Consider the following 115,343-nt stretch of genomic DNA (forward strand, 5'->3'; position numbering starts at 1 on the left):
CATCAACTTGTATAATGTTAAACAGTACTAAATGAAGGGATTGAAGGATATGACAAGAAAATTGTATTATGATTCACCAAATGTTTCAGAGTGGAAAACAAAACTAGTTGAAATGACTGAGGTTGATGGAAAATATCATATCCAATTAGAAGAAACAGCTTTTTATCCTGAAGGTGGCGGACAACCTTTTGATATAGGCCAAATTGATGGCATTAATGTGGTTGATGTATTTGAAAAAGAGTCAAAAATAATCCATGTTTTAGAAGGAAAACCATTACAAACAAATGTAGACTGTAAGATTGACTGGGAACGTAGATTTGACCACATGCAACATCATACTGGGCAACATTTACTTTCAGCTACCATAATTAAACTATTTGATATTGAAACAGTTAGTTTCCACCTAGGAAAAGATACCGTTACTATTGACTTAAATACAAACAATCTTACAAATCAACAATTATTAGACATAGAAAAAAGTGTTAATCAAAAAATTTATGATAATGTTGAAATTAAAACATACATAATTGATAAGAAAGATCTATCTTCCCTTCCACTACGAAAGCTTCCTAAAGTTGATGAAGATATTCGTATTGTAGAAATAAAAGACAATGATATTTCTGCATGTTGCGGTACACATGTGTCTCGAACTGGAGAAATTGGTTTAATTAAATTACTAAAAACAGAAAAGGTTCGTAATAATACGAGGCTACATTTCAAATGCGGGAAACGAGCTTTACAAGAATTTCATAAGGCCAACGAGATTATCTCTACCTTTACTTCTCTATACAGTACAAATGTCGATCTAATCATTGAAAAGACCAATTCAACATTATCAGAGCTTAAACAATTGAAAAAACAAAATGAAGTATTAACTGAAGAAGTTTTATTAATCGAGGCAGATCAAATTATATATAATAATAATGGGAATGTTGTTACGTTTGTCTTTGAAGATAAATCAATGAAAAATCTACAAAAACTAGCAAATTTAATTCACGCAAAAAAAGAATGTATCTTGTTATTAATGTCTTTAAGTGAAAATAAATTGCTACTTATGAGCAACACTAAATCAGATTTCCATTGTGGTAATGAACTCAAAAATGCGATAAGTTCCTTTAATGGAAAAGGTGGCGGAAATGCTACACAGGCGCAAGCAACTTTTTCATCCCAAGTGGAATTACAGTCTAGTTTTGATCTCATCAAACAAGAATTATTAAAAATCTAGTAAAAAGATATATTTTAAAAAATGTTCATTGAGTATAAAATCAGATAGGTTTTATACTCTTTTTTTTATTAATTACATCAGTAGACAAAACTGATTTTTTTTAATGGTTGCATAATAATTGAAGAAACCTTTTGGATTATAAAAGGTTGTTCCAATTTTATTTTATTTTTCTACATTAAAATTCATACTCTCCATCTCTTCTAGTAATAAAGAAGTTCCGAACTCTTTTCCTTGAAATTCAGTTATTATTTACTTCCCTAAAGAATTTTCTGTATTTTCAGAGTATATTTATGGATTTAATATCTGAATTGTATGATAATAAGTCTTATAAATTAATAAATATATGAAAAATCGAGGTAAAGCTATGTTAAGAAATCGGAATGTGTGGATTGTACTTATTGGGGAATTTGGAGCAGGACTTGGTTTATGGTTTGGAATAATTGGAAATTTAGAGTTTATGCAAAGATATGTCCCATCAGATTTTTTTAAGTCATTTATTTTATTTTGTGGGCTACTTGCTGGAGTGTTCGTAGGTCCCATTGCAGGAAGAATGATAGATGAATATTCTAAGAAAAAAGTGTTAATGTATAGCGGATTCGGTCGTGTATTAAGTGTTATTTTTATGTTTTTTGCAATACATTATCATAGTATTGTCTTGATGATTGTATTTTTAATATTTCTTCAAATCTCCGCTGCTTTCTACTTTCCTGCATTACAAGCATTAATTCCATTGATCGTAAAAAAAGAACAACTTTTAACATTAAATGGGATTCATATGAATGTTGCTACAATTGCAAGGATTTTAGGAACGTCGATTGGTGGCATATTAGTTGTTGCGACTAGCTTAACAAACATTTATGGTATGTCAATGATTGCATATGCATTTTTATTTGTCATGACATATTTTATTAATGTAGATGAAACACGTGTTGAAAGAACAGATAATAAAAAGGAAAAAGAGAAAACGAACTTTACCGAAATCTTTAAAATTATCAAGAACACACCGATTGTATTTAACGTCATTATTTTAAATATTGTGCCTTTACTTTTTATCGGTGGCTTTAATTTAATGGTTATTAAAATTAGTGATATACAACACAGCGCGTCTATTAAAGGTTATTTATATACTGCGGAAGGTATAAGTTTCTTGATTGGAGCATTTATTATTAAATATTTAACAAAGTATTTCCGTCCAAATCATCTTTTGTATTTCTTTACAGCAACAACTGCAATTGCTCATTTATCATTATTCTTTAGTAAATACTCCTCGATGTCAGTTTTTTCATTTGCCTTATTCGGCTTAAGCGTAGGGTGCTTTTACCCAGTAGCTTCAACCGTTTATCAAACATCCATAGACAAATCTTATCACGGTCGACTCTTCTCATTTAGAGGTATGTTTGAACGTGTTGCGATGCAAATCGTATTACTTAGTACAGGTTTTTTCTTGGATACAATTGGATTAAAATATATGGTTTTAATTTTCGGTGCAATTTCAATTATAATTGTTCTTAATTCCATTTGGAGAGAAAAGCATAATTTAGTTAATCCATATAATAAAGAAACACAAGGTTTTTCAAATTAAAGAGTTGTCATAAAAATTGCACCTCCAATTGTTAGTTTATTTTAACAATGGAGGTGCAATTTATTTTACAAGTCTAAATTGAAGTTTACTCAATTAAAAACCATATGCTGAGAATAAATCTCCGATACTCTCATAAAGATCAACCTTTTCCCACTTACCTTCAAATTCATAAGCTGTACATATGTTCCCTGTTAATTTATCTAAAAAAATTGGGTCATCTGTTTCTTCATCAAACCCAAAAATGATCCACTCTTCATTCCATGGATTTTTTCTACCAACGTCATTTGCAGCAACCTCTACTTCATCTTTCTGAATGAAGTAAATTGTCATGTTTTCATTTTCAAGTTCAGTTACTTTGAGTACTTCAATTCTGCCAAAAATCTCATTTATCATTACTATTCCACCTTTATTTCTGCCTGTGCTTTTCATCTCTACTACATTTATTACTTTTGCTTCCTCTTTTCTTTCAGTATACGTTTAATTTATGTAAAGTCAAAAGAGCTAATTCTATCTAATGGAATAGAATTAGCTCTAGAATTACTCTTTAAGTAGTCTATTTTGTTATAATACAAAATTAACTATTTTTTTCCTCAATTTTTCTTTGTTTTGTATCTGATAAATCAGAGTGGTCTTTGTAGTTTGGTTGTCTTTTACTACTATTATTTTTACGTCCACCATTTCCGCGTCCCATAATCATCCCTCCTTTTACACAGTAATGTTATTCTATGTAAAAGATAAGGAAGTATCCGTTTATCTTATTTTTCAAATAAATCCCATCACAAAACTAAATAGTTTATCATCCTACAGTGTTTAAAAAGTCCCTTTACTATAGAAGTAATACAAAACGCATTGAATTAGAAAGATAAACCAAAATCCAAATACAAACTTTACATGTTTTGTTTTATGTCTAAAAAAGTACATACCTAGAATTGATCCAACAGAGCCACCTACTATTGCTAATAGGAACAATGTACGCTCTCTAATTCTCCACATTCCATGTTTTGCACGGTACTTATCGAGTCCCATTACAAATAAAGAAATTAAATTAATAATGATTAAATATAAAACTAAATTATTCACGATTTGACCTCTTATTCCCTATTTATTTAATGAGTTCTACGAGCTTTGCATTCGTTATACTCACTAATTGGCTTACCTCAATTTGTAATTGAATGCCAATTTTCCCTCCACTGACAATAATTTGCGGAATATCCTGCGCTGATTGATCAATAAAAGTTGGATATAATTTTTTCATTCCAACTGGAGAACAACCACCACGAATATAGCCAGTAAGATTTAAAATTTCCTTTACAGGTACTAGGTCAACCTTCTTTTCATTAGCTACTTTTGCAGCTTTCTTTAAATCTAATTCTTCGCTCACCGGTATGATATACACAAATAGATTTTTTGATAGTCCGGATGCTACAAGAGTTTTGTATACCATTCGATGGTCTTTTCCAATCTTTTGTGCAACAGAAATTCCATCTATATTTCCATCATCATTCGTATAAGTAAACAGTTCATAAGGAATTTTTTTCGCATCCAGTATTCTCATCGCATTTGTTTTAGATACTGCCATATCAAACAACCTCTCGAATTTTTACTTCATTATAAAACAATATTATTTACATAGTAAATACAACGATTGATACATACATAACACATTGGGATGCTCATACTTATGCACTTTGATTCTGATTTTCTTTTTTATGAAAAATACGCATTTCAAGTTTTTGTAATGTCTTTGTTTTTGCAAATGCAAAAAGAATACATGCTGTCCATATAAAAAGAAACGAAATTAGATGTGTTTTCGTAAATTTTTCATGATACAGTAAAGTTCCAATAATTAAACTAATCGTAGGTGCAATATATTGCATAATTCCGATATACGATAAAGGAATCAATTGCGCTGCTTTCCCAAAATATAATAGAGGTAAAATCGTTGCAATTCCAGCCCCTATTAATAAGGGAATTTCGATCAAACTACCATTTATAAATCCTGAATGCCCACTTACGGCTAACTTTCCAAAATAGATTAACGCAATTGGAAAAACAACTGCTGTTTCTAAAAGCAAACTAAAAGTTGCATCTAAATTGATCATTTTTTTCAATAACGCATATAGAGCAAATGTAATTGCAAGCAAGAATGATATAAATGGAAACTTACCAAAGTTGACCGTTAAATAAATTACCCCAATAAATGCAATAACTACTGCTGTTAATTGCCAAATTGATAACCTTTCTTTTAATACAAATACCCCTAGCAATATACTAACTAAAGGATTAATGTAATAACCTAAACTTGCCTCAATAATATGATTAGAATTCACAGCCCAAATATAAATGAACCAGTTACCACTGATTAACAGAGCTGCTAATATAAGAGCAAATAATTTTTTTCGATTAGTAAGTAATTCCTTACATAAGGATATGAAACTATTCCACTTTTTACTTAGAATGACAAAAAATGTTATCGTAATAAATGACCAAATAATCCGATGTGCTAAAATTTCTAATGGTGAAACATACTCGACCAATTTCCAATAAATCGGTAATACTCCCCAAAGTAAGTAAGCTATAAAAGCATAGATAATTCCTTTGTAATGTTGATTCATATTTTTCCTACTCTCTCTAGAGAATCTTCTTATTTTTAAGCTCTTTTCTACGCTACACTTTCTGACTTTTCCTCAAAATTACTTTTTGGTAAAAATAGAACTAATAGGAAAGTGATAAATGCAAATAAGACACCAAATAAAGTTAAGAAATGATAACTATTTGAAACTGCGTTTTGAATTGAGTGTAGATCAACATTTGGCATGTTTTTCATTGAGTGTTCATTTAAGATTAATTTTTTACCATTTAAATAAGAAGATGTTTTGATTGTAAAGATTGTACCTAGTACTGATACACCTAACGTTTGTGCAAAGGTACTTAAAAATGAATTTGCAGCAGTTGCAATACCACGTTGTTTTTTTACAACAGATGATTGAATGATAATCATATAAAGTGGAAAAGACATTCCACACCCTAATCCTAAAACAGCATTCAATAAATAAATACTATATTGATAATTTAGTAAAAATGCATACGTACCAATTGAACTAATTAAACATAGGAATGTACCGATACTAATAATGGTTCTAGCATGATACTTTGCTAATAAACGACCAGATAAGAAAGACCCAATTGTCCAACTAAATGTTAATGGGATAAGAGTTAAACCTGATGTAGTAGCTGTCTTACCTAATGCACTTTGATTATAAACAGGAAGAAAAACTTCAACCCCAATTAATAGTGCGTTTGCAAATACCATTGCACCATAGGCTACAACTAAATTACGATTTTTAAATAATGATAGTGGCAATAAAGGTTCTTTTGCTTTAAATTCCACTATTATAAAAAGAATAAATGAAATTGCTGAAAATACATAAAGTGAAATCATTTTTTTGGAAAACCAATCTTGACTATCTCCCCCAATTACTAATGCGTATAGTATTGAGGATGTACTCAGAACAAAAATAAGTGCACCTAAATAGTCAATTGAGATCTTCTTACTTTTTACAATTGTCTCATCAAGGTATTTAATTAAAAGATAACAAGATACTAACCCAAAAGGTATATTAATAAAGAAAATTAGTCTCCATGATAAAAAGTCGACAAAAAATCCACCTACAAGTGGTCCAATAACACTTGAAATTGCCCACACTGCACTAATAAATCCTTGTACCTTCGCACGTTCATTAAATTGATAAAGATCACCAATAACGGTCATGGTTAATGGAAGTGCGGCTCCAGCTCCTAAACCTTGAATTGCCCTAAATATAATTAATTGTTCCATATTTTGTGCAAATCCACAAAGTGCTGAACCTAAAATAAATAGAATGATACCAAATAATAATAAATTTTTCCGACCAAATAAATCAGATAATTTCCCATAAATCGGTGAAGTAACTGTCATCGCAAGCATATATGAGGCGAAGATCCAACTCATTAATTCTACACCTGATAAATCTGTTGTGATTGTAGGAGTAGCTGTTGTAATAATTGTTCCTTCAATTGCTGCTAAAAAGACTGCTAATAGTAAGCCTAATGTTGCCAATTTAATTTTTGTTTGTTTTTGCATAAAGCTCCCCCTTTTTCAAAAATAAAGAAGCTCGAAAATGAGCTCCGTTATATAAGTTTAATACAAAGATGCGTAAATTGATAAAATTATATTATTTCGATAAACTGTTTTCGTAAACTTTGTTGCTATTTAAGAATGCGTTAGTTGATTACAATTCCAGGTTGCTCCCTTTCCGTGGGGCGTGAGCTGAGCCTCCTCGGCAAGCCTGCGGGGTCTCAGCCTTCCCGCTAATCCCACAGGAGTCTCGCACCTTCCATTGTAATCAACTTCTGTCTTTAAATTTAATAATCTCAAAAGCAACAAGCTTTTAGAAAAGAGACATCTATGCCCATAATATTCGCACCATGGCACATGAAAATAAGGTATTTCACCTAAAATGAATCTTTTAAAATGTTATTTTCTTGGTAGCCTTTAGATAAGACTATTTACCGTTTCTATTATTCCAATTAGCCTCTATAAACTCATCTCGACCAGACATCGCTCGATCTTCTTTATAATGCTTTGGATTTTTTTTGTGATAATCTTGATGATACTCCTCAGCTAGATAAAATGTAGAAGCGTTCAATATTTCAGTCACGATTGGTTTCTTAAATACTTTACTATCGATTAATTCTTGCTTTGACTGAATTGCTAATTGTTTTTGTTCATCCGTGTGATAAAAAATGGCAGCTCTATATTGTGGGCCTCGATCTTGAAACTGCCCTTCTGAATCAGTCGGATCAATTTGCGGCCAGAATAATTGTAGTAACTTTACATATGGAAATAAATCTGAATCAAATGTTATTTGTACCACTTCATAATGGCCCGTTGTTCCTTTTTTTACTTGTTCGTAAGTAGGATTTTCTATATGTCCCCCCATATAACCAGAAACAATTCCTTGAATACCTGGTAAGTCTTCAAATGGTGTAACCATGCACCAGAAACATCCCCCTGCAAAAGTTGCTTTCTCGATCATCTCTATTCTCCTTTACGTATGTTGTTTATATAATTAAATTATTATTAAGATTATTTGATAAAATTTATTATAAGTATATTCTACATAATAAAGGAGCTCAAATTATATGCTTTAAATTTGACGATTAGTTTGTAGAAACTTCTTTAAAAGCGGAATTTTGAAATGAAATCTAAAAATTCATTTTGTCTTGAGTGTTCATATTTCATAATGGCATACGTATTTGCATCAGGTAGACTAATAGAGTGACAGTTTACTTCAAGTAAACTACCTTCCAACAACTCCCTGCGGACAGTTGAAATTGGTAAAAATGAAACACCCAGCCCTTCTCTAATAAACCTCTTTGTGATATGCACTTGTGATACTTTCATCATTCTTAAAGATGGATATACGCTTTTTATTCTCTTAAGTAACAAATCCCAATAACCAGGGTGATTATGTGTAAGCAAGTAGTTATTATTTAAAACCTCTTCTTCATCCAAAGGTGGCCCAGATTCGAAGTCTCTTCCGTCATGCGCCGACACCAAGACCACTTTATCTTGATATAAAGGTCTGCAAGATAGATCATGGTTTGTACTATTTAAACAAGATAAACCTAGATCCACTTCTTCATTTAGGACAGATTTTTCCATATCGTTTGATTCAATAATCTTTACATTTATTTCTACGTCTGGATTTTTGCTTAAATATCTTTTTATCACTGCAGGTAAGATGGTATCAGCTATTAAAGGTGAAATCGCGATGGAAAGCTTTGATGAATACCCTTGACTAAGTGATTTCATATCCTCTAAACCCCGCTGATAAACCTTTATCAGCTCTTTAGCATGTGCGAGATATCTTTTGCCCTCTTCAGTCAACTTGATCCTTTTTCCATCGCGTTGAAAAAGAATAGAGCCAATTTCCTTTTCTAGAAGTTGAATATGTACAGTAACGGTTGGCTGAGAAATATATAAAATTTCCGCTGTTCTTCTAAAATTTTCACATTCTGCTGCAGTAATAAAAGTGTTAAGCCAACTAAATTCCATATTTACACTCCCTTATTAATATTTTTAATTACATTCTTCAAAAAGATTTAATTTTCTTAATATTGTTTATTGTATACACTAATAGTAGATAATGAAAAGGAGATGTTGATATGCAAAAGGGATTAAAAGGGATTGTTGCAACAGAAACATCGATCAGTTTTATTGATGGAGATAACGGAAGGCTTGTTTATCGAGGATATGAAATCAATGATTTAGCTAACAAATATTGTTTTGAAGAGGTTGCTTATTTATTATGGTATGGTCAATTTCCAAATGACGTTGAACTAAAAATTTTAAAAGAAGAACTCCAAAAAAACCGCCATCTTACTCCTTATCAAATTGAGATATTAAATAACTTACCGACCAACATGGAAATGATGAGTGTTTTAAGAACTATTATCTCTTCAGAAGGAACATCAGAATATAGTTGGAAACCAACAATTTCTCAAGCCATCAAATTAACAGCAATCATCCCGACCATTATTGCATATAGAAAAAGAAAATTAGATGGAAAGCCTTTTGTTCCACCTCGAGATAATTTGAATCATGTTGAGAACTACCTTTACATGTTAAATGGAACTGAACCCCAAAGTGCTCAAGTAACGTCACTTGAAAGTTATATGATTTTAACTTTGGAGCATGGAATGAATGCTTCAACCTTTTCTGCAAGAGTAACTGCTTCTACAGAATCTGATCTAGTTTCTGCTATCACTTCTGCTATCGGTACGATGAAAGGCCCGCTTCATGGTGGGGCTCCTTCTGGGGTCATTGATCTTTTAAATGAGATATCATCAGACGGAGACACCGAAAAAGTCATTCGAAATAAATTAAATCAAAAAGAAAAATTAATGGGATTCGGTCATCGTGTTTATATAACACACGACCCTAGAAGTATCGCGTTAAAGCAAACGTTATTAAAGTTAATCGGTGAAGATAAATGGTTAGATTTGGCAGTAGAGGTTGAAAAATGTGCGATTAGGTTATTAGAAGAATATAAACCAGGTAGAAAGCTTTATACGAATGTTGAATTTTATGCCGCTGCAATTATGAAATCAATAAATTTAGATCCTTCCCTTTTCACACCAACGTTTACAGCTAGTAGAATAGTAGGTTGGACATCACATGTCATTGAACAGGCAGAAGACAATACTTTATACAGACCTCAATCTTTATATATCGGAAAATTCATTAATGAAACTGTGAAATTTTAAATACGAAAAGGAGTTTTATCACACTAACTTATAAAAAACAAGGATGCTCCTTTATTTAAAAGTCTAGCAAATAATTTAAATTATTTGTAAGTAGATGGTTTTAAATAATATCACAAATTATACTGTTAGAAAAAGGATAGAAAAACAGAAGTATTCCTGCTATTTCTATCCTTTTTTGTACTACAAATGGCCACATTTACTACAACAATATTTTTATACCATATTTAACTAAGGCAAGCGTTACTTGCATAAGCACTATGTTCACTACTCTTTTCTTTCTACTCTCAAAAAAATATAACTAAATCTTTATAAATAGTTACCAATTAATTATATCAACTGAATCTAAATTCATCTCTTCATCAAAGGTTGCTATGATTGCATGTCCATCAAATAGTTCTCCAGTGTCGAAGTAAGCCTCAATTTCCCCATCCTTAATTACAAAAATGGTGTTTAGTCTAATCAACTCTGCAAAGTCTATTGAGGTAATATCATCACCTTCATTCCAGGAATCATTATATGTATTCAAAAATTCTTCAGCTATTTGTTGCTTTAAGATTTTTTCCAAATCAACAAACTTTTCTATCATAGCCCCAGACCTTTCAAATATTCTATCATTCAATTCTCCCTCAGTTTCGATGAGTAGAGTAACCGAATGGTTAGACGCACAAGAAATACTCCCTGATAATTGGTTAGAGTTTGGATTGTATAAAAAGTATCCTAATGAATCGTGACTAATCATTTTATATCCACTATCGTTCTGAGACAATTCATAAGAGATATTAAATTTATTTGGATAAAAGGATTCCTCTTCATATTTTACCATCCCTTTCCCTTCTACAAGGTACAATCTCTCAATTCTTTGCAACCATAACCCTGAGTAAAATTTTTTTGTTACCAGCAAACAAAGGCTAACTTTTCCATTCATAGAAAATTCTTGAAAAGATTTGAAAACAAAGACCCCGTTTGGATATTTACCTTTATTATATATATCTAAATAAGCCATTGGTTCAGGATAAACCGTTTGGCTACGATTTCTTGTACGACTATATTCAAAAACTACCTCGTCGTGATAGCCAAAAACAATGTCGTCTAAAAAAATAATAGTACCACTGTCATCAATAAAAGTACGGTTTTGTAATATTGAATCTTCTCCGTTAAAATTAATTCTTTTCATGTTCTCAGTAAGAGTAATGAAAGAAAACTTGTCTTGTTTTGATATATATTTCCCTTTGTATTCTTTAAAGTCATGTTCTTTTAGTGGAAAAAAATCTTTTAAGTGTATATCAAATTTTTTTAACCCTGATATACGTACTGAAATAGAATCTATTAATTTATTTAACATTACTTATTACTCCGTTTCTTTTCAAGATATATCCATACGTCTTTAATTGTAAGGTATAAAATCCATCTAAAACACCTCAATTATAAAGAGTATTTTTGGTTTAAGTATATTCCTTAATAAAATATACTGACCATTAGTTGAATCAATAGATCTGCGACTTCTTTGACTGTGAAATCTGTCAAAAAACACATCCAAAATAATAGATTTAGCTATTGTTTCTCCATCTTCATTACCATCTAAATACTTTCTTACTGCTCGTATTTACTTTTGAAGAGAATTTAGCCATAAAAAAATGCACCTTCAATTGTTAGACTGTGTCTAACAATTTGGGTGCAGTTCATATATAAGTGATGGATTAATTCAATATAATGTGTAACATTAAAGATACTTTACTATACTTATAACAAGAACGTACAATCACTTGTCTTAATTTTACAAAGTACCTTGTTTTTTATAATTAGTCATTAAAACCAAAGTAATATTTAAGTTTATTAAACAGTTAGATTGAGATTATTGTCTTTTTTGTCTTTCTTAAATTGAAAATACATAACAAATAGGACTAACAAAAGTTGAGGTATAACACTTTCTAAAGAAGGATACAATCCAATTTTAGAAACTACAGGTACAAAATTAACATAATGACTTGGCATCATATTAATGGCTTGTAATGAGTGAACACTTTGCCCTATAAATTTGAATGTTAAATAATAAATACATAGACTTGCTATTAGGAAAAATGGTTTTAAAGGAATCTTATAACTTCCTTTTAAAATAAAGAACCCAATGATTCCAAGAAGTAGTACTCCCGCTAGGAAACCAAGTATTAATTGACTAAGTTGAATAGAGGAGCTCATTCCAATATAGAAAACAACAGTTTCAGCGCCTTCTCTAAAAACAGAGAAGAATGATAAAAGACTAAGAGTTACTATTCCACCATTTGCAATTGCCGTCTCAGCTTTAGCCGTCATTGTTTTTCCGTACTCTTTTTGTCTAGATTGGTTATGAAGCCAAATACCAACTGTAATCATAAATACTACTGCAACTAATCCTGAAATTCCTTCAATTAATTGATTACTTAGTCCTGCAGACACTTTTGATAGGAAAAACTTAAATGCTAATCCAGCTAGTAAACTAGCAATTATCCCGAATATTCCACCTAAAAATATCCATTTTTTTGCTGATTGATTTTTATTTTTGGTAGCAATGGCCAATAATGCAGCTATAATAATCAGTGCTTCTAAACCTTCACGAAACACAATTGTACCTGCATCAATCATACTATAAGAAGCCTTCTCTGATGCTTTATTTAAGTTACTTAGTAATGCTTTAATTGTCTTTTTCGCTTCAATTAATTTAGCTGGATTAGAGAGCTGGCTCATTGCAACAGTTGTATCATTTTCAATCTGATGATACAGTTCCATCGAATGACTCTGTACTTCTCCCTCAACATACGGCCAGTCTTCAACGAATTCTTTAAATGATTGCAATGCTTCTACTCTTTTATTTTGCTGTATGCTCTCTAATGTACGATTTATTATTTCAATTGACTTTGTAAGTGATACATTTTTTGAACCATTGACTACTTGATCAGGTTTAACAAATGCATTTTTTAATGATATAAATGATGTTTGAACGTTTTGGTAAACTGGTTTATCAGTAAATAAACTAGCTCGCGCAGTCAACATTTTCGATTCGATACTACCATATAGCCCAATATTTGCACTTCGAATACTGTTTTCGACAGTATACCAATGATGTTCAAATTGTTTATAAGCTGCCTTTGCGCCATCCCAATTTCCTACTTTTGAATAAGAAAGAATTGAATTTACATCTGAAGTTAAAAAATAAATTTTATTCGAATCAACTTGTTTCTTATCAGTCGTTTTACTTATCCATTTCTCAGTTTCAGTTGCAATCAAACGAAGATCATAATTAACATCATCGATTTTATTATGATGAAGTGCATCTATACTTTTCGAAACTACTTTCTGTAGATTTTTTGTTTTTGGTTGATTTTTAATGATGATTTGAATTGAAAGTAAGTCTTGTTCAACTTTAGATAGATTCCCTTGTTTTGACTCAGTTAAAGCATCTCCAATATATGAAAGCACATCCTGTTGTTCCTTTGATTCTGCAAAAATTGAATGGATTGGAGTACCTGAGAAATAGATCAATAAACATAGTATGAAAGTTGTTATTATTTTTTTCATTTAAACCACCCCTAAATCAATCCTTCTCCAATATAGCTTCCCTTTTTCACTCCAGGAAAACATGCAAAAATTGCACTACCGTTATGAACTATGTACTCATTTAATTTATCCATTTGGGCAAGCCTATTTTGCATAGGAACAAATTGCTTTAATGGATCTCGTTGAAAACTTACAAACAGAAGACCTGCATCGATTTTCCCAGTTTGATTATCTAAACCATCCGTATAAGAATACGAACGACGTAATATTCTCATTTTCCCATCACCATGAGCAAGTGCAGTATGCGAATCCCTTGGAATCATTGGTTGTCCGTTGATATCCTTTTTCTTTAAATCTAGGTTTGTAAACTCATCTTTTTCACCTATAGGTGCACCAGAAATACGGTGCCTTCCAAAGGTATGTTCTTGATCTTTTAACGCACTTCGATCCCATTCTTCAACACGAATTTTTATTCTTCTTGCAATTAAATAAGATCCTCCTGTTAACCAATTTGGCCCGTCACCATTTTGAACCCAAACCTGTTCATTCATTAATTGATCATTTTTAACATCTGGATTCCCTGTCCCATCTTTAAATCCCATTAAATTTCTTGGTGTACTTCCACTCGGATCAGATTTAGCTGAACGTTGGAATCCGTGTTGTATCCATTTTAATGATACCGTTCCACGTCCTATTCGAATCAAGTTTCTTATTCCATGAAATGCTACTTGTTGGTCGTTTGCACAAACTTGAACAACGATACTACCATCATTCCATTCTTCTTTTAAGTCATCTCCTGGAAAATATGGTAAGTTTTTTAAACTAGATGGTTTTTTATGTTGAATAGATAAATCTTCAAAAAACTGAGGACCTACTCCAAATGTAAACGAAATTTTCATCGGATTTAAACCGATTGCCTCACCAGTATCATCTGGGGGAGATGAAAGTAAGGGTGATGTATTACCAATTTCTTTCCCTTCACTCATCGCCAGAGATGCTTTTGTCCACTCTTTGAATAAATTTTTTACTTCTTGTATATCTTTAGTTTCTAAATTAAATGATGCTAAATAGATAAAATCCTGAGCAGGTGTAATAATACCTTGTTGATGCTTTCCGTAAAAAGGTAATATTTCTTCTGCTTCCGCTCGATTAGCACCAAACAAACCTGATACTTTCTCATTTGCACGATTTAAACCAGTTGCTCCTATTATTAATCCTGCACTACCAACACCGAAAAGCTTCAAAGCATCCCTTCTACTAACTTTACTATTTTCAAGCTTTGACATATTAATTCACCCCAAGAGTTGTACCAATTTTTGAAATTGGTTCGGCCAATGCATCAACTTGTTGAGATAACTTCTTTACTTCATCCTTTTTTAACTCTGTATATGAAACGTATTGATCACCACGTTTATATTTGTTTAAATTTGACATTAACTCATGAAAACGAGTTTCGATGGTAGATCCTAATTTAAGATTTTTTTCTTTAATTTTTGGCATTAAAAGCTGTGCAATTTTTTCTGAGCCTTCAACATTAGCTGCAAAGTCGGCTAAATCAGTATGTGAATAGCGTTCCTCTTCTCCTGATACTTTTGAAGTTGATACTTCATTTAATAATTCAACAGGTCCCGTTACAAATAAAATAGGATCTATTTTAGCAGTTTCTACTTTCGCTCGTAAGTACTTAGCGTCTGACATTAATTGTTCAGTTACCTTTTCAAGACCTTTCGTGGTGTTATTAACCCATAAAGTTTGTTCAATTTTATGGAAACCTGACCATTCATTTGCAGGAACATCCCCTTCTCGCGCATCAATTTTAGGATCTAAATCACCAAATGATTCAGCTATTGGTTCGATTCTTTCATAATATGAACGGCTTATAGGATATAATCGCTTCGCTTCATTGATATTTCCACTATTGATTGCATCTACGAATTTTTGGGTACTTGAAATGAATTCTTCAGATTGAGAAACAACGTATTCCCGATAACTAGTAATCTCTGAATCTAAATGAACAGCATTTTGAGCGTTATTTTTATTCTCTACTGTACTTTTTGTTTCTGTTTTAGTTGAACATCCTACAACTATTAAGCTTGTAGCGATCGTCATTGTAACCAATTTCGCATGTTTTTTCATAATACCTAATCCTCCAAAGGTGTTTCTATGTATTTATTTACATTTCGTATTAATAACGAAAATCATTCTCATTAAGCATGATAATATAGATGAGAATGATTTTCAATATCTTTTATTAATTTTTTCTAATAATTTATGAGATTTCGATCATTTTCCACTTTAAAAATAGTCTAAATGCACCTAACTATCTTCTACTACGTATCGACTTCTAAGGCATAAAAAATAGTCCCAAATAGGACTTTAGTTTTTTTGATTCGCATAATTTAGTTGAAATAATTCGTAAAAATAGTCATTTACAAATAGTTGATTAGGATCTACTTTTTCTCGAATCTTTAAGAAATCACCTATTTTAGGATAAATTTTTTGAACTTTTTGAAAAGATAAAGTATGCATTTTTCCCCAATGAGGTCTACCTTCATATTCCTGAAGAATATTTTCTACTTCTTTAAAATAATGTTCGTAAGGCATTCCTTTAAACATATGTACTGCAATGTAAGCAGAATCTCTTCCATTTGCTGGACTTAACCAAAAATGATCACCTTTAACAAATCGACATTCAATTGGAAAATGAACTTGTATTTTTGTTTTTCGATTACATCTATTATTCTAGTAAATGCCTCAACCATATATTCTTTTGGAATGTTATATTCCATTTCATTGAATTTTACTTTCCGTTCTGTTGAAAATAACTCGTGACTATAACCAATCATTATTGAATTCGGAACACTTTTTGCAGAAATTCTACTAACTATTCTGCTAAGCTTAGGAAATAGTCTAACCATTTCACTCATTAAGAAAAATAGATTATTTTCTAACGTACTGATTTTCCACTTTTCCCATTTTAATGATTTTGATTCTTTTAGAGTCATATTCATTGTTTTTATTTGAATTTCCTTTGCATACGGAAATAAATAAAATTCAAAATGTTTATTTATCGTTTTCAATTCTTCTAGATTGTTTTTTAATTCTTCAACTATTATTCTTTTACTCTTATATTCGTACGTTGCAAGAGGAATTACTCTGATTTTCATTTTCACAACGATTCCTAATAAACCGAATGAAACACCAATCGCATGAAATAAATCGGAATTTATTTCGCGTGAACAAGTTACTAACTCCCCTGTCCCTAATATAACAGTAACTTCTTCCAGCTGAGTTGATAAAATTCCAAAATTATTGCCTGTGCCATGCGTACCAGTCAATAATGCCCCCGCCAAAGATTGTACATTAATATCTCCTAAATTTTCTTGAGCGTACCCTTGTTTTGCTAGTTCGTTTCCAAGTGTCGATAATTTCGTACCAGCCCAAATCTCTGCAATCTGTTTTACTTTATCAATATTGATTAATCCTTGTAAGCGGTCTAATGATATGAGGAGATCAGTTGAAGTAATAAGTGGTGAGAAGGAATGTTTCGAACCCATCATCCGGATTTTTCTATTTTGCTCATTTGCTAATTTTACGATTTCAACTATTTCATGTATTGAATTTGGATAGAGTATTTCTTTCGGGGAAAACGAGACACTTTCAGACCAATTTTTTACTAGACTTTGATTCATAAATAGCATCCCCCATCTCCACGGTATGTTGGATATTGATCAATAATCTTATTATCTTTAATGATATAAAAAAATGAAAATCTTTCTGCGATTTCACCGGATTTACTTGGCCTGAAAAGAATTGCATCTCCAATTTCCAACTTCTCTTTACCCTTATAATAAATTGGTGTTTGTACTTCCCCTGCACCTTCTACTTGAAGAAGTTTACATTTTTCTGGAGAAAAAGGTGTAGGCAGTTTCTCCTTCCCTACAGATCCTGAAGCAATGAATCCACCACTAGTGCAGGTATAATAATGTTTTTTTGGTGTTCGAACAATTGGAAGTGCAAAACCAATAGCAGGCTCATATTGAAAATACAGATAGTGGTCAAATAAAGTAGGCGAAAAAAAGCCAGAGCCTACCGTCACCTCACTCACTTTTTCTTCTAATGAAGTAATATGTAAACTCCCCGTTCCTCCTCCATTAATAAACCGAAGTTTAAAACCATCTTTTTCAATATGTCTTACAATTTCTTTTCTTCGTTTTATATATTCATTTATTGATTTTTTCTTTAATAAACGAATAACTAAATTTGAAAATAATTTACTCTTAACTTTATCCCCTACGCCAGCAATTTGTGCTTCATATCCCATTAATCCATCTAATTTCACATTTAATTTTGTTAATAAAAATGTTAACAATGGAATAATGTCCTTAATTGTTTTTAATGGCGACCTTCTAACACCAAAATGAAACCCAAAAACGTCATAACTCATATCAATATCTAGACAGACCGAAAAAATAATATCGTTTTTTGCTCCAATCTGTTCAAGTAAATTGATTTGTTCAATCGAATCTACCATAAACGTGATTAATTTACCTTTTTTAATTTGATGGATTAATGAATTGATTCCCTTCTCATCCATAGTTGGATAGCCCATTAAGATATCATCAAAGCCATTTTCAGCTAATAAAACGGCCTCATGTGGGTTAAAACACATCAGACCATGAAAACATTTGTCGCTATTTAGAATATATTTTAGAACTTTTATACATCGTATGGACTTTGTGGCAATTCGAATTTTTTTACCGTTTGATTTAGATGCAATGGATTTTACATTTTGTTCAAACGCATTCCAATCAATATATGCACATGGCAACGCAACATCTTTAAACATAGAACGATCAACCATTTTTCATCAAACACCTGCCCTTTTTACTAATTGTATGCATGGGCAATTCTTGTCACTACTTGATTGATAAAAAAAGTGTTAATCACATATTACAATCCCATATACCCTTTAAGTGTTTGAATTGTTTTTTGTCCCTGCAATCTACATAAATACATCGACTGGTTTCTAGAGTGTTTTGAAAACGGAGCCCCAATCCATAAATATTCATCATCAATAATGATCATTGGTTGAACTTGTTCTAACTGAATAAATTTGAAGTTTTTCTGATTATCAAATAATGAACAACTTACAAAAGTAATTTTTACTGTTAATTCATTGACTATTTTACGTAAAGCTGACGTCATTTCTGATAAATTCGGCATACAAATGATAACTCTTTTTGTAGCAGCCTTTATATCATCTATTAATTCGCTAGGTTCATTACGCTCATCATTTATAAACCACTGTAGTCTTTTTGAAATATTTTTCTTAAAAATGTGTTGAAAGTCTTTTTGCTCTGCAACATGTGACTGTTCCATTTGGTGGTTTATTAATTTTGAAAGTGTAGTTTTATTATTTAGCTTGCGATTAAAAAAAGACAGATCGGATAAATTAACAAATTTCCCTTTCGATCTTGTTATGGCTACATTAATCAACCGCTCACTTTTTTCGTCAGTAAGAAGTCTCCCAACTGAGTATTGTGGATAGGTATCAACTGTATCAAAAAATAACACATCACATTCAGCGCCTTGAAATCGATGGACAGTTGCAATTTGAATTGGTAATTCTTTGTATTTCGTCCGACCAACAATTTCTTTATGAAGATCTGACAATAATTTTGCTTGCGCTCGATATGGAGTAACGATTCCAATTGATTGAACACCATTTACAATTGCTGATAGTACCATTTGAATTGATAGTATAGCAGAAGTTAGATTATATCTCGATTTTGTTGATTCATCCTTAAGTGCACATGATTGGAACAAGTTTGTATTCACTAATACAGAGGCTTCACCAGCAAATGGTTTATGATTTGCGATCATTTGATTTTTAGTAACTGATTGATGGTCAAACACTAAATTTTGATAAATATATTTATTCGTAAATGAAGAGATTGATGGATGCATTCGTCTTTGTTCTTGAAGAATATATAGATTCGGATGTACTTCTCCTCTTTTTATCAAGTCAGCTATTCCTACATGATGAAATAAATCTTCTTGAAGCCACTTTTTAACTAAAGGATTTCGATATGATACAGCTACTGGTGGTAACTGTTTAAAATCTCCACATACTACAATTCTTTTCCCTAAACTTGCTGCGAAAGCTAACTGGGGAACATATGCCATACTAATTTCATCGACGATAATTAAATCGAATTGACGATTGTAAAGTAATGAATCAGACGCACTTTTTGAAAGAGTCGTACCAATTACTTTCGCTTCATCAACAAGGTCTTTTTCATTTTCTCTTGATTGTTGTCTCATTTTTGACAATTGACTTTGAAGTTTTCGTAACTCGTTTAAATCACCTTTAGATGCTGTACCTCTTTTTGCCCTACTTAGCATAGAATCTTTTCTGTCTACCAAATTATCTAATTCATCCATTGAGGAATCCGATTGTTCAACATATTTCGAAGCAAGAATACTATCATGTTGTAGGAGTACTTCATCTTTTGTGTACCCATATCTCAGTATGTCTCCTGGTACCCACTCATTCTTCTCTTCTAATTCCTTTACAATATTTTTCATTAGAACGTCCACTGCTGCATTGGAATGAGCTAAGACAAGAACAGATTTATTATTTTTATAATGACTAATAATTAATTTTGTTAAATTATAAGATTTACCAGTACCAGGCGGCCCCCATAGATAGGTTGTTGCATTATAAAATGATCGATATAATAATTCATTTTTAGAACGTTTTTTCATTTTTGAAACATGCTTACATGGTGCATCTCCGTTCAGTAATCTTTTTACACGTTCAAGTTTTTTTCTATAATCTTTTATTTCCTCAAGTCTTTCACATAACTGATCAAGTAGTTCCCATGGTTCACTGTAAAGCTCCGCATAAGGAATCTTTGTTTTAAAGGTTTCATTTATTTTTATTTCAATTTGCAAGCCTTTTAGAGAAAGAACTTCTCCTTGATAATCTACTGTTCCAATTTTAACTCTAACCGGAGTTCCTTCTGAAACAAACAATTCAGAGTAAAGAGTGAACAGACAGACTGTGTTCTTCCCTAATTCATATAAAGGTGTTCCATTGACTAAAATATGTTTAGTTCCACCATTGTATTTTAAAAAGTCTTTTTCAGACTCTAAAGCGATTTGCCATTCTTCAATGATTGCATTTATATTTTGATTCTTCATTTATTCCATTTTCTCCGTGTAATGTTTTGTTTTCTTTATTATAGTGAAAAGCTGTTAAGATGAAAAACAATCTGTAACTTATGTAATATTAAGATTATTTCTTGTATACTTAAATAAAATCACTTGGAGGTGAAATACAATGAAAATAGTCGGGTTATTTTTTGAATATATAAGAGTAATTCTTGTCCTTTTTATTGGATTCATGGTAATTGGCTATATTGAAAAAGACATTATAAAAATATTTCATTTATCCTCATTCGAACCAATTTCAAATTTCATTTCAGCTTATCTCCTTATTATTGTTCTTTATCGAAATAAATTACAATTTACCGGTTGGTTCCGGTCTAAAACAATGCGTCCCTATTCTAAACAAGTTACATACGGTTTACTAATGGTGTCATTCATTTTGTTTATTGTTAGTATAGGAGTATCAAATTTTTAATTAGCCGTTAATAGAAAGTAGGTAATGTCATGAAAGCTATATTAATCAACGAAGATACAAAACAATTATACGTAGGAAATTGGGAAGATCCCGTTTTAGGTGCAGACGATTTAATCATAAGAGTTCAAGCGACAGCAATCAACCGTGCTGATGTCATACAAAAATATGGTAAGTACCCTGTCCCAAAAGGTGCCTCTCCTATTTTAGGATTAGAAATGGCTGGAGTTGTTGAAGAAATCGGGGAAAATGTTTCTGGATGGAAATATGGAGATCGTGTTTTTTCACTTCTTGCAGGAGGTGGTTATGCAGAGAAAGTAAGTATTCCTGCAAAAATGGCCATGAAGATTCCTGATAATCTATCTTTCAAAGAAGCAGCTGCGATTCCAGAAGTTTTTTTAACTGCTTATTTAAATTTATTTGATTTAGGTAATCTAAAACCTGCTGAAACTGTATTAATTCATGCTGGGGCTAGTGGTGTTGGAACTGCAGCTATTCAGTTAGTTAAAGCGATCGGCGCAACTTCAATTGTTACAGTTGGAACGAAAGAAAAAGTAGAAGCTTGTCTAAATCTTGGAGCAAATTATGTCATTAATTACAAAGAACAATCTTTTGATGAAGAAGTTAACAATATTACGAATGGAAAAGGTGTAAACCTCATTTTAGATTTTGTTGGAGCTTCTTACTACGAAAAAAACTTAAATAGTATTAGTAATGATGGCAAAATCATTTTGATTGCAACATTAGGTGGTAGTATAATACAAGATTTCAACATATCTACACTTATGTTCCGCCGAATACAGTTAATCGGAAGCACACTACGTTCATTATCAGTAGAACGAAAAATAGAGCTTACTGAACATTTTTCGAAATTTGCGATTCCACTTTTTGAAAATGGTTCATTAAAACCTGTTATGGATTCAACATGGAGCTTAGAAGAAGTGAACAAAGCGCATGAACGAATGGAGAATAACTTAAACATTGGTAAACTTGTTTTATTAATGAACAAATAATTTTTAGTGGGAATATCAAAAATAAATTAATATAAAAGCAATCAAGAACTAGATATGTTTTTGATTGCTTTTTTAATACTTAATACTTATTCAATTAACATAAATCCTTCATCTGCCATTCTATGGACTGTGCAATGATTCAGGATTTCAAAATCTTTTATTCTGTCCTCAATTGACTTACCCTTGCTGTCAATAAACAGATCTTCTCTATCATAATGAGGGAAAACAACTTTATCAGTTATTCCTAATGCTCTAAAATCCTTAAGATTTACTGTATTCAACTGAGGTGTAAAGTGATGAACAATATCAATATTCGGTCCAAGTATAATAGAACCAGCACTTACACCAACAATGATAACATTCTGTTTCGCTTTCTTCCTTAAAATTTCATCTGCTCCACTTTTCTTCATATGAAATTGTAAGTTAAACGGGTTTCCACCGTTAAGATAGATTACATCACTTCGTTCAAGCCATTCTGGATTTTCATATTCAAAATCCAAGTAATCAATCTTTTGAAAACCCATTTCCCAAAAATCATTCCGTGCCTTTTGGGCAAAGCGATTATTTTCCTTTTGTGGAGAAGCCGTTGTTATGATTGATACTTTTAAGTTGCTAGTTTCGCCGTTTATTAGTTTTAAAAATTGATTTTTAATAGACTCTGTATAAAAACCATTAGAGGTTAATAATAATTTCGCCATATAGCTCCTTCATCAATCTTAATTTTCGATACTGCTTATGCTGGATTTTTATCAAATGGTAAACACCTAACATTACGAAATCATCATGACCATATGATCTTCATCATAATATGTACCATCTACACAAATTGCTCGTGGCTCCGTTCCATAACTCACAAATCCTAAAGATTTATATAATTCTTTCGCAGCAATATTAGTAGAAACAACCCCTAATGAAATTTGTTTTACCTCAACAATTTCTTTCCCTTTTTCAATGGCAAATTCCATTAACTTTCTTGCAATACCTCTCTTTCGAAAGCTCGGTGTAACAAACATTCCCCATATTCCAGCTTTATGCTTCATTTTTTCTGATCTATTTTGAAAAAAACCAACTACACCAACTAACTTCTGTTCATCAAACATACCAACTAGAAAATTTGTATTTGAATTAGGAAAAGTTGATTTAATACTTTCTAAACTTTTTTGATTAAATTCTTTTAAACTCTCACCAAAGGCTTCTGGTGTATTTTCTAAACCCTCTGCTCGAAAAGAAATAAAGGATTCAACATCTTGAATAGTTAGTTTTCGAATAATCATAGTTTTAATTTCCTTTCAAATTCTTTTTACATTTCAAAAAAGTTATGTCTCTCCACTTTACAAATTCTAAGAGAGAAATTTTTGTACCATTCTTTTTTTCCATTATTTTGAGCTATTTTATGTGCAGCATTATCTTTCCAAGCCTTTATTGATTCTAGAGAATCCCAATATGAAACAGTAATTCCTAATTCTTCATCACGAGCACTTTCTACACCTAAAAATCCCTTCTGCTTTGAAGCTAACTCAACCATTTTTTCCGACATGATTCCATAACCTTTATCACCTTCAGTTCTCTGTGAAGCAAAAATCACTGCGTAATAAGGTGGTTCTGGAGTTTTTGCAATCCCGCTCATCTTTTTTCCTCCATCAATTAAATTTTAAATAGATAATTAACTAGCTAGCTCTTAGATTTTTTATTCATTATATTACTTCTTCACTTTAATTTCTATATATTTCAATATTTCTGAAATTAAAATCCAATAATTGAAATTTTAATTATTGTTAGTTTCAATTTTAAAATGGTTCAATTATAGTAAAATATTGAAATCTTGAATCTAAAAAATGACAGTCTAATTCATCCGTTTTACTATCTTCTTCAACTATCACAATCGATGAGTTGAAGACCATTATTTAATTACGGATTGTTTGTGATTGATTTTCCAAGTATCTTTTCTAAATCTCTTTCTAATTTTTTATCTGACCCTATATAACTAACAATGATATCTTCTTTCTGGTAAAAATGAGGAAAATCTATCCATTCCACTATGGTCTTCCCTATCTTTGACCCATCTTCAGAAATAGTTTTTATATCCTTTCTAGCATCGTTTTCATTTTTATACTCATAAATAGCTAATCTCTTATCATCAATGTTGTAATAAGTGGGATAAACTGAAAGGAAAGTATGTGGGGTATATTTTTTTCCATCTTCTGTTTTATTAATTGTATATCCAACAGCTTTTAACTTCTGTAAAAATTTTGGACCTTCAACAGATTTTTTATCAGTGTTACTTGTACATCCTGATAAAAATACGACAATTAATATAAAATAAATGAATTTTTTCATAGAACAAACCTCCTATATTATTACTATTTTCATCTAGAAAGATTATGATATTGTTTAAGTATACTGTTCGTTGTATTAAACCTGCTTTTTTAAAATAAAATTCAAGAAAAAAAGATTATCCCCGTTGGATAATCTTTTCTGTTCATCTTTAAAAATCAAGATTTTCTCACTATGAAAATAATTCAATTTGTGAAGAGTTATAAACTCTTCCGCATTTCAGAGTTTTATTTACATTTTAATCGAAATCATCTTTAATTCAGTCATTTCTTGAATAGCATACTTAATTCCTTCTCTACCATAACCGCTCTCTTTCACACCACCATATGGCATTAAATCAACACGGAAAGTTGGTACATCATTAATTAGTACGCCGCCGACATGAAGTTTTTTCGTCGCAAGTAATGCATGACGAATATTATCAGTAAAAATACCCGCTTGGAGACCATATCGGCTATTATTTACTTCTTCAAATGCTTCTTCTAGTTTTTCAAAAGAATTGACTGTCACGACAGGACCAAATACTTCGTGACAAACAACTTCACAACTATTTTTTACATTTGCAAGTACAGTTGGTGCAAAAATTCGTTCATCGATTTTTTTACCACCTGTTACAAGTTTTGCACCATCTTTTATCGATTGTCGAACCCATTGTTCAATGCGCTCTACATCTTTTTTAGAGATAAGCGCACTAATATCAGTATTCGAATCTAGTGGACTACCAATTTTTAATTGTTCTGTTGCATCTTTTACTTTCAATAAAAATTCATCCATTAATGATTCATGAACATAAATTCGTTGAAGTGAGATACAAACTTGACCATTATAAACAAATGATCCCCAGACACAACGATTTATTAACTCATCAGTCAATTGAACACCTTGATCGATAATTAATGCAGAATTTGAGCCAAGTTCAAGTGTAACTCGTTTTAATCCAGCTTTATTTTTAAGAGCAATTCCTACCTCAGGACTTCCTGTGAATGTGATTGCTTTTACATCTGGATGATTTACTAGAGCATCACCAACAATTGATCCTTTACCTGTAACAATATTAAACGCACCTTTTGGTAAATCTGTTTGATCAATTAATTCGGCTAATGCTAATGCAGATAATGGAGTTTGACTTGCTGGTTTTAACACAATTGTGTTCCCAGAAGCAATTGCAGGGCCAACTTTATGAGCTACTAAATTAAACGGAAAATTAAACGGTGTAATCGCACCAATTACTCCGATTGGTTCACGAACCGTATAAGTAACTCTTCCCTCTCCGCCAGGAACAGCATCTAATGGTAGAGTTTCTCCGTAAATTCTTTTTGCTTCTTCTGATGCAATTTTATAAGTTGCAATCGTACGGTCAATTTCGCCGTAAGCAACTTTAAGAGGTTTAGATGCCTCCAATGCAACGATTTCTGCTAATTTATCTCGATTTTCAATTAATAAATTAACTAATTGTTCTAAAATTGTTCCACGTTGATAAGCAGTTAACTCTCCCATTGACTGTTGAGCATTTTTTGCCGCTGATATGGCAGATTCAACATCTTCTTTAGTTGCTTGAGGGATTTGAGCTAATTTTTCACCTGAATGCGGAGCGAATAAATCAACATATTCTACTCCATTTTTCCATTCTCCATTTATATAAAGTTGCTTTTCCATTTATTTCACCTCAGTTACTAACTCAGAAACTACCTTTTCTAATGCACATTTTATAATATCTAATCCTTCTTCTAACTCTTCGTCAGAAATGACTAGAGGAGAAAGGAATCTTATGATATTACTATGAACACCTGCACTTAGAATAATTAATCCGTTTTCATAACACGTTTTTGTTAATGCTGCAACAAGATCTTTTGCTGGCTGGTTATCCCTAGGATCCACAAATTCAATTCCAACCATTGCACCTAAACCACGAATATCAAAAATGCAATTATATTCGGTTTGAAGCTCTTTAAAGTAATCTTTAATTTTTTCTCCAATTTCATTCGCTCGGTCACATAAATTTTCTTCTTCTATTTTCTTAATCACTTCAAGTGCTGCAACGCATCCTAATGGGCTTCCTCCATAGGTTCCACCTATTTCACCTGGATTTGGAGCATCCATAATTTCAGCACGGCCTGTTACTGCACTAATTGGTACACCTGCTGCCAATGATTTTGACATCGTAATAAGATCAGGTTCAATTTCAAATTGAGAAGAAGCAAAAAAGCTACCAGTACGTCCAAAACCTGTTTGAACTTCGTCTGCAATAAATAATATACCATGTTGTTTACATACACTAAAAATTTCTTGCACGAAACGTTTTGGAGGTACGTTGAATCCACCTTCACCTTGAACAGGTTCCATAATGACCGCAGCAATTTCCTCAGGCGAAACTTCAGTTAATAAAAAGTCTTTAAATTGATTAATACAGAAATCTGTATATTCTTCTACTGATAGTCCCTCTGGTTTATTTGTTAAATATGGAAATTGTGCTTTATAAGTAGCTGGTGCAAATGGTCCCATTTTATATTTATAAGGCTTAACCTTACTTGTTAATGACATTCCTAATAAGGTTCTTCCATGAAAAGCTCTTGAAAAAGAGACAATTCCACTTCTTCCTGTAAATTTCCTTGCTATTTTCACAGCATTTTCTACTGCCTCAGCACCACTATTTAATAAAATTGTCTTCTTATTAAAGTCGCCTGGCGTAATTTCAGTTAATTTTTTAGCCAGTTCTATATATGATTCGTACATACCAACATGAAAACAAGAATGAATAAGATTCTCAGCCTGATTCTTTATTGCATTAACAACTTCCGCTGGAGTATGCCCTGCATTTAATGTACCAATCGCACCTGCAAAATCTAAATATAAATTGCCGTCTACATCTTCAACAATTGCTCCATGTGCCTTTTCAACAACGATTGGAGTATTATTCCCAACCCCATTTGGAACATATTGTTTTCTTTGTTCAATAATTTCCGCTCCCTTTTGCCCTGGAACACCTGCAGATACATTTACAAATTTACGATTTAATGACAATGTTAACATCCCCTTTTAGTGGTATCATATTGCAAAAAGTAACGAATATTACTTACTTCATTATTCTTCTGAAAAGTTAAAGAAAAAAGAATAATTAATTATAATTTCCAGACTATTGAACGCAAATAATATCGACATTATAATTCTTTCTCTTTCGGTTTATTTTTTCCTTTAAAGAAAATTCGATTGATTTTAACTGTTACTTACAAATTATTACAATTTACGACTTTCTTTATAGTTTAATAGCCTTTAGAACTTAAATTAATTTTTATATTTCGCTAAAAAAATAAAGAGGCACATATCATATTTCTTCATTTTACAAAAAAGTAACTTTTACATTATTACTTGTTTATAAAATTAATATAATAATTAGCCTCTTCATCTTTTATTTATTCTTTAACAAGCCCATGTCTAAATGCATAGATTACTGCTTGTGTACGATCAGATACTTCTAGTTTAGTTAGTATATTACTTACATGTGTTTTAACTGTCTTTAAAGAAAGAAACAGTTCATCTGCAATCTCTTGATTTGCTTTTCCTTCGGTCATTAAATGAAGTACTTCTTTTTCCCTACTTGTTAAATCATCATGTAATTGATGCTGACTATTACTTCTCATTCTATTCATCATTTTATTTGTAACAACAGGCTCTAAAACAGCCCCACCGTTATAAGTAGTCCGAATAGCATTCGCGATATCACTTGCTCGTGATGTTTTTAACAGATAACTTTTCGCACCTGCATCTAATGCTGGGTAAACTTTTTCATCATCTATAAAGCTAGTAACAATTATGATATTTGCATCTTTCCAAGTTGATACGATTTCTTTTGTTGCTTCGATACCATCCATTTCATCCATCACTAAGTCCATAAGGATGATATCTGGCTTGAGCTCGAGTGCCAGGCGGACACCCTCTCGTCCATTGCTCGCCTGACCTACAACAGTTATATCATTTTGAGTATTTAAATAAGTTGAAACACCCATTCTTACCATTTCATGATCATCTATTAACAAAACTTCAATCATTTTATCCCCTCTAATCCACCAGTGGAACTTTTACTTCAATTTGTGTTCCTCTATCTGGTACACTTATAATTTTTGCATTGCCACCTATTTCTTTTGCACGTTCAATTATGGATTGAATACCATATGATCCATTTTTTCTCTTTTCTAGGTCAAATCCTTTTCCGTCATCAATCATTCTAACAAGAACAAAATCTTCTATTTTACGTATGCGTAATTCAAATTTATTTGCTTCAGCATGTCTTAATGTGTTTGATAATACCTCTTGAATTATTCGGAAAATATGGTCTTCAACGCCATGAGAAAGGGAAATTTCATCAACTGTCCATGATAATTGAAGACTCTGCTTACCATTCAAATCAGCTAGCAATTTTTCTACACCTTCTTTTAAGCTTTTCCCTTCCAATTGAGCAGGTCGTAGATGTAGTAACAACGCACGCATTTCCGATTGTGCGTTTACTGCCATTTTTTCTATGTATTGAAGTTGGTCTTTAAATGTTGTATCACCAACTTCATTTATAGCTGAAATCATCATAGAAATAGCAAATAATTGCTGACTAACCGAATCGTGTAGCTCTCTTGCTAATCGATGTCGCTCTTTTGTAATAACATCCTCTATTTGTTGATTTTCTAAAGCCTTTTTCTCATCAACTAATTTTTGAACTGTTTTCTTAGAATCTTCCACTTGTTTCGAAATTCCATTCAATAATTCCTTAAAATGAAGTTCATATTTTTGTAGGCTTTTAGTCTCAGTTTTATGGAACGTTCCTTTTCCTACTTGTTCCAAATTTAAAGTCAATTCCTTTTCAACATGAGAAATATTTCCAACCATCGCAAACCCAACAATCATCCCAATTACAATTGTTCCAACTAAAAGTATGACAGCCAAAGAAATCGAACTAAACTTCAAACTCATTAACTGAGAAAATATATTTTTGTCTATAAAAAAATACATGATGCTTACAATTAAGATCAAAGTGAAAATTGCAGATAATGATGTATAAATCACAACGTTTTTACTTAGTTTCATTTATTTTTCACCTCAATCTTTCCTAACGCAATTGAGGTAATAATTTTAACTTTTCGATTTGATGAATGATAATTTTCAGTCCTAAATTTACATGTTTTATTAAAACCTTGTAAAAAATGATTAAAAATCCTTAATTTACCAAACAAAGCTGAATGATGAACACTTACATCTAAATCATATGGAACGTCTAAAGTTATGTTCCCTACTATTCCATGAATAACTAGTACCGTTTCGCCTTCTGGAATAAGGGTAGACGTCAAATCAATTTCAACTTCTCCAAATCCAAAAAAATAATCGAGATCATCTAATTCAAAGGCACTATCTTTCAAGTGTACATTTGAAATAAATTTATTATCCAAAAGAGATTTAACCTCAAAAATTCCTGATTGATTACTATTCTCTAAAGGTTGTATTGTGATACTACTTTTATCTTGATAATTAATGAAAATGACATATCCAATATAGATAATGGCAAATGCTATGACTGATAAAATTGAAAACAATTGAAATAAATTAATAATTATAAGAATGATTCCACCGTAAAAAAATAAATTTGCGGATGTACTTGGATAGATCATTCTCTTTTTAAATCCAATATTTGTTAAAAAAATTCCCACTCCGACAGCAATAATAGAAAATGGGTGTGTAAATAAATCAATTAACAAACCAATGCCGCCAATCATTAGTGCGATACCGGTCAGCTCATTTATTGTTAACCTTCTAAATGTTTTCATTGATTTCTCCTTTAAAGCTATGCTACTTTACATGCGTTTGACTGTCTCAAATTATGAATAAAGAAAATTGCTCACTGAGCTTAGTTTCTTTAATTATATCTTATCGTTATTATTCGATTGTCAATACAAACTTCCGCATGGTTTTCTATCAGTCTTAAGACTGATTTTTACTTTTTATTTAGGCATCTCACAAATATCAATAAAAAAGATATGGTAAAAACCATACCTTTTCGCCCTATTTATATTGTTTAGAATTCATTAGTTTATGAACTTTCTTCCATTTCTCTTTTTGAACTCTCGCTAATGATGCATCTTGTTTTCGTTCAGCATATGCAAGCTCTCTTTGTAATTTCCGATAACTTGTTAGTCGCTGTGCATCCAATCTATTCTCTTCAATGGCTTTTTGAACAGCACACCCTGGTTCATTTTTATGCTGACAATCCGAGAATTTACATTGGTTTGCAAGTTCGTCAATGTCTGAGAAGGTCGAGTCTAAATGATTTTCCCCACTCCAAAGTTGGAGCTCCCTCATACCAGGTGTATCTATAACCATTCCATGATCAGGAAGAAAAAACAACTGACGATGAGTAGTCGTATGCTTTCCTCTATCGTCCCCTTCACGTACACCTTGAGTAATTTGAATTTGATCCCCTAATAAAGCATTCAATAAGGTAGACTTTCCAACTCCAGAAGAACCTAATAATGAGACTGTTTTACCTTCCGTAATTAGATCACGTATTTCTGAAATCCCCTCACCATCCAGACTATTTACTGAATAGATTGGTACTCCAAATGCAATTTCATCTACTAATTGTAACTTTTCATCTAAATCTAAACATAAGTCTTTTTTAGTTAATATAATAATTGGATTTGCTCCACTCTCATATGCAACAAGCAAATAGCGTTCTAAACGTCTTATATTAAAGTCATTATTTAAAGCCATTACAATAAAAACAAAGTCAATATTAGCAGCAACAATTTGTTCTTCAGTTTTTCCACCTGCAGCTTGCCTTGAAAACTGACTAATCCTTGGTAAAACTTTTTTTATAATGGCTTTTTGTTCAGATGCTAGCTTTTCAATAAGAACCCAGTCACCTACTGCTGGGAATTCACTTTTCATTTTGGCTTCAAACTCAAATTTACCTGACACTTCACCAACAAGCTCAGAGTCACCATTATGAAGTTTATATAATTTTCTTTGTTCCGAAATCACACGTGCAACCTCATATTGATCTTCAATAATCCCGTACTCTTCTCTCCAACCTAATTGTTCAATATTCATTTTGTCCTCCTAGTATTTTGAAGGACACTAGTGAACTTAGATCACTTTATGCCCCTCAATTAGATAATAAGTTAAATTTAAAATTAGAAATTTGCTCATTATACATCACTCCGTTTCATTGTTTATTACTTTTATTATATCCAAAATGTTAAACTTAGTCTATGTGACTTACGTGAATTTTCAAATAAAATAGACTATTGGAACTTTTTCCTTATTTTTTGTCTTCTTGCTAATGAAAACACTTACATAACAGTATTTCGAAATAGTTATTCAATTATTCTGATATACAGAATTTTTCTACTTTTATAAATAGGCTTGTATTTTTAGAAAAATTGATTAATAATACATTTAGGTATTTGACATTAGGAAAGCAAATTACTCAACTCAAAAGTTAGTACAAATTACCTATAAACTGTTTTTGTAATCGTTAAAATTTTCTGATTTTATAAACTCTTTACAGTATCTAGTTATTTTGTGCTATACTATTACAGAAGAAAAAAATTCTATATTGTTATAGGATATGAATAATTTAATTTTCTAGTTTCAAGCCTGTTATTTCAATAGGGCTACTTTTTTTAGCTGATTTTGTCGATTTTTGTAGATTTATGAATTTTTATTTAAACTAAATTGACAGAATAGTTGAGAAATTAGCAACAATTATTTAAGTTAATACTTAAAAATAAAAAATTGGGGAGGAATAAGAATGAGCGTAGCAACTCAGACAAATTCAGTAAATCAACCAAATGCGAAAAAGAAACATCCACCAGGATTGTACTTATTATTCGCTACAGAAGCATGGGAGCGCTTTAGTTATTATGGTATGCGTGCCCTTTTGGTACTATATTTAACAAGTACAGCCATCCAAGGTGGTCTAGGTTTTAAAGAAAGTTGGGCACTTAGCCTTTATGGACTATTTACAGGTTTAGTATATTTCACACCAATCATTGGTGGTTGGTTAACAGATAACTTTATTGCAAAGCGTACCGCTATTACAATTGGTGGTATCATAATGGCAGCTGGAAATATTGTTCTTTTCGGAATTAATAGTGCTACTGGTTTATATATTGGTTTAACACTATTAATATTAGGTAATGGTTTCTTTAAACCAAATATTTCTACTCTTGTTGGTGAATTATACGAACAAAACGATGATCGTCGTGATGGAGCATTCACAATTTTCTACATGGGTATTAACGTTGGGGCTTTCTTTGCACCATTAGTAGTTGGTTACTTATCTTCAAACTTATTTGCTACACATTCAGGTGGAGTAACAACATTTGGATATAAATATGGCTTCTTAGCTGCAGCAATTGGTATGATTATTGGACAAGTATGTTTTAATTTACTTGGCAACAAGTTCCTAGGGGACAAAGGAACACAACCAAACGTTAAAGTTCTAAAACAAAATGCGTCAGCAGTTGATAAAAAAATTCCTTTAACGAAAAAAGAAAAACAAAGAACGCTCGTTATTGTTATCTTAACTTGCTTTGTTATATTCTTCTGGGCAGGATTTGAACAAGCAGGTTCATCTTTAACACTTTATACTGATAAATTTATTAACAGACAAATTGGAAGCTTTACTGTTCCAACAGAATGGTTCCAATCAATTAACCCATTATTTATCGTTTTACTTGCACCAATCCTTTCATCTTTCTGGATTAAATTAGCACGTTCTGGTAAAAACATTAGCATTCCTGCTAAAATGGCAATGGGTATTATATTATTAGGCTGTGGATTCATTTTCGTAATTCTTGCGGTTATGAAGACTGGTTCAGATCCAAACCACATTACTGTAAAAGCTAACATCATTTTCATGGTTCTTACTTACTTCTTCCATACTTTAGGTGAATTAGTATTATCACCAGTTGGTTTATCTGCAGTAAGTAAATACGCTCCATTAAAATATGCTTCACTTTTAATGGGTGTATGGACATTATCAAGCTTCGTAGCAAACACATTATCTGGATATTTAGCAGCATTAACAACAAGTTTAGGAATGCTAGAAGTATTCATCTATATCGGTGCTGTAGCTGTTGGAATAGGTTTAATCTTACTTGCTATCTCACCAAAATTAGCAAAAATGTTAGACTAATAACATTCAAAAAAGCACTCCGAATGGAGTGCTTTTTTATGTATTCTAAATGATTGGTTTATATAATTCTCTTGCCTGAACTCCTAAACCCACTAGTATGTTCTCCCCTAGCGATGTCATCATCAGTAAGGAAAAACTTTGATTCCTTGTCCAATTCTCTCCATGCTAATTGTTCAAAGTTTATTTAGTCCACTTAGTCAATCGAAGGACACAAATGCATTTAGAATTAAAAATTACTCATTATACATCACTCGTTTCCTATTAATCACTTTTATTATCCCAAAAATTAAACTTAGTTTAACCTACTTACATAAACTTTCAAATAAAACAGATTATTGGAACTTTATCTTTATTTTTTCTTTTCTCGACATTGAAAACCCTTACATAACAGTGTTTTATAATGATTATCTGACTATTCTAATATACAAAATATTTCTACTTTTATAAATAGGCTTGTATTTTTAGAAAAATTGATTAATAATATTTTTAGGTATTTATCATCAGAAAAGTAATTTAACACTCTTTTAATATAGTGTGAATTACCTAAAATTCAATCGGTTTAATTTTTCAAACTTTCAGACTAGGTGTTTTTTTTACAAATACTGATTATTTTGTGCTATACTATTACAGAACTCAAATTTACATATTGTTATAGGATATGAATAATTTAGTTTTCTAGTTTCAAGCCTGTTTTATAGGGCTACTTTTTTTATTTAGTTTTTGTCGAAGTTTGTCGAAGTTTTTTCGATTTACAACAAATTGACAGAATAGTTTAGAAATTAGCAACAATTATCTAATGATTAGCACAAAGATTCACAACATGGGGAGGAATAGGAATGAGCGTAGCAACTCAGACAAATTCAGTAAATCAACCAAATGCGAAAAAGAAACATCCACCAGGATTGTACTTATTATTCGCTACAGAAGCATGGGAGCGCTTTAGTTATTATGGTATGCGTGCCCTTTTAGTACTATATTTAACAAGTACAGCCATCCAAGGTGGTCTAGGTTTTAAAGAAAGTTGGGCACTTAGCCTTTATGGACTATTTACAGGTTTAGTATATTTCACACCAATCATTGGTGGTTGGTTAACAGATAACTTTATTGCAAAGCGTACCGCTATTACAATTGGTGGTATCATAATGGCAGCGGGAAATGTCGTTCTTTTCGGAATTAATAGTTCTACTGGGTTATATATTGGATTAACACTATTAATTATAGGTAATGGATTCTTTAAACCAAATATTTCTACTCTTGTTGGTGAATTATACGAAAAAAACGATGATCGTCGTGATGCAGCATTCACAATTTTTTACATGGGTATTAACGTTGGGTCTTTCTTTGCACCATTAGTAGTTGGTTACTTATCTTCAAACTTATTTGCTACACATTCAGGTGGAGTAACAACATTTGGATATAAATATGGCTTCTTAGCTGCAGCAATTGGTATGATTATTGGGCAATTGTGTTTTAATTTACTTGGCAATAAATATTTAGGGGATAAAGGTACAAAACCTAGCGTAAAAGTGCTAAAAGAAAATGCAACATCAATTGATAAAAAAATTCCTTTAACGAAAAAAGAAAAACAAAGAACACTTGTTATTGTTATCTTAACTTGCTTTGTTGTATTCTTCTGGGCAGGATTTGAACAAGCAGGTTCATCTTTAACACTTTATACTGATAAATTTATTAACAGACAAATTGGAAGCTTTACTGTTCCAACAGAATGGTTCCAATCAATTAACCCATTATTTATCGTTTTACTTGCACCAATCCTTTCATCTTTCTGGATTAAATTAGCACGTTCTGGTAAAAACATTAGCATTCCAGCTAAAATGGCAATGGGTATTATACTATTAGGCTGTGGGTTCATTTTCGTAATTCTTGCTGTTATGAAGACTGGTTCAGATCCAAATCACATTACTGCAAAAGCTAACATCATTTTCATGGTTCTGACTTACTTTTTCCATACTTTAGGTGAATTAGTATTATCACCAGTTGGTTTATCTGCAGTAAGTAAATACGCTCCATTAAAATATGCTTCACTTTTAATGGGTGTATGGACCTTATCAAGTTTCGTAGCAAATACATTATCTGGTTATTTAGCAGCTTTAACAACAAGTTTAGGTATGCTTGAAGTATTCGTGTATATCGGTGCTGTAGCTGTTGGAATAGGTTTAATCTTACTTGCAATTTCACCAAAATTAGCAAAAATGTTAGACTAATAACATTCAAAAAAGCACTCCTAATGGAGTGCTTTTTTATGTATACTTAATATCCACTTTATACTATTCTCTTATTTGCCAGTACTTCCAAACCCGCTAGTACGTTCTCCTCCAGCGATATCATCATCAGTTAGGAAAAACTTTTGGAAGATTCCCTGTCCTATTCTCTCCCCTTTTTCAATGACAACTGGTTGATTACTAACATTTATTACTTGGAACATGATATGTCCATCATTAGAGGGATTACTGTAATAATCCGAATCAACAATTCCTACCGAATTCCCTTTCATTAGACCTTTTTTTAATGGAATAGATGAGCGTAAATACAAACCTAAATACTCATCTCTTTGCATATATGCTTTAATTCCAGTTGGAACTAACTTAATTTCATTCGGCTTTATAACCACTTCTTCAACACATTCAAAGTCGTAACCAGCTGCAAATTGTGTTGAACGTTTTGGAAGATTTGGTTTCAGTTCTTCAAATCCTTTTGCTACTTCAAATCCGCGTATTTTTTCCAATTACTTTCACCCTTTAATAAAAATTTTACTTATCTAGTTTACCATAAAACCGGTATTGTAGCCTTCACTTCAATTTCATTATTAAAAATTAGTACTTTAAAACATTTACTAATTACTTTTCCTATTTTCGAGTTTCTTTAAATTCTAAGCTGTTTTAGTATATATTGTTGCAATTTCAGTATGTGTAAATTGATTTCCACTCCAGGATGCTCGCTTTCCTAGGGGCGTGAGCTGAGCCTCCTCGTCGCATACGCTCCTGTGGGGTCTCAGCCTTCCCGCATCTCCCACAGGAGTCGAGCACCCTTCCGTTCCAATCAACTTCTGTCATTAAAATTAAAGAATCTTAAATAAAAGCAACAATCTTTTAGAAAAGAGCCAAATTCAAACAAATGTTTCCTTAAAATATAGGTTCACTATAAGCATAAGATTTTTTTTACAATACCGAATAAATGTTGTAAAGTTTTATAAGAGGGAATTTTCTGTTTACTTAATTCTACTAAAATAATAAGGAGATTAGTATTTAACTATGTCAATTTACAAAATTAAACAAAACATTTCAAATGTTCTTATTGGACAAGAACAGGCTATTGATTTATTAATGATTGGTTTGATTGCAAATGGTCATATCTTGCTTGAAGATGTTCCTGGAACTGGAAAAACTACACTTGCAAAAAGTTTGGCAAAATCAATTAGTGCTGACTTTAAACGTCTCCAATTCACAGCTGATACACTTCCAGGTGATGTGACTGGACTTGAATATTTCGATCTAAAAGAATCGGATTTTAAAATCCGAAAAGGTCCAATTTTTTCAAATATCGTTTTAGTTGATGAAATTAATCGTGCGGTTCCACGAACTCAATCTGCTTTACTAGAAGTAATGGAAGAGCGTACAGTTACCATTGCAGGAAAAACACATCAATTACATTCACCCTTCCTTGTCCTAGCAACACAAAACCCTTTAGAATCTGCAGGAACATTTCCACTTCCAGATGCACAACTTGATCGTTTTTTACTGACAATTCGCCAAGGTTATCCTTCAATTCAACAAGAAAAAGAAATGATTTTACGATTTAAAGAAACTAATCCGATTCTTGAATTACAAAGTGTCATTACATGTGAGGAAATCATCGCCTATCAAGAAGAAGCAAAAAAAATAACGATTCATGAAGAGGTGCTTGATTATTTACTTCAAATTATTAATGAAACTAGAAATCATGATCAAATTGAAGTGGGGGTAAGTCCTCGAGGAACATTAGCATTTACAAGAGCCATCCAAGCACGTGCGATTTTAAACGAACGGGACTACTGTACTCCTGAAGATGTACGTGTATTAACAATCCCAGTGTGTAGTCATCGTATTTCACTAACAATTGAAGGAGAAATGAAAACAACCAAACAGAAGATAATGGCTGAAATTTTAGAAACGGTTTTTGCTCCAGTGGAACAATTATGAAAAAGAAATACGAATTTCATCCGATTGCACAACCGACGACCATCGGTTTATCAATTTGTTTAACTATTTTACTTTCAATATTCAGTCATACTGTATATTTTCTGGCAGTTTGTTTGCTTCATTTAATTCTTGTTGCCTATTCCCACTATTTTGCAAGAAAATGTGATATTGAGTGGGATATAAAGCAAAAACAAGTTTACCTATTTACAGAGGAAGAAACAGATTGTTCAATAACTTTTCATAACATTTCATCCTTTACGGTTTATGAAATGTCTTTTCATTTCGCTTCAGATGATTCCTTACAATGGGAAAATGAACAATTCATTTCAAAAGAGTATAACAAAAATTATTATGTTCTTCCCTTTTCAATGCAAAGTAAAGAAGAAAGAACATTTACATTCAAAACACTTGCTTTAAAAAGAGGGAAATATACTTGGCAGAATGCCTGTCTAACTGTAAAAGATCCGTTACGACTCATTTCTATCTATTTTTACAGTCAGAATCATCCTACTTTCCTTGTTTATCCAAACATAAGAAAAGCCCATCTTCCTGAAAGCATGGAATATCAAGGTACAAGAAAAGCATTAGTTTCACCACTATTCGATGAAACGAAATTGATTGGTGTTAAACGCTATGAAAATGAAGATTTTCGTTCAATTCATTGGGGAGCCACCGCAAAGACTGGTGAGCTTATGGCGAAAAAATATGATTTTACTCAGAGTGATCGCTATGCTGTTATCGTAAACTTAGCTGATCGTCACGGGTTGTCCTTTCATCAACAAAGTGAAGAATTCATCCAAATTGCGATTGGAGTCTGTAAACAATTAATCCAACAAAATTGCTCGTATGAACTTTGGATAAATCGCGTAACACCAAATGGTTTAACCCATATACCTCTAAGTAATAATAGAAAACAATTACAGGCAGCCTTAGAGTTGTTTTCCTTAATCAATGATGGTGAAGCACCAATCTCAACTTATTATTTTTATCGAAATGTCTTTCGTGGCAAGAAACCAGATTCCATACCACTTATTATCGGAATTCCTCCTATGGAAATGACACGTAAAAATCAATGTATTCAGATAACTAGTTAGGAGGGAAAAGGAATGGATTATTTCAAACGAATTAGTCGGATTGTTCTAATTGCACTTCCCCTATCCTTAATACTTGCAATTGGAATCCTATTCACTCAGCAAATGATTAAAGCAAAGATACCACATGAGAAAAGATTTTCACCAATTCCATTTGGTGGTAAAACACTTTATGGATGGATAACCCATGATAATTTGGGGCCAGGAAAAAATCTTCAAACAAGAGAGAATATACCACTAATTAAAAACAAAAAAACAGGGCTTTCTAATCATTCTAATCAAAATGACATGTTGTTTTTATATATCATAATTATAATTATAATTATTATTTTACTTAGTATCATTTCAATAATATTTTTTATAAAGAGAAAGAAAAAAATCCAATCTAACTTACCAACGAAAGAGACTCATCAATTATTAAATACAAGAAAACCAAATAAAAAGCAAACGAATTTAACTAAACAATCACTTTTACCAACTGAACAAATTAGGATCATGTTAATAGAATGGGAAAAACAGCTTCCTAAAACTCAACAAAGAAGAACATATGAAACCATTCAACAATGGTTTGAAAGAATTGGAAAAGATGTTGAGTTTGTACCATTTTACGAAAAAGTTCGATACGGAAAAAAACAACTATTAAATGAAGAAATCGAAATCGCTCGAAAGTTTTTAGATTATTCCTAAAAAGGAAAGGTTTACTTTTAAAAAATTGGTAATTTGAAAACATCATCAATTATTAAAAGCGTATTCACTTCCCCCACTTTTTCAAACGTAATTGATATCCATTTTAATCGAACCACTTGAAGATTAATTTAGGCTTATTTTTTAGTAATCTAGTGAAAGTTCAACCTATTTTTACTTTATTAAAGGAAAGGAGGAAAAAATTTGAAACGCGGAATTTATCCTTTTTCTATTGTTTTTGTTATCATCATAATCTGTACAATATCTTTTTACATAATGAAAAATGCAGATAAAAAAGAGAGTCAATCTGAGAAAAAAACTAAAACAATTGTTACTATGAAGAAAAATGAAACTCTAGATGAAGTAGAGAAAAAATATGGATACAATCTATATCGCCCTGAGCAAACAAAGAAAGTGAAGGGTGCAAAAAAGGACTTCATTATAAGTAAGTCATCTAATGAAGAGGCTATTATCGAGGATATGCATTTAATGACACATCAAAAAGTTCAAGCTGAACATAAACAAGGTGCAATTGAAATGACCAAAGATCATGTAGATGTTATTTATGACATTCTAAAACAAAGTGATTTTGTTCATAAAGACAAATTAATCTCAATTTTAACTAAATGGAAACAAAATGATTTTAATAAAATTGTAGATGATCATAATGAACTTTGGAAAATTCAGGGTGGGAAAATTGGAAAAGCTACCGATCAATTAACTACACGGGAAGAAAAAGAGTTTATCGAAAACAATTTTCGTTGATAGATTATTAATTAGACTCATTTATACAACTAAGATTTAATAGTGGCTGACCTATTAGTCAATTAATTGACTTATGGGATGCCCTTTTTTCACCAATGTTACTTCTTCTTGGTAAGAATGAGCCAGTGAACTGTCAAAAACAAATTGACGCTTTTGTAAAAGAAGCAATGAATGGAAGACAAATTGTTTACAGAAGCGGTAGTTAATTATTTAAGATCAAAATAAAGTATCCTAAATACTTATAGGAGAGTTAATTGACTCTCCTATTTTATATTTTTTCTACGAACAACACTTTATTGGTTAATGCATAGTTTATTCTTCGTAATTACAAATAACATTACCTATTCTCTAAATTTTATTAAGCTGTAATTCTTTTTCCCTTTACGAATAATTATAAATCTTTCGTCAAATGAGTTTTCCGCTTTTACGTCTATATTCACATCATTTATTCTTTCTCCATTCATAAAAATTGCTCCATTGTTTATATCTTCTCTTGCTTGACGTTTTGATTGTTCAATACCTATATCAACTAGCCACTCTACAATGTTTTTTGTTTCTTTTGAAGTATAAAAAGTAGGCATATCTTTAAAGCCTTGTTCAATTTCATTAGCCGTTAAGCCTTTAATATCTCCGCTAAATAATGCTTCTGTAATTTTTACCGCCTGACTATATGCATTTTCACTATGAACAAATTTTGTCATTTCTTCCGCTAAGGCCTTTTGCGCCTCTCGCTTATGAGGTTCTGTCTGGACTTTTGTCTCCAATTCATCGATTTTATCTTTTGTTAAAAATGTAAAGAATTTTAAGTATTTAATCACATCACGATCATCAGTATTTATCCAAAATTGATAAAATTCAAATGGAGTTGTTTTTTCTGGATCTAACCAAATCGCTCCTCCTGCTGTTTTACCAAACTTTGTTCCGTCCGCTTTTAACAGTAAAGGGATCGTTAATCCAAATGCTTTTGCCTCTGGCCCTTCTAATTTACGGATTAAATCTAATCCACTTGTAATATTGCCCCATTGGTCACTACCACCAATTTGTAGTTGTACTCCTTCGTGTTTGTATAAGTGATGAAAGTCCAATGATTGTAGAATTTGATATGAAAATTCGGTAAATGAAATTCCAGTCTCTAAACGACTCGCTACAATGTCTTTTGCTAACATCGTATTCACACTAAAATTCTTCCCATAATCACGTAGGAAATCAATAATGTTGATCTGATGTGTCCAGTCATAGTTATTTACCATTTTAACTTCACTATTACCACCAAAGTCGAATAACTTTTTCATTTGTGCCGTCAATGCATCAACATTTTGTTGTACTTGTTCTAATGTTTGTAATTGACGTTCTGTTTGACGTCCACTTGGATCACCGATTGTTCCAGTTGCTCCGCCAATTAAAATGACTGGATGATGCCCTTCTAATTGAAAACGTTTCATCATCATAAATGGGATTAAGTGACCAATATGCATACTATCCCCAGTTGGATCTACCCCACAGTACAAAGAAATTTTTTTGTCGTCTACTAGTTCACGTAGCCCTTCCGCATCTGTTTGTTGGTTAATCGCATTACGCCATTCTAATTCGTCAATGATATTCATGCTTTTCTAGCCCCTTTCATTTTTATAAGAATTTACTATGTTAGTTTGTCTAAAAACAAAAGTCCCTATATCTAAAAACATAAGGACCATTCTTAATCGTATTCTGCATCTTAATGAGATGTCTCATTATCACTTTCATGTTCAACATTGTAAATATTTTCAAGTTTTTCTTGAATTGCGTTTTCAATCTTACTAGCGAATTCATCGAATACTTCTTTATCATGAGCATACGGTGATAATGCACAAGCTCGTAGGATTGTTACTTTTCTTTCTTTTTCCCACTCCTCTTCACTAAACCCAATACTTTTCACATATGGAAGTGGGCTGTTCCCATAGTCAGGGATGGCAAAATCTGTATGAGAAGTGATAAATTCATTGTGATAGATATTACCTTTAACGTAAGAAGCTTCACCATAGAAATCATGATTTAATTTGTTCATTTTTGCTAAATCTGTGTTTCCTTCTTCATTAAACACATAGTCAACCATATTAAAGTCAGGTTTTGTTAATGGATAAACATTAATCGTTTTATCACCAACTTTAAATTTTTTATCCTGTAAAAAATGATAAAAACGGTAAGCTCCTTCAATACTTGCACCAAGTAATTTCCCATAACCAGTCACGTTTAATGGTAATACTTTATGGGCTGTCCAAACTGATGCTGCAGTTGCCCCCGCTTTAGAACCTTCAAGCATATATGCACCGAGTAATGCAGGAATATCGGCTCCCTTTTCAAATACATATGTTGCAAAGTAAGAAATGACGTCACGCATTCTAATATCTTTTACGACAATCCCACCAGCCGAGTATGGGATGTACCCCATTTTATGTGGATCAATCGTAATGGTTTCTGCGTCTTTCATTGCTTTAAAAGAATTGTAAATATCTTCTGTCAGCCATTCATTTTTCTCATTGAAGATATTATATTTTTCGTACACTTCATCAATTTTTTCATAATCAATAAATTCGTTGTTTTCATCTAGGAATATTGATCGTGCATACCCGCCATAAGCAGCATCGATATGAATGTAAAAATAAATTCCCTCTTTTGCTAATTTTTCACGCAGCTCAACAATTTTATGAATACGATCTACTTGTCCTTCTTCTGTTGTACCAATAACGCCTACCACACCCAGAATAGGTATTTTGTTCGCAACCAATTCACGGATTTTTTCTTCAAGTTTACCAATGTCCATGCGATAGTTGTGATCAACATCAATTGCTTCTACACTATCAAGTCCTATACCAATAATATCCGCTGATTTTAGCCAAGAATAGTGTTTTGTCTGTGGAATTAACCATTTACCCAGCTCTAGTAGATGATGACCACTACGTGCTGAATGTGCTTTTATGTCATCAATTTTATCAGGAATTTTTCCCATAATATCTAATATCTCTTCTGTAGTCATGTTTAATAATTCCCAATCTGATTTATTTTCGACTAATTGAGGAGCTACTTCTTTAACAGCTAAAGGAAGAGATTTCATGTTTCTTGCATACCAAAGGCCTTCTAGATTAGCAATCGAACCATCCGCACAAATATGCCCCCAACTCTCACCTTTTTTATAACTCATAAGAGCCGCAAACTCGTGTCCTACTTCTTCTTCCATTTGTGAAGTGGCAGGAGAAGATTCATATGCAACGTTATTCCCATTCCATAACATTGCAGCTGTGTACCCAATAATAGCTGGCATTAATGTTTCGGAATTCATATGTCCCCAAAACCGCCCTGCCGAATGCCATGGTAATGAGTTAGTCCGAAGTTTTGAAGATAATAAATCCATTACACTGCGGACATGATCTGCTGTTTCTTCAAAACTTTGTGAACTTTTATCTTGTGGAGTAATAACTGGTAAATCTTGTGGTTGGTAATTTTGACGCCAGCCTACATGTTCATCTACCATTTTGATTAATAGCTCTTTAAATAAATCGGCATTTTCACCTTTATCTCCTAAGAATAGTGCTTTTAAATTAATATCAGGCATCTCATAGTTCATTTTTTATTTCCTCCAATACTATTTCAACTATTTTTCACAGTAAGTTCGAAAGCTTATTTTTTAACTTGATTTCTTAATATCCTCTGGTGATGTATCTTTCTTCCACTCAGGTTTTTTTAATTTGAAGATGATTAGTGCTATTGCAATCATTACTACTGTAGCAACCACTTGATAAATAATATATCCAGTATATTGACTTGGTTTTAAAATAGATGGCGGTATAATACTTACAATAATCGTAAAAACAATACTAATCAGTGAAAGCATAGAGACAGTCCACATTAATCCATTCCCTCTGCTACCTAATCTGAAAGGTCTTTCAAGGTCTGGTTTCTTATAGCGCAAACGAACGGCTGCAATAGCAATTAAAATATACACAACACAATATAAAATCGTTGTTGTAATGGTTATAATTAAAAAGGCACTGTTAACATCTGGAACAACTATATATAAGATCGATACTAACGAAATAACAATTGCTTGAATCATTACAAAAGTGATTGGAATATCTTTCTCTGTTCTCCTCTGAAAGAACTTCGGTAAATTTCCTTCATCTGCTACTTTAATCATCGACTTACTTGGTCCAAGTACCCATGCACTTAGCTGCACTAAAACACCAATTAAAATCATTAAAGAAATGATGTTAACAACGATAGTTGGAATTCCTAAATTTTTACAGAAAATCATATATGGTTGTGTAATATTGGCAAGCTCCAATTTACCTTTTGGTACTGCATTTGCAACAGTTAACCCAGCAATGATATTAAAAATTGCTAATAAAATAACAGAAGCAATAACTGCAATTGGATAGTTACGTTTTGGATTCTCAATATTATTCGCATGTACAGAAGAAATTTCTACTCCTGCAAAAATAAAGATAATTCCTGATAAATAAGTTAAACTCCCTAAGTCCTTAAAATTAGGAACAAGATCACTTGACTTAAAACCACCTAAATAACTATTAGCTTGAATTCCGTTTTTAATCAGATAAATGACACCTAGAATTACAAGGATCACAAACGGTATGTATACACCTATAACAGCGCCCCAATTACCCGCAACCTTTACCATATCAAACTTAAGGTTTAATAACGTTACCCCCCAATATGAAATTAAGATTACGGCAAAAATAAAGTAATTATTTGAAGATAAATGAGGTTTATTTATTACGTAACCAAGTAGTACACCTACAGTTGACGCAACCATTACCATCCCGAAAAACATTTGAACCCATAATAACCATGAGGTAACGAATCCCCATTTCTCACTTAAACCATTTTTCACCCAAACTTGAGGCCCGCCTTCCACAGGGTAAACGGTTGAAAGCTCAGCTGACATTAACGCAATTGGTAGTGCAAAAGCAAACGCAGCAATTACCATATAGAAAATTTGGGTCCAACCAGTAATTGCAAGAGTCGGCACACTTCGCACCGTTCCAAAAAAAGCCATTGTAATACCAATTAACCCAAATAGTGTTAATTTTTTTGTATTAGCCATAAAAATTCCTTCTTTCCCATACTTAATGTAATAATTTATCAAAAAACATAGGCTGCATCTTTTTTAAATTAGACATATTACATAATAATTATGTAAAATAAGGAATTGGTGAATTTTGACATAGAAAAAATGCTCAAGAATTTACTTAGGATTAAATATAGAAATGCAAAACTACTGAAACATTTTTTAGGATTAATATAGCAATGTTTGATAGAAGGATTAGAGAAGATCCTTTAAAAAACTTCATTTTTCAGAAAAAAATTAATATCTTCACTCAAATATAATGAACACAAAAAAAGCATTCTAAATTCTAGAATGCTTTTTTGTGTTAACAATTAATATTTTTTCAGTTTTAAATTGTTTAAAAGTAAAACCATGATTAATATTTTTACTAACTTGTGTCACAATTCAATAAGTAACCTTACCGTTCTGCAGCCTTTTCAAATAATATCGACTTGTCTATTAAGCCGCAAGTTCCACATTGTACTAAATAGTCTGGTCCTTTATAAGGAACAAAGAATGGATCTAAGCCACTAGTTAAATATTCTTCTTTTTCAACATTTCCATTTTGTGGATCTAATTTAATGGCTTTTGGGTGTTGCTCAATTAGATAAAATCTACTTTTATTTGTTTTACACCGAGGACAAACGAGTTTGTGCATATGTTGTCACCTCAAATCGTTCATTTAAGGTTAATTTTGCCAAATTCGAAAATGTTATACATGTTGTTTATATTTGCTTACCTTCAAATACAATTTTTCTTCCAACAGGTTCTACTTCTTTCATTCCATTTTGGATAACCTCTTTAAAAATTGGTTCCTCCATTCTCTTAATAGGAGTATACCCTTCACTTTTCATTCGATCTAAACAATCATTAATTGATTCATTTTCAAAGACTTCAAATTTTTTCTTACTCACATTACTTCCTACTTTCTTTTTGAAAACTTGTTTGTAAATTTATGTAATCCTAAATAATAGTATACAATGAATGAATTATTGTATTCGAATGTTATTTCATTTATTGTGTTCATTTATTCTTCAATATTAAACTATAATCAACAGGTAGTTTTCTTACACTATGTTGCTATTTAATATGATAAGTTGATTTCAACTGTTCGCTTTAATAATAGCCTTATTAAAAGGCTCTTTTCTAGAAGATTGTTTCTTTTGGGATTTGTAATTATAAAGACAGAAGTTGATTCGGGCGGAAGGTGCGAGACTCCTGTGGGAATGGCGGGAAGGCTGAGACCCCGCAGGCTTGCCGAGGAGGCTCAGCTATCGCCCCACGGAAAGCGAGCATCCTGGAGTTGGTATCAACTAACGCATTCTAAAATAGCAATAATGTATACGAAAACTGCCTTTTAAAAACAACAATCTCTTAGAAAAGAGCCAATAAAAAACCTTACTCTCATTTTTTATGAAAGTAAGGTTTTATGAAATTATTTAGTAAACATGATTAATCTCTTAATCTTGAAATAAAACGTAATGCTTCAACATAGATCCAAATAATTGTTACGAGTAATCCAAATGCACAATACCATTCAAAATGTTTTGGTGCACCTTGGCGAATACCTCTTGTAATTAAGTCAAAATCTAAAAATAGATTTAAGGATGCGATAATTAAAACCCCTAAACTTACTAGTATTCCAATTGGGCCAGATTGGTGTATAAATGGTACTGGAACATGCATTAAGTGTAAGATAATAGTGATTAAATAGAAAACAGCTATCCCTATTGTTAAACCAAATACAATTGAACGGAAACGATCTGTAACTTTGACTAATCCTGTTGCATAGGCAATTAATGTACCTGCTAAAATAGCAATTGTTAATAGAGCTGCTTGAAGTACAATCATTCCATATGATGCTTCAAAAACAGCTGATATATTTCCAATTAATATCCCTTCAACCGCTGCATAGATTATGGTTGTAATTGGTGCTAACCTTGGTGAAAAACTTGTAACTAAGCCAATAATAAACGCAGTAATTGCACACCCAATAAAAACTTTAGGGCTTAAAGTACCATGTGTTGTTAAATAGTATGAATAACCAGCAGTCGCAATAACCATGATTAATGCTATGATTGTTTTGCTGACTGTTCCACTTAAGGTCATTGTATGCTGGGCAGATTTCGCTTTTGCTAATTGTTCAGAATTCAAAATAGGATTCGAACTTCTCATAATATCAACTCCTCTTTTTTTATTATTTTACCATTTTCTCTGATTTTCCAAAAGTTTAAACAAGCTAATACTATTATATATGTTAAAAGATGCCACTAAGGACATCTTTTTTCTGTTTCATATGAAATTAAAATTGTGTTTTTTCGCGTAAAAATGCTGTTAATTCACTAATAGCTACACGAGATTGTTCCATTGTATCACGATCACGAACTGTCACTTTACCATCTTCTACTGAATCGAAATCATAAGTGATACAGAATGGCGTACCAATTTCGTCTTGACGACGGTAACGTTTACCGATTGAACCAGTTTCATCAAAATCAACATTGAAGTCTGCAGCTAATGTTGCAAATACTTCTTGCGCTTGTTCTGATAATTTTTTTGACAATGGAAGAATCGCTGCTTTAAACGGCGCTAATGCTGGATGTAAATGCATTACTGTACGAGATGTACCATCTTCTAATTGTTCTTCTTCGTAAGCATCAATTAAAAATGCTAATGTTACGCGATCAGCACCTAAAGATGGTTCGATACAATATGGTACATATTTTTCATTCGTTACAGCATCATGATACGTAAAGTCTTCAGTTGAGTATTCCATATGTTGTTTTAAGTCATAATCTGTACGAGAAGCGATACCCCAAAGTTCTCCCCAACCAAATGGGAATTTGTATTCAAAGTCTGACGTCGCATTACTGTAGTGAGATAACTCATCTTCACTATGGTCACGCAGGCGAAGGTTCTCTTCTTTCATTCCTAGTGTTAATAACCATTTGTTTGCTGTTTCTTTCCAGTATTTGAACCATTCTAATTCTTCTCCAGGTTTACAGAAAAATTCAAGTTCCATTTGTTCAAATTCACGAGTACGGAATGTAAAGTTACCTGGTGTAATTTCATTTCTAAAGCTTTTACCAACTTGTGCAATACCAAATGGTACTTTCTTTCTCATAGTACGTTGAACATTTTTAAAGTTAACAAAAATCCCTTGAGCTGTTTCTGGACGAAGGAAAATTTCATTCGTACTTGATTCAGTTACACCTTGGAATGTTTTAAACATAAGGTTGAATTGACGGATATCTGTGAAATCATGACTTCCACAGTCAGGACATGCAATGTTATGCTCCTCGATTAATTTTGCCATTTCTGAGAAAGGAAGACCATCAACGATAATTTCCATTCCTTTTTCTTCTAAAGCATTCTCAATTAATTTATCCGCGCGATGACGAGCTTTACAATTTTTACAGTCAATCATTGGATCGTTAAAGTTTCCAATATGACCTGAAGCTTCCCAAGTACGTGGATTCATTAAGATTGCAGCATCTAATCCAACATTATATGGGCTCTCTTGTACAAACTTTTTCCACCAAGCTTTTTTTACGTTATTTTTTAATTCAACACCTAATGGACCATAGTCCCAAGTATTTGCTAATCCACCATAAATTTCAGAACCAGGAAAGACAAAACCACGATGCTTTGCATGGCTTACGATAACATCCATTGTTTTTTCAGACATTTTTTTACCCTCCATTAATTTAACGAAAATAGAAAAAGCTCTCATCCTTAGGCAATAAACGCCTAGGGACGAGAGCTATGCACCCGCGGTTCCACCCTAGTTGATGAAAAATCTTCATCCACTTTTATGAAATAACTCAAGAATGCCTTTCACTGATGGTCTTGACTGAGCTCTCACTATCCTCAATTCGCTAAACAAGATTTTCATCAGTTACTTTTTTCTATCATCGTTATATATGTATATTTTATGTATTGATTTTAACAAATGATACATACTTTCGTCAAATACTATTCTATTCATACTAAGCATTTCTATTCATAAAATGAACATTCAATCATTTGTGTTCTACTACCTGTTAAAGCGAGACAAAAGACTAATATAATCGGTCCTTTTTCACATGTAAAGATTTTTCTCTTTACATACTACTATTTTTTTTGGTATTATTAAAATTGTCGTTTTATAGTTTAGTCATCAGTTTTGAAAGGAGTGCTGGCTATGAGTAGCAGTATTTTTAATAAGAAGAAAAAGCGTTCTGCTGTTTTATTAAATAAACAACATTCATTCCGCTTATTGAAATCAAAAAAGAAACGCATTGTAGAGAAACGTCAAATTCAACTAAATAGTCTTTCAATGCATGAAAATACAAGTCCAGTAGAAAATGTTAAAACTGAAAATCGCTCTGCAATAAAAGTAATTGAAACTATTTCAATCGAGGGGTTACCAGTAACATTTCTATTAAAACTTGGTAAGCAATATTTTTCAGATTTAGAGGCTGTAAAATATTACTACAATGCAAATCACGAACAATTTTATAAAAATCGTAGTTTGCTAGAAGATAGCTTAAAATCTTCTATTTCTAGTTCAAATGATGCAATGAAGAAAGATATTAAATCATTTATTGAAAATCGTTAATATAGATCGGTCGCTTTTTAATCAACTTTTTGTCAGTAGCTAAAACTGTTAAAAACATTCTAGATTAAGACCTCAAACAATACGTAAAATAAATGAACTTATTTATTTTAATTAATCAGATCAGCATTTAATAGTTTCTTCTGACAAGTAAAAAAATGACCCATTTTGCGATATTATCACAAATGGGTCATTTTTTATGCTAAATAAGCTTTTTTAACCTCTTCATTATTCATGAGTGTTTTTCCTTCTCCGACCATCTGAATTTCACCGGTCTGAATAACGTATCCTCGATGTGCAATTTGAAGTGCTTGATATGCGTTTTGTTCAACAAGAAGAATTGTCATTCCTTCACTATTAAGTTGTTCAATGATTTCAAATATTTGTTCCACTATGATTGGTGCGAGCCCCATTGATGGTTCATCTAGCATAAGCAAGGATGGCCCCATCATTAACGCACGACCAATCGCAAGCATTTGCTGCTCTCCCCCACTCATGGTACCACCTTTTTGATCAATTCTTTCCCGTAAACGAGGAAAATAATTAAAGACTCTCTCTAAACGTTCTTTGATTATTTTTTTATCCTTTACGCTAAACGCACCCATTTCAAGGTTTTCCTTAACAGTTAGTTTCGAAAAAATTTTCCTTCCTTCAGGTACGTGAGCAATTCCTTTTAGGGCGATGTTATGAGTAGGTAACTTTAACAAGTCTTGATTTTTGTAATAGATCTCTCCTGATTTCGGTTTTACTTGTCCACTTATTGTTTTTAATGTAGTTGATTTCCCAGCACCATTACTCCCAATCAATGTGACAATTTCTCCTTCATTAACTTCAAGCGAAATATTTTTAAGTGCTTGTATACCACCATAAAACGAGTTTATTTCATTCAATTTTAAAAGTGTCATTTTTTGACTCCTTTACTATGCAGTAGTTACTGCACTTTTTCCTAAATATGCTTCGATTACCTTAGGATTATTTCGAATTTCAATTGGTTTTCCTTCTGCTATTTTTTCACCATGATCAAGAACAAATAGATATTCGGAAATCTCCATTACTAGTTTCATATCATGCTCTATTAGAACAACTGTTAAATTTAGGTCATCTCTCATTTGATAAATCAAATTGGTTAAATCCTTTGTTTCTTTAGGATTCATACCTGCTGCTGGTTCGTCTAATAATAGAATTTTAGGTTCAGTAGCAAGCGCTCGAGCTATTTCAAGTCTCCGCTGTGCACCATATGATAAGCACCCAGCTTCCTCGTTATATAATTCTTCTAAACCTACATATTCAAGCCATTTATATGCTTTTTTCATTGCCATTTTTTCTTTCTTTTTATATGTTGGTAAATGTAATAAAGTCGATAACACACTATAGTTTAAATGTTGATGCATCCCAACCATCACATTTTCTAATGCAGTCATACTTGAAAATAAGCGAATGTTCTGGAACGTTCTAGCAATTCCCTTTCTAGATACCGCATGAGGCTTTAATCCAACTAACGATTCATTTTGAAACATAATCTGACCACTTGTTGGTGTATAAACACCCGTTATCATATTAAAAAAAGTTGTTTTACCAGCACCATTTGGTCCAATTATAGCCGTAATGGTACCTGCATTAATTTCAATATTCACATCACAAACGGCAGTTAGTCCCCCAAACTTCTTTGTAAGATTTGAAATTTTTAGCATAGTACACTCCTTCCTACATTGAAATAGTTTGTTTATGTTCTTCCGTATGCGTTTCAATTAAATCTTCTTTATTCACTTTTTTATTTTTAGCAGGTAATAACCCTTGAGGACGAAATATTGCTACTAAAATTAATACCATACCAAAAATAAAGCGCTGCATTTTTGCAGGTGATAATGCTGTTGGTATTGATATTACCCCATCCAATGTTAATTGATTTAGATAGTTTGTAACTTCTGTTAATACTTGTAGATTTAAAATTGTAACAAGTGCCGCTCCTAAAATAACTCCAGGTACACTTCCCATTCCACCTAAAATAACCATAACTAAAATTGTTATTGACTGTAGCATCGTAAAGCTTGTAGGGTCAATAAACATTTGCTTAGCTGAAAATACTACCCCCATCATCCCTGAAAACGAAGCACCTATGGCAAAAGCTAATAATTTTGTTCGAACAAGGTGGATTCCCATTGATTGTGCTGCAATTTCGTTTTCACGAACCGCTTTCCATGATCTACCTAGTTTTGAATTTTCTAGTCTCGTTACTGCTAAAATGACAATACCTAATAAAGCTAATACAACATAATAAAATTGATTTGAATCACTTAGCACATATCCAAAAATAGTAGGTGAAGGAATGCCAGAGATTCCTTTTGCACCATTGGTAAAGTTGATTGGTCTATCTAAATTATTAAAAACAATACGAATAATTTCCCCAAAGCCTAATGTTACAATTGCTAAATAATCACCTTTGACACGTAATACTGGTATACCAAGCAATATACCTGATATAGCAGCAACAAATCCGCCAATAAAGATGAATAGCCAAAATGAATTTCCTGTTAAAGGGAAAAAATTAGTATGAATAAAATTTGTCACTTGATTTGTAGAAAAAATGGCATATGTATATGCACCTATTGCAAAAAAAGCAATAAATCCTAAATCTAACAAGCCTGCTAACCCAACAACAATATTTAATCCTAATGCCATTGCAACATAAATACCGACTAAGGTCGATACATCCATATACGACTGAAATGCTGTTCCTTGGCTCGATACATATGGTATCAATATGGTTAGTATAAAAATTGCAGAAATCCATTTTATACTATTTTTAAAATGAGTTAGGTAGAGTAAATAAAGTGAAAATAAGACTAATAAAAATGCTACAACAGATTCTTGTAGTAAATATAAGCTTAAAGATGTTGTAAGAACATATACACAAATTAAGATGGCTTGAGCTAATTTATTTTGCTGTAAATATCCTTTTATCTTATCCATTTATTTCACCTACACTTTCTCAGCTACTGATTTACCAAAAAGACCTTCTGGTTTAAAAATCAATACGATAATTAAGATTGCAAAGGCAAATACATCTTTATATTCAGATCCTAAAACACCAGATGTTAAAGTTGATAGATTAGCAGATGCAAACATTTCAAGAATACCAATCACGAAACCACCAACCATGGCTCCACGAATATTCCCTATTCCTCCAAGTACGGCAGCTGTAAAAGCTTTTAATCCTAATATGAAGCCTATATACGGATCAATAGTATTGTATTGAACAGCAAATAATACTCCTGTTGCTCCCCCTAATGCTGAACCTAAAAAGAATGTAAGAGAGATTACCTTGTTAACATTCACTGACATTAAACTAGCAGTCTCACGATCTTGTGCAACTGCTCTCATTGCCATTCCCCATTTTGTTTTATTAATAAAGAAGTCTAATGTAATCATCATGATCACTGCAACAACCAAAATAATGATTGAAGCGGACTTAATTTGTGCATTCCCAAAAACTGAAAGAATTGAATGTGTTTTTATACTGTGTTGAGTATTAAATAGTGATGGTCCCGTCAGAATGTAATTCCCTCTTTTTAATTCTGTAATAAAACGAACAAAATCCTGAAGGAGAAATGAAATACCAATTGCAGTAATAAGCGTTATCAGCTTAGGAGCTTTCCTCAATGGACGATACGCAACTCGTTCAATTCCCATCCCTACAAAACCAGTTAAAACAGACGTCAGAACTAACACAATTATTAAAATTAATAGAGCTGGCAATGAATGAAAAAGGCCTAAACCTGAAAACACAAATAGAAATGCTGTCCCAATAAACGCTCCACTCATAAAAATTTCACCATGAGCAAAATTAATTAATTCTAAAATCCCATAAACCATTGTATATCCTAATGCTACAATTGCGTAAACAGCTCCTAAAATGAAACCATCTACTAAAACTTGCGGAAGAGATTGAATCACATCATTCACTAAAATATCCTCCTTAATTTATTAACTAACATCGGGCGTTTATTTTTTTGTTAAATTCCAAATCTGCTTTTAGTAAAAAGAGATACCACAAAAAGTGATACCCCTTTTAAAGTTTGTTTCTTACTTAGAGATTTCGTCAATTTGTTTTCCAGGATATTTTGTTTCATCAAAATGGTAGATATATACTTTGGCAAATTTATTGTCACCTTTTTCATCAAAACCTACTTTTGTAACCACTCCGTTAAAATCCTGGATATCCCGGACTGCTTTTTCAACCTCTTCACGTGAAGGCATTTTATTATTATTATCTTTGATTGCATTTTTAATTCCTTGTAAGATTACACCCATTGAGTCATAACCATATGCAGAATATGACTCGATATTTTTGTTAAATTCTTTTTTGTATTGATTAGCAAACTCTTGGCCACCAGCTACTTTTAAAGTATCTGCTGCAACAGAAGTGTAGTAAACATTTTTTACTGCGTCCCCTGCTATTTCAACTAGCGTTGAAGAATCCAAACCATCTCCGCCCATAAATGGCATTTTCAGACCTTTATCAGCTGCTTGTTTAATGATTAAGCCACCTTCAGCGTATAACCCACCAAAAAATACTAAATCAGGTTTCTTAGTTGCAATATTGTTAATCACACCATTGAAATCTTTTTCGCCGACTGTAATTCCTTCATAGCCTACAATTTTTGCCCCTAATTTTGCTGCAGCATCTTTAAATGCATCAGCTAATCCAGTTCCATATGCTGTTTTATCTTGAATAATATAAATATTTTTAGCCTTTAATGTATTGACTGCATAGTTTGCTCCAGCTGGTCCTTGGAAATCATCTCTTGCACAAATACGGTTTACAGAGCTTAATCCCCTATCTGTCACTTCGGTTGCTGTATTTGCTGGTGAAACCATTGGAATATGGGCTTTTTCATATTTTAACGATGATGGGATAGCAACCCCTGAGTTCAAATGACCAACAACCCCAAGGATACTCGTATCAGCTGCAATTTGTTCTGCATTTGAAACACCCTTCGTTGGATCACCTTGATCGTCATATGGTACTAACTTAAGATCAAATCCTAGCTTTTTAAAATCTGCTTTTTGATTTTCTAATTCCATTTGTGCTCCTAATTTAATGGAATCACCAAGAGTTGCACTTCCTCCTGATAACGGAGATTGAGTAGCGACTTCAATAACCTTATTTTTATCCTTACTATCCTTTCCGTTACCACAACCTGCAAGCAATCCAGCTGTTAATGAAGCTGTTGCAAGTATTGCAACACCTTTTTTTAGCATCATAAACAAGCCCCCTGTTTTTATATTTTTCAGATTATTTAAAATCTTTAGAAAAATCATATGCTACTTTTTGTAATTAGACAACCATTTTTCATATCAATAATTCGACATTTCCCATTAATTACAACATTTTGTAAAAATGTCTTCTATATAATCTACGCTTCTCCAGCTTGGACAATTTTCTTAAAAAATATTTTAAAATATATTTGTAGGAAAATATTTTTATCCCGCATTAACGGGCAGTAAGACCCCCACCTCAAGATTGAGATAGGTACTGCCCGTAACGATTGGTTCAACTAACCATCAGTAGGGATGAAGCCCCCCACTGATGGAAGTTTCACTTTATACTGAATTGTAAAATCATAAAAAAGCTCTTCCTTTTTAAAAAGAAAGAGCTTTTTATGATTTTACTATATAGAAAATTATCCAAAATTAGATTTGATAAAAAATCACTATCTTATTAGGATTAACTTTATCCTTCAGTTGTGTATCTAATTAAAAATTGTAAATCTCCAGTTTCTTCTGTATCAAGAACAAAAGAACCATTACTATATTGATCACTATTTTTTAATTCACTTGGATTGATCATTTCAAATTGACCTGATTGACTCAATACAGCAAACATTTCACCAGGTTTTACGCCGTATACCCCTACAATTTGATGAGGATTAGCCTTTAGGTCTCTAAGTATTTTAACGCCTCTTGTCGCTCTAGAGCTTACAGGAATTATATCTAGTTTCATTTTCTTTACGGCACCTCTATGAGTTGCGCAAAGTAATTCAACAATCTCATCAGTCAACACATCCGCAGAAGCAACAAAATCATCATCTTTTAAATTGATTCCTTTTATACCTCCAGCACGAAGGCCTTGAATGCTGATCTCTGATTCATCAAATAATAATACATACCCTTTATTTGTTGCGAGGATTACTTTGTCTTTTCCACTTGTTATACTTGCATGAATCAATTGGTCATCATCTTTCAATGAAATAGCAACAAGTGATTTAGAGTATCTTTGAACTTTTAAAGTTTGTACTGAAGTTCGTTTTACATTTCCTTTTCTTGTAACAAATAATATATTATTTTCATTTTCCTCAAAGTTTGAAATGATATGAGCTGAAATAATCGCTTCTTCTTTTTCAATTGGAATGACATTTGCTATGTGCTGTCCCATATCTTTCCATCGGATATCTTGCATTTCATGAACTGGAAGATATAAATAATTACCAAATGATGTAAACAACAGAAGCGTGTCTGTAGTCGTACATTCTTTTTGGAAAATTAATCGATCTCCCTCTTTCATGCCATAATCTTTCCCATTGGAAGCAGAATATGAACGAGGTGTTGTACGTTTAATATATCCTTCATTCGTAACCGTTATGATTACATCTTCTTGTGCAATTATATCTTCTTTAATGATCTTAATTTCTTCTATTTCTCCTTCAATTTTAGATCGACGTTCATCAGCAAACTTTTGTTTTACTCGTTTTAAATCAGTTTTGATAACTGATAAAAGTTTTGATTCACTGTTTAAAATGGCTTCTAATTGCTGAATATGTTTTGCCAACTCTTCAGCTTCTTCTTGTAATGCTGTTATATCGGTATTTGTTAAACGATATAGTTGTAGCATCACAATCGCTTCAGCTTGTTGTTCTGTGAATTCATATTGAGCAATTAATTTATCTTTTGCATCACGTTTATCAGTAGCAGAACGAATTGTAGCTATAACTTGATCTAAGATTGATAATGCTTTTATTAAACCTTCTACAACATGTTGCCTTGCACTAGCTTTCTTTAGTTCATATTTAGAACGGTTCGTTACAACTTCCTTTTGGTGCTCAATATAAGCATCTAAAATTGCTGGTAACGACATGAGTTTTGGTGTGCGATTATAAATTGCAACCATATTAAAGTTGTAAGCAACTTGTAAATCTGTATTTTTATATAAATAATTTAAAATTGCCTCTTTATTTGCATCTTTTTTCAGTTCAATGACAATACGTAATCCTGTACGATCCGTTTCATCACGAACCTCTACAATGCCATCTACATTTCGATCTAATCGAATTTCATCGATTTTTTTAACTAAATTTGCTTTGTTTACTTCTGCTGGTATTTCGGTAATAATCAGTGCTTGTTTTCCACCACGTAACTCTTCAGTAGACACTAAGCTTCGAATGATGATTTTTCCTTTACCAGTTTCATAAGCTTTTCTTATTCCATCTACACCTTGAATAATCCCACCTGTTGGAAAATCAGGTCCATGGATGACAGTCATTAAATCGTTAACTGTACAATCTTTCCGTTCAATTCTCATGATCGTTGCATCGATTACTTCACCTAAATGGTGTGATGGAATATCAGTAGCATAACCCGCTGATATTCCTGTACTTCCGTTTACAAGAAGATTTGGGAACATTGCAGGTAATACAACTGGTTCCATACTTGTATCATCAAAGTTCGGTACAAAATCTACCGTTTCTTTATCAATATCTCTTAATAACTCACTTGCAATTGCAGATAATCTTGCTTCAGTATAACGCATAGCCGCTGGAGGATCTCCATCAATACTACCGTTATTACCGTGCATCTCAACTAAAAGATTACGTAGTTTCCAGTCTTGACTTAAACGCACCATTGCATCATACACAGATGAATCACCGTGTGGATGATAGTTACCAATTACATTACCAACTGTTTTCGCAGATTTACGATATTGTTTATCATGTGTGTTTCCTTCTACATGCATAGAATAAAGAATTCGGCGTTGTACAGGCTTTAAGCCATCTCTTGCATCTGGCAGGGCACGTTCTTGAATAATATATTTACTGTATCTTCCAAAACGGTCACCTAAAATATCTTCTAAAGGGATGTTATACAGTTTCTCCGATGCTTGCATCAGTTTGCACTCCCTTCAACTTCTACTTGTTCATTGTCTAAAATTTTATCTTCTTCATCTAAATCGAAAACAACATTTGATTCAATCCATTTACGACGTGGTTCAACTTTATCACCCATTAATGTTGTTACTCGGCGGTCTGCCTTCGCAGCATCATCAATTTTCACTCGGATTAAAGCCCTTGTTTCTGGGTTCATTGTTGTATCCCATAATTGATCAGCGTTCATCTCACCTAAACCTTTGTAACGCTGAATAGTATAGCCTTTTCCTATTTTTTTAATAGCATCTTTCAAATCAGTCTCGGACCATGCATATTCAATCACTTCTTTTTTCCCAGTCCCTTTACTTACTTTATATAAAGGAGGCAGAGCAATATATACTTTTCCGGCATCTACAAGTGGTTTCATGTATCGATAAAAGAATGTTAATAACAATACTTGAATATGTGCTCCGTCTGTATCAGCATCTGTCATGATAACAACTTTGTCATAATTAACATCAGCAACTTCAAAATCAGACCCTACGCCGGCTCCGATCGCATGAATAATCGTATTGATTTCTTCATTTTTAAAGATATCAGCAAGCTTAGCCTTTTCAGTATTAATAACTTTACCACGTAAAGGCAAGATTGCTTGGAAGCGTCTATCACGTCCTTGTTTCGCACTACCACCCGCTGAATCACCCTCAACAAGATAAAGTTCATTTTTTTGTGGGTTTCTAGATTGAGCTGGTGTTAATTTACCACTTAGAGATGTTTCTGAACGTTTACGTTTTTTTCCACTTCTTGCTTCTTCACGAGCTTTTCGTGCTGCTTCTCTCGCTTGAAAAGCTTTCACAGCTTTCTTAACGAATAAGGAAGCAATATCTGGATTTTCTTCTAAGAAATAAGCTAACTGGTCAGATACAACAGCATCAACTGATGATCGTGCTTCACTTGTTCCAAGTTTCCCTTTCGTTTGACCTTCAAATTGTAAAAGTTCTTCTGGAATACGAACGGAAACAACAGCAGCTAATCCTTCACGAATATCTGTTCCTTCAAGATTTTTATCTTTTTCTTTTAACATACCAGTTTTTCTTGCGTACTCATTAAATGCTCTTGTTATTGCTGATTTAGCACCAGCTTCATGAGTACCACCATCTTTTGTACGAACGTTATTTACAAAGGAAAGCATTGTTTCTGAATACGCGTCATTGAATTGAAATGCAAATTCTACTTCGATTTTGTTTTGAATCCCTTCGAAAAATACGACTGGATGTAATGATTCTTTTCCCTCATTTAAATAACTAACAAATGCCTCGATACCATTTGTATAATGAAATTCTTCATATATATCATGACGTTCGTCTTTAATTGTAATTTTCAAGCCTTTTAAAAGGAATGCAGATTCTCTAAGACGCTCACTAAGCGTATCGAAATTATATGATGTCGCACTAAAGATCGTTGGATCAGGTTTAAATGAAATAGTTGTACCAGTTCTTTTTGTTTTACCAACATTCTCTAGTGAAGTTACTGGCTTCCCACCATTTTCAAAACGCTGTTTAAAAATAGAACCATCACGATGTATTTCAACTTCTAACCATTCTGATAGTGCATTTACTACTGATGCACCAACACCGTGTAATCCTCCACTTGTTTTATATCCACCTTGTCCAAACTTACCCCCAGCATGAAGTACTGTAAAAATAACTTCTGGAGTAGGTTTTCCTGTTTTATGCATACCAGTTGGCATACCACGACCATGGTCTTTTACACTAATACTATTATCTTTATGTATGATTACATCAATTTGTTTTCCATGTCCAGCCAATGCTTCATCGACTGAGTTATCAACGATTTCATATACTAGGTGGTGTAGACCTCTGCTGTCTGTGCTACCGATATACATTCCTGGACGTTTGCGGACTGCTTCTAAGCCTTCCAGGACTTGTATTGCATCTTCATTATATGTTGTATGATTATTTGCCAACACCGAAACTCCCTTCTACTTTCGTACATTCAATCAAAGAACACTTGTTCTATTATATCATAAAAAATTGAATTACTGCTTCTAATCGTTCATGTTAATGGTTTTTTTATGAAGTTACAAGTCATTATCAAAAAAAATAGGCTGAATGTCCTTGTTTTCGACAAAAAAACTCACCATTTTCCTTAATTTTCTAAGAAATTGGTGAGTCGTTTCACATTATTTTGTTAAGGCATGCTCTACCTTAATGCAACGATTCATGATGACTGTCTTTCCATGTTGTTTTAATAAATCATAAGCTTCATCATTCTCTATACCCAATTGAGCAAAGAATACATCACAATCAATTTTTATAAACTCTTCCGCCACAGGTAGTAGATGCTCAGGTCTTCGAAATACATTTACGATATCTACTTTAAATGGTATTTCAAGTAAACTCGCATATGATTTTTCACCAAGAACAGTATCAACAGTAGGATTTACAGGAACAATTTTATACCCAGCTTTTTGCATTGCTTCACTAACCATAAAAGATGTCTTTGATGGATCTGAAGATAAACCGACAACAGCAATTACTTTACTACTTTTTAAAATTTTTCCAATTTCTTCTCTTGATGGGTACTTATCCATGCATCTCACCCTTTTCTATAATAAGTTGGCTGTTTTGTAAGTAGTTTTCATACTCCCAAAACAGCCATTTTTTATTATTTTAGAGCTTTAGTTTTCTATTCGTCAACTATTTAGAGCTCAATGTTATTGTTACAGTATGTTGACTACCTCCACGATAGAAGGTAATTTTCATATTATCTCCTACCTTTTTGTTTGAGTATAAATACTCACGAAGACTTAACACATCAGTAATTGGTTTTCCGTCTAATGCAACAATTACATCTAATTTACTCAATCCAGCTTTACTTGCCGGAGAGCCAGGTGTTACTTCAGTTACGACTGCCCCATCTGTAACATTTTTAGGAAGCTTTAATGTTTCAGCAATCGTGAATTGAGGAATTTCATTTAATGCTTTTAATCCTACACCAATTACAGGTCTTGTAACCTCGCCAAACTTTTCAATTTGGTCTAATATTGGTTTGGCAACATTTATTGGAATTGCAAACCCTATTCCTTCTACTGATTGTTCGGCAATTTTACTTGAGTTTATTCCGATAACCTCACCCTTTGCATTTAAAAGAGCTCCACCACTATTACCAGGATTGATTGATGCATCGGTTTGAATTACTTTTGCTTGATTATCTGCTACACCGTCTCCATCTAAATCCTGTGGAATCTCACGCGCCTTTGCACTAATAATTCCTTCAGTAACTGTACCCTCTAAAAATCCTAAAGGATTACCAATTGCGATTGCTGTATCTCCAGCCATAATATCATCTGAATTTCCAAGTTTTGCTACACTAGTAACATACTTAGCATCAATTTGCACCACTGCAAGATCTAGTAACGGATCAGTTCCTACAAGCTTAGCTGGCACTAATTGTCCACTAGGCATTTTTACCTTTAATTCTTTAGCACCTTCAACAACATGATTATTAGTTGCAATTAATGCTTTGCCACCAATCTTTTTATAAATTACACCAGATCCAGATCCTGCTTCTTGTATTTCCATTGAAAAAGGATTTGAAGCCTGATAATTATTTACCCCTACAACTGATTGTTTTGCCTGTGCAATAATACTTGTTAAGTTTTGTCTAGATACATTTGTCACTTGAATCGGTTGTAATTGTTGGTTATTTTGTACTGAGGCATTATTATTAAGTAATGCCGGTGAAACTAATGAAATCGTTAAAGCCCCAACAATTGCTCCGACAAATCCGGAAGTTAAATTTGATAATCCTTTACGATCTTTTTTTCTTCTACTATTTTGATCATCATTATTTGTTAGATTCGTTTCATCATAAAATCCCATCTTTTAGCCCTCCAAGAACAATTCGAATTTATTTATAACTGTACTATAAAATAGTGTTGTGTATTTTCTGTGAACTTTTTTTATTTTTTTCAATTTTTTTTGAAAGTCTCTTTATTGTTGTTATATAAATGGTTTTGTATCAAGGAGTTCGTGGGTTTCCGCTCCACTAATATTTATAATATAGTTTACTTTATTTAGCTCATTGTTTACGAAAACAGCTTTTTGAAATTTAATAATAATTATTCTTCACTATATTCTTTTAAAGTAAACAAGAATTCGACGCCTTTTTCAATATTCTTAACAGTTATAGTAGACTTATGTAGATCTAAAATTGTTTTAACAATCGCCAGTCCCAGTCCCGTTCCACCACTTTCTCTTGTTCTTGATTGGTCAATTCGATAAAATCGATCCCAAATTTTTTCGATTTGATTTTCTGGAATATGTGGGCCTTCGTTAAAAATCGATACTTCTATCTCTTCCTTTTTAGAAATTGTAATCGTAATTTTCTTTTCGTTTTCACTATACTTAATCGCATTTGATAAAATATTTATTAATACTTGTTGAATTCTTCGGTACTCACCTTCAACCAAAGTATGTGGAGGTATTTGAACATTAATTTGATAAATTGGACTTTCTGTTATATGTCCAAACATTAATTCACATACCTGTTCTATGCTCCGCACTATTTCAAAAGGCGTATTTTGTAAATGATATGTACCTGATTGCATTTTTGAAAGATCTAACATATCTTTTACTAATTCATTCATTCGGTTTGTTTCTTCTAAAATAACCGTAATATAATAATCATTTTTCGACTGATTTAATCCATCTTTTATTCCTTCCGCATAACTTTGAATAACACTTAAAGGTGTCTTCAATTCATGGGATACCCCACTAATAAATTCTTTTCTAATTGTTTCTAGTTGTTTTTCCTTTTCAATATCATCAAGTAGCTTTTTATTTGCAGTTTTCAAATCACTAATCGTATTTTCTAATCGAGTTGATAAACTATTTATACTCTTTGATATTTCGCCAATTTCATCATTTGAACGCACATCTATCTTTTCCGAAAAATCTAACTGTGCAAGTTTATTCGTAGCTTTATTAATTTTTAATAATGGCTTTGTTATCACTTTCGAGAAATAAAACGAAATGATAATAATTAAAAGTAACCCAATGACGAATGCATAGAAATAAAAACCTTTTAATACAAATAATGCTTCATTCACTGGTTGTAATGATGTTAAAGCAAAAATAATATCTGTACCATGTATTGTATGAATTGGATAAACAAACACTTTGTTTTGAGTCCCGCTCATTTTGTCTAAATAATCATAAGTTATCGGTAATTGACTTTCCTTGTATTTTCCGATATTAACATCACTATTTGCCAGATCAGCAATGGCATTCATTAAACTACTCATCTGTGCGGAATAAGTATATTGATTGGTTAATGGAAGGTGTAAATCAATTAGTTTTCCAGAAACTTGCACTTTTACTAATGGGTCTAAATCTGAAGACATATTCATTTCATTTTGTTTAGTAGATGATTGTTCCCAAATTCCATTTTTTGTTTTGATTAAAGTAGGTAAAAAATAGCCAGCTCGTATATATCCTTCAATATATACCTGTTCATTTTTCTTTAAATTTAATGAAAGAATTTGTTGTAAATCATTTGAATATAATAAATTATTTAATGGAATATAAATTTTCTCACCTTTATTAGTTAGTACAGTTAAATCAAAATTGTTTTCAGCTTTTAATATCCCATTTTTATCTAAAATGGCAACTGAGGTATTGTATTGATTATAAAATTTAGCAATTTCGGATTCTAATTGACTACTTGTCCATGACTCCGTCTTATATTCATTCACGAATGTTTTAAGTTGATTACTAACGAGACTTACCTTTTTCGTAGTATAAAACGATTGCAAAAAAAGGGATTGTCCAACAACTACGATTGCTAAAAAAACTACAAGTAAAATCGTTACTGACAAAAACAACTTTTTAACGATGCTTTTTTTCATATTAATTCTCCTCAAATTTATAACCAACCCTTATTACTGTTACAATATTTGATGCTTTTCCCCCTATTTTTTGTCTTAACTTTTTAATATGAGTATCGACCGTTCGATCATCTCCATCATAGTCATATCCCCAAATTTGATTTAATAATTGTTCTCTCGTTAAGACAATATCTTTATTTTCTATTAAATAATGAAGTAATTCGAATTCTTTATTAGTTAAAAATACCTGCTCTTCTTCAATGAACACTGTCCGTGACTTCGGATTTAATGTTATCCCTGATTTAGTTCTTTCATTTAATTCAGTACTTGTCAATTCTCCTACCCTCTTAAGGAGACTTTTCGCTTTAGCTACTAATATCTTCGGGCTAAAAGGCTTTGTAACATATTCATCTGCTCCAATATCGAATCCGATTAATTGGTCTTCTTCATCAGATCTAGCAGTTACCATTATGATAGGTGTGTTTGATGTCTCTCTTATTTTTTTACAAACATTCCAACCATCAATTTTTGGAATCATTATATCTAATATCACAAGATGGACATCGTTTTGCTCAAATAAATCCAACCCTTCTACCCCATCTGCCGCTTCAATTACATGAAAATTTTCCTGTACAAAATATTCTTTGACAATATCTCTTAAACGTAGCTCGTCTTCAATGATTAAAACCGTTTTGAACATGATTATTTACCCTTTCGTTTTGAGCAATTTCTTTTTTGACAATATTTTATCATACTAACTGTTTAAAATTGGAAAATATACTGTTAAAGATACAAATGTCATGATATTCATGAATATAACTATTTTTTTCTTCATACCCTGTGTTAAAATAAGTCAAGATTATTCATATTTATTTGATTTGAAGAGGGGTTTCTAAATGAACTATTTCATTTTTGTACTTGCCTACTTAATTGGTTCTGTACCTTTTGGGTTAGTTGTAGGTAAACTTTTCTACGGTGTTGACATTCGTGAACACGGTAGTGGTAATTTAGGTGGTACAAATACATTTCGTGTATTAGGTAAAAAAGCAGGTTTCATAGTAACCATTGGAGATATATTAAAAGGAACATTAGCTGCATCACTTCCATTATTGTTTCACCAAGACTTGAATCCTTTATTTGTTGGATTATTTGCTGTAGTTGGACATATGTATCCAATATTTGCTGGGTTTAGAGGTGGGAAAGCAGTTGCAACTTCTGCTGGGCTACTTTTATTTCAATCGCCATTATTATTTCTTATTTTGTTAATCTTTTTCTTAGGCTGTTTATTTACAACAAAGTATGTTTCTTTATCATCCATGTTAACTGCAATAGTTTCAATGATTGGTGCATGGATCGAAGGAGATAAAATTCTATTTTATATTTTGACAATCATAACAATATTTATTATTTACCGTCATAGAGCCAATATTAAGCGAATCATGAATGGTACTGAATCAAAAGCTAATATAAAATTATTTAAGAAATGAAAAAGCGCCTTAGAGGATAGTTTCCTTCTAAGGTGTTTTTTGTTTAGGCTGTGATCGACCCTTTGTTGTAATTAATAATGAGATTAGTTGATTTCCGCTTCAGGATGCTCGCTTTCCTTGGGGCGGGCGGTGAGCCTCCTCGTCACTATCGCTCCTGTGGGGTCTCACCTGTCCCGCTGCTCCCACAGGAGTCTCGCACCTTCCGCTCCAATCAACTAATTATCAACAGTATTCTTTATCAAACTCTTATAAAAAAGAATCTATTATAAATACCCTTTTGTTAATCTACAATTTCAAAATAGAAAAAAATCTGTTCCATTCCCGCGAACGTAAAAAGGCATTGGATTTATTAGTATCTCCAATGCCTTCCATTTAGGTAATAATTATTTATTATTTCATTGCTTTTTCATACGCTGCATACCATTCAGGAAATTTTTTCTTAAATTTAAGTGGTTTAAAATCCTCTTTAGAAACGATTACATGCGTTGATTCACCAATACTGCATAGTTCTCCTTGATCATTAAACACTTCATACGAATAAACAACCTTAATTGGACCAAGTGATTTTACACTAGTTTTAACAGTAGCTATCTGACCATATTTCAAACTTTTTTTATATGAAATTTGGAGGTCTACTACAGGTGAAAGTACTCCCTGCTTTTCCATTTCAGCATATTCAAATCCTAAGTCTTTAATTAATTGAGTACGACCTAATTCAAACCAAACTAAGTAATTCGCATGATAGACAACACCCATTTGATCTGTTTCAGCGTAACGGACTTCAATCTGTTTTTCAGCTACAAGCATTATTCTCTCCTCCTTATTTCATTTCTATCTTACCAAAAATGATATGATTTTTTCTAATACTTTGTTTTTACGAATGACAATTAGACCAAAATTCTTCTAAATATTTTTCACAGTCATATATTGTTAATGACGTAATTATAAAATTAGGAAAGGAGCAAAGTTAATGCAAATTCACGTAGTAAAAAGCGGAGAAACAGTAATGAGCATTGCTAAATTATACGGTGTTGAACCACAAAGTGTCATCAATTCAAACGGTCTATCCGCTCCTTATAAGATTGTTACTGGGGAAGCTCTAGTTATTCCAACAACTGGAAATCAATACATTGTTCAACCTGGAGACAGTTTATACACAATCGCACAAACTTACAACGTCACGACAAATCAACTGGCACTATATAATGGAATTAGCCCTTATTCAACAATTAATATTGGGCAAAAATTAACCTTACCTCCTCATAAAAAACGAGATGCTGAAACTGTTGGTTATATCCAGCCTACCTCTGTCCCAGTAAGACCAGGTTTAATCGAATCAGCTAGAGAAGAAAGTAAATATTTAACATATCTTGCTCATTTTAGTTTTGAAGTCAAGCGCGACGGAACCTTAACCGAACCACCTATGGATGATATCCCTGCCATTGCAAGAAACAATCGTTGTGTTTATATGATGGTCGTGTCAAATTTGGAAGCTGGTAATTTTAATACTGAACTAACTCACAGTATCTTGCAAAGCTCTGCTGTTCAAGATAAATTAATTGATAATATTCTCCAAATCAGTAGAAGGTATGGGTTCCGTGATATAAATTTTGACTTTGAAGATATTAGTGCAAATGACAAAAATGCCTATATTAACTTCCTAAGAAAAGTTAAATCTAGACTTCCAGAGGGGTACTTTTTAAGTGCTACACTCGTCCCAAAAACAAGCTCTAAGCAAAAAGGACGGTATTACGAAGGGCAAGATTATGAAGGAATTGGTCGAGTTGTAGATTTTGTAATAATCATGACATACGATTGGGGATGGCAAGGTGGCCCTCCTGCATCAGTTTCACCTATTGATCAAGTAAGGAAAGTATTAAACTATGCTAAAACTCAAATTCCACCAAACAAAATTATGATGGGACAAAATTTATATGGATTTGATTGGAAAGTGCCATTTCGTCCAGGTACAATGGCAAAAGCATTAAGCTCCGAGGCGGCTATCAAACTTGCAATTACTCATGGTGTTCCGATAAGTTTTGATAATAAAACAAAATCTCCATATTTTAGATATACTGAATCAAATGGTCAAAGACACGAGGTTCACTTCGAGGATGCTCGTTCAGTCCAAGCAAAATTTAATTTATTGAAAGAAGAAGGTCTTCGTGGAATCTCATATTGGAAACTAGGGTTACCATTTATTCAAAATTGGGAACTTCTTCAAAATAACTTTAATATCGCTAAGAGGAGATAAACAAATGCCAGGTTAGCTCATTTTTGAGAACCTGGCATTTTTTATAAAGGCTGTTTCCGTATACATTGTTGCTATTTTAGAACGCGTTAGTTGATTACATCTCAAGGCTGCTCCCTTTCAGTTGTAATCAACTTCTGTCTGTAAAATTAAAATCTTAAAAGCAACAATTTTTTTAAAAGAACCTTATAAAAAGATCAATTTTAAAAATTAATCGTTTCTATTACTAAACGCTTGCTCTTCTTGTAATTCTTTTTGTAGTCCCTCAATGCTTTCTTTTCTACGTTGATTTTTTTCAATCGCGTTTTGTTTATCTTGCTCATTACTAAATTTCATTGAGAAATCTGCTTTTCTCATATTTTCTTTTGTATTCTCGATTGTATTTCGAATTTTTTCTGCATTATCACTTCGATCATCCGGTTTTGCTTGCCATTCCATTGTTCATTCCTCCATTTATAACATTTTTAATAAGTGGTTTTTAACCATTATCTACAATTGGTTGTTTTCCATTTGGTGATTTATATTGCATTTGCTTTCCTTTATTACCACCAGCAGCTATACTTTTAGTCCCAATATGATTTGGAGTATAATCTTTTGAATTTTTTTTAGGGTTTCCCACAATTATCGCCTCCTAGCGATAGTATGAGTAAACGAATATGAAATATGTATTGTAATTAATAAGTAGAATGACTTGTCATCTCAGTAAAACATTAACAGTGTTTAGTTCATTATTTTGAGCAATACTAAGGAATTCAAAATTTAAAAAAGAGAAAATCAAATTGATTTTCTCTTAAATACTATTCGGCACTTCTTTTTCTTTCTAAACGCTCTTCAAGTCTGTCATAAATACGATTTAAAGCTTCCTTATCATTTAATAATGACATCCTGTTTTCATTAATTAACTCTTGGATTGATTTATTTCTTTTCTTCCGCAAGACTATCACCTCTTTTTAATGTAGTATTTCCAAAAAAGAGAGTTTTCTTACATTTTCGTTTATTGTTTTTCTTCTTATTTTAATAATAGATCAAAATCCTTTTTTTCTAATGGACCAAGTTTCTTATAGATAATCTTTCCATTTTGATCGATGAAATATGTCGTTGGAATCGTTAAAACACCATACTTACTAAAATTTTCACCTTTCTCATCTAATAAAACTTGGTAAGTGATCCCATGCTTTGTCGCAAAATTCTTAACGAAGTTTTTATCTTTTTTCTCTCCAATATAATCAGCAACACCAATAACAGATACTTTATCAGAATGTTCCTTCTGAAATTCTTCAAGAACTGGAATTTCTTCTTTACACGGAGGACACCAAGTTGCCCAAAAATTTAAGACGGTTGGCTTGTTTCCACTTAAAGGGATTTTAACTTTTTCTCCATTAAGTGTTAATAAATCTAAATTAGGCGCTTGATCTCCCTCTTGAAGTCCCATTTTAGATAAGGTACTAGCGTAAGTAGTATTCGCTTTCTCCGCTTCTTGCTTTTTCTCTACATATTTAAAAATAGAGTATCCTAGAGCAAATATTATTAATAGTAATGGAATCCATTTTCTCAAGTAGCATCATCCTTTGTACCATACTATTTTTATTTAACCATAACTTTCGATTATTTCAAAATTATTGCATTAAAATAGAGCTTAGAATATAATCCAAGCTCTATCCTTTTTGAAAATATGTAGCAAGCATTTCTGGGTCATATATAAGCAAAATAAGAAAAGCACTAGAACCATTATTCCAGTGCTTTTTACTCAAATTAGTTAGTAACTTTTGAGTTATTTAATTTATCACGTAATACCATTTGAAGAATTCCGCCGTGACGGTAGTAATCAACTTCAACTTCACTGTCAAATCGAGCAACAACATCGAATGATACTTCAGTACCATCTTCTTTTGTAGCAGTTACTTTTACAAGATCACGTGGTTTTACATTTTCATCTACTGTAACAGCAAATGTTTCTTTTCCAGTTAATCCGAATGTTTCTGCACTTTCGCCCTCTTTAAATTGAAGAGGTAAAACACCCATCATTACTAAGTTACTGCGGTGGATACGTTCAAAGCTTTCAGCAAGAACTGTTTTAATTCCTAGTAGGTTAGTTCCTTTTGCTGCCCAGTCACGAGAACTTCCCATACCATAATCTTTCCCTGCTAAAATCATTAAACCAGTGCCATCTTCTTTGTAACGCATTGCTGCATCAAAGATTGACATTACTTCACCTGTTGGCCAGTAAGTAGTTACTCCACCCTCTGTACCAGGTGCAACTTGGTTACGAATACGGATATTTGCGAATGTACCACGCATCATAACATCATGGTGACCACGACGAGAACCGTAAGAGTTAAAATCAACTGGAGCTACACCTTTATTTTGTAAATAAAGTCCTGCTGGAGTTGTTTTGCCAATTGAACCTGCTGGTGAAATGTGGTCAGTTGTAACTGAATCACCAAATTTACCAACGATTTTTAGTCCATCTAAAGGCTTAACAGTACCAGGCTCTTTTGATAACCCTTCAAAGAATGGTGGGTTCGCAATATAAGTTGATTCTGAATCCCATTTATATAATGCATCGTCAGTTGTTTTAATTTCGTTCCAACGTTTATTATCTTCAAATACTCTTTCGTATTCTTTTTTGAATAGTTCAGGAGTAACAGTTGAAGCAACAACTTCTTGTACTTCTTGAGATGTTGGCCAAATATCTTTTAAGAATACATCATGACCATTTGCATCTTTTCCGATTGGTTCAACATTAAAGTCAATATTCACTGTTCCAGCAAGAGCATAAGCTACTACTAATGGTGGTGAAGCTAAGTAGTTACCTTTTACTAATGGATGAATACGTCCTTCAAAGTTACGGTTACCTGAAAGAACTGAAGTAACTAACATGTCATTTTCAGAAATTGCTTCTTCCATTTCTGGAGCAAGTGGACCAGAGTTACCGATACATGTTGTACAGCCGTAACCTACAATGTTAAAGCCTAATTCATTTAAGGAAGGAATTAAACCAGCAGCTTGTAAATACCCACTAACAACTTTTGAACCAGGTGCTAATGAAGTTTTTACATAAGCAGGAACTTTCAGACCTTTTTCTACTGCTTTCTTCGCTACTAAACCAGCGCCTAACATAACGTAAGGGTTAGAAGTATTTGTACAGCTTGTAATTGCAGCAATTGCAACAGCACCAGTTTTCACAACTGATTCAGTTCCATTTGCAAATTTAACTGTCATTTCTTTATCCATTGCTTCAGGAGTTAATCCGAAACCAGCATTTCCCATTGGAGCTGCTACAGCTTTTTGGAATGCATCTTTCATATCTGAAAGTGAAATTAAATCTTGTGGACGTTTTGGTCCAGATAAGTTTGGTACGATTTCAGATAAGTTAATTTCAACTAGATCTGTGAAAGTTGGTTCCTCAGCATCTGGAGTATAGAATAAGTCATTTGCTTTGCTATATGCTTCAACTAATTGAACTTGTTCTTCTGTACGACCAGTTAATCTTAGGTAGTTTAAAGATTCTGCATCGATTGGGAAGAAACCACAAGTTGCACCGTATTCAGGAGCCATATTAGCAATTGTTGCACGGTCAGCGAGTGGCATACTTTGTAATCCAGGACCAAAATACTCAACAAATTTACCTACAACGCCTTTTTGACGTAAAACTTGAGTTACTTTAATTGCAACATCAGTTGCTGTTGTTCCACTTGGTAAAGAGCCTGTTAATTTCACACCAATAACTTCTGGTACTGGGAAATATGATGGTTGACCAAGCATTCCAGCTTCAGCTTCAATACCACCTACACCCCAACCTAATACACCGATACCGTTAATCATTGTTGTATGAGAGTCAGTACCAAATACTGTATCTGGGAACGCAATTGTTTCTCCATCTTCAGTTTGCTGAACATGAACAACGTTTGCTAAATATTCTAAGTTAACTTGGTGAACGATACCTGTTGCTGGTGGTACTGCACGATAGTTATTAAATGCTTTTTGAGCCCAGCTTAAAAACTGATAACGCTCTTCATTTCTTGAAAATTCTAAATCCATATTAAAATCTAGTGCATCCACTGAACCTGCTTTATCAACCATTACAGAATGGTCAATAACTAAATCTACAGGAATTGCCGGATTAATGACTTGTGGGTCTCCTCCCATATCAGCCATTGCTTTACGTAAAGCAGCTAAATCAACGACAACTGGTACACCAGTAAAGTCTTGTAAAATAATACGAGATGGTTTAAATGGTACATCAACATCTTTCAGTTCATTTGTACCCCATTTTGCTAAGTTTTCAACGTGTTCTTCTTTAATAACTCTTCCATCTACTTGACGAAGAACTGATTCTAATAATACTTTAATTGAGTATGGTAATTTACTAACGTTTGCAACGCCAGCCTCTTCAATTGCTTTTAAACGATAATAATTATATGATTTACCGTTTAAAGTAAATGTCGAACGTGATTGAAAAGCATTATTTTTCCCCATAATTCATCCCCCTAAAACGCGCTAAATGTCTGAATTTAAAATAAATCCAAACTTTTCAATACCTTACAATAATATCTTATTACAATGTTTCTCATAAGTAAATAATAAGTAACTTATCAAGTTCCATAAGTAAAAGTTATTACCTATCCTTAGGAGGTTTTCGTAAACATTGTTGTTATTTTAGAATGCGTTATTGATTACAACTCCAGGACGTTCCCTTTCCGTGGGGCGTGAGCTGAGCCTCCTCGGCAAGCCTGCGGGGTCTCAGCCTTCCCGCCATTCCCACAGGAGTCTCGCACCTTCCGCCCGAATCAACTTCTGTTTTTAAAGTTAATGATCTTAAAAGAACAATCTTTTCTAAAAAAACCTAAAAGTTATCAACTCTTTATTTAAGTGTAAATAAACTAAACTTGGTCAAAATATTGTTATCACCGTAAAGGAGGCCTATGTATGAGTAAAAAAAGAAACAACTATGTGGGAAGTAGTATGGCAGCATCAAAAGAACAAGGAAAATCAGCAGGATTTAATGAAGAAATTGCTCAAGAGAAGTTAACTGAGGAAGTAAAACAATTTAATAAAAAGCGTAAAACAAATCAATAATGTGCTTCATCCCCTCTGATTACTAATTGTAATTATTACTCGAGTGGGATAAAAAAACTAATCCCGAAGTTAAAAAACACCTTAACATCGGGATTAGTTTTTTATTTTTATTGTTTTTAAGTTGCATTTGAGAAATTAAATGATCATTATTTTTTAGCAGAAGGTGGCATTAGATAAATAATTTCGCCATTTTTTTTCGTATTACCTCTTAATTTATTTCTACGTTTATTGTAATAAGAAGAAAAATTTATTACATTATTTTTTTTACGTTGCTCTTGTATTTTTCTCCAAACAAAATATGTTACAAAAAGGAAAAAATAAACGAGACAAATATAAAAAACTTGCATTAAAAAGTCTCCTCATTTTCAGTCTAATTAGTATAAGTATTTGTAATTTATCATTTTTCATTCATAATTCGCTAAAATTTTTTTAAAATGAGGAAACTAAAATATAATTATTATTTTTTATGAGTAGCCCGTTTTCGTATAGCTGTTACCTTCTTTTTTCGTTCAAGATAATCTTTTATTTCAATAACTCCACAATCTTTTTTAACCTTCTTTTTAAGCTCAAATTGCTTTAATAGAACTACTAGTAGTAATACGACGGTAGGTAATAATAAAATACTGATGAAAATCATTTTTTACCCCCCTTTATTACTTACCTTTATAACTATTATATTTTTATATTCGAGAAAAAATTTTAAATTTATTCTCTATTTTCAATTTAATGTTTCGGAGTATACTTTTTCAAAATTTAGCTACTATAAAAATGAAGGAAGGTGAGTCAAATGGTACATGATAATAAGAGTGTTCGAAGAAATAGCTCAGAAGAAAACGAAAGTGGTCAACCAAAACCATTAAGTGGTTCACATAAGGTTAAAAACAGAAATCATACAAGACAGAAGAAAAATAGTAGTCATGATATGTAATTCGTGAAGGGAGATTTATGATGAAAAAGGATAACAATCAAGCGAATAAAAATTCTGTTATACCTGATGGTCGTGATATCGAATTTTCAGAGGAATTAGCAGATCAAGAAGATAAAATGGCTCAAGAACGTTCAAGAGAAGCTGACGCAAGAGCAAAGAATCAATAATATATTAAGATCTAAATTTTGAATGAATTAAACAAAATAAAGAGGCTTCTCCAAAAAGTGAAAATTACACTTTTTAAGAAAAGCCTCTTTGTTTATTTCCCTATTGAAGCTTTTGCTTCTTCAATAGCTGCTTTAATGGAATCATAGCTTGGATCTTTTACCATTTTACCATTTACAAAAATCGTTGGAGTACCTTGTACATTAAAATGATCTCCAATAGCCACATCAGTTGCTACTTTTTTCATTGTTGATTTCTTATATAAATCATTTTGGAATTTCTGTTCATTTAAATTTGGAATAACCTTTTTCGCAAGATCTGTTAAATATTTTTTAGTAGCCCAAGTTTTTGTTTCTTCAGGCTGGTTTCTGTATATTTCATGGTGAAAAGCCCAAAAAGCATTTGGATCATAAATATAAATAACCTCTCCAGCAAGAGCTGCTAAATTAGAATCTTTTGAGATAAAAGGATAATTCACAAAAGAAAATGATATTTGATTAGTATTTATGTAGTCTGATTGAATTTTTGGAAACACTTTATCGTTCCACTGTGCACATACCGGACATTTATAATCTCCAAACTCCACAACCTCTATACCTGATTTTTTATTTCCTAGTGTAGGCTGCTCATCAATATTAAACCCATTTACTTTTACTTTGTTTTCCCCTGTAATCTTAGGAAATTCTTGGGCAGCTTGCTTGTCTTGAAGCTTAGAAACAAAGAATAATGCTCCCATTAACACAATAATCCCTACACAGACAGAAATAACAAACAATTGATTATTGTTTTTTTTCTTCATATTATTAAACTCCTCTTACTAAGAATCTTTCATTTATTGTAACATACATGAAAATGATATTCTTCCAAAACTGCTCAAATTGTAGACAATTATGATCAATGTTTATTATCATAAATTAGAATTCTATCATTTAGATTATTAATAATGTCTTTTATTTAGCTTTGTTATTATTAAAGAATGCGTTAGTTGATTTCCGCTCCAGGATACTCGCTTTCCTTGGGGCGGGCGGTGAGCCTCCTCGTCGCTATCGCTCCTGCGGGGTCTCACCTGTCCCGCTGTTCCCACAGGAGTCTCGCACCTTCCGCTCCAATCAACTTATGTTTCTACTGATTGCTATATCAAATCTTTCATAACAACAATCTATAATAAAAAGAACCACATTTTTAAAAAAATTACTGCCACTGTGTAGTCTCGTGAATAACAACAAAATAGTTTATAAGAGAGTTATTAAATTCATTTAAAACTATTTATCATTTAATTTGAACCTCTAGGAGTAATCTATGAAAAAAACTGACATCATTATTTTAACTGGCTTTTTAGGAAGCGGAAAAACTACTTTACTTAAGCAATTACTTGCAAATGATCTTGAACAGGGAAAGAAAATTGCAGTAGTAATGAATGAAATTGGAAAAATTTCAATTGATTCGAATGAAATACAGGAAGATGTTCGTTTAAAAGAACTATTAAATGGTTGTGTTTGTTGTTCTATGAAGGATCAACTTGAAATCCAATTATTATCTCTTATCCAACAGAATGAATTAGATATTATTTATATTGAAACTACAGGTGTAGCTAATACAATCGATGTAATAGATGCTTGTACGTCTAGTTTAACAGTCGAAAAAATGTTATTAAGTGGGGTTATTACAACGCTTGATGCTTCAAGATGGTTCTCAAAAGATACTTTAAGCCCCGCGTATAGGCTTTTATTACATCAACAAGTTATGTATAGTGATATTGTTCTACTTAATCGTTTGAATCAATTAAATACTGCTCAAGGAGAACTTGTTTTAAAAGAACTAAAATCGATCAATCCTAAAATAATTACTGAGTATTCAATTGATGCTTTAGTGAGTAATATTTCACATCAATCTAAACAGTCATCAAGCATCCCTATTTCTGCTTCATCATCTTTAAAAATTAAGACAATTGTCTATGAAATGACGAAACCAATTAGCAAACAAAAATTCGAACATTTTTTACGAAATGCCCCTTCTTCATTATTAAGATTGAAAGGCTATATTCAATTTACTAAAGACCCTACTCTTTATAATGTTCAATACGCAAATGGGTTTGTCACATACGAAAAAGAACTGATGAAATTACCTATGCGGCTTGTATTAATCGGGGAAAATATAGATGAAACTGAACTTGTTTCAGAGCTTGACCAATTAAGTTAAAAATAAAGGCATTTTTCCAAGACAAAAAGACTGTATTTAATTTTAAGGTACTTTTTTATCATTCAACAATAAAGTACCTTAATTTAGATTACAGTCTTCTATTTACTATTTTTTTATGAGATTTTTTAATTCCTCTTCTATTTCAATGTTTTGATTAATCTTTATGATTTCTTCTAAAAAACTAAATGGATCTTCTAAAGATAGGATGAGTGATCCTTTATTTTCATGAAATAACAAAATCAATGTTAAATCTTCAAAACTTCTACCATTTAAAGAAATAAGAGTTTTAATTTCACTAACTTTTTCAATAGGATATTTAACTTTATAAATACCCTTATTTAATACTAACATTTTTTGATCTATGATTATATCACTTCGAATAAATCTTAAAGCAGTTAATAATAAAACAATTAAGACAATGACTATTTGCAAAATATAACTTTCTAAATTACCTTTTAAAATACTAATTGATATAATTTTGTAAATGATTATTAGAAAAAAAGAGGTTATACCCATATACAACAAGACATTTAAGAAACTAAAATGTGTATGGAATTTTTTCTGCATACCCACCCCACCCTTTCTAATCACTTGTTTAAAATTCAACATCTTTACACGTAATTAGAGTGATTGCACTATTGTATGCAGCGCTAAAAATAAAGAAACTTGTCTTTTTAATTTTGGTATTTAAATATAGTCCCATTTTAAAATTTTATTCTATATACTATTATTTCTAAATTGTCACACTTGATAGACTTCTAGTTTTCTTACTATAATAGATAATAGGGAATTTCATGAGCTCTACAGGGGGGATTAATATGTTTTCATTATGGACTCAAATCATGATTGTGGTTTGGACCGTATTTTTATTAGGTATTTTTAGCATCGGTGGCTATTTTATGTTCCGAAAATTCTTAAAGCGACTTCCAAAAGAAGATGGTAAATCGATCTTAGATTGGCAAGAAGAATACATTAAACAAACAAAAGATTTATGGTCATCAGATCAAAAAGAATTATTAGAGGAACTTGTCATGCCAGTCCCTTCATTATTCAGAGATGTAGCACGTGATAAAATTGTTGGAAAAATCGGTGAAATTGCATTACAAAAGAAGGCAAATGCTATTACACAAGAGTTAATTATCGAAGGATACATACAAGCCACACCGAAACGTGATCATTCCTTTTTAATAAAAACATTGAAGAGAAAAAATATCGATTATACACAGTATAATCACTTGTTCGGTAAATAATAGAAAAAATGCAAAAAGGCTAACCAATTCATTGTTATTGGTTAGCCTTTTGTATTATCTATCATATGTTAAATTTGCATTTGTTTAGCTAGTTTTTTATAAGATCGATACATCGCTAAACGCCATGGAACTATCATTGAAAATGCAAGCAAGAAAAACATTCCACTTAATTGTGACACATTAATACTTACACTTAAATATACTTTCAATATTATTCTTACAATTAATAGTCCAATCAAAATAAATACGAATGCTTTTGATCTCTTTAAATAAATATCTTTATCTACAACTTCAAATTTAGATGTTTTAACTAAAAAGATCGAGAAAAACATCCCTAAACAAATTGCTTCAAGTATTTCAACAGGAGTTAATCGAAACTGTGGTGCGAAATACATACACATTCCTGTACTCATAAAAATTGGAGGCAAAATAATCTTTTTTAAACTAGTTGGTTTTTTTGTTGCCTTTATACGAACAAAAATAAGCATTGATGCCATACCTGCTGCTAATAAGGTACTCAATAAAAATTTCAAACTCTCACAACCTTCTGCTAATTACTAATGTTAGTTGAAAAAACTCTTCCTAAAACTTTTAATATCTTCAAATCGCGTATCGGCTTTTCGATAAAATCAATCGCTCCATTTTCAATTGATTGACTAATTACCATGTCTTGTGCCATGGCCGAAATCATTATTACTTTTGCGTTTACATCTTTTTGTTTTATTTCCTTCAATGCTGTTAAGCCATCTTTTATCGGCATCGTGATGTCTAATAGAGTTAAGTCTGGTTTAAGCTGATTGAAAAGATCTATGGCTTCTTGACCATTTGCACCAAAACCAACTACTTCATAACCAGCTCTTTGTACAATTTCTGCAATTTTCATACGAATGAATAGTGAATCGTCTACTATTAGAATAGTACCCAAACAAGAGCCTCCTAGCTAACTAACAATATTGTATATATTACTATAAACTAATCAATATAATTAGACAACCAAAAACCTTACTTTAAAAACCAGTAAATCCGCCAAAAACCTGCGTAAAGTAAATGGTTATTTTTGTTAACCAATCAAAGTAAAGTACAATCCCCATCACAATCATTAAATACCCACCAAATTTTACAATTTTATGTGAATATTTTTTTACCCATTTTAATGAACTTAAAAAGAAGGACATGATAAAAAATGGAATTGCAAATCCTACTGTATATGCAATCATATAAATCACAGCAGAATGTGGATTTGAAACAGCTAAAGCAAAAACAGATGCTAATATTGGTCCACTACATGGTGTCCAACCAGCAGCAAAAGCCATCCCAATTAAAATTGACCCTAAAAATCCTGTTGGCTTTGATTGGAACTGGATTCGTTTATCACTCATAAGAAATTTAGGCTGATAAATTCCTGTTACAATAACACCTAATAAGACAATTAATATTGCACCAATTTGTCTAATTAAGTCTTTGTACTCCTTAAAAAAATACCCAACATATGAAGTGCTAAATCCAATTGCTATAAAAATCATCGAAAATCCAATTAAAAAGAAAAGCGTATGCAACATACTTTTTGCATTAAACATACCTTTTTCTTCTTGTAATTCATTTAATGATACCCCAGTAATGTAAGATAAAAATGCCGGATAGATTGGCAAACAACATGGTGAAATAAAAGATAAGAAGCCAGCCCCCACTGCAATACCAATATTTAAATCCCCCACGTAAAAACTTCCTTTCAAACTCTATTTACGACTATTAATTATACTATATTAAATATTATAAAAAGAATAAATTTTTTTTAATATAGGAAGAAAACTCTCCTTGTCGAATAAATATAAATACTAACAAAATAAGGAAGGGAGCAAACTTATGTCAAACAGTCAAAATGAGACAGTGTATAAAACAGAACAATCTATCGCTTCAAATCAATTTTATAGAGAAGGCTTAATTGCATCCGTTCCACTAGTAATTGGTTACCTTCCTGTAGCATTTACTTTTGGATTGTTGGCTAAACAATCTGAAATCAACATGTTTAATACGATGTCAATGAGTGGATTAGTATATGCAGGTGCAAGTCAATTCATGGGGTTATCAATGTTCCTAAAAGGGATCAGTACCTTTCAAATTTTATTAGCTACATTTATATTAAATTTTAGAAATTTCGTTATGAGTTTATCTTTCAATCATCAACAACGGCATATACCCAAAGGAAAACGAATCTATTTATCACTAACATTGACGGATGAGAATTATGCAATTACTTCATTAAATAACCAATCATCAAATCAAAAATTAAAGGATAGTAATTATTTCATTGCTCTCCATTCCGTTGCCTATTTAAGTTGGCTTATTGGTACATTATTAGGAGTATTATTTTCTAACTTTATTCCTGCTACTCTGAGAGATAGTATGGGGATTTCTATATACGCTTTATTTATTGGGTTATTAACCCCAGCCATCCGATCAAATTGGAAATCGTGTGTGATTGTATTGATTAGCATGTTTTTAAATAGCATATTTTCACTTTACATATCAAAAGGGTGGTCCTTAATTATCTCAACTTTACTTGCAAGCTCTTTTTCAATCATTTTATTAAAGGGAGAAGACCAAAAATGAGTTTAATTATTTTAATAGTAGGAATGTCTCTTGTCACAATGATTCCAAGAATCATACCTGTTTATATTGTAGATCGCGTTTCATTTCCATCTTGGTTACAATTTTGGCTCAAAGGAATTCCTTTTGCTGCTTTAGGTGCGTTAATCTTCCCAGGTATTTTATCGATTGAAAAAAGTAATATAAGCGTGGGCATAATTGGGGGATTGGTTGCACTAATCTTATCAATTTTCCGTTTACATATTTTATTTGTAGTGTTTGGGGCAATTGGAGCTGTTTATATTATGAAACTATTTTTTATTTAATCAAATAATTAGATCGCTAAAAGGCTATTAAGTAAGGAATAGATTACTTAATAGCCTTTTTATTAGCTTTCACTTAATTGCAGTGACCCCTTATTTTGAAGAAGATACATATTATAATACAAACCTTGCTTAGCAAGTAATTCTTGATGATTGCCTTGTTCAACAATTTTACCTTTATGAAGAACATAGATACAATCCACATCTTGAATAGTTGAAAGTCTATGTGCAATTATTACCGTTGTTCTACCTTTTCTCATTTCAGTTAGTGCAGATTGGATGTAATCTTCCGTTTCACTATCAATATTTGCCGTTGCTTCATCTAAAATCAGTATTGTAGGTTTTGCTGCGATTGTTCTTGCGAATGTGATTAGTTGTCTTTGCCCACTTGATAATGTGGCTCCCCTTTCAACAACTTCTTCATCATATCCATTAGGTAACTTTTCGATAAATTCATTTGCGTGTACAAGTGAAGCAGCATCTTTTATCTCATCAATTGTGAGATTTTCATTATACATCGCAATATTCCCTTTAATATCTCCTACAAATAAATACGGATCTTGTAGTACAAGGCCAATATTTTTTCTTAATTCCTCTTCTTCAAAAGAAGATAGGTCTTGCCCATCTAAATAGACAGTACCTTCTTTAATTTGATAAAAACGTAATAACAAATTCATTATTGTAGATTTCCCGCTCCCTGTATGGCCAACAAAAGCAACGGATTGACCAGGCTTTACAGTAAAAGAAAGATCATGTATGACTTTATGGTCATTTTCATAAGCAAATGAAACGTTTTTAAATTCAATTTTCCCTGTTGTAATAGCAGGTTTCTCATTCCCAGCCTTTACTGGTGCTAGTTGATCTTCATCCATTAAATCAAATACACGAGCAGATGAAACAACAGCTTGCTGCAACAATGATAACTTCATCATCATTTGAGTAATTGGTTCAAAGAAACGCTCCATATAACTAATAAATGCATAAATGGTTCCAACTTCAACGGGATTTTTAAATGAATTAATTCCAAAAAAGCTTAATACGAGCATAATACCAATTGTGTAAATTAAATCAGTAGCAGGTCGTAAAAATAAAGAATCAAGCCGAATCGTTTTTACACCAGCATTATAATGTGCACTATTGACTGATTCAAATTCTTTTTGAAGCCTTTTTTGCTGGTTAAATGCTTGAATGATGGCCATTCCTTGAAGATGTTCATTTAATTTTGCGTTTACGTTACTAAGTTGCTTCCTCATTTCCATAAAGAAAGGAAAACTCTTTTTCCGATAAGTTAATATAACAAAATAAATGATAAAGATAAGTCCTAAACACATTGTTGCAAGCTTTGTATCTAATGAATACATTGCAATCACGATTCCAACTAGAAAAACAATTTGTTGTACAAATGTTGAAAGTACACTTACATAAAAATCTTTAATTGCTTCCGTATCATTTGTAATTCTTGAAACAATTGTCCCTATCGGTGTTTTGTCAAAAAAAGAAAATGCTAATGAATGGACATGTTCATATACCTTCATCCGAATATCTTGAACTACTTTAAAAGCAATTTTTTGGAAGATTAATAACTGAAAATATGAAAATAATACTTTTCCGAGTAAAAGACTCGCATAAATTGTGAAAAGAAATACGATTTCATTTTTAGGAAAGTATCTTTTCATTAAGTAATTATCTAAGAATTTTTTCACAATAATTGGCCCATACATCTCGCAGCCAGTCGCTAAAAATAAAAAAACAAACGCAGTAATTAAGAGACCCTTATATTTCTTTAAAAATGAAAGAAGCCTTAGTAAATCCTTTTTTTGCCTGGATAAATTCTGTGTCTCTTCCATTTACATCCCCCCTTGCTCAACAAGCTCTTCAAGCTGCTGTCTCTCGAACATTTCTTTATACCAACCTTCAACATTTACTAAATTTTCATGAGTTCCTTTTTGAATAATGTCTCCTTCATCTAATACGATAATTAAATCACTATGCATAACAGCACTCATTCGATGGGATGTAATAAAAGTTGTTTTCCCTACTCGATCTTCCTTTAAAGAACGTAGTATTTTTTCTTCTGTTTTTGCATCAACAGCAGATAAGCAATCATCTAAAATTAAAATATTTGGATTGACTAATAATGATCTCGCAATTGAAATTCTTTGCTTTTGTCCTCCAGATAAAGATACCCCTCGCTCACCAACAACTGTTTCATATCCATCTAAAAACCCTAGAATGTCATCATGAATACTTGCAATTTCAGCAGCTCGCTCAATTTCTTCAGATGTTGCGTCCTCTTTTCCAAATCCAATATTCTCACTTACTGATGTTGAAAATAAAAAATGTTCTTGAGGCACATAACCAATATGATTACGTAATGCATTTAGCGTTACATCTTTAATATTGCTATAACCAATCGTTACTCCGCCATTTTGAGTATCATATTCCCTTAATAGTAGTTTTAATATTGTCGTCTTTCCTTGACCAGTCTTACCAACGATTCCAATTGTTTGCCCTTCTTTAACAGTAAAGTTGATATTCTTCAACTCAAAATTCGATTCTTCATTATATTTAAAACTTGAAATAGCGTAATGAATATCGCCCATCTCTAAGTGCTCTAATGCACCTTTTGCATTCTTAATTTCTGGTTCAACCGCTAGTAAAGTACGGATACGGTCATAAGAAGCTCTACCTCTTTGAACGATATTAAATAACCACCCGATTGCAAGCATTGGCCAAATTAATATACCTAAATAGGTAACAAATGAAATTAGACCTCCAATTGAAATTTCATCAGAAACAACTAACTTTGAACCGTATACAATTGCAATTAAATAAGAAATTGAAACGACTAACATAATAGTTGGATCAAATAAAGCATCAACTCGAGCTACTTTCATATTATTTTCTACTACAATATCTGATTGTGCCCTGAATGCTTGAATATCCTCTTTTTCCTGACCAAAACTACGAATAACTTTTAAACCACTCATACTTTCTTGCACTTTATTATTTAACTCTGAAAATGATTCTTGTGCTAAATGGAAGCGTTGATGAAGTAATTTTCCATAATACTGTGTCGTGATTGCCATGATTGGTAAAGGTATTAGACTGACTAATGTCAATTTCCAACTAATTGATACTGCCATCATGACAAGTACTGAACCACCTAAAATAATGGAATCAACAAATGTTAAGATTCCAGCCCCAGCAGTTTCACGAACTGATTGAACATCATTAGTTGCATGGGCCATTAAGTCTCCGATTCGATTCTTTTGATAAAACGAAGGCGACATCGTACTAAAATGTGAATATAAATTGTTTCTTAACTGTCTTGCTAATTTTAGGGAAGAACCAAAAATTAACGTTCTCCATTTAAATCGGAAATAATAAAGTAATAATCCGTTGATAAAAATAATTCCTACAAATATAACTAACTTATTAGTATCCATACCTTTTTTAGCAATTTGATCAATGATCATACCGATCACTTTCGGTGGAATTAATTCTAAAAGTGCAACTAAAACTAATAAAAATATCCCAATACCATAACTTCTCTTTTCTTGCTTAAAAAACCAAAGTAAATCTTTAAAAATTGACACCTAACCACTCTCCCGTTTAGAAACATATTCTGATTTTATCAAAACTTCAGAATATTTAAAACAGAAATGTTTACTTAAATTTAAAATGCACAAGCCTTGTGTAGCTTGTGCATGGTATATGGAAAAAAGATTCTTTTATTTATCTCGTGATATAGAATTTTGATGCTCGTAACAATATACATTACCCTGAAATTTATCTTTATTTGTTAAACAATAGTATTTTACTTACTTTAGGTTTACCTCGATTTGGTTGCTTCTTTTCTTTAACATCTTGTTCCTTATTTTTCTTAGTAAACATTCCAAAAAGATTAAACAATTTCGTACCCCACTTATTTTCAGTATGTGTAAGTTGATTTCCACTCCAGGATGCTCGCTTTCCTTGGGGCGTGAGCTGAGCCTCCTCGTCGCTATCGCTCCTGCGGGGTCTCAGCCTTCCCGCATCTCCCACAGGAGTCGAGCACCCTTCCGTTCCAATCAACTTCTGTCTTTAAATTACAAATATTAAAATCAACAATCTTTTAAAGAATACTTCTATATCTCTATAACCATCGCAAACTGAATAGTTAATAGTTCAATTACCTCATTCAAAGGAATTCTAAGTTTGTTGTTGAATAAAATTTTAAAATCTAGAATTTTAAACTAATATATACATGGAGAATTTTTATGAACTTTGAGGTCATTGATATAGTATGCCAATATAATTCAGAAGTAATTTTAATAAAGACAAATCCATTAGAACCTGTACTGGATTGGCGATATTAAAAATATTCTTCTAACAAATATTCAAACAACAAAAAAACCACTCTCCTTTGGTTAAGTTTCCAATAGAAAAGTGGTTTCGGATTTGTTTAGTATTGTATGAAATAAATAATTACACATGCTTGATAAAGGATTCACTCAAGAGAGTTATCCAAAAAGAAAGCGTCTTCCGTTTATCCCAAAACAAGCAATAAAGCCTTATATATAAAGGGTTTATTATTTCATTTGGTTATTCATAGCCTTCATCATTTGGTTAATTTTCTTTTGTGAAGGTTTTTGACCCATTTGAGCCATCATTACTTTTAACATTTGCTCGTTGATTGGTGGATTTTTCTTTAAGTAATTCATCGTGTATTGACGAGCTACAAAGAATCCAATCGCTACGCCAGCAACAAGTGCTAGAACTCCGACTAGAACATAATACATCTATTGTTTCCTCCTTAAAACTTATCTATAACAATATTACTAGAACAAGTCGACGAAAACAAGTGTTAATCATGTTTTCCTTTAGATGTAACTTTGTTGAGTGATTGGACGTAACCATCCAAATCGATTATGTTCAACATCAATCGCAAGAAATGTTGAGCGGAATTTACGCAACAACTCAAAAAAAGTGGTTTCTGCATCTATTGTACCACTTGCAGAGAGAATTAATTCCTGTGGATTTATTTTTAAATAAGCTGTTCCTTCATCTTTCAAAATTACACTGAACTGCTCGCTTTCTTCTATATAATTAGTAGGATAAGCATTGTTTTCTTTAATATATGAATACAATTCGAATAATGGTATTGGTTCTGAAATAAATTCAATCTGTTTTTCAATAATTTTTTTTAGGTCAGAATTTGAACGAGTATATTCACGTACAAGTTCATATATTTTTTGTTCTTTTCCATAATATTCGATCGAAAGTGGTTTCCTAATTAAGTAAATCATATAATTTCTCAAACTTGTCCACCCCCAAAATACATTCATTGTAATGCATATTATAAAATAGTTTATTTACAATGATTGTCTGTTTTAGAGGTAGAAAAATCACTAGTTTTGTCGATATAACACCTTTTTTATCATTTTTTGAGTATTGAGCATGTTTTTAACAATTTTTCCATTAAATTTTTATTAAAGGCTTTTTTCTAAGCCTTTTTGCTATTCAAGATGGTGATAAGTTTATTTCCGCTCCATGATGCTCGCTTTCCGTGGAGCGGGTGGTGAGCATCCTCGTCTCAATCGCACCTGTGGGGTCTTACATTTCCCGCTGCTCCCACAGGAGTCTCGCACCTTCCGCTCCAATCAACTTTATGATCAGTAGTTGTTTTAACAAAAACCTCTTTATTAACAACAATCTTTTAGAAAAGACATTTTAAAAGTATTAAGTAGATAATTTCAAAATCATATTAGTTATAAGTTCATACTATTCATGAACCTTTGACGAATGTTTAAATCTAATACAGATTATTTAATAAAGAATGCTGAAATAATAAAAAAAGCAGGAGATTTTTCTCCTACTTAGTTTAACGTTCTCTTTTTCATTGCTTTTGCTAATTTTAATTTTGCAGGTGTAACATCTTTACCTTCTTCATCAACAACCTTAATTGATGTTAATTGGTCCATCATACGAGAACGGAAGTCTGCTAAATATTCTTTACGTAATTCAGCTTGTTCAATTTTTTCTTCTTCCGTTAATCCTGTTGTTTTTGCTTTTTTTGCTAATTCATTTATTCGATTTAATTTATCTTGAATCATCGGACATTCTCCTTTGATAATATTTTTTATACATAAATGATATATTACATGAATCTTTGTTAGCTTTCAATCTTAGAAACTTCATTAATATATTCTCTGTATCTTCTATTTACTGTTGCTTTTGATACATCATATCCAAACCCTCTTAAGGTAGCTGCGATTTCTTCAAAGGTTAATTCATTTTGACGTAATCTTACAATTTCTGTTATTGGTAATTCTAATTTCTCTCTTCCACCAGCATTTATACTTCCTTCTAAATTACGCTGTGGTTTGTACCCATTTTCAACAGCTTTTTTCATACCACGTTTTATTTTCATATTATGAATTTTACGTTGATATTCTTCAACAATACTTAGTATTTCTAATACCATTTCATCGCTTTCACTTAAATGAAAAGCTCCATTTTGGGCAGTTGTATAGATGCGGACACCTTCTTTTTTTAAATAATGTAGGATTGCAATTCTTGCATGTCCCCTGCCCAACCTTGTTTCATCTTGTATCAATATTGCTTCGATTTCATTTTGTTTAATCACTTCAAAAAGTTTTAACAAACCTTCTCGTTCAACTTCATACCCACTTGCTTGTTCAGTAATAACTTCTTCGACCTCAAAATGAAACTGTTCTGCTAATTGTTCTAGTTCACTTACTTGTCTTTTAAGAGATGTTTCCTGTAAAGCTTTATCTGTACTAACTCTGGCGTAAATGATCGCTTTCAAAACTTGTTCTCCTCCATACGAACATCTTTAAATAATTCCAAAAAATAGAACTAATGTTTGTATCACCTATACTAACATGATATAATTAAGAAAATAAAGAGGAACGTTTTCTTAATGAGAAAAGGGGGAAAAAAAATGAACAAGCTATCAAAGCGACAATCCGAAATTCTTAATTTCATAAAAGAAGAAGTTAAGTCGAAAGGGTATCCACCCTCTGTTCGTGAAATCGCTGAAGCTGTTGGTTTAGCATCTAGCTCTACTGTACATGGACACCTAGAACGTCTTGAGAACAAAGGTTACATACGCCGAGATCCGACAAAGCCACGTGCAATTGAAATTTTAGGTGAAAATACTTCATTAGATAACGACATACCATTTTCACCTTCACAAGAACTACACAATGTTATGAACATTCCAGTTATCGGTAAAGTTACAGCTGGTGTTCCTATTACTGCTGTTGAGAATGTAGAAGAGTATTTTCCTCTTCCTACTTCAATCGCACCTTCAAGCGATCAAGTATACATGCTAAGGGTTGAAGGCGATAGTATGATTAATGCAGGTATATTAGATGGGGACTATGTCATTGTAAAAAAACAATACACTGCTGAGAATGGTGAAATTGTTGTCGCAATGACAGAAGAAAGTGAAGCAACTGTAAAACGTTTTTATAAAGAAAGCGATCACTTCCGATTACAACCAGAAAACGATGCTTTGTTCCCTATTTTATTAAAGCAAGTATCAATCCTTGGAAAAGTAATTGGTGTTTATCGTAATTATCATTAATTGGATAAAAAGAAGAGCTAGAAATTATTTCTGCTCTTCTTTTTATCCAGTGGATTTATTTAAATATAAGTTCAATTTATCGGTATTTCCTCTTATTTATCTAATGATTTTCGTCGTTCCCTTTTATAGGAAATGAGGAAGTTTATTACGAAACTGATTAATAACAATATCATTATATATGAGTAAGAGATATCATTCCAAATTAGCTTTATTAGAAAAAACATAATATGTGACCCTAGAACTGCACTTACCCATAATATTAATTGAAACTTCTTCTCTTTATCATTCATTATTATTTTTCCTCTATCTATATCAATCCGAACTATCAGACAGTTCATCTATTGCTTTGCGAAATGCGATTGCTAAATAATTGTCTATTAAGCTTCTCGTAAATGTAGTTTGAAACACTTCACTTTTAAAGACTCCATTAGTGTAAAATAGTCTGTCAATTCTCTTATCAATTTGTTCATTTTTTAGATCATCATAGTACTTTACATTTATATTTACTTGAAAACCATCAATTTCGATCACTAACTGGCTTTGATTTAAATTTACTTCAATTTTTTCGTATTTCATAATTTTAATATCAAATTCTCCACTTGCTACTTCAATTTCTCGCTTTAATGATTCCTTCAATTCTAAAAAATATGATTCGAGTGTGTTACAAATTTTATGATACGCTATATTTTTAATCACTGAATTTTTATAGATTTCTTTCGTCTTTTGTATAAAATCATTTCTAAATTCCATTGTACCCCCTCCATTTCTTAATAGTTGTATAAACATTTATATTCATAAAATAGTAATAATATCATTATTTAGTGAGGGTTATTCTCAATAAAATAACCCTCGGCATTTATATTGCCGAGGGCTTTAGATTAAATGAATTGTAATTTTTATTTACTCTTGAGGTGTTGATTGATTAGTTTCCTTAATATTTCCCGTTGAATTTAATAATTTTTTTCCAGTTTTCTTCTTATAAGTATTTTCTGCTTCTTTAATAACTGCTTTTAAATAAGTGATTTCATTTGTTAATTCGTCCATCTTTTTTTCAAAACCTTTAATCTCTTCATTAAGATTCGTTTTTTGCAATTCAACATTCATATCAAACTCATTTAAATTTTTTGTTACAAATTGACTTTCATTCGTGTATTGATATGAAACATTCATTAACACACTCTTCTTAAAATCAGCAAAAGGTTGTAATTTCTCTAATTCCTTTTTGGCATTATTTAGTTCCTCTTTGCTTTGTTTTAACTCTTTCTCACTCGTCTCCAATTGTTGTTGAAATCCCATTATCCAATCAGTAATTTTATCTTTAATATCATTAATATTACTCATCACAGCACTCCAGTTTTTGTCTTACTATCTAAAACAAAAGAAAATCATCTACTTATTAAAGTAAACAAAAGTATAACTAAATACACATGCATTTGATTAGTTTTTATTACCTAAGACAATTGAAAGACCAGACTTTATTAAAGTTTTAAACACATTACAATCTTTTCTCCAATCCGGCCCATACTTCGTTCACCAGTGTCAATAAATTAGTCGAACTCTTATATAAAAATAATGGAATCAGTTTTGTATTAGAAACGATTTACAAAAACTCACATTATTCTACCTTCCTAAAACCAATTGAGTATGTTTCAAATAATCCTGCTCCTGATCAAACAATTTATATTATTTTTTCTAAGAAAGTAAGAGATGAAGTAACAGATAATGTTGTGAACAGATAATGTTGTGAACAAATTATTATCTGATGATATAACCTATTGATAAAATCTTTATAATGAAAAAAGGCGCCTCTAAATTAGAGAAATGCGCCTCTTACTATTTTTGATTTTAAAATTTCCATTGCTTATCTTAGAGAAACTTTTACATAAAATGAGAAATGAAAGTTTTCATTTATACTCCATCACCCAATATCTTTCTCCTTGTTTCCCTTCTTCACTTACTCTCATCCAACCATTGTTCTCATAAAAACTCATTGCTTTATAGTTTTCAGATACACACTTCAATCGTATAGGCTTGTTCATTTTATCTATTGAAGATTGAAGCAACTGACGACCTACACCTTTACCAAAGAAGCCTGGATGAACAAATAAATTATGTATAAAATCATCAGGCAAGTATAATGAAGCAAAGCCAAGAATTTGACCATCTTCTTCTGCTAAAATGATGTATTCTTCTACAGTATCTTTATCAAAGTCTTCTAATGTCATTTCGTCACTATTAGCCCAATGAAAACTTTTCCGACGTGATTCTAAGTAAATATTTCTTAGCTCAGGATAATCTAATTTACTCGCAACTCTTATTTTCAAACTTCCACTCTCACTTTCATTTATCTAGATATATTCAACGTATATATTAGAATTTATTTCATCTATACTAATTTTACTTTTCTTCAAAATCTCCTTCTTAATTTAAAATAAGTGATTTATAGTTCCTATAATCCGTATGATTATTAATTTTTACGTTAAACTAAGAGAAAAAAGGAATGATTTAATTGAAATATTTCGTGGCTGCTTTACTCGCTTCTAGTTTAGTTGAAAAATACAGTTTAAATTGGCACAGAAGAGTTCTCTTTTTCTCTATGATTTTGTTTTTCATTTCTATTATCCTTTTTCCTGAATATTTGATTTATCGATTAAAGAAATCAAAAAATCGATCATAATACGTTTGAAATGAAAGATGTTCAGACATTTTTTCAAATTAAATAACATGTATTTTTTTATTTGATACCTCCTCCTTAGCGCATGGTATAATTATCCAAATGATATAAGGAGGAAAAGTTATGAAAATCATTCGTAAAAACCCTGAGAATGTTGCACCTCCAGTTGGATCTTATTCACATCTTACAATTTTGCCAAAGGACATGGATATCCTTGTTCTATCAGGGCAAGTTGGAATAGATTGTGATGGAAACATACCTGTAGAAGTAGAAGAACAATTAAGAAATGCTTTACATAATATTTCACTTATTTTAAGTAGTGAAGGCATAACAACAGAAGAAATAGTTAAAATAAATATCTGGTTAACTGAGTCGATTGATCGAGCTCAATTTACTTCAATATGGAATGAATTCCATAAAGGTAATCCACCATCTACTACTTTTGCTTATGTTTCTGCTTTGGCTCAACCAGCTTTAAAGGTAGAAGTTGAAGCTTGGGCGGCTCGTCCATAAAAAATTAGTAAATAAATAATCAAGAACTAGTGCCATTCAACATTTTTGATATAAAAATACCCCTTCGTTACTTATAGTACTTAAGGGGTTATTTTTATTTTTTAAACTATTACATTTAATCCTCTCTTTAAATTTCCCCTGTATGAGAGGATACATTTTGGAACATAATTTTAATTCTCTATAGCAAATTCAGGAATGAGATACATAATTGTCACTGGTACTGTATTAAATTCAGAAGTTTTAAGCCCATGATTAATACTTACAGTGTAACTACCTAATAAGTTACTAAAGAATTTTTGATACTTTTAGAGTTTTTCAATCTGCACTTAGAAAACCAGAAGTAACATATACAGAAAGAGATGATGTTAATACTACATCCGCTTGATAAGATACACAAATTTTATTAATCGTACTTACTAATCTTGTTTCAGGTTTTAATGTAATACAATTTATCTACAAAATACTTTTCTAAAAAAATAGTATATTAGCTATTATTCATTTTTATCATTAAACCATATTTCACCTAATTGTGGTTTATAATTAGAATCTTCAGGATTATACGGTTTAGCCTTTTTTTTAAACTCATTATCAGAACATTTTCTTACAAGTATAAGTCCTATAATAAGGAGAAAAAAAATTAATAATAACAAAACTATTATCTTTATAATACCATTTAATTTACTTAAATATGCTACATCAATATTAAAAAGTGCCAATCCATAACCTATAGTTACAAAAATCAATCCCACCCTAAAAAACCAAGTTTCTATATAAAGTTCTTTTAGTTTGGCTGGAATCTCACCTTTAACAGGAGTTATTATAACTATCATTTTTCTATAATCTTCAACGCTTCTTACAATTACCATATATACTAGCAAAATAGCTCCTACAAGCTGAAATATATTAGCTAATATAATAATCATCTCCTCATTTTGTAGTAATATAATAAATATTGTATAAAGTTTGGACTATTACCAATTCATAATTTATCCTTCAGTTCAGAAAAATCTAAATATACATACAACAGAAGGGCCGAACGAAATTTAAAGATGTTTCAAATAATCAAATTATTCACTTAACTTCTGCGGCTTAATCTCTTCTTTTTCTACAGTCTTAGATTTTTTAAATTCAGTATAATCGTCTATAATACTTTTTGCTAATCTATCTATAGCAATAAAGACAGTCAAAATGATCCAAATCAAGTAATCATTAAAGGGGTTCTTTTTTTCAATATTTAACAATACTTTAAAGTCATTAAAACTTTTTCCAAAGGAAATTACAAAAAGCAATAAATAAGCTAGTATCCTTCTGAAATTTTGGGATGTTTTATCAAAAGTATTTAAGTATACCCACCCAGCAAGACCTATTGGAATAAATATTAAACTAAAATAATATGCTTGATACGGAATATGACTAATACGAGTTACTCCTATTAATAAAACGTATATCACTAGAACAAGTAACATTAATCCTAAACTAGTTTTCCCAAACAAAATAGAAAGCCTACTAATAAAGTAATTATCTTTATTGATTTTATGGATTATATTTTTTAATATACTGTCATATTTAAACTTGCCTATTTTTTCTTTTAATTGCAAAATAAAAGTGGATAAAAATATAACCATCACAAAGTAAATTGTCATCGCAATTAAAATTATGTCTTTATTACTACCTTTAATCCAAGTAAAAGCTATTCCACAAATAAAAACCAATATTATTAAAATAAATATAATCTCACAAAATATGAGGATTCTTTGATGGCCCTTTTTAATTTTAGTCAATAACCATGTAGAAATTTTCTTACTACTATATTCTAATAACGGATAAATCCCTTTATTTAATAGTAAAAAAGATAATCCTAAGCTAATTGCAATAATAAACAAATAAAGTAAAAAAAATAATATCTCCTTCATCACGTTACCCCTTTAAATTTTTGTTTCTACATCTATCAATTATTTGTAAAAAAATTTTTAAAGTTACTTATTACTACTTTTAATAGACTATCAGCATCAAAACTTACTTTTATATTTCCAACACGTTTGTTTTAGTCCAATTCGAATAATCCCCATTTTGTTTATAAAGATATTATCTGTTTTTGAATTTCAGATTATGAAACTATTGCAATAGTAACAATGCTGAGTGTAAAAGAACCTAGAGTAAAGCTTCTTACTAAGTCTGTAACAATTAACGATTTTTTATTTTCCCCTTCTTCCTATGTAATTAATCACAGAAAGATTTCTATCACATAAGTAGATGAGACTTTCTAAAACGTATACCTATTTTATTTTCGGTCTTTATAACTACAGTTTGAATAGTACTTTTGTATAGTATCAAAATATCCTATAGCTTTAAAATATACTTCATTTTCAACCGAAACTTAAAGCACTGAATTAGTTCTTTATCCTAACAATACTAAAATTCTGCTATGGTGAAGGTTCATTAGAAGGCTCTTTTTGTGCTTTATTTTTTGATTGTATAATTTCATTTCGTTTAACTTCTAATTCCTTTATAAAAAAGCATCCATTAAGGATGCTTAGAATTTATTAATAATTTTCATTAAACTTGAGAATAAAAAGATAAGTATAATTAACAGAATCGGATACATTGCAATTAGTACATTTAAAACTTTTTCTTTAGTTTTGTAGATCAAAATCGCTTTTTTAAACTTTTCTCGATTATCACCATTTGAAATATAAAAATCAACATTTGTGTGATTCTCTTTTCCAATAATTAACTTTTCATATTCCCTTTGAAATTCCTTTAAAGTTTCATCATTTAATTCTTTATTGCCTGATTTAAAACGATCAATTTTATTTATAAGAACATCTAATTGTTGATAGTTATTTTCAAAATCTCCTGCTCTTTCTTTGTAATTTCTCATACTTAAAAACATAGTAAAATACGTTAAGGATAAAGATAAAACAAGAAGAACCTTTGCTGCTACTAAACCTGTATGACCTGATTGGTTCAGAAACCATACAGAAAGAATTAACACAACTAAAGAATAAAAATGAGTTATTTTTTCAAAATAATTATGCTTCATTCTTAACCTTTTTGAAGCTTCTATTCTTGACTGCCTAGTTGCTTTTATTCTCCTTTTTAAATCTTTGAATTCTTTTTCAATTCTACTTTCAAAAATATTTTCAGTTTCTAACCAATTTATCTCCAATTCAATCACCTCACAATTCAATCAAAATATCAAATTCTCTCTAATTTAAAAACAACTTAGCCCAAATCCACATACCAAAAAATATTGCTGATATTGTACATAAATTTGTAATTACTTGAGGCATTTTTATTAATACACATATTCTACCTATTACAATTCCAAATAACATCATAATAACTATTCCAATCGCTAACTTAAATGCCAATTGATTCATTACTGATCTCATAGGTGACCAATCTATCTTATTCACTTCTCCCCCTCCATCTACCTATTTATCGGTAATTGGTAGGTCTTTTTATAGATAAAATAAAAAAAACACTCACAAAAGTGAATGTTTCTAGTGACCAATACCACCAAGAAATTATTTTTTTTCAAGAATATAAAATTGAGCATATTTTCCTACAAGAAACACTTTATTCTTAAACATAAGTAAATTATTAAGTTCCGAAAATTTTATTATAGGTGACACATCATATCGAGTTTTGTAATATTCATTTAATTTATTGTCACCATATCCTTTTTGGAAACCATATAATTTATTATTCATAGTAAAAGATAGATCAAAATCAATTCGTGGATAAGATTTCCACGTTTTAAAATCTGTTGTCATATAAGTTGAATAAGATGTAGAAAGAATATATGACCCTTGGTAATTGACTATAGAATTAATAGTAGGAGTTTTCTTAAGATAGAGATCAGTAAACGGAAGTTTGAAAGTCGTTATTTTATTATTTAATGAATCATATTTAACAATTAATCCATTTTCATCTACAGCAATAAATCCACTCGGAATCTTTAAGATGTCATTAAATGCATTAAAAATATCACCTTTCACATTACCCCTATATAAAGTTTTCCAATGTATTCCATCACTTGAACTAACAATAACAGTATGATAATTATTTTCCGTCCACCCTCTATCACTAGAGTAACTTCCAACAGCGACAAATTCTTTTCCAGTCCAGATGATGTCGTACAATCTTTCAAATTGATCTCGATCAGATTCGTCAAATGATGCATTCCAAGATATACCATCGTAACTATAATAACTTAAACTTTGATCGCTAACTGCAACATACATTTTCCCATTGAAAACAATTTTATTTACATTATTAAACTCAAAATCGTAGACTGGATTCCCTAGCTTATCCACCGAAGGATAACCATTCCATTTATACTTTTTTAAGTCCCAATTAATACAATCATTCGATTGCATTAAATAATTTGAACTAAATGCTAAACATTGTTTACCATTCCATATAATATCGTAAATCTCATCCCCTAATTTAGAGTTATTTGAAATTCCACTCACTTCATAAACATTAAAATTACCGTCCGACCTTATTAATTGTTTCTTTCTAACCTGTGCGTATGCAGAATTTGTAGTACATAGCATACTTAAAATAATAAAAAAAGAAATTACACAATAAATTAGTTTATTATTACTCATACAATTCTCCTTAAATATATTTGTAAAACTTACTCCAAATATCCTAATCGGTTAAAATCCTTTTTTTTTAATAGGTCTATTTACCTTCGCTATATAAAACAAACAAAAAACACCTCCGAAGAGATGTCTAATTTTAACCTTATTAATCTTCTTTTTTCATTTCAGCTTGGTATTCTTCGATCTTCACACCTAAAAAAGCATCCTAATGGATGCTTTCTATAACAATTCAAAAAATTTTTTCATTATATTAAATCATATTTTTTCAACAGTCCTTTAATTATAGATTCAATATTATTTTTTTCTTTATAGCTAATTCTAAATAATGGAATCCCTTTCTCATTATAATATTCATTTTTCATTCTATCGCTTATTGATACTTTTTCATAATCCCCGAATCCTGATTTTTCTTCGAAGTGTTGTTCTCCATCGTATTCCAATAAGAATAAAAGCCTATTATTTGAAAAAATTACAAAATCAAAACGTAACGGCTTTTGTAACTTTAAATCAGGGAACCAATATTCTCTTTGACAGGTAATATTATACTTATTTAAATAGAAAGATATTTCTTTTTCTCCCTTAGAACGTCCTTCATCTTTATCTATTTTCAGATATTTATACTCATAATCGTCAAAACTAGAAAGCCTCTCTTTTTTTGCTTTGGATAATTTTTCTTTTTCTTTTTCTTGTTCCTGTCTAATTAACCTGTCACGAAGCATCATTTCTCTAGTATACACTTAAAAATTCCACCTCTCTTTAATAGAAAGTGATTTAGGTGTCCATTAATATTAAAGCACTTTTATACATGTTCGTGTTGGTTTTGAAATACCATATTTAAGCCCAATTTGTTCCAAGTAATTCTATCAAACGATTAAATATATTGTTAATAATTACTGGTTCACTGTTAATATCGAATGAAAAACCCAAACTCATTTTTTTTGCATTAATAGGTGTAGGATATCTACCAGCCCAATATACATATTCACTAAGTTTTTCTAGTATTTCCTTTTCTTCTGAGTTAACCGAAATATTTAGTTTATCCACTAATTTATTCAGATTGTGATTTAGATCAGTTAACTTTTTGTTTTCATCATCTACGTATAATTCTGGATTACCCTTAATAGCTATTGCTTTTAAAAGATTTTCAATGGCAAAACCACTAAGTAGCATATATGATCGTGAAACAGATAATAAGTCATCCAATTCTAATTTCTCATCTTTAGATTCATCTATAGGTTTAGAAACACGTTGAAGATTTTTTTCAAATTCGATTTTAACTTCTTTGAATAATATATCTGCAGATTTTTTCAATTCCATTGCAGTAATTTCCCAAGTTATTGGATAACTTGCATTTCTAATAAATTGTTCTTCTAATATTTGTTTATTTCCTTTTAGTATCATTGTATCTTCTCCCTCCATCTACCTATTTATCGGTAATATGTAGGTCTTTTTATAGAGAAATAAAAAAGCACCCGCATGGATGCTTTAATTTATGGCCACAAACTTTTTTTTACACTCTCACTTACTACATCAACAAGAATATCTTTAAATCCAGTAGCAATAGATGGAACAAACTTTGAAGCCAAATTTTTAAACCTTGTAGTTGCTACTACCGTTCGTGGCCCATTACTTACTATATCATCGATACTTTGGCTTAGTATTTCCCGTTCTCTTGGTGTCAAATTCTCAACTTCTTCAGCTAATTCTTTTGCTGCAATAAGAGCAGCTTCTGTCCATGGATAGGCTTGTCCACAATTATGACAGTAGCCGGGAACAATATACTTTCTACCTAACACAGCAACTCCTGGAACATTATAAAAACCACGGATATCGGATTTACAACTAGTGCACTCTGTAATCGTTTTTGCACCACAATCGGAGCAATATTCGGCACTTCGACTATCCCTATTTTCATATCTTGCTGTAATATTATGCCCGTTTAAACAAATTTGAGCAGTACTATAATAAGAATTATTCATATTCTCACGTCCTTTCTAAATATGTATATTTCGACAAACACATAAAAAATCCTTTAAATAAAAAAACACTCACATAGGTGAATGTTTTCAATCAAGTATATACTTCTTTATACCTGCTACTAAACCACAAATGACAATAAAATCAACCAATTTAATTATACTTTCCATTTAATTAAAGTCCTCAAACACCTGGATCTTTTTGCAAATCTTTTGTACCAACTGAACCACCAGGGTCTTTCTGTAAAGCTTTCGCTCCAACCCATCCTCCTGGATCTTTCATAGTATCACCTTCCTATTCATCTACTTACTTCGACAAAAAGAGGTTTTATTCCTTCTAAACTAGACCCAATCGAAAATAAAACCAACTAGATCCATTTTACAAGAAACAAAATTTGGAGTGCTTTTACCTCCTTGCCTCGCCTTTAACCTACGACAACAAAGTGCTAAGTTACATAGTAACATCGGTTAATCGAGTACATAATTGATAAAGGAGTTTATGCTTCTCCTATCAACTAATAGCTAGCTGATAAGAAAAGTTTAAGGTTTAATGAATTTCAAAACTTCCCTTGTTTTATCCCTATTTTTATCCTATATTTTGTCGAAGTTTTATCGAATAAACTGAAAAAACTATTCTCAAATTGAGAATAGCCCTTTTTTTCTTACTAATTATTTAACTTTTTTTCCCATTTTTCAAATGTTTCTTTAGCAAATTTAGCATCCAAATAACTTAATTGATAAATTCCATCTTTACCGTCAAGCAGTTTAAAAACCCTATAAATTTCTAGTATCTCTTTTTCAATGAACATAGATCGACTGAATACCATTGTTTTAAATTCTTTAAATTCTATAATTGTAAAATTCATCTTTTTTCCAGTACTGTAATTATAGGTAAGACTATCTAGAAATTCATCAAACATTTCCTTTAAACTCCTACTTAAACCGTAAGTATCATTTTTTTCATAAAATAAATTTAAATTCATTTTAATCTCCGGATAAATTAAGGTTTCAATATGATATTTTATAACCTCTTTTGTTTTTTTCAGTTCTACTTCTTTAGTTTCTTTTTCTTTTTTATACTGAAAATTTGCGATTATATAAGCTACGATGCCCCCAATAATTCCACCTGAGTAATTGCCAAAAAAACCAACCCAAGTACTTGAATCACCTACTAAGTATCCAAAATCTGGTATTTTGATTAAGAAATTTATAATTACTGGTGCTAGAATAACTATTAAAATAATTAAATAACTTTTATTTCCTATTTTCATTTAAATCACGCCTTTCCCCATTCTATATCGACTATACGAAGAAAATATTAAATATGAACCTCCCATTTGCTTATGGAGTAATTCTTTATCACTATAAACTTTTTACTCTTGTAATTTTGCCATAAAAAAACACTCAAACAATGTTGAGTGCTGTGGCAATCAAAAATATAGCTTGTCTTTTATGCTCATAATATTGGTCCTTAGTTAACCCTAAATCCATATATAAGTTAATGTCTTTCACTCGATTAGGAGACAAGTATTTTTTCTCTATTATTTCACGTTCAATTTCGTCTAAAGCAAATTTAAGTGCGCGATCTATCTGCCTTACTTTTAATCGCTTTTCCTTTTCTTTATCGATTATTGAAGGAAATAGATTATTCATTTCTTCATTGGCCTGTTCATCTTTATTAGTGACTGCAACCCTTAAAGCCTTGTAACGTTTTAATTCTTTTACTACTGTTCGTCTTACTTTTTTCTCATCGACAACTTCTAGTAAAGATAATTGCTCCATTCTTTACCCCCTATTATTCAGGAGTTGTTTAGTCTTCTAGTCTTCCATCTCTAGTAATTTCTTTTCCACTTGTTTCAATTTATTTTCATATTCCTTTAAAATTTTTTCATTACTTTCAATCTTCTTTTTATCGTCAAAGATTTTAAATCTTTCATACATATCCTTGTTATCAATGATTTCTTTTTCAAGTCTTGCGATATTCTTCTTAAAAGCCTCTATTTTTTCTGTTACTAAACTTTTTGTAGTGAGTGTGTCTAGCATCATTTGAAACTTTAGTTCTTCTTCGTATTTCCATTTTTTCATTCTTGCAATGTATTCTTGGTCTTTTTTCCACCATGCATACATACGGATACTATCCGTTACCAAAAAGAGGACAAATGGGATATAAAACCCACCGAATAAGCAGAAGATTGAAATAATCCTAAGAATCCACAGTAAGCATGTCGGATCTGAACCTCTATTTTTATAACCCATAAAATTAAACATCTCGTTTCTTTTTAAGTTTATTGTTATATCGGCTATTTAACATTCTTGTTCATCTCTGTTATACATTAAAAGTCAATTATGTATTATTCACCTTTAGTTAGTCTTCCACGTAAGGAAGCATCTAGAAATCCAAGTGAAATATTTGGTAATACCAAAAATTATAATTCAACAAGAATTATTACCATAAGTCAAGGTCTGGCTAACGGTCTTCGTTTTTATCAAATATACCAAAACCAGAACAAAACCGCATTAAATGATTTCTATCATTTTCACTTAAACTTAGTTTTTTGTAGAAACGATGGAAACTACATGCCTAAGTCTAGTCTATTTAATGCATTTGAGAGAATACTTAAAAAAGCAGGATTACCTAATTTACCAATCCATTCTACTAGGCATACCCATGCTGTATTACAACTAGAAGCTGGAGCAAGTAAGAAGTATTTACAAGAGCGTCTTGGACATGGGAGTATGCAAATAACAGCAGATGTATATTCTCATATAAGTAAAAAGATAGAAAAAGATTCAATTAATAAATTTTAGGAGTATATGAAGAATGTACTTAAATAATTTTATTTAAAAAAAATCGGGCATTTTTCGGGCATTTAAATAAATCAGTCAAATAGAACTAAAACGCCCGATAAAAAAAAAAGCCCTGATACCATAAGTATCAAGGCTTCGTCTATTAATACATAGACATATATTGGTCACGTTCCCAAGGATGAACTTGTGTTCTAAACATATCCCACTCAATTTCTTTTGCTTCAATAAAGTGTTCAAATAAGTGATCACCTAATGCAGATGTAATAACTTCATCAGCTTTTAAGTTTTCTAATGCTGCAGCTAAAGTTGCTGGTAAGTCGATGATACCAACTTCTTCACGCTCTTCTTTTGTCATAACATAGATGTTACGATCAACTGGAGCTGGAGCTTCTAGTTTATTTTTGATTCCGTCAAGACCTGCAGCTAATAATACAGCCAATGCTAAGTATGGGTTAGCAGCTGGGTCAACTGAACGTACTTCTACACGTGTACTTAAACCGCGAGATGCAGGAATACGAATTAATGGGCTACGGTTACGTGCAGACCATGCAACATAACAAGGTGCTTCATAACCAGGCACTAAACGTTTATAAGAGTTTACAGTTGGATTCGTTACCGCTGTAAAGTTTGGTGCATGTTTTAAGATACCAGCGATAAAGTGGCGTGCATTATCACTTAATTGTAATTCACCTTCTGTATCATAGAATGCATTTTTACCATTCGTGAATAATGATAAGTTACAGTGCATTCCAGATCCGTTAACACCAAATAATGGTTTTGGCATGAATGTAGCGTGTAAGCCGTGTTTACGTGCGATTGTTTTTACTACTAATTTAAATGTTTGAATGTCATCACATGCTTTTAGAGCACCAGCATATTTGAAATCAATTTCGTGTTGTCCAGGAGCAACTTCATGGTGAGATGCTTCGATGTCAAATCCCATTTCTTCAAGCTCAAGAACGATATCACGTCGGCAGTTTTCTCCAAGGTCTGTAGGAGCTAAGTCAAAGTAACCACCATTGTCATTTAATTCAAGAGTTGGTTCACCTTTTGCATCTAATTTAAATAAGAAGAATTCAGGCTCTGGTCCTAAGTTAAAATCAGTAAACCCTAAAGCTTCCATTTCTTTTAAAATACGTTTTAAGTTGTTACGAGGATCTCCTTCAAATGGTGTTAAGTCTGCGTTATAAATGTCACAGATTAAGCGTGCCACTTTTCCTTTTTCAGCAGTCCAAGGGAATACAACCCATGTATCTAAATCAGGGAATAAGTACATATCTGACTCTTCAATACGAACAAAACCTTCAATTGAAGAACCATCAAACATCATTTTATTATCTAATGCTTTTTCAAGCTGACTTACTGGGATTTCAACGTTTTTAATAATTCCAAGTAAATCAGTAAATTGCAAACGGATATATTTTACATTCTCTTCTTTCGCAATTCTGAAAATATCTTCTTTTGAAAACTTTGACATTTTAACATTCCCCTTCCACATGTAAAGACATTCTTAGTGTTTTTATATTTTAAAATAGAAAAGTCAGATTGTGTTTTTACTTTCTATTTTATTCCTATCCAATTATTACTCTTATCATCATCAATTCACTTAATTGCGATACACTCATCTTAAATTTTTTACATAAATTAATGAAAAAAGCGAGACATATCACCTTGTCGTAACGATGTACGACCTAACTTGCCTGCATGTTGCAATTCTTGTCTGAGCATTTTGCGTAATTGATCATCAGAAATATTTTTCTCTAAAGCTTGTTGCCCGTTAACAGGCTCTTTTGTGGTTTCTGCCAATTTAAGTTTCATAACTTCTTTAATGCCAGCCATGTTTAAGCCTTGTTCAATCAATCTCTTGATTTCCAATAATACATCTACATCATTAAATGAAAATAATCGTCTATTCCCATCTGTTCTAGCAGGATTTATTAGGCTATTTTCTTCATAATATCGAATTTGTCTAGCTGATAATTCAGTTAATGAGATAACAATTCCTATAGGAAATAGTGGTGTAGAACGACGTACTTGATCATTCATCAAACCATTCCTTTCTTGTATCTATTGCTATTTTAGTTCATGTAAGGTAAAGTGTCAACACCGTGTTAGGTTTTCTAACATGAAATTTATTGATTTTTTATCTTATGCAAATCGTTACGAGAAATTACCTACAAATTAAAAAAACACTGTTAATCTATATTGTTGGTATTCACAAGAATCCTTTCCCTTTTGGTGGACAAACCGCTCCTCATCTCTCGTACTTCATTGCGGTTCTCGGCACCCCATTTTTCATTTCAAATGCATTTGATAATTTCCATTAAAATCGCTTCTTTCTATTTAAAAAGGAATTATTTAATTTTTCATGTAATAAATATTCATAAAGAAAGGAGTTGATGGTTTGGGTTTAAACTTATTATTTATTTCATTAACTATTTGCGGAATTGGGATGATTGTCTTGTATGTTCTACATCGCATGTCACTTGCAACACTTGCTTCAAAAGAAGGACTAGGTGGAGGATACATTGCGCTTGCTTGGATTCCATTTTTCCCGCTCTATCCGATTACCTATGCAAAAATCGCAGAAGAAAAAGTTTGGTTTAAAGAAAAAGCTATAATCATTTATACTGTTTCATTTATTGTTTCCGCTATTTTTGTATTCATTGATAGTTCATTTATCCATTTCATTGTAAATTGTATCGATGTATTTTCATCGATTCTTCTTCTAAATTTCACCTATTGTGTGTTAAAGCAATATACCGGTTCATACAAAAAGATTTTTTGGACTGTTTTTGGTCTTCGGATGGGGAGTATCATTGTTTGGGGTTGTATCTTTATTTATCTTGTTGTGCATTTTTTATCAGAACTAAAAGGAATACCACTTGATAACACATTTGATTTAGAAATAGCAAAAAGAACACTAAAAAAGGTATTTGAAATAATAGCGGTACCCGTTAGCCTAGGTATTTTGTATTCGTTTGTTACTGAATTAGTGTATGTCATTTGTTTCTTCCGAATCAGAAAAAATGAGCGCTGCAATTAAACTGGTGTTATAGGATATGTAGCTATCCTATATTTTTTGGAGTCCCAACCCACTAACTACTAATTAAATAGGAACATTTTTTACAAACTTAAACTAAAAAAGAGGCATCTCCTCAATAAAGTAAACTCTAACTTCATTTCTATAGTGCCAATGAAATGGAATCACACTATAATAACTAATTCGAAGTCAGAATATCTTTACTGAGAATGCCTCTTTACTAATTTCTTTTCGCTAATAAAATTGCACCAATTAAAAGTATCCCTTTAATAATATCTTGAGAGTAATAAGGGACATTTAACATTGTAAATCCGTTTAATAGTATTCCCATTAAACATGCACCTAAAAAAGTGCCAATTACATTCGGTTTTCCTTTTCCAAACAACGCTATCCCTATATATGCAGCTGTTATACTGTCCATTAGTAACGGGCTACCAGCAGAAACTTGCCCTGTACCAACGCGACTAGCAAGAACAATGCCAGCTAGTGCAGCAAAAAAACCACTGATCATATAAGCATAAATTCTGTATCGGTCCACAGGCAGCGCCGATAAATAAGCAGCCTGTTTGTTTCCTCCAATAAGAAAGAACGTTCTTCCATATGTTGTTTTTTCTAGAAAGATATGAGTACCTATTACACATACTCCCATAATAATAACTGCAACTGGAATATTCATAATGGACCCTTGCCCAATATATAAAAATGATGGAATAAAATGTCCAGTAACAACTTTATTATTTATACTCATTCCTTCATATATTGATGAACCTTTCGTAATGGTTAATTGTATTCCATTTACGACATACATCATCGCTAATGTAACAAGAAGGTCTGCTAATTTCCCTTTCGTAATAAACAGTCCATTAATACATCCAATTACGATACCGAAAATAATCGGTAACAATAATGTAATAAGTAATTCTTGTCTCAAAACGATTAGACAATATGCAGCAACAATTGTACTCAAACTCGCAATTGAACCAACTGATAAATCTAATCCATCTATTATTAAGCTAAACGTCACTCCTATTGCTAAAAGTGACACGATCGATATTGAACGAAGTATATCACTAAGATTACTATAGGATAAAAATGAACTAGAAGAAAATGAGAAAAATCCAATTACAATCACTAATATCCATAACGCTCCATAATCAACAACCACTTTTCTCCCTTGTGTCTGAACCCACTCTGTCACTTCGTCCCCTCCATTAAAACACCATGTTCAATCTGATAAATTCGATCACCAATTAATCGAGCTTCCTCTAAGTCATTTGTAAAATAAAATACGCATCCTCCATTACAACAAAACTCATTCAAAAAGCGAAAGATTGATTGTTTTGCGTATAAATCAACACCTTTTAATGGTTCATCTAATAGGAAGCATCTCGTTTCTTTCGAATTCCATTTTGCGATACTAACTTTTTGTTGATTTCCACCGCTTAACCATTTAACTTCTTTTCCGGAGTCTTTAGGTGTAATTTGAAATTGTTCGATCCATTCATTTGCAAGTTTTATTTCTTGAAGATTCTTTTTCAATCCACTATTAAATAGAGATAAGTGATCTTTAATGGAAAAATCTAAGAATAACCCTTCTTTTCTTCGCTCTTCTGGAACAAATGCTAAACCAGCTTTTTTAGCTTGAAGTGGAGAAGTAATTCTTTGAGTCTCTTTTTGAGTTTTTATTGAATATGGATTACCTATTCCCCATAACGTTCTAGCTAAAGAAGACTTTCCATTTCCATTTGCTCCATAGATCACTACAACTTCACCTTCATGAATTTTCAAATTAAAAGGTTTGGTTTTCTCGCGCAACTTTATTGTTTGAAATTCAAACGCAACCTCTTTTTGTGGCTTTGACGTTTTTTCAAATACGGAATCAATATTTACCATATTTTCATAAAGCTCATCCATCGAAATTTCTTTTGAATCTGCTTTAAAAGTTACACTTCCATTTCTCAATACAATGACCTCATCACTTACTTCTAAAAGTTCTTCTAAATGATGAAGAATTAAAATGATCGCCTTACCTTTCTCTTTCAGCCTACTTAGTAATGAGAAAAATGCTTTCTTTTCCTCATTTCCTAACGAAGAAGTTGGTTCATCAAATAATAGAAAGGATGCATCCTCAAGCAACGCTTTTACAATTAGGATCATTTGTTTTTCATAAATGGAACACTCTTTTACAAGTTTTTCATATTGAAGATTAATGCCCCACTCTTTAATCTGATTTACTACAGATTCAATACTTCTTTTCTTATTAAAAAATAGTTTGTTAGACTTTTTTTGCGATGCAACAACTAAATTTTCAATAACTGATAAGTATTGGACTAATCCTTCATCAACCTCTTGCGGAACATACCCAATTGTTTCTTTACCACTAAAAATCACACTTCCTTTTTCAGCTTTTAACTTTCCTGCAATAAGCTTCATTAATGTACTTTTACCCGCTCCATTTAACCCAACAAACCCATAAATTTTATTTCTTTCAAATTTCAGTTCAATCCCTTTCAACACTTCTTCTTGTTGGTATCGAAACGAAACATTTTGAAGCAAGATGGACATTACTTATTCTCCTTCTCAAGTTTTTCCATCCACGGGGAAGTTGCAGCTGTTGAAGGAATCCAATTTTTACTTATTTTAGAAAGATCACTAATTTTAATTGGTGATGATGGTAACTCATCTTTTTCAACTAATTTTGGCTCTAACGAATAAATATCTGGTGTTGTTTCACCTGCAATTTTTTGATAAAGAAAACGTGACTGTACTTCTCCTATTTCTGCAGGATCAATCGCGGCTGTTGCTACCCATGGTGAATTATTTTCTTGTATTAATTGTAAATCTTCATCACTTAAATCAATTCCATATACTTTTACATCTGTTCTTCCTGCTTGTTCAATTGCTTTCGTTGCACCTTTTGCAAATTCATCCCATGTTGCAAAAATTGCATTTAATGTTCCTTTTGGATATTTTTTTAGAAGTGCTTCAACTTGCGTTTGAGTATCTAACATTGTATTACTTGTCGCATTTCCAAATCTAGCAACTTCTTTAATCCCAGGGTATCGTTTGTAAAAGGCATCAATCATTACTTTCCGACGTTCCATCGGTGTAAAACCACCTACCCAAATGGTTGCAATATTTCCTTTTCCATTTAAATCTTCAGCTAATTTTTTCAGACTATCCCAAGCCAAAATATAATCATCTTGATCAATCAAAGTAACCCCTGGTAAATTCACATCATTGTCAAATGAAACAACAGGGATTCCAGCTGCAATCGCTTTTTTCACCCCAGCTTCTAATGCCTCTTTTCTTCCATGATCAATTAGTATTCCATCTACTTTTGAGTTGATAGCTGTATCTAGATTAGAAGCCATTTTTGATAAATCATTATCGGCATTATAAACTTGAACTTCTCCACCAAATTTTTCAACCTGTTTCTTTACACCTTCAATATATTGAGATGAAAACGTTCCGATTGAAAATTCCATCACTAAAGCTATTTTCAGTTTTTTCTTTACTGAATCTGGAATTTTTGAGTTAGCTGCTGAACTAGATACTGCTACAGAACTTTTAGATTGATGACTTGAAGATGTGGATTTTTTCGTTACATCTGCTTGTTCGTTTCCACAAGCAGTCATTAACACTGCACTTGCAGCAAGTAAAGTTAATAATTTCTTCAATTTTCATTCCCCCATTTAACAAATGTTTCTTTGAAGTTTTCCGATACAATCCCCTTCTCTGTAATAATTGCTGTAATTAAGTTTGAAGGTGTTACATCAAAAGCTGGGTTTAACACATTAATATCTGTTGGTGCAATTTGAATTTCTCCAATATGTGTAACTTCTCTTGAATCACGTTGTTCAATGACAATTTCATCTCCTGTTTCAATCGAAAGGTCAATTGTCGAAAGAGGTGCTGCAACATAGAACGGTACTTGATAATAGTTTGCTAGAATCGCTAACTGTAAAGTTCCAATTTTATTAGCAGTATCTCCATTTGCACTTATCCGGTCTGCCCCAACAATCACGGCATCAATTCCATGGTGTTGAAGTAAATAGCCGACCATATTATCTGTCAGTAATGTTACAGGCACTCCATTTTGCTGTAACTCCCAAGAGGTCAATCTAGCACCTTGGAAAACTGGTCTTGTTTCTGTAGCATAAGCAGAAATTGTCCACCCTTTTTCTTTCGCCAAATGAAGCGGCGCAAGTGCAGTTCCATATCGACTTGTTGCAATACTACCTGCATTACAGTGCGTTAATACTTTTTGACCATCCTTTAAAATGGACAAAGCATTCTCACCAATTGTTTTGCAGATTGATTCATCCTCCAAATGAATTTTTATCGCCTCTTCTAAAATGATTAACTTCGCTTCGTTAACCGTTCTCGCTAATTTACTGTTATTGATTATTCTCTCGATTGCCCATGCTAAATTAACAGCTGTTGGACGAGCCCTTATCAGTTCATCTGCTAATTGACGAGCTTTTTCATGAAAATCTTCTAAATTTGCACAATCAATTTCATTTACTCCTAAATACAAACCATATCCAGCTGCAATTCCTATTGCAGGAGCTCCTCGAACTTGTAATTTTTTTATTGCATCTCTTACATTAACCAACGTAGTTGCATAAAAATAGTTAATTTCAGTTGGCAGTAAAGTTTGATCTAAAATTCTTAGGCGTTCTTCTTCCCAAATTAATGATTGAGGAATTCGTTGTACGATTGTCATGTTTTACACCTCTAATTCTCGTGTTAAAGTTTCAATATTACGAATTTTGAATCTATTTTTGATGCAAGTTACTCCAAATTGAAGGATACGCTTTTTAACGACTAGCCTTCTCGCAAGTGGTAGTGATTCCACATCTTCTACATGTGCTAAACCAATACTTCTACGAATTAACTCGCACCCAATCACTCCGATTGCATCAATCCAATAATTATCTAGGGTTGTATGTAAAACGGCTTTTTTATTCAATGGGTACTCTGTATGCTCTTTCCAAAGATTAGTGAATGTTTCATTAAATACTTTTTCAATTTCAACTAAACTATCAAGAATCTCTTTTTTATTTTCTAATCTAGTAAACACTTGAAAGAGCAAGTTTGCTTGAATTTGACCTAAATCAAAACCTACCGGCCCAACAAACGCAAATTCTGGATCAATAACTTTTGTTTCTGAACTTGAAGTAAATATGCTACCTGTGTGAAGATCAGCATGAATTAATGCTTCTTTTTTTGTGAAAAAACCTAATTTTAGTTTTGCCACTTCTACTTGAAGCTCTTCGTCATCCCATATTTCTTGAACGACATTTTTTAATTCATCTTCAAAATTATTTGTCTCACTATTAAAAAATGGATCCGTAAATACTAAGCCTTCAGTAATATCACATAACTCAGGGTTGTTAAATAATTTTTCCAATTCTTTTTTCCTAGCTGGTGAAGCGCCAAAGTCAGACGTATAAAACAGTGTAGTAGCTAAAAATTCCCCAATGTGTTTTGGAAGCAAAGGATATGATTCCCCTAAAATTAACCCTTTTCTAAGAATGTCTAGATCCGATAAATCTTCAATAACCGTAATGGCTTGTTCTTCATCATGATGATAGAATTTCGGGACAAATTCAGGGATTAATTTGTTATATAGTTCGATCGCTTGGCTTTCGATCGTAGCTCTTTTAATTGTGAGTGGCCAACTTTCCCCAACAACTTTTGCATATGGTAATGCTTGCTTAACAATGTACCCTTTCTCTTTCCCTACTGCCTTGATTTGGAATACTAGATTCAAATTTCCATCTCCAATTTCAACGCATTCACATACTTCATTTTCCAAATATCCTAATTGTTGTAAAAAACTGATGGCAGTCTCCTCAGTTAATGATTTATATTTTTTCTCTTGAGTGATTGACATTACTATTTCCCCCTATTATCTAAATGTGAAGCTAATCTTCAAAACTAAAAAATACAAATAAAAAACCCCTTTTCAAGACGAAAAGAGGTTAAAAAATATGCCATTTTCGTCTCTTATCTGCCAGAAAGAAAATCTTTCTGTTGGAATTAGCACCGTGCCTTACTGAGCTTTTCGCTCAGGCGTTTTACTAAACGCCCCATTTCACAATGGTATTACGGTCGGTTGCTGGGCATCATCGGGCCAAATCCCTCCGCCTACTCAAAATAAGAGTTAATCGACTATTCAATTTTAATAAAGCTATTTTTCAGTTATCCCCCACTTATCTTCGCGGGATAAGTTGAATTATATTTAGCAAAAATTCAAATGTCAACAGATTTTTTAGAATTTATTATATAAATCAATTTTTCTGTCTTCAAAAATTGGTATTGTATTACGTATCTCTTGCACTTTTTCTAAATTAATTTGTGCATTTAATATTTCTTCTTCCATTCCACCTTTTGCGAGCACTTCTCCCCAAGGGTCAATGATTAACGAATTTCCACCAAAGGTGTTATCCTTGTCTTTCCCTACTCTATTACAAGCTACTACAAAGCATTGGTTTTCAATCGCTCTAGCTTTTAATAAAATTTCCCAATGCTGAATTCGCTGAACAGGCCACTGTGCTACAAAAAACAATAGTTTTGCTCCGCCAATAGCATGCCCTCTCATCCATTCTGGAAAACGCAAATCATAACAAACAAATCCGGCAGTTTTGTATCCTTCTATTTCAAAAAATGCATCAGATGTTCCTGCTTGTAAATAGTGATGCTCGTTCATTAGTTGGAATAAATGAACTTTATCATATGTTTTAATTAATTCACCAGCTGAATTAATTATGACTAATTCATTGAAAACGCCAGTTTCTTTTTTGATTGGCAGAGAACCACCCACGAGCCAAATTGATTTTTGTTTTGCTATTTTTTTTAAGGTTTCAATCACTTCATCTTGCTCATCCGTATGCTTTTCAATTACATCTAAGCAATATCCTGTTGTCCATAGTTCAGGCAAAACAACTACATTTGCACCAGCATGAACAGCCTCTTCAATCTTTTGGATCGCATTTTTTAAATTAACACTTGTATTCCCTAATTCGACATCCATTTGAACACACGAAATTGTTAACAAACTAATCATCCTATTCAAAATTTTATTTACAATTTACCAAGTAGCTTATATGATGATTTGTATTATTGCAACAAAAAACTATTCATTAAACCATACGGTATGTGAAATTTTTAGATTATAATTTTAAAATCGAGGTGTTTTGTTTGAAAAGAAGCCAATTATTAGAGCAATTACCAAGTCAGTTTTTCGCATCACTTGTTACAAAAGTAAATAAAGCCGTTAATGAAGGCAGAGATGTTATTAATTTAGGTCAGGGAAATCCTGATCAACCAACTCCTGAACATATTATTTCTGCTTTACATTCATCATCATTAAATCCAACATCTCACAGGTATTCACCTTTTCGAGGAACAAAACGCTTTAAAGAGGCTGTAAGTGAATTTTACCATTCAGAATATGGGGTTGAATTAGATCCAGAAAAGGAATTAGCAATATTATTTGGTGGCAAAGCAGGGTTAGTTGAATTACCTCTTTGTTTATGTGATCCGGGTGATACAATTCTAGTACCTGATCCAGGTTACCCAGATTACTTATCTGGTATTTCATTATCCAGAACCAAACCATACATGTTGCCTCTTCTTGAGAAAAATGGATTTTTACCAGATTATGATTTAATACCTAACGATGTTAGTGAAGCTAGTAAAATATTATTTTTAAACTATCCAAATAATCCTACGGGTGCAACTGCAACCAGCGAATTCTTTGAAAAAACGGTTGAATTTGCTACTCAAAATGACATTGTAGTTTGTCATGATTTTGCCTATGGAGCTTTTGGTTTTGATGGGAAAAAGCCTCTTAGTTTCTTACAAACTCCTGGGGCTAAAGAATGTGGAATTGAAATTTATACGTTATCGAAAACCTATAATATGGCTGGATGGCGTGTAGGATTTGCAGTTGGAAATGCAGAAATCATTGAAACGATTAACCTTCTTCAAGATCACTTATACGTTAGTTTATTTCCAGCAATCCAAGATGCCGCAACAGAAGCTTTACTAGGTTCTCAACAATGTGTAGCTGAATTATTGGCAATTTATGAAAAACGAAGAAATGTTTTTATTGATGGATGTAAGAGCTTAGGATGGGATGTTACTGCTCCTCAAGGATCTTTTTTCGCATGGTTACCTGTCCCTGAAGGATTTACATCACAATCATTTGCTGATTATTTACTAGAAAATGTCAATATTGCAGTGGCTCCTGGTAATGGCTTTGGTGAACATGGTGAAGGATACATACGCGTAGGTTTATTGACAGATGAATCGCAATTATCCGAAGCAGTTCATAGACTTCAAAAACTAGAAATTTTCTAAAATATAAAAATTTTGTTTGACAATTAGTAGTTCGCCGTGGAATAATCCTCTTAAGTTGAAAATTCAAAATTAAATATCTTCTTATTCAGAGTAGGTGGAGGGAACAAGCCCGATGAAGCCCGGCAACCGACCATAGTCATTTATGGCACGGTGCTAATTCTTGCAGCAATTTTGCTGAAAGATAAGGAGTTGCTAAAAGCCTCTCCTTTGTGAGAGGTTTTTTCTTTTTAAAATTACTTTTTAGGAGGCGAAAACGAGTGAGTGGTATCATCGCAACATATCAAATTTATGATCAAGTAGCTAACTTAGAAAAAAGAGCTGAGTCAATCGCACTTGGATTAACTGTTGGCTCATGGACAAATTTACCTCAAAACGATCAAATACAATTACTAAAGCATAAAGGGAAAGTTACTTCTGTCCGTGTTGATGAATCAGCTGGAAATAGAACAAAAGGAATCATTGAAATATTTTATCCTAGCCATAATTTTACCGCTGATTTGCCTGCTATTTTAACAACTGTATTTGGAAAGCTTTCTTTAGATGGTGAAATTAAGTTAATCGATCTTCATTTCTCAAATGATTTACTTGCTTTATTTCCAGGGCCAAAGTTTGGAATTAGTGCGATTCGTGAAAAATTACAAGTTTTTGATCGCCCTCTGTTAATGAGTATTTTCAAATCAGTGATTGGTCGTGACCTTAACTATATCGGTGAGGAATTACGCAACCAGGCACTTGGCGGTGTAGATTTAATTAAAGATGACGAGATATTATTTGATACTTGTACTTCTCTCGAGGAAAGAGTCGTACAAGGAAAAAATATTTTACAACAAGTTTTCGAATCAAATGGACAGCGAACTTTATATGCTGTTAATTTAACTGGTCGTACATTTGAATTAAAGGAAAAAGCAAAACGTGCTGCAGAATTAGGTGCAGATATTTTCTTATTTAACGTATTTGCTTATGGTTTAGATGTTCTTCAATCTCTTGTTGAAGATCCCGACATTTCGGTTCCAATTATGGCCCACCCTGCTATTTCAGGAGCATTTACTTCTTCACCAGATTATGGAATCGAATCAAGTCTATTATTAGGAAAATTAGTCAGATTAGCTGGAGCAGATTTTAGTTTGTTCCCTTCTCCATACGGAAGCGTTTCTATGGAAAAATCTAAGACTTTAAAAATAGCAGAATATCTTACTGAACCAAATGGATTGCTTAAGACCTTTCCTGTCCCATCTGCAGGTATTCACCCAGGACTTGTCCCACAATTAATCGCTGATTTTGGGAATGAACAAGTAATTAATGCTGGAGGTGGTGTCCACGGACATCCTGATGGACCAATTGGTGGAGGTAAAGCATTTAGAGAAGCAATAGCGGCTACTTTATCAGGAATAACACTAGAAGATTATGCTAACCAAGCACCTTCTTTACAAAAAGCAATTGAATTATGGGGAGTAAGATCATGACAATAAAAGTATTTTGCGATTTTGATGGAACGATTACGGAAGGAGATAATATTGTTTCGCTAATCAATCAATTTGCGCCTCCTTCGATCCGTCCGATAAAAGATGAGGTATTAAATGGAACTATTTCAATTCGTAAAGGTGTAGAAACAATGTTTTCTACAATCCCTTCAGCTTATCAGAAAGATATGACTGAATACATTCTGTCAAATACAATTATACGTGATGGATTTCATGACTTTGTTCAGTTTTTAGATTCAGAAGATTATGAATTAACAATCGTTAGTGGTGGATTAGATTTCTTCGTTTATCCGATTCTAGCTGACTATTTACCGATTGAACAAATCGTATGCAATCGAACTGATTTCTCGGGCGAAACCGTAAAAATCCATTGGGAACATTCTTGCGATGAACAATGCGAGAATGACTGCGGGCTTTGTAAACCAAGTGTTATGAGAAGATTAAGCTCAGCAGAAGATAAAATCATTGTCATTGGGGATTCAGTCACAGATTTACAAATTGCCAAACAAGCAGATTTTATCTTTGCTAGAGATTTTTTAAAAGAAAAATGTGAGGAACTTAGTTTACCTTACGAACCTTTTAACGATTTTTACGATATTTTACAGTCATTAACTAAGAAGGTGATTTAATGGAACATTTTTTTACCCGTTTAGAAGAAATTAAAGAAATTAAACAGACACTTGCAAAGCGAGATTGGTTCCTAGGAACGAGTGGTAACTTATCAATAAAAGTAAACGATCATCCCCTCCTGTTTTTAGTAACAGCAAGTGGAAAGGATAAGACCATCCATTCTAGTAGTGATTTCCTTGTCGTAGATGAAAATGAACAGTCAATTTGGGATCAAACAAAAAATCCATCCGCTGAAGCAATATTACATAAACTCATTTACAAAAATTCAAATGCTGGTTGTGTTCTCCATGTTCATACGATCGCGAATAATCTGATTACACAATCCTTCCCTACTAATAAGGAAGTCTCCTTTTCTGGAAGTGAAATAATTAAAGCCCTTGGTCTTTGGGAGGAAAATGCTGAAATAAGTATCCCGATTATTCCTAACCATGCACATATCCCTACTTTAGGTGAAGCTTTCTTACCTCATATTAACGGAAATCATGGAGCAGTATTGATCCACAACCATGGGATTACGGTTTGGGCTGAAACAGCATTTGAAGCAAAAAAACAATTAGAAGCATATGAGTTTTTATTTCAGCTTACTTTACAATCAAAGCCGACTAGTTTGTCAGTTTAAAAGAAGATTCCAATTAGGAACTAATTAACAATACGTATAAATGAAAGGAAGATGGAAATGGCAACAATTTATGTTAAAGAAAGAGATTTCACAATTACTAGTGAAACAGAAGTAAGAGCTTATTTAGAGGAGCAAAATGTCATCTATGAAAATTGGAATATTACTAACCTTCCAGAACAGTTAAGGGAAAAATTTCAATTAAGTGATTTAGAAAAAGAAGAAATCTTATCAGTGTTTGAAAATGACATTAAAGTAATATCCGAACGTCGAGGGTATTTAGCTAGTGATGTTATTTCACTTTCAGAATCAACTCCTAATCTAGAGGAGTTACTTAAAAATTTCAATCGTGAGCATCACCACACTGATGATGAAGTGCGTTTCATCGTAAGTGGCCACGGTGCATTTATTATTCAAGGTTCTGAAGGATTTTT

110 protein-coding genes, 3 pseudogenes, 2 riboswitches and 1 other annotated feature (1 of these 116 only partly in view) are annotated in these 115,343 nt (G+C 32.0%); of the genes and pseudogenes, 30 read left to right on the forward strand and 83 right to left on the reverse strand.

Annotation, left to right across the window (positions count from 1 at the left end):
* The first annotated feature begins 49 nt into the window (after positions 1 to 49).
* Complete coding sequence (locus J5Y03_RS11805) at positions 50 to 1,225, forward strand: alanyl-tRNA editing protein (RefSeq protein WP_209405849.1); 1,176 nt, start codon at positions 50 to 52, stop codon at positions 1,223 to 1,225.
* Between the two features lie 364 nt (positions 1,226 to 1,589).
* Positions 1,590 to 2,807 carry an MFS transporter gene (locus J5Y03_RS11810; RefSeq protein ID WP_209405851.1) on the forward strand — a complete coding sequence of 406 codons (1,218 nt, stop codon included), beginning with the start codon at positions 1,590 to 1,592 and terminating at the stop codon, positions 2,805 to 2,807.
* Between the two features lie 93 nt (positions 2,808 to 2,900).
* Here the strand turns inward: J5Y03_RS11810 and J5Y03_RS11815 are convergent, their stop codons facing one another.
* The 7 genes from J5Y03_RS11815 to J5Y03_RS11845 all read right to left on the reverse strand — a co-directional run bounded on the left by J5Y03_RS11815 (position 2,901) and on the right by J5Y03_RS11845 (position 8,907).
* Positions 2,901 to 3,200, reverse strand: a complete 300-nt coding sequence (locus J5Y03_RS11815; RefSeq protein WP_209405853.1) for a hypothetical protein — start codon at positions 3,198 to 3,200, stop codon at positions 2,901 to 2,903.
* Between the two features lie 417 nt (positions 3,201 to 3,617).
* Positions 3,618 to 3,887 (reverse strand): DUF1294 domain-containing protein, encoded by a 270-nt coding sequence (locus J5Y03_RS11820; RefSeq protein WP_322099576.1) that lies wholly within the window; start codon positions 3,885 to 3,887, stop codon positions 3,618 to 3,620.
* Positions 3,888 to 3,909: 22 nt separating this feature from the next.
* The gene (ybaK, locus tag J5Y03_RS11825) at positions 3,910 to 4,386 is read right to left on the reverse strand and encodes a Cys-tRNA(Pro) deacylase (RefSeq protein ID WP_209405855.1); all 477 of its coding nucleotides are present in this window, start codon (positions 4,384 to 4,386) and stop codon (positions 3,910 to 3,912) included.
* A gap of 100 nt (positions 4,387 to 4,486) precedes the next feature.
* The gene (gene rarD, locus J5Y03_RS11830) at positions 4,487 to 5,422 is read right to left on the reverse strand and encodes an EamA family transporter RarD (protein WP_209405857.1); all 936 of its coding nucleotides are present in this window, start codon (positions 5,420 to 5,422) and stop codon (positions 4,487 to 4,489) included.
* Positions 5,423 to 5,469: 47 nt separating this feature from the next.
* Positions 5,470 to 6,930, reverse strand: coding sequence for an MDR family MFS transporter (locus tag J5Y03_RS11835; RefSeq protein WP_209405860.1), 1,461 nt, complete (start codon positions 6,928 to 6,930; stop codon positions 5,470 to 5,472).
* A gap of 421 nt (positions 6,931 to 7,351) precedes the next feature.
* Positions 7,352 to 7,882 (reverse strand): peptide-methionine (S)-S-oxide reductase MsrA, encoded by a 531-nt coding sequence (gene msrA / locus J5Y03_RS11840; RefSeq protein ID WP_209406130.1) that lies wholly within the window; start codon positions 7,880 to 7,882, stop codon positions 7,352 to 7,354.
* A 146-nt stretch (positions 7,883 to 8,028) separates the two neighbouring features.
* A complete protein-coding gene (locus J5Y03_RS11845; protein ID WP_209405862.1) occupies positions 8,029 to 8,907 on the reverse strand; it encodes a LysR family transcriptional regulator in 879 nt (292 codons plus the stop codon).
* Between the two features lie 110 nt (positions 8,908 to 9,017).
* Between J5Y03_RS11845 and J5Y03_RS11850 the strand changes: the two genes are divergently transcribed.
* Positions 9,018 to 10,118, forward strand: coding sequence for a citrate synthase/methylcitrate synthase (locus tag J5Y03_RS11850; protein WP_209405864.1), 1,101 nt, complete (start codon positions 9,018 to 9,020; stop codon positions 10,116 to 10,118).
* Positions 10,119 to 10,434: 316 nt separating this feature from the next.
* On the opposite strand, the gene J5Y03_RS11855 is transcribed toward J5Y03_RS11850, so the two are convergent.
* From J5Y03_RS11855 to J5Y03_RS11885, 7 genes and pseudogenes are all read right to left on the reverse strand, one after another.
* Positions 10,435 to 11,460 (reverse strand): DUF2262 domain-containing protein, encoded by a 1,026-nt coding sequence (locus J5Y03_RS11855; protein ID WP_209405866.1) that lies wholly within the window; start codon positions 11,458 to 11,460, stop codon positions 10,435 to 10,437.
* Positions 11,461 to 11,951: 491 nt separating this feature from the next.
* A complete protein-coding gene (locus J5Y03_RS11860) occupies positions 11,952 to 13,670 on the reverse strand; it encodes an FTR1 family iron permease (protein WP_209405868.1) in 1,719 nt (572 codons plus the stop codon).
* Positions 13,671 to 13,681: 11 nt separating this feature from the next.
* A complete protein-coding gene (efeB, locus tag J5Y03_RS11865; protein WP_209405870.1) occupies positions 13,682 to 14,935 on the reverse strand; it encodes an iron uptake transporter deferrochelatase/peroxidase subunit in 1,254 nt (417 codons plus the stop codon).
* Position 14,936: 1 nt separating this feature from the next.
* The gene (gene efeO / locus J5Y03_RS11870; protein ID WP_209405872.1) at positions 14,937 to 15,785 is read right to left on the reverse strand and encodes an iron uptake system protein EfeO; all 849 of its coding nucleotides are present in this window, start codon (positions 15,783 to 15,785) and stop codon (positions 14,937 to 14,939) included.
* A gap of 240 nt (positions 15,786 to 16,025) precedes the next feature.
* Positions 16,026 to 17,350 (reverse strand): annotated as a pseudogene (locus J5Y03_RS11875) (D-arabinono-1,4-lactone oxidase).
* Positions 17,338 to 18,513, reverse strand: a complete 1,176-nt coding sequence (locus J5Y03_RS11880) for an alanine racemase (protein WP_209405874.1) — start codon at positions 18,511 to 18,513, stop codon at positions 17,338 to 17,340. Before J5Y03_RS11880 ends, J5Y03_RS11875 begins: the two are co-directional and overlap by 13 nt.
* An 89-nt stretch (positions 18,514 to 18,602) precedes the next feature.
* Complete coding sequence (locus J5Y03_RS11885) at positions 18,603 to 20,858, reverse strand: AAA domain-containing protein (protein ID WP_209405876.1); 2,256 nt, start codon at positions 20,856 to 20,858, stop codon at positions 18,603 to 18,605.
* 139 nt (positions 20,859 to 20,997) lie between these two features.
* On the opposite strand from J5Y03_RS11885, the gene J5Y03_RS11890 reads away from it, so the two are divergent.
* Both J5Y03_RS11890 and J5Y03_RS11895 read left to right on the forward strand, forming a co-directional pair.
* Complete coding sequence (locus J5Y03_RS11890; protein WP_209405878.1) at positions 20,998 to 21,300, forward strand: hypothetical protein; 303 nt, start codon at positions 20,998 to 21,000, stop codon at positions 21,298 to 21,300.
* Positions 21,301 to 21,329: 29 nt separating this feature from the next.
* Positions 21,330 to 22,310 (forward strand): NAD(P)H-quinone oxidoreductase, encoded by a 981-nt coding sequence (locus tag J5Y03_RS11895; RefSeq protein WP_209405881.1) that lies wholly within the window; start codon positions 21,330 to 21,332, stop codon positions 22,308 to 22,310.
* 86 nt (positions 22,311 to 22,396) lie between these two features.
* On the opposite strand, the gene J5Y03_RS11900 is transcribed toward J5Y03_RS11895, so the two are convergent.
* The 10 genes from J5Y03_RS11900 to rsgA all read right to left on the reverse strand — a co-directional run bounded on the left by J5Y03_RS11900 (position 22,397) and on the right by rsgA (position 31,733).
* Positions 22,397 to 23,008 carry a Type 1 glutamine amidotransferase-like domain-containing protein gene (locus J5Y03_RS11900; RefSeq protein WP_209405883.1) on the reverse strand — a complete coding sequence of 204 codons (612 nt, stop codon included), beginning with the start codon at positions 23,006 to 23,008 and terminating at the stop codon, positions 22,397 to 22,399.
* Between the two features lie 72 nt (positions 23,009 to 23,080).
* Positions 23,081 to 23,584, reverse strand: coding sequence for a GNAT family N-acetyltransferase (locus tag J5Y03_RS11905; protein ID WP_209405885.1), 504 nt, complete (start codon positions 23,582 to 23,584; stop codon positions 23,081 to 23,083).
* Positions 23,585 to 23,610: 26 nt separating this feature from the next.
* A complete protein-coding gene (locus J5Y03_RS11910; RefSeq protein WP_209405888.1) occupies positions 23,611 to 23,937 on the reverse strand; it encodes an antibiotic biosynthesis monooxygenase family protein in 327 nt (108 codons plus the stop codon).
* A gap of 281 nt (positions 23,938 to 24,218) precedes the next feature.
* On the reverse strand, positions 24,219 to 24,647 hold the full coding sequence (locus J5Y03_RS11915) for a membrane lipoprotein lipid attachment site-containing protein (RefSeq protein WP_209405890.1): 429 nt from the start codon (positions 24,645 to 24,647) through the stop codon (positions 24,219 to 24,221).
* Positions 24,648 to 24,875: 228 nt separating this feature from the next.
* Positions 24,876 to 26,300: an aldehyde dehydrogenase family protein gene (locus J5Y03_RS11920; protein WP_209405892.1), complete on the reverse strand. Its 1,425-nt coding sequence runs from the start codon at positions 26,298 to 26,300 to the stop codon at positions 24,876 to 24,878.
* Positions 26,301 to 27,665, reverse strand: a complete 1,365-nt coding sequence (gabT, locus tag J5Y03_RS11925) for a 4-aminobutyrate--2-oxoglutarate transaminase (protein WP_209405894.1) — start codon at positions 27,663 to 27,665, stop codon at positions 26,301 to 26,303. It lies immediately after the preceding gene.
* Between the two features lie 389 nt (positions 27,666 to 28,054).
* Complete coding sequence (locus J5Y03_RS11930; RefSeq protein ID WP_209405896.1) at positions 28,055 to 28,690, reverse strand: response regulator transcription factor; 636 nt, start codon at positions 28,688 to 28,690, stop codon at positions 28,055 to 28,057.
* Positions 28,691 to 28,700: 10 nt separating this feature from the next.
* Positions 28,701 to 29,717 (reverse strand): sensor histidine kinase, encoded by a 1,017-nt coding sequence (locus tag J5Y03_RS11935; RefSeq protein WP_209405898.1) that lies wholly within the window; start codon positions 29,715 to 29,717, stop codon positions 28,701 to 28,703.
* Entirely contained in the window at positions 29,714 to 30,451 is a 738-nt protein-coding gene (liaF, locus tag J5Y03_RS11940) for a cell wall-active antibiotics response protein LiaF (RefSeq protein ID WP_209405901.1), read from the reverse strand. The genes J5Y03_RS11935 and liaF overlap by 4 nt, the downstream gene beginning before the upstream one ends.
* 235 nt (positions 30,452 to 30,686) lie before the next feature.
* A complete protein-coding gene (rsgA, locus tag J5Y03_RS11945) occupies positions 30,687 to 31,733 on the reverse strand; it encodes a ribosome small subunit-dependent GTPase A (RefSeq protein ID WP_209405903.1) in 1,047 nt (348 codons plus the stop codon).
* A gap of 703 nt (positions 31,734 to 32,436) precedes the next feature.
* Here rsgA and J5Y03_RS11950 point away from each other — a divergent pair.
* Both J5Y03_RS11950 and J5Y03_RS11955 read left to right on the forward strand, forming a co-directional pair.
* Positions 32,437 to 33,825: a peptide MFS transporter gene (locus tag J5Y03_RS11950; protein ID WP_209405905.1), complete on the forward strand. Its 1,389-nt coding sequence runs from the start codon at positions 32,437 to 32,439 to the stop codon at positions 33,823 to 33,825.
* 836 nt (positions 33,826 to 34,661) lie between these two features.
* Positions 34,662 to 36,050, forward strand: coding sequence for a peptide MFS transporter (locus J5Y03_RS11955; RefSeq protein ID WP_209405907.1), 1,389 nt, complete (start codon positions 34,662 to 34,664; stop codon positions 36,048 to 36,050).
* Between the two features lie 71 nt (positions 36,051 to 36,121).
* Here J5Y03_RS11955 and J5Y03_RS11960 read toward each other — a convergent pair whose 3' ends face one another.
* Positions 36,122 to 36,571: a dCTP deaminase/dUTPase family protein gene (locus J5Y03_RS11960; protein ID WP_209405909.1), complete on the reverse strand. Its 450-nt coding sequence runs from the start codon at positions 36,569 to 36,571 to the stop codon at positions 36,122 to 36,124.
* 526 nt (positions 36,572 to 37,097) lie between these two features.
* Between J5Y03_RS11960 and J5Y03_RS11965 the strand changes: the two genes are divergently transcribed.
* The 4 genes from J5Y03_RS11965 to J5Y03_RS11980 all read left to right on the forward strand — a co-directional run bounded on the left by J5Y03_RS11965 (position 37,098) and on the right by J5Y03_RS11980 (position 40,564).
* The gene (locus J5Y03_RS11965; protein ID WP_209405911.1) at positions 37,098 to 38,024 is read left to right on the forward strand and encodes an AAA family ATPase; all 927 of its coding nucleotides are present in this window, start codon (positions 37,098 to 37,100) and stop codon (positions 38,022 to 38,024) included.
* The gene (locus tag J5Y03_RS11970; RefSeq protein ID WP_209405913.1) at positions 38,021 to 39,118 is read left to right on the forward strand and encodes a DUF58 domain-containing protein; all 1,098 of its coding nucleotides are present in this window, start codon (positions 38,021 to 38,023) and stop codon (positions 39,116 to 39,118) included. The genes J5Y03_RS11965 and J5Y03_RS11970 overlap by 4 nt, the downstream gene beginning before the upstream one ends.
* Before the next feature lie 12 nt (positions 39,119 to 39,130).
* Positions 39,131 to 39,802 carry a hypothetical protein gene (locus J5Y03_RS11975; protein WP_209405915.1) on the forward strand — a complete coding sequence of 224 codons (672 nt, stop codon included), beginning with the start codon at positions 39,131 to 39,133 and terminating at the stop codon, positions 39,800 to 39,802.
* Between the two features lie 201 nt (positions 39,803 to 40,003).
* Positions 40,004 to 40,564, forward strand: coding sequence for a DUF6241 domain-containing protein (locus tag J5Y03_RS11980; RefSeq protein ID WP_209405917.1), 561 nt, complete (start codon positions 40,004 to 40,006; stop codon positions 40,562 to 40,564).
* A gap of 341 nt (positions 40,565 to 40,905) precedes the next feature.
* Here the strand turns inward: J5Y03_RS11980 and tyrS are convergent, their stop codons facing one another.
* The 7 genes from tyrS to J5Y03_RS12015 all read right to left on the reverse strand — a co-directional run bounded on the left by tyrS (position 40,906) and on the right by J5Y03_RS12015 (position 49,353).
* Positions 40,906 to 42,168 carry a tyrosine--tRNA ligase gene (gene tyrS, locus J5Y03_RS11985; RefSeq protein ID WP_209405919.1) on the reverse strand — a complete coding sequence of 421 codons (1,263 nt, stop codon included), beginning with the start codon at positions 42,166 to 42,168 and terminating at the stop codon, positions 40,906 to 40,908.
* Between the two features lie 110 nt (positions 42,169 to 42,278).
* A complete protein-coding gene (tdc, locus tag J5Y03_RS11990) occupies positions 42,279 to 44,165 on the reverse strand; it encodes a tyrosine decarboxylase (protein WP_209405921.1) in 1,887 nt (628 codons plus the stop codon).
* Between the two features lie 60 nt (positions 44,166 to 44,225).
* On the reverse strand, positions 44,226 to 45,662 hold the full coding sequence (gene tyrP, locus J5Y03_RS11995; RefSeq protein WP_209405923.1) for a tyrosine-tyramine antiporter: 1,437 nt from the start codon (positions 45,660 to 45,662) through the stop codon (positions 44,226 to 44,228).
* Positions 45,663 to 46,083: 421 nt separating this feature from the next.
* Positions 46,084 to 46,323: a DNA alkylation repair protein gene (locus J5Y03_RS12000; RefSeq protein WP_209405925.1), complete on the reverse strand. Its 240-nt coding sequence runs from the start codon at positions 46,321 to 46,323 to the stop codon at positions 46,084 to 46,086.
* Between the two features lie 67 nt (positions 46,324 to 46,390).
* Positions 46,391 to 46,579, reverse strand: coding sequence for an NETI motif-containing protein (locus J5Y03_RS12005; RefSeq protein ID WP_209405927.1), 189 nt, complete (start codon positions 46,577 to 46,579; stop codon positions 46,391 to 46,393).
* Between the two features lie 538 nt (positions 46,580 to 47,117).
* Positions 47,118 to 47,840 carry a Bax inhibitor-1/YccA family protein gene (locus J5Y03_RS12010; protein ID WP_209405929.1) on the reverse strand — a complete coding sequence of 241 codons (723 nt, stop codon included), beginning with the start codon at positions 47,838 to 47,840 and terminating at the stop codon, positions 47,118 to 47,120.
* A 127-nt stretch (positions 47,841 to 47,967) separates the two neighbouring features.
* The gene (locus J5Y03_RS12015; protein ID WP_209405932.1) at positions 47,968 to 49,353 is read right to left on the reverse strand and encodes a glycine--tRNA ligase; all 1,386 of its coding nucleotides are present in this window, start codon (positions 49,351 to 49,353) and stop codon (positions 47,968 to 47,970) included.
* A gap of 61 nt (positions 49,354 to 49,414) precedes the next feature.
* Positions 49,415 to 49,589 (reverse strand) — a binding site (T-box leader).
* 259 nt (positions 49,590 to 49,848) lie between these two features.
* Here J5Y03_RS12015 and J5Y03_RS12020 point away from each other — a divergent pair.
* Positions 49,849 to 50,265: a hypothetical protein gene (locus J5Y03_RS12020; RefSeq protein WP_209405934.1), complete on the forward strand. Its 417-nt coding sequence runs from the start codon at positions 49,849 to 49,851 to the stop codon at positions 50,263 to 50,265.
* A 194-nt stretch (positions 50,266 to 50,459) separates the two neighbouring features.
* On the opposite strand, the gene J5Y03_RS12025 is transcribed toward J5Y03_RS12020, so the two are convergent.
* The 11 genes from J5Y03_RS12025 to J5Y03_RS12075 all read right to left on the reverse strand — a co-directional run bounded on the left by J5Y03_RS12025 (position 50,460) and on the right by J5Y03_RS12075 (position 65,014).
* Positions 50,460 to 51,167 (reverse strand): ABC transporter ATP-binding protein, encoded by a 708-nt coding sequence (locus J5Y03_RS12025; protein WP_209405935.1) that lies wholly within the window; start codon positions 51,165 to 51,167, stop codon positions 50,460 to 50,462.
* A 15-nt stretch (positions 51,168 to 51,182) separates the two neighbouring features.
* Positions 51,183 to 51,953, reverse strand: coding sequence for an ABC transporter ATP-binding protein (locus tag J5Y03_RS12030; RefSeq protein WP_209405937.1), 771 nt, complete (start codon positions 51,951 to 51,953; stop codon positions 51,183 to 51,185).
* Positions 51,954 to 51,966: 13 nt separating this feature from the next.
* Positions 51,967 to 53,232 carry a branched-chain amino acid ABC transporter permease gene (locus J5Y03_RS12035; protein WP_209405940.1) on the reverse strand — a complete coding sequence of 422 codons (1,266 nt, stop codon included), beginning with the start codon at positions 53,230 to 53,232 and terminating at the stop codon, positions 51,967 to 51,969.
* A 9-nt stretch (positions 53,233 to 53,241) separates the two neighbouring features.
* A complete protein-coding gene (locus J5Y03_RS12040; protein ID WP_407648422.1) occupies positions 53,242 to 54,225 on the reverse strand; it encodes a branched-chain amino acid ABC transporter permease in 984 nt (327 codons plus the stop codon).
* A gap of 120 nt (positions 54,226 to 54,345) precedes the next feature.
* Positions 54,346 to 55,527: a branched-chain amino acid ABC transporter substrate-binding protein gene (locus J5Y03_RS12045; RefSeq protein WP_209405942.1), complete on the reverse strand. Its 1,182-nt coding sequence runs from the start codon at positions 55,525 to 55,527 to the stop codon at positions 54,346 to 54,348.
* Between the two features lie 469 nt (positions 55,528 to 55,996).
* A complete protein-coding gene (gene parC, locus J5Y03_RS12050) occupies positions 55,997 to 58,423 on the reverse strand; it encodes a DNA topoisomerase IV subunit A (protein ID WP_209405944.1) in 2,427 nt (808 codons plus the stop codon).
* Positions 58,423 to 60,390, reverse strand: a complete 1,968-nt coding sequence (gene parE / locus J5Y03_RS12055; protein ID WP_209405946.1) for a DNA topoisomerase IV subunit B — start codon at positions 60,388 to 60,390, stop codon at positions 58,423 to 58,425. Before parE ends, parC begins: the two co-directional genes overlap by 1 nt.
* 216 nt (positions 60,391 to 60,606) lie before the next feature.
* On the reverse strand, positions 60,607 to 61,017 hold the full coding sequence (locus J5Y03_RS12060; RefSeq protein WP_209405948.1) for a CoA-binding protein: 411 nt from the start codon (positions 61,015 to 61,017) through the stop codon (positions 60,607 to 60,609).
* Between the two features lie 106 nt (positions 61,018 to 61,123).
* Entirely contained in the window at positions 61,124 to 62,308 is a 1,185-nt protein-coding gene (locus J5Y03_RS12065) for a S1C family serine protease (protein ID WP_209405950.1), read from the reverse strand.
* 239 nt (positions 62,309 to 62,547) lie between these two features.
* The gene (locus tag J5Y03_RS12070) at positions 62,548 to 64,335 is read right to left on the reverse strand and encodes a sensor histidine kinase (protein WP_209405952.1); all 1,788 of its coding nucleotides are present in this window, start codon (positions 64,333 to 64,335) and stop codon (positions 62,548 to 62,550) included.
* Position 64,336: 1 nt separating this feature from the next.
* The gene (locus J5Y03_RS12075; protein ID WP_209405954.1) at positions 64,337 to 65,014 is read right to left on the reverse strand and encodes a response regulator transcription factor; all 678 of its coding nucleotides are present in this window, start codon (positions 65,012 to 65,014) and stop codon (positions 64,337 to 64,339) included.
* A gap of 196 nt (positions 65,015 to 65,210) precedes the next feature.
* On the opposite strand from J5Y03_RS12075, the gene plsY reads away from it, so the two are divergent.
* Positions 65,211 to 65,801: a glycerol-3-phosphate 1-O-acyltransferase PlsY gene (gene plsY / locus J5Y03_RS12080; protein WP_209405956.1), complete on the forward strand. Its 591-nt coding sequence runs from the start codon at positions 65,211 to 65,213 to the stop codon at positions 65,799 to 65,801.
* Positions 65,802 to 66,191: 390 nt separating this feature from the next.
* Here the strand turns inward: plsY and J5Y03_RS12085 are convergent, their stop codons facing one another.
* Entirely contained in the window at positions 66,192 to 66,608 is a 417-nt protein-coding gene (locus tag J5Y03_RS12085) for an acyl-CoA thioesterase (RefSeq protein WP_209405958.1), read from the reverse strand.
* Positions 66,609 to 66,771: 163 nt separating this feature from the next.
* On the opposite strand from J5Y03_RS12085, the gene J5Y03_RS12090 reads away from it, so the two are divergent.
* A complete protein-coding gene (locus tag J5Y03_RS12090) occupies positions 66,772 to 68,055 on the forward strand; it encodes a glycosyl hydrolase family 18 protein (protein WP_209405960.1) in 1,284 nt (427 codons plus the stop codon).
* Positions 68,056 to 68,262: 207 nt separating this feature from the next.
* Here J5Y03_RS12090 and tlp read toward each other — a convergent pair whose 3' ends face one another.
* The 5 genes from tlp to acnA all read right to left on the reverse strand — a co-directional run bounded on the left by tlp (position 68,263) and on the right by acnA (position 72,531).
* Positions 68,263 to 68,490: a small acid-soluble spore protein Tlp gene (gene tlp, locus J5Y03_RS12095; RefSeq protein WP_209405962.1), complete on the reverse strand. Its 228-nt coding sequence runs from the start codon at positions 68,488 to 68,490 to the stop codon at positions 68,263 to 68,265.
* Between the two features lie 40 nt (positions 68,491 to 68,530).
* Entirely contained in the window at positions 68,531 to 68,671 is a 141-nt protein-coding gene (locus tag J5Y03_RS12100) for an acid-soluble spore protein N (RefSeq protein WP_209405964.1), read from the reverse strand.
* Positions 68,672 to 68,849: 178 nt separating this feature from the next.
* Positions 68,850 to 68,987, reverse strand: coding sequence for an FbpB family small basic protein (locus J5Y03_RS12105; protein ID WP_209405966.1), 138 nt, complete (start codon positions 68,985 to 68,987; stop codon positions 68,850 to 68,852).
* A 74-nt stretch (positions 68,988 to 69,061) separates the two neighbouring features.
* Positions 69,062 to 69,607 carry a TlpA family protein disulfide reductase gene (locus tag J5Y03_RS12110; RefSeq protein WP_209405968.1) on the reverse strand — a complete coding sequence of 182 codons (546 nt, stop codon included), beginning with the start codon at positions 69,605 to 69,607 and terminating at the stop codon, positions 69,062 to 69,064.
* A 197-nt stretch (positions 69,608 to 69,804) separates the two neighbouring features.
* Positions 69,805 to 72,531: an aconitate hydratase AcnA gene (acnA, locus tag J5Y03_RS12115; RefSeq protein WP_209405971.1), complete on the reverse strand. Its 2,727-nt coding sequence runs from the start codon at positions 72,529 to 72,531 to the stop codon at positions 69,805 to 69,807.
* Between the two features lie 450 nt (positions 72,532 to 72,981).
* Here acnA and sspO point away from each other — a divergent pair, with 450 nt between their 5' ends.
* Complete coding sequence (gene sspO, locus J5Y03_RS12120; RefSeq protein WP_209405973.1) at positions 72,982 to 73,131, forward strand: small acid-soluble spore protein O; 150 nt, start codon at positions 72,982 to 72,984, stop codon at positions 73,129 to 73,131.
* A gap of 457 nt (positions 73,132 to 73,588) precedes the next feature.
* Here sspO and J5Y03_RS12125 read toward each other — a convergent pair whose 3' ends face one another.
* Positions 73,589 to 73,768 (reverse strand): hypothetical protein, encoded by a 180-nt coding sequence (locus J5Y03_RS12125; protein WP_209405976.1) that lies wholly within the window; start codon positions 73,766 to 73,768, stop codon positions 73,589 to 73,591.
* A 150-nt stretch (positions 73,769 to 73,918) separates the two neighbouring features.
* Between J5Y03_RS12125 and J5Y03_RS12130 the strand changes: the two genes are divergently transcribed.
* Both J5Y03_RS12130 and J5Y03_RS12135 read left to right on the forward strand, forming a co-directional pair.
* Complete coding sequence (locus tag J5Y03_RS12130; RefSeq protein ID WP_209405978.1) at positions 73,919 to 74,059, forward strand: small acid-soluble spore protein P; 141 nt, start codon at positions 73,919 to 73,921, stop codon at positions 74,057 to 74,059.
* A gap of 17 nt (positions 74,060 to 74,076) precedes the next feature.
* Complete coding sequence (locus tag J5Y03_RS12135; RefSeq protein WP_407648423.1) at positions 74,077 to 74,226, forward strand: YfhD family protein; 150 nt, start codon at positions 74,077 to 74,079, stop codon at positions 74,224 to 74,226.
* Between the two features lie 92 nt (positions 74,227 to 74,318).
* Here the strand turns inward: J5Y03_RS12135 and J5Y03_RS12140 are convergent, their stop codons facing one another.
* Positions 74,319 to 75,023, reverse strand: a complete 705-nt coding sequence (locus J5Y03_RS12140) for a DsbA family protein (RefSeq protein WP_209405980.1) — start codon at positions 75,021 to 75,023, stop codon at positions 74,319 to 74,321.
* 500 nt (positions 75,024 to 75,523) lie between these two features.
* Here J5Y03_RS12140 and J5Y03_RS12145 point away from each other — a divergent pair, with 500 nt between their 5' ends.
* Positions 75,524 to 76,423 carry a CobW family GTP-binding protein gene (locus J5Y03_RS12145; RefSeq protein ID WP_209405982.1) on the forward strand — a complete coding sequence of 300 codons (900 nt, stop codon included), beginning with the start codon at positions 75,524 to 75,526 and terminating at the stop codon, positions 76,421 to 76,423.
* A gap of 105 nt (positions 76,424 to 76,528) precedes the next feature.
* On the opposite strand, the gene J5Y03_RS12150 is transcribed toward J5Y03_RS12145, so the two are convergent.
* The gene (locus J5Y03_RS12150; protein WP_209405984.1) at positions 76,529 to 76,990 is read right to left on the reverse strand and encodes a hypothetical protein; all 462 of its coding nucleotides are present in this window, start codon (positions 76,988 to 76,990) and stop codon (positions 76,529 to 76,531) included.
* 251 nt (positions 76,991 to 77,241) lie between these two features.
* Between J5Y03_RS12150 and J5Y03_RS12155 the strand changes: the two genes are divergently transcribed.
* Positions 77,242 to 77,673, forward strand: coding sequence for a DUF2621 family protein (locus J5Y03_RS12155; protein ID WP_209405986.1), 432 nt, complete (start codon positions 77,242 to 77,244; stop codon positions 77,671 to 77,673).
* A gap of 68 nt (positions 77,674 to 77,741) precedes the next feature.
* Here the strand turns inward: J5Y03_RS12155 and J5Y03_RS12160 are convergent, their stop codons facing one another.
* The 3 genes from J5Y03_RS12160 to J5Y03_RS12170 form a co-directional block, all read right to left on the reverse strand.
* A complete protein-coding gene (locus J5Y03_RS12160; protein WP_209405988.1) occupies positions 77,742 to 78,206 on the reverse strand; it encodes a CcdC family protein in 465 nt (154 codons plus the stop codon).
* 17 nt (positions 78,207 to 78,223) lie between these two features.
* Positions 78,224 to 78,598, reverse strand: coding sequence for a response regulator (locus J5Y03_RS12165; RefSeq protein WP_209405990.1), 375 nt, complete (start codon positions 78,596 to 78,598; stop codon positions 78,224 to 78,226).
* An 82-nt stretch (positions 78,599 to 78,680) separates the two neighbouring features.
* Positions 78,681 to 79,388, reverse strand: coding sequence for a cytochrome c biogenesis CcdA family protein (locus J5Y03_RS12170; protein WP_209405992.1), 708 nt, complete (start codon positions 79,386 to 79,388; stop codon positions 78,681 to 78,683).
* Between the two features lie 148 nt (positions 79,389 to 79,536).
* On the opposite strand from J5Y03_RS12170, the gene J5Y03_RS12175 reads away from it, so the two are divergent.
* Complete coding sequence (locus J5Y03_RS12175; protein ID WP_209405995.1) at positions 79,537 to 80,283, forward strand: AzlC family ABC transporter permease; 747 nt, start codon at positions 79,537 to 79,539, stop codon at positions 80,281 to 80,283.
* Positions 80,280 to 80,585, forward strand: a complete 306-nt coding sequence (locus tag J5Y03_RS12180) for an AzlD domain-containing protein (RefSeq protein ID WP_209405997.1) — start codon at positions 80,280 to 80,282, stop codon at positions 80,583 to 80,585. The genes J5Y03_RS12175 and J5Y03_RS12180 overlap by 4 nt, the downstream gene beginning before the upstream one ends.
* A 62-nt stretch (positions 80,586 to 80,647) precedes the next feature.
* On the opposite strand, the gene J5Y03_RS12185 is transcribed toward J5Y03_RS12180, so the two are convergent.
* The 6 genes from J5Y03_RS12185 to J5Y03_RS12210 form a co-directional block, all read right to left on the reverse strand.
* The gene (locus tag J5Y03_RS12185; protein ID WP_209405999.1) at positions 80,648 to 82,429 is read right to left on the reverse strand and encodes an ABC transporter ATP-binding protein; all 1,782 of its coding nucleotides are present in this window, start codon (positions 82,427 to 82,429) and stop codon (positions 80,648 to 80,650) included.
* Entirely contained in the window at positions 82,430 to 84,181 is a 1,752-nt protein-coding gene (locus J5Y03_RS12190) for an ABC transporter transmembrane domain-containing protein (RefSeq protein ID WP_209406001.1), read from the reverse strand.
* A 975-nt stretch (positions 84,182 to 85,156) separates the two neighbouring features.
* Positions 85,157 to 85,366 carry a YneF family protein gene (locus J5Y03_RS12195; protein WP_209406003.1) on the reverse strand — a complete coding sequence of 70 codons (210 nt, stop codon included), beginning with the start codon at positions 85,364 to 85,366 and terminating at the stop codon, positions 85,157 to 85,159.
* A gap of 81 nt (positions 85,367 to 85,447) precedes the next feature.
* Positions 85,448 to 85,885 (reverse strand): sporulation inhibitor of replication protein SirA, encoded by a 438-nt coding sequence (gene sirA, locus J5Y03_RS12200; protein ID WP_209406005.1) that lies wholly within the window; start codon positions 85,883 to 85,885, stop codon positions 85,448 to 85,450.
* 558 nt (positions 85,886 to 86,443) lie between these two features.
* Positions 86,444 to 86,680 (reverse strand): DUF896 domain-containing protein, encoded by a 237-nt coding sequence (locus J5Y03_RS12205; protein WP_209406008.1) that lies wholly within the window; start codon positions 86,678 to 86,680, stop codon positions 86,444 to 86,446.
* 59 nt (positions 86,681 to 86,739) lie between these two features.
* The gene (locus J5Y03_RS12210; RefSeq protein ID WP_209406010.1) at positions 86,740 to 87,396 is read right to left on the reverse strand and encodes a YneB family resolvase-like protein; all 657 of its coding nucleotides are present in this window, start codon (positions 87,394 to 87,396) and stop codon (positions 86,740 to 86,742) included.
* 135 nt (positions 87,397 to 87,531) lie between these two features.
* Between J5Y03_RS12210 and lexA the strand changes: the two genes are divergently transcribed.
* On the forward strand, positions 87,532 to 88,179 hold the full coding sequence (gene lexA, locus J5Y03_RS12215; RefSeq protein ID WP_209406012.1) for a transcriptional repressor LexA: 648 nt from the start codon (positions 87,532 to 87,534) through the stop codon (positions 88,177 to 88,179).
* Positions 88,180 to 88,491: 312 nt separating this feature from the next.
* On the opposite strand, the gene J5Y03_RS12220 is transcribed toward lexA, so the two are convergent.
* The 3 genes from J5Y03_RS12220 to J5Y03_RS12230 form a co-directional block, all read right to left on the reverse strand.
* A complete protein-coding gene (locus J5Y03_RS12220) occupies positions 88,492 to 88,929 on the reverse strand; it encodes a hypothetical protein (RefSeq protein ID WP_209406014.1) in 438 nt (145 codons plus the stop codon).
* Between the two features lie 150 nt (positions 88,930 to 89,079).
* Positions 89,080 to 89,520, reverse strand: coding sequence for a hypothetical protein (locus tag J5Y03_RS12225; RefSeq protein WP_209406016.1), 441 nt, complete (start codon positions 89,518 to 89,520; stop codon positions 89,080 to 89,082).
* A 563-nt stretch (positions 89,521 to 90,083) separates the two neighbouring features.
* Entirely contained in the window at positions 90,084 to 90,503 is a 420-nt protein-coding gene (locus J5Y03_RS12230) for a GNAT family N-acetyltransferase (protein WP_209406018.1), read from the reverse strand.
* A gap of 473 nt (positions 90,504 to 90,976) precedes the next feature.
* Here J5Y03_RS12230 and J5Y03_RS12235 point away from each other — a divergent pair, with 473 nt between their 5' ends.
* Positions 90,977 to 91,366: a RidA family protein gene (locus J5Y03_RS12235; protein ID WP_209406020.1), complete on the forward strand. Its 390-nt coding sequence runs from the start codon at positions 90,977 to 90,979 to the stop codon at positions 91,364 to 91,366.
* A 491-nt stretch (positions 91,367 to 91,857) separates the two neighbouring features.
* On the opposite strand, the gene J5Y03_RS12240 is transcribed toward J5Y03_RS12235, so the two are convergent.
* From J5Y03_RS12240 to J5Y03_RS12290, 11 genes are all read right to left on the reverse strand, one after another.
* On the reverse strand, positions 91,858 to 92,289 hold the full coding sequence (locus J5Y03_RS12240; protein ID WP_209406022.1) for a hypothetical protein: 432 nt from the start codon (positions 92,287 to 92,289) through the stop codon (positions 91,858 to 91,860).
* Between the two features lie 144 nt (positions 92,290 to 92,433).
* A complete protein-coding gene (locus tag J5Y03_RS12245) occupies positions 92,434 to 93,279 on the reverse strand; it encodes a hypothetical protein (protein WP_209406024.1) in 846 nt (281 codons plus the stop codon).
* 620 nt (positions 93,280 to 93,899) lie between these two features.
* Positions 93,900 to 94,535: an SLATT domain-containing protein gene (locus tag J5Y03_RS12250; RefSeq protein ID WP_245208875.1), complete on the reverse strand. Its 636-nt coding sequence runs from the start codon at positions 94,533 to 94,535 to the stop codon at positions 93,900 to 93,902.
* Between the two features lie 40 nt (positions 94,536 to 94,575).
* The gene (locus J5Y03_RS12255) at positions 94,576 to 94,785 is read right to left on the reverse strand and encodes a hypothetical protein (protein ID WP_209406028.1); all 210 of its coding nucleotides are present in this window, start codon (positions 94,783 to 94,785) and stop codon (positions 94,576 to 94,578) included.
* Positions 94,786 to 94,896: 111 nt separating this feature from the next.
* Positions 94,897 to 95,985: a hypothetical protein gene (locus tag J5Y03_RS12260; protein WP_209406030.1), complete on the reverse strand. Its 1,089-nt coding sequence runs from the start codon at positions 95,983 to 95,985 to the stop codon at positions 94,897 to 94,899.
* 242 nt (positions 95,986 to 96,227) lie between these two features.
* Entirely contained in the window at positions 96,228 to 96,719 is a 492-nt protein-coding gene (locus tag J5Y03_RS12265) for a DUF2726 domain-containing protein (protein WP_209406032.1), read from the reverse strand.
* 97 nt (positions 96,720 to 96,816) lie between these two features.
* Positions 96,817 to 97,383, reverse strand: coding sequence for a hypothetical protein (locus tag J5Y03_RS12270; protein WP_209406034.1), 567 nt, complete (start codon positions 97,381 to 97,383; stop codon positions 96,817 to 96,819).
* An 89-nt stretch (positions 97,384 to 97,472) separates the two neighbouring features.
* On the reverse strand, positions 97,473 to 97,961 hold the full coding sequence (locus J5Y03_RS12275) for a DUF2321 domain-containing protein (protein WP_209406036.1): 489 nt from the start codon (positions 97,959 to 97,961) through the stop codon (positions 97,473 to 97,475).
* A gap of 662 nt (positions 97,962 to 98,623) precedes the next feature.
* Positions 98,624 to 99,229, reverse strand: a complete 606-nt coding sequence (locus J5Y03_RS12280) for a hypothetical protein (protein WP_209406038.1) — start codon at positions 99,227 to 99,229, stop codon at positions 98,624 to 98,626.
* 133 nt (positions 99,230 to 99,362) lie between these two features.
* A complete protein-coding gene (locus J5Y03_RS12285; protein WP_209406041.1) occupies positions 99,363 to 99,740 on the reverse strand; it encodes an ArpU family phage packaging/lysis transcriptional regulator in 378 nt (125 codons plus the stop codon).
* Between the two features lie 36 nt (positions 99,741 to 99,776).
* Positions 99,777 to 100,214 (reverse strand): hypothetical protein, encoded by a 438-nt coding sequence (locus J5Y03_RS12290; protein WP_209406043.1) that lies wholly within the window; start codon positions 100,212 to 100,214, stop codon positions 99,777 to 99,779.
* A 123-nt stretch (positions 100,215 to 100,337) separates the two neighbouring features.
* Between J5Y03_RS12290 and J5Y03_RS12295 the strand changes: the two are divergent.
* A pseudogene (locus J5Y03_RS12295) lies at positions 100,338 to 100,766 on the forward strand (tyrosine-type recombinase/integrase); the annotation flags it as partial.
* A 142-nt stretch (positions 100,767 to 100,908) separates the two neighbouring features.
* On the opposite strand, the gene glnA reads toward J5Y03_RS12295, so the two are convergent.
* Positions 100,909 to 102,243, reverse strand: a complete 1,335-nt coding sequence (gene glnA / locus J5Y03_RS12300; RefSeq protein ID WP_209406048.1) for a type I glutamate--ammonia ligase — start codon at positions 102,241 to 102,243, stop codon at positions 100,909 to 100,911.
* A gap of 167 nt (positions 102,244 to 102,410) precedes the next feature.
* Positions 102,411 to 102,812 (reverse strand): MerR family transcriptional regulator, encoded by a 402-nt coding sequence (locus J5Y03_RS12305; protein WP_209406050.1) that lies wholly within the window; start codon positions 102,810 to 102,812, stop codon positions 102,411 to 102,413.
* 358 nt (positions 102,813 to 103,170) lie between these two features.
* Here J5Y03_RS12305 and J5Y03_RS12310 point away from each other — a divergent pair, with 358 nt between their 5' ends.
* Positions 103,171 to 103,812 (forward strand): hypothetical protein, encoded by a 642-nt coding sequence (locus J5Y03_RS12310; RefSeq protein WP_209406052.1) that lies wholly within the window; start codon positions 103,171 to 103,173, stop codon positions 103,810 to 103,812.
* A 217-nt stretch (positions 103,813 to 104,029) separates the two neighbouring features.
* On the opposite strand, the gene J5Y03_RS12315 is transcribed toward J5Y03_RS12310, so the two are convergent.
* The 6 genes and pseudogenes from J5Y03_RS12315 to J5Y03_RS12340 form a co-directional block, all read right to left on the reverse strand.
* The gene (locus J5Y03_RS12315; RefSeq protein ID WP_209406054.1) at positions 104,030 to 105,007 is read right to left on the reverse strand and encodes an ABC transporter permease; all 978 of its coding nucleotides are present in this window, start codon (positions 105,005 to 105,007) and stop codon (positions 104,030 to 104,032) included.
* The gene (locus tag J5Y03_RS12320; protein WP_209406056.1) at positions 105,004 to 106,374 is read right to left on the reverse strand and encodes an ATP-binding cassette domain-containing protein; all 1,371 of its coding nucleotides are present in this window, start codon (positions 106,372 to 106,374) and stop codon (positions 105,004 to 105,006) included. Before J5Y03_RS12320 ends, J5Y03_RS12315 begins: the two co-directional genes overlap by 4 nt.
* A pseudogene (locus J5Y03_RS12325) lies at positions 106,374 to 107,339 on the reverse strand (sugar ABC transporter substrate-binding protein); the annotation flags it as partial. The pseudogene J5Y03_RS12325 and the gene J5Y03_RS12320, both read right to left, overlap by 1 nt.
* Before the next feature lie 146 nt (positions 107,340 to 107,485).
* Positions 107,486 to 108,538 carry an S-methyl-5-thioribose-1-phosphate isomerase gene (gene mtnA, locus J5Y03_RS12330; protein ID WP_209406060.1) on the reverse strand — a complete coding sequence of 351 codons (1,053 nt, stop codon included), beginning with the start codon at positions 108,536 to 108,538 and terminating at the stop codon, positions 107,486 to 107,488.
* Positions 108,539 to 108,541: 3 nt separating this feature from the next.
* Positions 108,542 to 109,711: an S-methyl-5-thioribose kinase gene (gene mtnK, locus J5Y03_RS12335; protein WP_209406062.1), complete on the reverse strand. Its 1,170-nt coding sequence runs from the start codon at positions 109,709 to 109,711 to the stop codon at positions 108,542 to 108,544.
* 110 nt (positions 109,712 to 109,821) lie between these two features.
* Positions 109,822 to 109,981: riboswitch (SAM riboswitch) on the reverse strand.
* A gap of 108 nt (positions 109,982 to 110,089) precedes the next feature.
* The gene (locus J5Y03_RS12340; RefSeq protein WP_245208876.1) at positions 110,090 to 110,875 is read right to left on the reverse strand and encodes a carbon-nitrogen family hydrolase; all 786 of its coding nucleotides are present in this window, start codon (positions 110,873 to 110,875) and stop codon (positions 110,090 to 110,092) included.
* 143 nt (positions 110,876 to 111,018) lie between these two features.
* On the opposite strand from J5Y03_RS12340, the gene J5Y03_RS12345 reads away from it, so the two are divergent.
* The 5 genes from J5Y03_RS12345 to J5Y03_RS12365 form a co-directional block, all read left to right on the forward strand.
* Complete coding sequence (locus tag J5Y03_RS12345) at positions 111,019 to 112,182, forward strand: pyridoxal phosphate-dependent aminotransferase (protein ID WP_209406064.1); 1,164 nt, start codon at positions 111,019 to 111,021, stop codon at positions 112,180 to 112,182.
* A gap of 78 nt (positions 112,183 to 112,260) precedes the next feature.
* Positions 112,261 to 112,370, forward strand: a riboswitch (SAM riboswitch).
* 69 nt (positions 112,371 to 112,439) lie between these two features.
* A complete protein-coding gene (locus J5Y03_RS12350; protein ID WP_209406067.1) occupies positions 112,440 to 113,645 on the forward strand; it encodes a 2,3-diketo-5-methylthiopentyl-1-phosphate enolase in 1,206 nt (401 codons plus the stop codon).
* Positions 113,642 to 114,292 (forward strand): 2-hydroxy-3-keto-5-methylthiopentenyl-1-phosphate phosphatase, encoded by a 651-nt coding sequence (locus J5Y03_RS12355; RefSeq protein ID WP_209406069.1) that lies wholly within the window; start codon positions 113,642 to 113,644, stop codon positions 114,290 to 114,292. The genes J5Y03_RS12350 and J5Y03_RS12355 overlap by 4 nt, the downstream gene beginning before the upstream one ends.
* The gene (locus J5Y03_RS12360; protein ID WP_209406071.1) at positions 114,292 to 114,912 is read left to right on the forward strand and encodes a methylthioribulose 1-phosphate dehydratase; all 621 of its coding nucleotides are present in this window, start codon (positions 114,292 to 114,294) and stop codon (positions 114,910 to 114,912) included. Before J5Y03_RS12355 ends, J5Y03_RS12360 begins: the two co-directional genes overlap by 1 nt.
* A gap of 57 nt (positions 114,913 to 114,969) precedes the next feature.
* Positions 114,970 to 115,343: the 5' portion of a cupin domain-containing protein gene (locus J5Y03_RS12365; RefSeq protein ID WP_209406073.1), read on the forward strand. Its footprint extends 139 nt past the window's final position; the window shows 374 of its 513 coding nt (coding positions 1-374); its start codon is at positions 114,970 to 114,972; its stop codon lies beyond the right edge, outside the window.

The organism is Gottfriedia endophytica (genome assembly GCF_017814275.1).
Lineage (GTDB): Bacteria > Bacillota > Bacilli > Bacillales > Bacillaceae_G > Gottfriedia > Gottfriedia endophytica.

Excerpts from the sequence above, each read along its gene's own strand:
- J5Y03_RS12175 (WP_209405995.1), top strand. The coding sequence starts at position 79,537 with ATGTCAAACAGTCAAAATGAGACAGTGTATAAAACAGAACAATCTATC.
- J5Y03_RS11910 (WP_209405888.1), bottom strand. The coding sequence starts at position 23,937 with ATGAGCGGGATTGCAAAAACTCCAGAACCACCTTATTACGCAGTGATT.
- J5Y03_RS11935 (WP_209405898.1), bottom strand. The coding sequence starts at position 29,717 with ATGAAACTAAGTAAAAACGTTGTGATTTATACATCATTATCTGCAATT.
- lexA (WP_209406012.1), top strand. The coding sequence starts at position 87,532 with ATGAACAAGCTATCAAAGCGACAATCCGAAATTCTTAATTTCATAAAA.
- J5Y03_RS12015 (WP_209405932.1), bottom strand. The coding sequence starts at position 49,353 with ATGTCTGAAAAAACAATGGATGTTATCGTAAGCCATGCAAAGCATCGT.
- J5Y03_RS11920 (WP_209405892.1), bottom strand. The coding sequence starts at position 26,300 with ATGGAAAAGCAACTTTATATAAATGGAGAATGGAAAAATGGAGTAGAA.
- J5Y03_RS11965 (WP_209405911.1), top strand. The coding sequence starts at position 37,098 with ATGTCAATTTACAAAATTAAACAAAACATTTCAAATGTTCTTATTGGA.
- J5Y03_RS12085 (WP_209405958.1), bottom strand. The coding sequence starts at position 66,608 with ATGCTTGTAGCTGAAAAACAGATTGAAGTCCGTTACGCTGAAACAGAT.
- J5Y03_RS12155 (WP_209405986.1), top strand. The coding sequence starts at position 77,242 with ATGTTTTCATTATGGACTCAAATCATGATTGTGGTTTGGACCGTATTT.
- J5Y03_RS11855 (WP_209405866.1), bottom strand. The coding sequence starts at position 11,460 with ATGTTAAATAAATTAATAGATTCTATTTCAGTACGTATATCAGGGTTA.
- J5Y03_RS12285 (WP_209406041.1), bottom strand. The coding sequence starts at position 99,740 with ATGGAGCAATTATCTTTACTAGAAGTTGTCGATGAGAAAAAAGTAAGA.
- J5Y03_RS12075 (WP_209405954.1), bottom strand. The coding sequence starts at position 65,014 with ATGTTCAAAACGGTTTTAATCATTGAAGACGAGCTACGTTTAAGAGAT.
- tyrP (WP_209405923.1), bottom strand. The coding sequence starts at position 45,662 with ATGGCTAATACAAAAAAATTAACACTATTTGGGTTAATTGGTATTACA.
- glnA (WP_209406048.1), bottom strand. The coding sequence starts at position 102,243 with ATGTCAAAGTTTTCAAAAGAAGATATTTTCAGAATTGCGAAAGAAGAG.
- J5Y03_RS12020 (WP_209405934.1), top strand. The coding sequence starts at position 49,849 with ATGAGTAGCAGTATTTTTAATAAGAAGAAAAAGCGTTCTGCTGTTTTA.
- efeB (WP_209405870.1), bottom strand. The coding sequence starts at position 14,935 with ATGTCAAAGCTTGAAAATAGTAAAGTTAGTAGAAGGGATGCTTTGAAG.
- J5Y03_RS11905 (WP_209405885.1), bottom strand. The coding sequence starts at position 23,584 with ATGATTATTCGAAAACTAACTATTCAAGATGTTGAATCCTTTATTTCT.
- J5Y03_RS12145 (WP_209405982.1), top strand. The coding sequence starts at position 75,524 with ATGAAAAAAACTGACATCATTATTTTAACTGGCTTTTTAGGAAGCGGA.
- J5Y03_RS12240 (WP_209406022.1), bottom strand. The coding sequence starts at position 92,289 with ATGATTATTATATTAGCTAATATATTTCAGCTTGTAGGAGCTATTTTG.
- J5Y03_RS12025 (WP_209405935.1), bottom strand. The coding sequence starts at position 51,167 with ATGACACTTTTAAAATTGAATGAAATAAACTCGTTTTATGGTGGTATA.
- J5Y03_RS12280 (WP_209406038.1), bottom strand. The coding sequence starts at position 99,229 with ATGAAAATAGGAAATAAAAGTTATTTAATTATTTTAATAGTTATTCTA.
- rsgA (WP_209405903.1), bottom strand. The coding sequence starts at position 31,733 with ATGAATATTGAACAATTAGGTTGGAGAGAAGAGTACGGGATTATTGAA.
- efeO (WP_209405872.1), bottom strand. The coding sequence starts at position 15,785 with ATGAAAAAACATGCGAAATTGGTTACAATGACGATCGCTACAAGCTTA.
- J5Y03_RS12010 (WP_209405929.1), bottom strand. The coding sequence starts at position 47,840 with ATGAGAAGTTCGAATCCTATTTTGAATTCTGAACAATTAGCAAAAGCG.
- J5Y03_RS11850 (WP_209405864.1), top strand. The coding sequence starts at position 9,018 with ATGCAAAAGGGATTAAAAGGGATTGTTGCAACAGAAACATCGATCAGT.
- J5Y03_RS12290 (WP_209406043.1), bottom strand. The coding sequence starts at position 100,214 with ATGGGTTATAAAAATAGAGGTTCAGATCCGACATGCTTACTGTGGATT.
- J5Y03_RS12065 (WP_209405950.1), bottom strand. The coding sequence starts at position 62,308 with ATGGGATTTTATGATGAAACGAATCTAACAAATAATGATGATCAAAAT.
- tyrS (WP_209405919.1), bottom strand. The coding sequence starts at position 42,168 with ATGAATATCATTGACGAATTAGAATGGCGTAATGCGATTAACCAACAA.
- J5Y03_RS12045 (WP_209405942.1), bottom strand. The coding sequence starts at position 55,527 with ATGATGCTAAAAAAAGGTGTTGCAATACTTGCAACAGCTTCATTAACA.
- J5Y03_RS12090 (WP_209405960.1), top strand. The coding sequence starts at position 66,772 with ATGCAAATTCACGTAGTAAAAAGCGGAGAAACAGTAATGAGCATTGCT.
- J5Y03_RS12245 (WP_209406024.1), bottom strand. The coding sequence starts at position 93,279 with ATGAAGGAGATATTATTTTTTTTACTTTATTTGTTTATTATTGCAATT.
- J5Y03_RS12035 (WP_209405940.1), bottom strand. The coding sequence starts at position 53,232 with ATGGATAAGATAAAAGGATATTTACAGCAAAATAAATTAGCTCAAGCC.
- J5Y03_RS12355 (WP_209406069.1), top strand. The coding sequence starts at position 113,642 with ATGACAATAAAAGTATTTTGCGATTTTGATGGAACGATTACGGAAGGA.
- J5Y03_RS12130 (WP_209405978.1), top strand. The coding sequence starts at position 73,919 with ATGGTACATGATAATAAGAGTGTTCGAAGAAATAGCTCAGAAGAAAAC.
- J5Y03_RS11955 (WP_209405907.1), top strand. The coding sequence starts at position 34,662 with ATGAGCGTAGCAACTCAGACAAATTCAGTAAATCAACCAAATGCGAAA.
- ybaK (WP_209405855.1), bottom strand. The coding sequence starts at position 4,386 with ATGGCAGTATCTAAAACAAATGCGATGAGAATACTGGATGCGAAAAAA.
- parC (WP_209405944.1), bottom strand. The coding sequence starts at position 58,423 with ATGCAAGCATCGGAGAAACTGTATAACATCCCTTTAGAAGATATTTTA.
- J5Y03_RS11805 (WP_209405849.1), top strand. The coding sequence starts at position 50 with ATGACAAGAAAATTGTATTATGATTCACCAAATGTTTCAGAGTGGAAA.
- J5Y03_RS11810 (WP_209405851.1), top strand. The coding sequence starts at position 1,590 with ATGTTAAGAAATCGGAATGTGTGGATTGTACTTATTGGGGAATTTGGA.
- acnA (WP_209405971.1), bottom strand. The coding sequence starts at position 72,531 with ATGGGGAAAAATAATGCTTTTCAATCACGTTCGACATTTACTTTAAAC.
- J5Y03_RS12360 (WP_209406071.1), top strand. The coding sequence starts at position 114,292 with ATGGAACATTTTTTTACCCGTTTAGAAGAAATTAAAGAAATTAAACAG.
- J5Y03_RS11860 (WP_209405868.1), bottom strand. The coding sequence starts at position 13,670 with ATGAAAAAAATAATAACAACTTTCATACTATGTTTATTGATCTATTTC.
- J5Y03_RS12205 (WP_209406008.1), bottom strand. The coding sequence starts at position 86,680 with ATGATTCAAGATAAATTAAATCGAATAAATGAATTAGCAAAAAAAGCA.
- J5Y03_RS11970 (WP_209405913.1), top strand. The coding sequence starts at position 38,021 with ATGAAAAAGAAATACGAATTTCATCCGATTGCACAACCGACGACCATC.
- J5Y03_RS11915 (WP_209405890.1), bottom strand. The coding sequence starts at position 24,647 with ATGAAAAAATTCATTTATTTTATATTAATTGTCGTATTTTTATCAGGA.
- J5Y03_RS12195 (WP_209406003.1), bottom strand. The coding sequence starts at position 85,366 with ATGTATTATGTTCTAGTCGGAGTTCTAGCACTTGTTGCTGGCGTAGCG.
- J5Y03_RS11845 (WP_209405862.1), bottom strand. The coding sequence starts at position 8,907 with ATGGAATTTAGTTGGCTTAACACTTTTATTACTGCAGCAGAATGTGAA.
- J5Y03_RS12220 (WP_209406014.1), bottom strand. The coding sequence starts at position 88,929 with ATGGAATTTAGAAATGATTTTATACAAAAGACGAAAGAAATCTATAAA.
- liaF (WP_209405901.1), bottom strand. The coding sequence starts at position 30,451 with ATGAAAACATTTAGAAGGTTAACAATAAATGAGCTGACCGGTATCGCA.
- J5Y03_RS11900 (WP_209405883.1), bottom strand. The coding sequence starts at position 23,008 with ATGGCGAAATTATTATTAACCTCTAATGGTTTTTATACAGAGTCTATT.
- J5Y03_RS12070 (WP_209405952.1), bottom strand. The coding sequence starts at position 64,335 with ATGAAAAAAAGCATCGTTAAAAAGTTGTTTTTGTCAGTAACGATTTTA.
- J5Y03_RS12150 (WP_209405984.1), bottom strand. The coding sequence starts at position 76,990 with ATGCAGAAAAAATTCCATACACATTTTAGTTTCTTAAATGTCTTGTTG.
- sspO (WP_209405973.1), top strand. The coding sequence starts at position 72,982 with ATGAGTAAAAAAAGAAACAACTATGTGGGAAGTAGTATGGCAGCATCA.
- plsY (WP_209405956.1), top strand. The coding sequence starts at position 65,211 with ATGAACTATTTCATTTTTGTACTTGCCTACTTAATTGGTTCTGTACCT.
- J5Y03_RS11880 (WP_209405874.1), bottom strand. The coding sequence starts at position 18,513 with ATGGTTGATCGTTCTATGTTTAAAGATGTTGCGTTGCCATGTGCATAT.
- J5Y03_RS12180 (WP_209405997.1), top strand. The coding sequence starts at position 80,280 with ATGAGTTTAATTATTTTAATAGTAGGAATGTCTCTTGTCACAATGATT.
- J5Y03_RS11930 (WP_209405896.1), bottom strand. The coding sequence starts at position 28,690 with ATGATTGAAGTTTTGTTAATAGATGATCATGAAATGGTAAGAATGGGT.
- tdc (WP_209405921.1), bottom strand. The coding sequence starts at position 44,165 with ATGAACTATGAGATGCCTGATATTAATTTAAAAGCACTATTCTTAGGA.
- tlp (WP_209405962.1), bottom strand. The coding sequence starts at position 68,490 with ATGGAATGGCAAGCAAAACCGGATGATCGAAGTGATAATGCAGAAAAA.
- mtnK (WP_209406062.1), bottom strand. The coding sequence starts at position 109,711 with ATGTCAATCACTCAAGAGAAAAAATATAAATCATTAACTGAGGAGACT.
- J5Y03_RS12000 (WP_209405925.1), bottom strand. The coding sequence starts at position 46,323 with ATGCACAAACTCGTTTGTCCTCGGTGTAAAACAAATAAAAGTAGATTT.
- J5Y03_RS12320 (WP_209406056.1), bottom strand. The coding sequence starts at position 106,374 with ATGTCCATCTTGCTTCAAAATGTTTCGTTTCGATACCAACAAGAAGAA.
- J5Y03_RS12060 (WP_209405948.1), bottom strand. The coding sequence starts at position 61,017 with ATGGATAAGTACCCATCAAGAGAAGAAATTGGAAAAATTTTAAAAAGT.
- J5Y03_RS12225 (WP_209406016.1), bottom strand. The coding sequence starts at position 89,520 with ATGAGTAATATTAATGATATTAAAGATAAAATTACTGATTGGATAATG.
- J5Y03_RS11815 (WP_209405853.1), bottom strand. The coding sequence starts at position 3,200 with ATGATAAATGAGATTTTTGGCAGAATTGAAGTACTCAAAGTAACTGAA.
- J5Y03_RS11885 (WP_209405876.1), bottom strand. The coding sequence starts at position 20,858 with ATGAAGAATCAAAATATAAATGCAATCATTGAAGAATGGCAAATCGCT.
- J5Y03_RS12135 (WP_407648423.1), top strand. The coding sequence starts at position 74,077 with ATGATGAAAAAGGATAACAATCAAGCGAATAAAAATTCTGTTATACCT.
- mtnA (WP_209406060.1), bottom strand. The coding sequence starts at position 108,538 with ATGACAATCGTACAACGAATTCCTCAATCATTAATTTGGGAAGAAGAA.
- J5Y03_RS11890 (WP_209405878.1), top strand. The coding sequence starts at position 20,998 with ATGAAAATAGTCGGGTTATTTTTTGAATATATAAGAGTAATTCTTGTC.
- J5Y03_RS12270 (WP_209406034.1), bottom strand. The coding sequence starts at position 97,383 with ATGATACTAAAAGGAAATAAACAAATATTAGAAGAACAATTTATTAGA.
- J5Y03_RS12185 (WP_209405999.1), bottom strand. The coding sequence starts at position 82,429 with ATGGAAGAGACACAGAATTTATCCAGGCAAAAAAAGGATTTACTAAGG.
- J5Y03_RS11835 (WP_209405860.1), bottom strand. The coding sequence starts at position 6,930 with ATGCAAAAACAAACAAAAATTAAATTGGCAACATTAGGCTTACTATTA.
- J5Y03_RS12030 (WP_209405937.1), bottom strand. The coding sequence starts at position 51,953 with ATGCTAAAAATTTCAAATCTTACAAAGAAGTTTGGGGGACTAACTGCC.
- J5Y03_RS12260 (WP_209406030.1), bottom strand. The coding sequence starts at position 95,985 with ATGAGTAATAATAAACTAATTTATTGTGTAATTTCTTTTTTTATTATT.
- J5Y03_RS12235 (WP_209406020.1), top strand. The coding sequence starts at position 90,977 with ATGAAAATCATTCGTAAAAACCCTGAGAATGTTGCACCTCCAGTTGGA.
- J5Y03_RS11950 (WP_209405905.1), top strand. The coding sequence starts at position 32,437 with ATGAGCGTAGCAACTCAGACAAATTCAGTAAATCAACCAAATGCGAAA.
- J5Y03_RS12305 (WP_209406050.1), bottom strand. The coding sequence starts at position 102,812 with ATGAATGATCAAGTACGTCGTTCTACACCACTATTTCCTATAGGAATT.
- J5Y03_RS12125 (WP_209405976.1), bottom strand. The coding sequence starts at position 73,768 with ATGATTTTCATCAGTATTTTATTATTACCTACCGTCGTATTACTACTA.
- J5Y03_RS12275 (WP_209406036.1), bottom strand. The coding sequence starts at position 97,961 with ATGAATAATTCTTATTATAGTACTGCTCAAATTTGTTTAAACGGGCAT.
- J5Y03_RS11895 (WP_209405881.1), top strand. The coding sequence starts at position 21,330 with ATGAAAGCTATATTAATCAACGAAGATACAAAACAATTATACGTAGGA.
- rarD (WP_209405857.1), bottom strand. The coding sequence starts at position 5,422 with ATGAATCAACATTACAAAGGAATTATCTATGCTTTTATAGCTTACTTA.
- J5Y03_RS11975 (WP_209405915.1), top strand. The coding sequence starts at position 39,131 with ATGGATTATTTCAAACGAATTAGTCGGATTGTTCTAATTGCACTTCCC.
- J5Y03_RS12140 (WP_209405980.1), bottom strand. The coding sequence starts at position 75,023 with ATGAAGAAAAAAAACAATAATCAATTGTTTGTTATTTCTGTCTGTGTA.